Raw genomic sequence first — 111,233 nt, 5'->3', positions numbered from 1 at the left:
AACGGCGACTACAAGGGCGAGATCGACAGCACCGGCCGCCCCGTCGAACTCGACTACTACGGCGACTCGGACAAGCTGAACAGCGCCTGGAAGGCGAAGCGGATCGACGTCGCCTACCGCCAGCTGCCGCCCGATGTCCTCGCCGGACTGAACCCGAGCGACCCCGGCCAGCGCGTCTCGGAGGCCGACAGCTCCGAGATCCGCAACCTGTACCTCAACACCCGTGCGGGCAGGCCCCTGCACGACACCAAGGTGCGTCAGGCCATGGCCTGGCTGATCAACCGCGAGCAGCTGGCCGCCTCGGTGTACGAGGGGACCGTCGACCCGCTCTACTCGCTGATCCCGACCGGCATCACCGGCCACACCACGTCGTTCTTCGACACCTACTCGGAGCCGAGCGTCAAGAAGGCCCGCGCCCTGCTCACCGAGGCCGGCGTCAACACACCGGTCAGCTTCACCTACGGCTACGGCCTCACCAGCGGTTCCGCCGCCGCGGAGGCCAAGGAGCTCAAGAAGCAGCTGGAGGCGAGCGGCCTGTTCAAGGTGACGCTCAAGGGCTACAAGTGGACCGACTTCCAAAAGCGCTGGGCGACCGGGAAGCTGGACGCCTACGCGGTGGGCTGGGTGGCCGACTACCCCGACCCGGACACCTACGGCTCCCCGCTCGTCGGCACCGACGGCACCATGAACACCGGCTACAGCAGCCATGAGGTCGACCATCTGATTCAGGACAGTCAGCGGTACGCCGAGCGCAGCGAGGCAGGGCAGGACTTCCGCGACCTCCAGGCGGACATCGCCCGCGATGTCCCGGTCATCCCGCTCTGGCAGGCCAAGGACTACGTCGTGACCAGCGAGGACGTCGGTGGCGGCCAGTACCTCTCGGACGGCACCGGAGTCTTCCGCCTCTGGCGCCTCAGCTGGATCTGATCCCGTCGTCCTGGATCTGGTCCCGCCATCGCGCCGTATCTGACGCATTCCCGTGGAATGGACATTCGCCCGAGTGACGCCGGGCAGCCACTCAACGCAGCACCATGTGACGGAGGTGCGCGCGGGGTGAGGAGCAAACGTGTTGAGACGCAACTCCTTCCGGCTGCCCCGGCATCCGGCTTCCGTCGGTCTCGCCCGGCGGCGGGTGCGGGACCATCTGGCCGACTGGGGCCACGGACCGGACGATCCGGCGCTGTCCGACGCGGTGCTGCTGGTCTCGGAGCTGGCCACCAACGTGGTGCGTCACGGGCCGCTCCTGGAGCGGGAGTTCGAGGTCGCGGTGACGGCCCTCGCGGACGGCTCCTGCCTGATAGAGGTCTCCGACGAGGGCCGGCTGGAACCCCGGCTGCGGGTGGTCGGCGCGTGGGAGGAGACCGGCCGCGGTCTGCATCTGGTGGAGAGCCTCGCCGCCGCCTGGGGGGTGTGGAGCCGGGGGCGGCACGGCAAGACCGTATGGGCCCTGGTGACGGCCGGCTGAGCGGACGTACGCGTGGGATCACTGACCCTCGGACACCCGCGCCGGCAGGGTGACCGTCACCGCCAGTCCCTCGCCCGGGGCCGTGCGGACCGTCACCTCGCCGCCGTGGGCCCGCACGACGCCCTGCACGATCGCCAGACCGAGGCCGCTGCCCGCGCCGCCGCCGACCCGGAAGAACCGGTCGAAGACGCGTGCCGCGTCGTCCGCGTGCAGGCCCGGACCCTCGTCCGCGACACACAGCCGTACGACCCCGTCCTCGCGCTCCACCCCCAGCCGCACCGGCACCTCCGCGGGCGTGTGCGTGCGCACGTTGGCCACCAGGTTGCCCAGGACCTGTCTGAGCCCCGACTCGTCGGCCCGCACCAGCAGCGAGCCTTCGGCGGCGACCTCGACGGGCCGGCCGGGCTGCTGCACCCGCAGATCCTCGGCCGCGTCCCGCACCAGCCGGCTCAGGTCGACGTTCCTGAACCGCAGTTCGGGCTGCTGGTCGAGGCGGGCGAGGGTGAGCAGCTCGTCGACGAGCCGCCCCATCCGGTCGGTCTCCGCGAGCACCCGGGCCCAGGCGCGCTTGCGGTCGTCCGGGTCGGACAGCATGCCCTTGTCGTACAGCTGGAGGTAGCCGCGTATGGCGGACAGCGGGGTGCGCAGCTCGTGCGAGGCGTCGGCGACGAAGCTGCGCAGCTGGGCCGCGCTCTGCTCGCGCGTGCGGTACGCCGACTCCACCTGGTGGAGCATGGAGTTGAGGGCGACCCGCAGCTGCTCGACCTCCAGGGTGGCCTCGCAGCTGGAGGGGACGCGCCGAGTCAGATCGCCCTCGGCGATCGCCGAGGAGGTCTCCACCATGTCCTCCAGCGGCCGCATCCGGCGCCGGACGCTGAACATCGTCAGACAGGCCAGCAGCGCGAGCAGCAGAGTGCCGATCGCGAGGTCGAGCCGGACGGCCTTGGCGACACCCTGGTGCAGGACGTCGGTGGGCGCGGCGAGCAGGGCGTAGGAGCCGTCGCCGAGCCGGGCCGCCGTGGCGCGGTAGGTGGAGCCGTCCAGGGTGACGTCGTGCGGCTCGGAGTCGGCGGCGAGCGTGCGCGGCTCTCCGGCCGCCTCCGCCAGGCTCTGCTGGGCCTCGGTCGGATCGAAGCCGAGGATGCTGATCGGCTCGCCCCTGCGGTCGACGACCGCGAAGACGGTCTCCGTCGAGCGCTCGTCGCTCGACTCCTGCTGTGCCGGCATGAGCCGGTCGCGCACGAAGCCCAGCATGCTCAGCGAATCGATCTCCCGCAGGGTGATCTGCGAACCGCCCAGGGAGTCCCGGGTCTTGAGGAGTTCGCTGTCGATCTGGTCGAGCAGGTAGTACCGCATGCCCATCACGCTCACGGCGGTCGCCGCGACGATGCCGATCGCGAGCAGCGCCACGTTGGCGAGCGTCAGCTTGCCGCGCAGCGAGTGGATGCCGTGTCGGGAACGAGGCAGGCGGACCTTCATGCGAGTCCGTACCCGACACCCCGCCGGGTGGTGATCACCGGCGGTCCCAGGGCGTCCAGCTTGCGTCGCAGATAGCTGATGTAGGTCTCGACGACGGTCGACTCGGGCGGGGTGTGCTCGTACTGCCAGACATGGCGCAGGAGTTGCTCCTTGGGCACGATCCGGCCGCCGTTGCGCACCAGGAAGCGCAGGAGTGCGTACTCGGTGGGGGTGAGCTGGACCGTGCGGCCGTCACGGTGCACGGAGTACGTCGTCTCGTCCAGCTCCAGGTCGCCGTAGCGCAGGGGCGGGCGCTGCGGCAGGACGTCGGCCGGGCGGGTGCGGCGCAGGACCGCGGTGATCCTGGCGACGACCTCGTCGATGTTGAACGGCTTGGTGATGTAGTCGTCGCCGAAGCCGAGCGCGCCGACGATCTCGGCGGGGGAGTCCCGCGCGGTGAGGAAGACCAGGGCCAGATCGGGCCGCCGCTCGCGCAGTTCACGGCCGAGGGCGCGGCCGTCGCCGTCGGGCAGCATCACGTCGAGCAGGGCCGCGTCCGGGCGGGTGCGGTCGGTGAGCGCGAGCGCCTCACGGACGGAGCCCGCGACCATCACCTCGAACCGGTGGTAGCGCAGGGCGATGGCGAGCACGTCGGCGATGCTCTCCTCGTCCTCCACCACCAGCACGGTGCCCGGACTCTTCGTCTCTCCCCCAGTCATGACCCCAGTATCGGCCGGGCCACTGACAGTCGGGCCGGTTCGCTCTTTGGAGTTCCTTGAGAGTCATGGGCGTCCGATGTCCACGCGCGTGTGCCACCGCCAATCCTGTTGCGAGGACCTGGGGGACCGACCGACGACCGACAGGGGAGTGTGGAGCGTGGCGGTATTGGCACGCTGGTGCTATCGGCACCGGCTGGTGGTCCTGTTGCTGTGGGTGGGGGCGTTGTTCGGGCTGGGCGCGGCGGGCACGTCCGCGGGCACGAACTACGCGGACGTCTTCTCGTTGCCCAACACGGACTCCAAGACGGCGTACGACCTGATGGCGAAGGCCTTCCCGGAGCGCGCGGGCGACACCGACACCGTGGTGTGGAAGGTCGAGGAGGGATCGGTACGGGACCAGTCCGTACGGTCCCGGATCGAGCCCGCGCTGAAGGAGATCGGCGCGATGAAGGGCGTCGGCGAGGTCACCGACCCGTACGGGGCACAGGGCGCGGCGCAGGTCAGCAAGGACGGGCGGATCGCCTACGCCCAGGTCACCTTCGCCGAGCAGGCGAACGCGGTACCGAAGGACCTGGTCCAGGACGTCGTCGATGCGGCGGAGCACGCGCGCGGTGACGGCCTCCAGGTCGAACTGGGCGGCCAGGCCATCACACGCGTCCAGGAACCGCCCACCGGCACCGCCGAGATCGTCGGCATCCTCGCGGCGGCCGTCGTGCTGTTCCTGGCCTTCGGCTCGCTCTTCGCGATGCTGCTGCCGATCCTGGTCGCCCTGTTCGGCGTGGGCACCGGCGTGTTCTCCACGACACTGATCAGCCATGTCACCAACGTGCCCGAACTCGCCTCGCTGCTCTCCACGCTGATCGGCCTGGGCGTCGGCATCGACTACGCCCTGTTCATCGTCACCCGGCACCGCAAGGGCATCCAACGCGGCCTGGATCCGGAGGAGGCGGCGGTCACCGCCCTCAACACCTCGGGGCGTGCCGTGCTGTTCGCGGGCGGCACCGTGTGCATCGCGCTCGCCGGCATGCTGGTGACCAACCTGCGCTTCCTGGACGGCGTGGTCATCGGCACCTCACTGACCGTCGTCCTGAGCGTCCTCGCGGCCGTGACCCTGCTGCCCGCACTGCTCGGCCTCCTGGGCCACCGGGTGCTCAGCCGCCGGCAGCGGCGCAAGCTGGCCGCGAAGGGACCCGACACGGACCGTCCGAGCGGCCTCGCCGCCCGCTGGTCCGCGACCGTGGAACGCCGCCCGCGCACGGTGGCCGTCCTCGCGGTCGCCGTGATGGCGGTGCTCGCCCTCCCGCTCCTGTCCCTGCGCCTGGGCACCGTCGACCAGGGCAACGACGAGGCCTCGTCGACGACCAGGAAGGCGTACGACCTGCTCGCCGAGGGCTTCGGCCCCGGCTTCAACGGACCGCTCCAGGTCGTCGTGAAGGGCGACGCGGGCGAGTCCCTGGTGACGACGATCCGGCAGACGGAGGGCGTGGCCCAGGCGGGCTCCGCGCCCCCTGCCAACGGCGTCACGGTCATCCAGGTCGTCCCGACCACCTCACCGCAGGCCAAGGAGACGGACGAACTCATCGACACCCTGCGGGACGAGGTGATCCCGGGCGCGGGCGTCGAGGCGCACGTGGGCGGCGTCACGGCGGTCTCCAAGGACTTCGCGTCGGTGACGGCCGACCGGCTGCCGTACTTCATCGCCACGATCATCGGGCTGGGCTTCCTGCTGCTCCTGATCGCCTTCCGCTCGGTGGTGGTCCCGCTCACGGCCGCCCTGATGAACCTGATCGCGGCCGCCGCCTCCTTCGGCGTCCTGGTCGCGATCTTCCAGTGGGGCTGGGGCCTCGACCTCCTCGGCCTCGGCAAGGAAGGCCCCATCGCGGCCTTCCTCCCGATCATCATGCTGTCGCTCCTGTTCGGCCTCTCCATGGACTACCAGGTGTTCCTGGTCAGCCGGATGCACGAGGAGTGGGTGCACACGAGGGACAACGCGCGCGCGGTGCGCGTGGGCCTCGCCGAGACCAGCCGCGTCATCAACTCCGCCGCCCTGATCATGGTCTGCGTGTTCCTGGCGTTCGTGCTCAGCGGCGACTACGGGGCCGCCATGGCGGGTGTGGGACTCGCCGCCGCGGTCGCCCTGGACGCCTTCATCCTGCGCACGGCCCTGGTGCCGGCCGCGATGCATCTGCTCGGCGACGCCAACTGGTGGCTGCCGCAGTGGCTGGAGAAGCGGCTGCCGCACCTCGCGGTGGAGCCGAAGGAGGAGGCGGCTCCGGCGACGGCGGCTCCCTCGGGCGCCGGCCCGGCATCGGCCGTCCACGGCTTCGTCCGTACGGCGGAAGGGGAGCCCGTGGAGGGCGCGGCCGTCTCGCTGCTGTCGGCCGGGGGCCGTCAGCTGGACCGGGTGGAGTCGCTGGCCGACGGCTCGTACATCGTCGCGGTCCCCGCACCCGGGACGTACCTGCTGGCGACCACGGCCCCGGCGTACGGCTCGCGCGCGCGGCACGTCGTCGTGGGGGAGGGGCCACTGGTGTACGACGTCGAACTGGTCGAGGGCGAGGTCGACGCCGTCAACTGAGTGACTAGGCCTTCCTGCCGGGGTCCGGCATCACCTTCGTCATCCCCGGCAGGAAGTCCGTGAACAGTTCGTGCACCTCTCGTACGAGCGGCCTGAGCACCCGGAACCGGGCCAGTGACACGCCCCTCGCGGTGAGCCTGGCGCCGCGCTCGGCGAGCCGGTAGCTCCGCTCGCGGCCCTCCGTGCGGTCGAAGATCCAGTACAGGACGAGCCCCATCTGGGACAGCCACATCAACTCGGGGAGGATGTCGCGGAGTTCCTCGGGCACCTTCGTCCTCGTCGCGCCCCGCAGCACCTCGCGGTGTACGGCGATCGCCTCCACGCGCGCGTGCTCCGACTCGGGTGAGAACGGACTGAGCGGGCTGTCGGGATCGGCGGCGTTCTTGAAGAACTGCACCGCGAACTCGTGATACGGCTGCGCGATGTCCAGCCAGACCTTCAGTACGCCCGCGAGCCGCGCCTCCAGGTCGCTCTCCCGGGCCAGGACCTCCCGGACCGCCGCCTGGTGCTCGGCGGCGATCCGGTCGTAGAAGCCCTGGATCAGGTGCTCCTTGCCCGCGAAGTAGTAGTACGCGTTGCCGACGGAGACCCCGGCCTCCTGGGCGATGGCCCGCATGGTCGTCTTGTCGTACCCCCGCTCCTGGAACAGCCGCATCGCCGTCTCCAGGATCAGCGCGCGCGTCTGCTCGGACTTGCTCGTCTGTTCGGACTTGCTCGGGGTACTGCCCTCGTCGGGGCCGTCGTTGTTCGCAGGCACGGAAAGAGAGCCTAACCAGTGGCGCGGCCGCCGCTGCCGCACCCCGGTGGGGTGTGGACCCAGCCCCGTCCGGGGTCGTACGCCCAGCCTTCCGAGCGGCGGTACGCGGGGCCGCCCCACTGACCGCCCTGCCACTGCGCGCCCCGCCATTTCGCGGCGGCGAGCACCGCGCCCCTCGCGAGTCGTGCCCCGGACGGGGTGCTGAGCCGGTGAGCGAGCGGCCGGTGCTCGGGCAGCGCCCACAGGGTCACGATCCAGGCGGCGGTGTCGCGGTAGACCTGTCCCGCGTCGCCGACGACGGTGATCTCCTCCAGCGTGGCGCGGTGATCGAGCCCGGGAAACCTCAGCCGGGCCTCCTGCGACCCGGCCGGCACCAACTCCAGCGGGACCAGCTGCGGCTGGCGTACGAGCCAGTCGCGCAGGAAGGCGCACAGGGAGCAGTCGGCGTCGTACAGGACGGTGAGCCGGCGGACCGGGGTGCGGTCCGCCGGGACACCCGCACCGCCCTTGGTACCTGTCGGGCCTGTCATGCCCGGACCCAGTCCTGCGGCGCGACCGGAGGCGTCTGCTCCCGCTCCATGGCGCCCCGCCTGCGGATCCGGTTGAGGACGTACACATTGGCCAGGTGCATCACTCCGAGGACCAGCAGCACCACGCCCAGCTTGGTCGACAGGGCCTCGAAGACGCCGCGCGTGTCCTCGATCGTCCCGTCGCCGCTGAGGTACAGCGCGACGAAGCCGAGGTTCACGAGGTAGAAGCCGACCACCAGGAGGTGGTTGACGGCCTCGGCGAGCTTCTCGTTCCCGCGCAGCACGTCGGCGAGGAAGATCCGCCCGTTCCTGCTGAGCGTGCGGGCCACCCAGACGGTCAGGGCAATGCTGACGACGAGGTAGATGACGTAGGCGACGACCGTACGGTCCATGTGCCTCCCCCTTCTTGAACGCGTTCAAAACGCTGACGGGAGTGACTCTAGACCTGTTTTTGAACGTGTTCAACTCGCTTGCGGGGAGGCCTGCGTCACGTGTGTGTCCGTGATCCCTCAGGCTCGCCGGCCGAGCTCCGGACGCTTGGTGTAGTCGGTGAACCCGAGGACGTTCCCCCAGGGGTCGGCGACCTCGACGGTCCAGCCGGTGGCTACGGAGAAGGGCTCGTCGAGCAGTTCGAGGCCGGCTGCACGCAGCTCCCGCGCGGCGGTCCTTGCGTCCGGCACCTCCAGCCACACGCGCGTGGCGGGCCACGGCGGCGGCCGGTGCCCGAGCGCCTCCTCCTGCCGGAGCAGGATCCCGGGCGTCTCGCCGCCGACCTTCAGCAGTGCGATCCCGGCCTCGTCGAGCCGGAAGCCCACCGTGAAGCCCGCGCGCTCGTAGAAGGAGACGGCCTCGCCGAGGTCCCCGACGGGCAGCAGCACGTTGTCGAATCCGAGCAGTTCGTACGACTGGTCATCTGACATGTCGTCAGATTAAGCCGGGGGTGACGGAACAGGCTTCTGCGACGCGGTGTCCGTCGTGCATGATGACCGGGCTCATTGTCTTTTTTTCGCGGGTCCTCCCGCTTCGGTCCCCAGGAGCAGTCCCCCTTGAGCGAGCAGCCGGGTCACGAACAGCACGGTCACGACCAGCAGGAAAGCGGGCAAGGCCAACAGCAGCAGGCATACCAACAGCAGCAGGGCTACCCGCCGCCGGGCTACCCGCCTCCCGGATATCCGCCGCCGGGCTACTACCCCCCGCCTCCGGGGACGTACACGGGAGACCCCAACGCCCCCTACGGCTACGACCCGTACGGACGGCCGTACTCCGACAAGTCGAAGGTCATCGCGGGCATCCTCCAGCTCACCCTCGGCGGCTTCGGCGTAGGACGCTTCTACCTGGGCAACGTCGGGATGGGACTCGCACAGCTCTTCACCTGCGGCGGCCTGGGCGTCTGGTCGCTGATCGACGGCATCCTCCTGCTCACCGGGAACGACCACACCGATGAACACGGCCGGATCCTCCGAAGCTAGGACGGAGGGCGCCGCGGCCTCCGTACGGCGCTCCCCGCTCCGCCACCCCGCGGCGGCACCCTCGGCGGTGCTCGCCGCGGGAGCCGCCGGTGCCGTGTACCTCTACCGCACCGACCCGCACGACCCCGGCCACCTCCTGCCGCAGTGCCCGTTCCGCATGCTCACCGGCCTGCTCTGTCCGGCCTGCGGCGGCACCCGCATGGTGTACGACCTGATGCACGGCCACGTCACCGAAGCGTGGCTGGACAACCGGGCTCTGCTGCTCGCCGCGCCGTACGCCCTGATCCTGCTGGGCCGTTGGGCGTGGGAGGGCCTGCGCGGCCGTCGCTGGCGTCCCACGCTGAGCCCCCGGGCGCAGGTGGTCGTGCTCGCGGTGGCCGTGGCCTGGACGGTGGTCCGCAACATCGTGTGACCCGCTCCGGACCGGACCCGTTGTCAGTGGTGCCTCGTACTGTCTTCGGTATGGGAATCGTGATGTTCGTCGACGAGACGACGAGCGGGAGCCGCAGTGACGGCTGGGGTCTGGAGATCGCCGAGGAGCGGCTCGCCGTGGGCGAGTTGATCCGCCGCCGGGTCTTCCAGGAGGTGGCCGAGTACAACGCGCGCACACCCGCCGTCTTCCAGGGCCTGGTCCAGCCCGAGGACACCGAACGCGTGCTGAACGGCTACGCGTTGCGCACGCCCCGCCGCATAGACCCCGAGACCCAGACCGAGCTCGCCCTCAAGGCCTTCGCGGGCAACGGCTTCCTGGTGCTGGTCGGCGACCGTCAGGTGACCGAGCTCGACGAGGAGATCGACCTCGTGCTCGGCACCGAGGTCACGTTCCTCAAGCTCGTCCCGCTGGTGGGTGGCTGACCATGGGCGAGATCCAGAAGTACAAGGACCTGATCCGGCAGCGGGCCGGCGACGGTGACCTGGAGGAGCTCGCCGCCGACCTGCTCAAGGCCGCGGTCGCCAACAAGGGCAACTGGGCCGGCCTGTGGGACGGCGTGCTGGCCCGGCTGCTCGAACTGCCGCCGGACGCGCGGTCACGGATCGCCGACGGCCTCGTGACGCAGTACCACTCGCAACAGGCGGGCCCGAACGCCCAGCAGAACGCGCTGATCCTGCTCGGCATCGTCTCCCGCGACCTGCCGCCCCACGACCACCTGACCGCGGAGCGCCTGTCCCTGCTCGACGGGATCTCCCGGCAGCACTCCTTCTGGTGGGGCGCCCGCTACGAGAACCTCATCGAGGCCGAGCTGGCCGCGGGCCGCCCGGTCGCGCCCGCAGTCGTCGCCACGGTCCGCCGCTCCGTCCTCCACGCCTACCACAACGAGGACCTGCCCAGGACGGCCAAGAAGCTGACCGAACCGCCCCTCAACGTGGGGGAGGCATGGGCCGAGGAAGCCCTGCGCGAGACCGGCCCCGCCTGGCAGCAGCTACTGACCCACATGACGACCGCCACCGCGGCCAAGCCTTCCCCCAAATGGGACAAGCAGGCAGCCGCCCTGGTCGACCCGCTCGGTCCCGACCGCGTCCGCGAGGCGGTGATCCGCTGGCTCGCCCTGGTCGGCCGCCCCCGCACCTTCGAGCTGGAACGCGGGCGGTACGAACCCGACGTCAACAGCGCCTACGACCCCTACAACGCGAACGCCCTGCGCGGCCTCGCCTGGCTCCTCTCCCTCCTCCCGGCGCACCCCGACACCGCCCGCGCCCTCGGCGCCCTCGTCGAGACCTCCCTCAAGAAGGTCGCCGGCCTCGGCCCGCGCAACCCGAAGGTCGCCAACGCCGGTGTCAACGCCCTCGCCCGCGTCGACAGCGAGGCGGCACTCGCCGAACTGGCCCGCCTGGCCACCCGGGTGACGTACAAGAACACCGTCAAGCTGCTCGACGCGGCCCTGGAGGCACGCGCCGTCGCCCTGGGCCTCAGCCGCGAGGAGATCGAGGAACTGGCCGTACCGTCATACGGCCTGACCGAGGTCGGACGCGCCGAGCACCGGCTCGGCGAGAACACGGCCGTCCTCGAAGTCCAGGGCTCCAGGGCCGTGTTGACCTGGAGCAACGCGAGTGGGAAGCCGGTCAAGAGCGTGCCGGCCGCCGTGCGCCGGGACCACGCGGAGGAGCTGAAGGAGCTCAAGGCGGCCGCCAAGGACGTCGACAAGATGCTCTCGGCCCAGAGTGAACGCCTGGATCGCCAGTTCCTGGCCGACCGCACCTGGTCCTACGACACCTGGCGCGAGCGCTACCTCGACCACCCCCTCGTCGGCACCCTCGCCCGTCGCCTCCTGTGGACGGTCGACGGCACGACGGCCGGATACGCCGACGGCTCCCTGCGCACGGTCACGGACACCCCCGTCACCGCAGGCACGGAAGTCCGTCTCTGGCACCCGGTGGACCGCACCCCCGCCGAGATCGTCGCCTGGCGCGACTGGCTGGAGCGCCACGGGATCACCCAGCCCTTCAAGCAGGCCCACCGAGAGGTCTACCTGCTGACGGACGCGGAGCGCACCACCGGCACCTACTCCAACCGCTTCGCGGCCCACGTCCTGCGCCAGCACCAGTTCCACTCCCTGGCGGCGGCCCGGGGCTGGCGCAACAGACTCCGCCTTGCCGTCGACGACGAGGCCCCGCCGCCCAGCCGGGACCTCCCGCGCTGGGGCCTGAGAGCCGAGTACTGGATCGAGGGCGACGGCGGCGAGGACTACACGGACATCACCGACTCCGGCACCTTCCTGCGCCTGCGCACCGACCAGGTCCGGTTCTACCCGATCGACGCCCCGGAGAACTGGGCGCACTGCTCAGGCGGCGAGTACCGCATGTGGCTGCGCGACGGTGCCGAGCCGGTGGACCCCCTGCCCCTGACGGAAATCCCGTCGCTGGTCCTGTCCGAAGTCCTGCGCGACGTGGACCTGTTCGTCGGCGTGGCCAGCATCGGCAACGACCCCACCTGGCAGGACGGCGGCCCCGGCGGCCGTTTCCGCGAGTACTGGACGTCGTACGGCTTCGGAGAGCTCAACCAGAGCGCCGAGACCCGCCGACTCCTCCTGGACCGCCTGATCCCGAGGCTCGCGATAGCCGACCGCTGCACCCTGGAGGGCCGCTTCCTCCACGTCAAGGGCGACCGCCACACGTACAAGATCCACCTCGGCTCGGGCAACATCCTCCGCACCCCGAACGACCAATACCTGTGCATCGTCCCGAAGTCCAACCCGTCGGCGCCGCAGGCCGGTTACCTCCCCTACGAGGGCGACCGCATGCTCGCGGTCATCCTCAGCAAGGCGATGATGCTGGCCGACGACACGAAGATCACCGATCCGACGATCCTGAGCCAGCTGTGACCGGCCCGACCCCGGGGGCCGTCACTGGTCTCCGTAACCGTCCCTGACGACTTCACGGGCCAGCGTCCCGCGCACGTCCGCCAGTTCACCGTCGATGCGCTCGGTCCGGGCGGTGTCCGCCGTCACCGTGGCCGGCACCGGCGTACCGTCCAGCAGGAGCCGGCGGCGCAGATGGGTCGGCGGGTGGCTCGCGTCGACGCTGTGGCCGCGCAGTGCCCCGACCCGGCGCTGGCGTTCGAACTCGGACTCCGGGACGGAGTCCAGATGGGCGACGAGCGCCTCCCACAGGCCGTCGGCGTTCTGCTCGCCGCCCCGGCCGGTCCGGCGCAGTCGGCGGCTGTTGGTCTCGCGCTGCAGGGTGGTGACGATCGAGTCGGTGACCATGAGACGGTCCATCAGACCGACCGCTCCCTCGGTGGACCCGGTGCGGGCCGCCGCTCCGTCGGCCAGATACTCACCGCGCTGGGAGGCCCGCGCAGTCAGCAGGTCGAGCAGCGCCATGACGGCGCTGATCAGCAGGCGGAGCGGGACGCAGGCCAGGTTGGTGATGGCCTGGACCACGTTCGGGTTGGGCATCGGCCGTACGTAGTAGAGCCAGGTGCTCAGCGACCTGAAGGCGGTTCCCACGACCATGCCGTGCCGGGTGTCGCCGTGGGTGAAGTGGCCGAGCTCGTGGCCCAGGAGCGCGATCCGCTGCTGAGGGCTCAGCACCTCCCACAGCGGCAGCCCCAGCGTCAGGAGCCGGCGCCGCAGCCCGAGCTGGGTCACACTCGCGTTGGCCTCGACGTCCACGACGACGGCGTCCACGCCCCGGGTGCCCAGGGCGGCGGCGACCTCGTCGACCAGCGCGAACAGCTCGGGCGCGTCGCCTCGCAGCAGGACGCGGTCGTCATCGGACAGCCGGTTCAGCCGCGGCCGCAGGGACCAGGCCAGCGCCAGCAGGAACAGCCCGAACGCCATACCGAGCCCGCCCCAGCCCCGGACCAGGCCCCACAGGCCGACCGCGGCCAGGACGACGGTCAGCCCGTGCACGGTGAGCGCGAGCGCGTAGGCGAGCGGACCGGACCAGGTACGCCGACTCCCGATCCCCTTCCCGCCCCCGCCCCGCAGCTCGTCGAACAGCCGCGCGCCGTACCGCTGCGCCAGCCCGCGGCGCACCCGGTCCAGCCCGCGCTTCTCCTTACCGGGCCCCTGCGGGTCCACGTTCCACTCGCAGGCGGCACACCACGTGGTGAACCGTCTGTCCGTACGGATCTCCACCCCGCACTGCGGGCACGACGACACGATCTCTTCTCCAGCGGTACGCACCGCTGCCTCCCCTGTCCCCCGGCCCCTCCCCAGAGGCCCCCAGCTCATGACCGCCGAAGTGGATCACGCCCGGCGCACCGGGCGCAATCCCGGATTCAGCCCCCGCTTCCGCAGCCGCCCACGCGCCGCGTGCCCAGCGCGATGTCGTCCATACGGATGTCGTACGACGACGGCGTCGGGTCGGCCTGATAGAGCTGCCAGCCCAGCTTCAGCTTGTCGAAGGCGGGGAAGACGAAGTCGTCCGCGGTCCCCCCGTGCGCCTTCGTGGACACCGTCAGCTCGGACTGCTCCACGCCGCCCAGATACACGGTGACCCGGTTGTCGGTGGCGTCCAGATGGAACTCGACGCACTGCCAGGCCCCGCCGACGGCAGGTGCGGAGGTCTTCCAGGAGGTCCAGTCCCCGGTGGGCCCGAGATCGGACCCGACGCCCCAGAAGTTGCCGCCGTCGGTCGGCGCGTACTGCCCACCGAGCGGCCGCACCAGCGTCGACGAGCCCGTCCCCGACGCCTCGGCGATGGTCCAGTGCGCCCAGTCGGGCGCCGTGGGGAACCCCCCGACCCGCAGCCGCACCCGTCCCCAGAAGCTGTTGCCGGGCGGGGCGAGCTCATCGAACACAAGGAAGGCCCGACCGTTGCCCTCCGTACGAATGCGCAGCTCACGCCCGTGCCCCGTGGCGCTGGGGACAACGGTCAGCGTGCCGCCGGCCGTGTCGGCGCTCCAGCCGCGCCCCTCGGTGACCGGGCCGAGGGGGAGACGGTCGAAATTCTCCCGGGCCAGGGTTCCGTGGGGGGCGGGGGTTGCGGAGGCAGTGGGGGGTATCGCGAGCAGTACCGCTGCGGCGGCGCACAGCGCGGCGGCGGATTTCCTCAGGAGTGCCATGGTGGCAGTCTGCGACCAGCGCCCCACAAGTAACAACAGTCACACGGGACTTGACCAGTGCCGACCACCCGTGTGGCTTGATCGCACCACGCACCCTCCCTCCTCTCTGCTTGACACGGCGCTTCATACTGAACAGCGCTCAGGGGCCTATGGGGAGGGCGAGCTTCGTGCGACGGGTGCTGTCGGTGCGTTTCGCGCCGTGCGCGCTGTTCGTCGCCGGGGTGCTCGCGCTGGTGCGGGCGGGGAGTTTTTCAGGGCGGAGCAACTGGAGAGCGGTGAGGCCGCATGGGCCGGAGGCCGCGCTTGGCGTGATCCTGGCGGTCGTTGTCTGCGCGGCACTGCTCGGGCTGCTGGTGCAGCCGTTCCAAGTGCGTCTAGTGCGCGTTCTGGAGGGTTACTGGGACCGCTGGGTTCTCACGGCCAGGCTCGCGGGGCTCTTGGCCCGGCTGCAGCGCAGGCGTTGGCAGGCACTCCACCGGCGGGCTCACGGCCAGACGGGCGGAGACAGGGATCTGCGCGTACGCGCGGACGCACGCCGCCGACTCGCCGCTCACCCGCCGGCCCACGTCCTGCTGCCCACAGCACTCGGTAACGCCCTGCGCGCCGGGGAGCTGAGCGCGGGTGAACGCTACGGTCTGAGGACGCTGACCTCCTGGCCCCGCATCTTCCTGCAGGTCTCCGATCGCATGTCCGAGGTGCTCCGCTCGACCCGGGACGCACTCGAGACCGCGGTGAATTTCTGCTGGGCGTTCCTCGCCCTGATGGGGGTCGGCACAACCGCCCTGTACGACGAGCCGTCACAGTGGTGGCTGTGTGGAGCCGCCCTGGTCCTTGCCGCCGTTTCGTACAAGGGCGCTGTGACCGCGGCGCAGGCGTACTCGGGCCTCATGCATGTGGTGTACGACCTGCACCGCTTCGACCTGCTCGACGCGTTGCACTACCCCTTGCCCGTGGACCGCGCCTCCGAGGATGTGATGTTCTCCGAGGTATCGGACCTGTTCGCCGGGGTTCGGCGACAGGACCGACGGTACAACCACCCAGGGGGCCGGACCTCCGAGTCGTCGGCGCAGGATCGTGACGATCCCTCAGCGTCCTAGTACTCGGGAAGGATCGCCTGCACCTTCCTGAGCTCCGCCCTGAGTTGATCGGGTGTGCTGAGGGCGACGACGGCCGGTGGAAGACACCTGAAGGCACAGGCCGTCCTGTGCAACTCATGCGCCCTCGACTGTTGGATGTACAACCGCAGTGCTTCGGCATCACGCCGCTCGACCGTCTGGTACCACTTCTGCAGGTCTCCGTGCCCGAAGATTCCGTGGAAGATCTCTTCGCATCCGCCGCACATGTGCGCGACAGGCGGTTCGCCCGGCAGTGTCACGTCGTACAACGTCACTTCGTTCCTCCGTCCAGGGATTTCTGCTTGTCCGGGCGCTTCCTGAACTCCCGGAAGAAGAGGTGATACATCCACCAGGCCTCGCCAAGGGCGCCCAGCAGTGCCAGGCCGGTGGCGATCCAGCGCCAGGCGGCTAGATCGCCGCCGGAGGGAACCAGTACCGATGTGATCGCGAAGATCAGCAGCATGGTGCCCGCGTTGAACGCGATCACCGCGCGTTGGTTGCGGATCTTCCACTGGATGAAGTGTTTCTCGCGCTCGGCCAGCGCTCGCGGGCCGCGCTTCAGTTCGTCCTCCGTGTACCAGGCCTCGAGCGTCTGCCTGTTGTAGAGGAACCGGCGTGCGTCCGCGCCCACCTGGATGCTCGCGATCAGGGTGATGGACGCCGAGACGACGAGGAGCAGTGTCGCCCCTGGCCAGCGGAACGTGCTGTCATCGACGACGACGACACCGAGCAAGGTCAGTGAAGCGCCCGCGAGTAATGGCGCAGCCACTGTCTGGGTCGCGGCCGAGGCTTCCGCATAACCGAGCGGATAAGGAACGCCTGGCCATATGTACGGTTCTTTGCTCCGCTCCATGAACCGCCCCCCACTTATTGGGCATTGTGCCCGGAGTGTGACAGGCGGAACGAAGTATTCGGTAGAGGGCGAATTTCTGCCAGACACACCAGAGGGCCCTGTTTCCCAAGTGAAGGAAACAGGGCCCTGATGCAGAGCTGGGAAGATCAGAAGCGCCGAGTGATCAGCGCCCTCTTCACTTCCTGGATCGCCTTCGTGACCTCGATCCCCCGCGGACAGGCGTCCGTGCAGTTGAACGTCGTGCGGCAGCGCCACACGCCGTCACGGTCGTTGAGGATCTCCAGTCGCTGCTCGCCCGCCTCGTCACGGCTGTCGAAGATGAAGCGGTGGGCGTTGACGATGGCCGCCGGGCCGAAGTACTGGCCGTCGTTCCAGAAGACCGGGCAGGAGGACGTGCAGGCCGCGCACAGGATGCACTTCGTCGTGTCGTCGAAGCGCTCGCGGTCCTCCGCCGTCTGGAGGCGTTCCCGGGTCGGCTCGTTCGTGTCCTTCGTGATCAGGAAGGGCATCACGTCGCGGTACGCCTGGAAGAACGGCTCCATGTCGACCACGAGGTCCTTCAGGACCGTCAGGCCCTTGATGGGCTCGACCGTGATCGGCTTCGACGGGTTGATGTCCTTGATCAGCGTCTTGCACGCCAGACGGTTCTTGCCGTTGATCCGCATCGCGTCCGAGCCGCAGATGCCGTGCGCGCAGGAGCGGCGGAAGGTCAGCGTGCCGTCCAGCTCCCACTTGATCTTGTGCAGGGCGTCGAGGACACGTTCCTTCGGGTCGATCTCCAGCTGGAAGTCTTCCCAGGTGGCCTCCGCCGAGACCTCCGAGTTGAAGCGGCGGACGCGGAAGGTGACCGTGATGTACGGGGAGTCGGCGAAGCCGGGCTCGGGCTCGCCGGCCGCGTCCGCCTTGTCCAGAACAGGGGTTGCCATCAGTACTTACGCTCCATCGGCTGGTAGCGGGTCTGGACGACCGGCTTGTAGTCGAGACGGATGGACTCGGCGCCGTCGTCGCCCACCTCGCGGTACGCCATGGTGTGGCGCATGAAGTTGACGTCGTCGCGGTTCGGGTAGTCCTCGCGGTAGTGACCGCCGCGGGACTCCTTGCGGGCCAGCGCGGAGACCGCCATGACCTCGGCGAGGTCCAGCAGGTTGCCGAGCTCGATCGCCTCCAGCAGGTCCGTGTTGAAGCGCCGGCCCTTGTCCTGGATCGAGACGTTCTTGTAGCGCTCGCGCAGCTCCGCGATCTTCTCGACCGCCGTCTTGATCGTCTGCTCGGTGCGGAACACCATGACGTTCGCGTCCATGGTCTCCTGCAGCTCGCGGCGCAGCACCGACACGCGCTCGGTGCCGGTGGCGTCGCGGAGCCGCTCGACCTGGTCGAGTACCAGCCGCGCCGGGTCCTCGGGCAGTTCGACGTAGTCCGCCTTCTGGGAGTACTCGGCGGCGGCGATACCGGCCCGCTTGCCGAACACGTTGATGTCCAGCAGCGAGTTCGTGCCCAGACGGTTGGCGCCGTGGACCGAGACGCAGGCCACCTCGCCGGCCGCGTACAGGCCGGGGACCACCGTGGTGTTGTCGGCGAGCACCTCACCCTCGACGTTCGTCGGGATGCCGCCCATCGCGTAGTGCGCGGTGGGCTGGATCGGGATCGGGTCCGTGTACGGCTCGATACCGAGGTAGGTACGGGCGAACTCCGTGATGTCGGGCAGCTTCGCGTCCAGCTGCTCCGGCGGGAGGTGCGTCAGGTCCAGGTAGACGTGGTCACCCTCGGGGCCGCAGCCGCGGCCCTCGCGGATCTCCGTGTAGATGGAGCGGGAGACGACGTCACGGGACGCGAGGTCCTTCATGACCGGCGCGTACTTCTCCATGAAGCGCTCGCCGTCCTTGTTGCGGAGGATGCCGCCCTCACCGCGGGCGCCCTCCGTCAGCAGGATGCCCATGCGCCAGATGCCGGTCGGGTGGAACTGGAAGAACTCCATGTCCTCCAGCGGCAGCCCGCGACGGTAGACCGCGGCCTGGCCGTCACCGGTCAGCGTGTGCGCGTTGGACGTCACCTTGAAGAACTTGCCGCAGCCGCCGGACGCGTAGATCACGGCCTTCGCCTGGAAGACGTGGATCTCGCCGGTGGCCAGCTCGTACGCCACCACACCGGCCGAGCGCTTGACGCCGTCGACCTCGGTGATCAGCTGGTCCAGGACGTAGAACTCGTTGAAGAACTCCACGCCCTCCTTGACGCAGTTCTGGTACAGCGTCTGGAGGATCATGTGGCCGGTGCGGTCCGCGGCGTAGCAGGAGCGGCGGACCGGCGCCTCGCCGTGGTTACGCGAGTGACCGCCGAAGCGGCGCTGGTCGATCGTGCCGTTCGGCGTGCGGTTGAACGGCAGGCCCATCTTCTCCAGGTCGAGGACCGAGTCGATGGCCTCCTTCGCCAGGATCTCGGCGGCGTCCTGGTCGACCAGGTAGTCACCGCCCTTGACCGTGTCGAAGGTGTGCCACTCCCAGTTGTCCTCCTCCACGTTGGCCAGCGCCGCGGCCATGCCGCCCTGCGCTGCGCCCGTGTGGGAGCGGGTGGGGTAGAGCTTGGTCAGCACGGCGGTGCGGCTGCGCTTCGTCGACTCGATGGCCGCGCGCATGCCCGCGCCACCGGCGCCGACGATGACGGTGTCGTACTTGTGGATCTTCATGATTCTCGCAGCCCCGTGCCTAGCGGATGTTCGGGTCGAAGGTGAAGATCACCAGCGTGCCGAGCAGGATGGTGAACACCGTGGCGGTGTAGAGCAGGCCCTTGAGCCACAGCCGGGTGTTCGGGCGCTCCGCGTAGTCGTTGATGATCGTGCGCAGACCGTTGGCGCCGTGCAGCATCGCGAGCCACAGCATCATCAGGTCCCAGACCTGCCAGAACGGGGACGCCCAGCGGCCCGCGACGAACGCGAAGCCGATCTTCGACACGCCGCCGTCCAGCACCAGCTGGATCAGCAGGTGGCCGATGACCAGGACGACGAGCACGACACCGGACAGGCGCATGAACAGCCATGCGGCCATCTCGAAGTTGCCGCGGGTGGAGCGAGGCGTCTTCTTGGTGCGCTTGCGCGGAGCCTCGATGAGGGGCGCCGGGTTGTCGACGCCGTAGCCGGAGTCGCCCTCTACGGGGCCGATGCCGGAAGCGGTGGTTTCAGTGGTCGCCATCGGTGTCAGCTCCCGAACAGTTCACGAGCGGCGTGGCCGAGGACGGGGTAGATCGCCCCGATCATGAGCACGACCCACAGGCCCACGACGGACCAGAGCATCTGCTTCTGGTAGCGCGGGCCCTTCGACCAGAAGTCGACGGCGATGACGCGCAGGCCGTTGAGCGCGTGGAAGAGGATGGCCGCGACGAGGCCGTACTCCAGACACGCGACGAGCGGGGTCTTGTACGTGGCTACGACCTTGTCGTAGTCCTCGGGGGAGACACGGACGAGAGCGGTGTCCAGCACGTGAACGAACAGGAAGAAGAAGATGAGGACGCCGGTGACTCGATGAGCCACCCAGGACCACATTCCTTCCCGGCCGCGGTACAGCGTTCCAGCCGGCACGGAAGTCCCTCCGGGAGCGGGGTATCGGGGCCTGCCGGCTTGTGCTGTCGGTCGGGCCCGGCCGGGTACGGTCCACCGGCCCCCAGCATCGTAGCGATGCGCTGCCGCTGGGCTTACCCCGGGCCTACCTGTGTGATCAAAGTGGCACGCAGATGGGTGAGCGGCGGCGGCGTCTGGGGTGGTCTCGACTGTTATGTGCCGGGTGCGGGTTGTGTGGGGCTGGTCGCGCCCACGCGGCGGTAGCCGCACATCGACTACAGCCCCGCGCCCCTCAAAGCCATCACCAACCGTTGCCTTGCCAGGCGGCGGAGTTCCTCTGCTGCCACCACCCGTTCGTCGTCCGGATCGTTTGTCAATCGTGACCGGATGCCTGCCAGCGCATGGTCCACGGCCTCAGCGGCGGGCAGGCCGTCCAGGCAGATGACGAAAGCGTGGCCGAAGCGGGCCTCGTAGGCCGCGTGGGCCGCGTCCATGGCCATGTGGGCTGCCGAATACGCCCCCTCCGGCACCACGGGGAGCGTCTCCGCCGCCAGGGCCTCGGAGAGATCCGACACAGTCAGGTCGTACGCCGCCTCGTCCGACGCGGCGAGCAGGGCGTCCACGGTCGGATAGGGGCGGTGGGCCGCGACCCGCTCCGCCCAGCGGAGGCTGCGCAGGCAGTCCAGGAGAAGGAGCCTGGCCTCGTCGGCGGGCGCGATGTTGAAGGCGTCCAGGACGGTGGGCAGGCACGGTATGGCCGGTCGGCCGGGAGAATGTGTGGGCGTCACGTGTGTTTCGGCAGGGGAAGCTGTGAGCGGAGTGACATCAGGTTATCGAGAGTGGACATGACCTGTCCGACGGATGCCCGATTTTCACCCGCACGGGGGCGTTTCGGCATGGTTGGAGGACGCGGTCCTCTCTCCCAAGGCCCTAGGTTGGCGATGTGAGCCAGCACAGGAAGCGAACGGAGAAGCAGGCACGGGGGCTGATCGCGGGGGCGGTCGTCGTCACCGTCGGGGTCGGGGTGGGCCTCGGTCTGTGGGCGGGCGGCGACAGCGACCCGGCCGGATCGGCCAGTTCCCGGGCCGAGTCACCCCTGGGCGGCAGAGCGGAAGGCTCCCCGGCCCCTTCGAGGGCCCCGAGCCCGACCCGGTCGTACCCCCTGTCCACCACACCCCGCACCATCCCGGCCGTCCGCGCCCACACCCCGGCGCGCGGTCCCGGCTGGCGTCCCGCCCCCGGCCTGCGCGTGGTCGTGAACGACGCCGGCCTCGCCGACGAGGGACGTCTCCTCGCCGGCGAGCTGGGGCTGACGTACGCCGGGAAGAAGGACGACATACGCGCCGGGGACGTACGCCTCACGGTCAAGGGCGGCAAGGGCGCGAACCCGGAGTCGTACCGGATGACCGTGCGCGGCGGGCGGGTCGCCATCAGCGGGCCGGACGACGCGGGGGTGTTCTACGGCACCCGCACGCTCAAGCAGGCGGTGCACGGTGGCGCTACGGCGCCGGAGGGCGTCGTGCGCGACGAGCCCGCCAAGCCGGTGCGCGGATTCCTCCTGGACATCGCGCGCAAGAACTTCACGGCCGGCTGGATCGAGGACCGGGTCCGGGAGCTGGGCGACCTGAAGTTCAACCGGCTCCAGCTGCACTTCTCCGACGACCAGGCGTTCCGGATCGAGTCCGCCTCGCACCCGGAGATCGTGTCGGCGCAGCACCTGACCAAGGCGCAGGTGAAGAGGATCGTCGCCCTCGCGGCGCAGCGGCACATCACCGTCGTACCGGAGATCGACTCGCCCGGACACCTGGGGGCCGTCATCGCCGCCCACCCGGAGCTTCAGCTGCGCAGTGCGGCGGGGAACGTGGCGCGCGGGGCCGTCGACATCTCCAACCCCGCCTCCGCCAAGATCGTCGACGACCTGCTGAACGAGTACGCCGGCCTGTTCCCCGGCGCCGACTGGCACCTCGGCGGCGACGAGTACCGCGCGCTCATGGTGTCCGACCCGGAAGCGACCTACCCGCAGCTCGCCACCGCCGCCAGGAAGGCCTACGGCGCCGGCGCCACCGTCGAGGACCTGACCACGGGCTGGCTCAACGACCGCGCCGCCACCGTCCGGGCGCACCGCAGGGCCCCGATCGCGTGGAACGACGGCTTCTTCCGCGGCACGTCCGTCCGGGCCGCCGACGACATCCGGGTCGGATATTGGACGGGCAAGGAGATCGGCGCCCGGCTGCCGGTGGAGTATCTGAGCGCGGGACGCAAGGTCGTCAACTACAACGACGAGTTCCTCTACTACGTCCTCGGGCAGCCCAACCGCTTCTTCTATCCGACGGGACAGCGGATCTACGAGCAGTGGACCCCGCGAGTCCTCCGCGGTACGACGGCCGTCCCCTCGAAGTACGACAGCCAGATCCTCGGCGGGTACTTCGCGGTGTGGTGCGACTTCCCGAACGCGCAGACGCAGGACCAGGTCGCGGCAGGCATCCGGATGCCGCTCCGGGCGACCACGCAGAAGCTGTGGGATCCGGGAAAGCCCGCCCTGACCTGGACGCGGTTCAAGGCGCTCGCGGACCGTCTGGGCTGAGGAGCCGGGGATTCCTGTGGACGTACGGGGCCGTCGAACCGTATGTTCCGCATGCCGCGCGTGAGGCTCTGGGGAGAACCCGCGCGGTCGGCTGATCATCCGCACCTCGGGGGGACCTCACCATGCTCTGTACGCGCTGCCTGCACGCCGAAGCCGCACCGGACGGCGTCCTGTGCGCCGGGTGCGCCACGCCCACCGGGTTCGCGGCCCCGCCGGCCGGTGGCACACCGAGGATCTGGCTGCGCTCGCCGGTCGGCCTCGGACGCGCCACCGCGATCCTGCTCGGACTGGCCGCGGCCGTCGACGTGTTCGCCCTCGGCGCGGACTTCCTCATGTACGACGTCACGGGCGACCTCGTCGGCGGCGGCACCGGGGCGGCCGTACTGGACCGGGCCGATCTGGCGGACAAGCTCACCGCCGCGGCCGGCAGCGTACAGCTGCTCGTGATGCTGGCCTGTGCCGTCGTCTTCGTGCTCTGGCTGTGGCGGGTCCGGCGCAACGCCGAGGTGTTCGCCCCGGACGGACACGACAAGGCGCGTGCCTGGGTGATCGCCGGCTGGGTCGTGCCGATCGCGAGCCTGTGGTACCCGCGCCGGGTCGTGGTCGACATCTGGGACGCGAGCAGCACGGGGGACAGGCCCGCCGGGCATGCCCTGATCAACATCTGGTGGACGCTGTGGCTCCTCTCCCAGACCATCGGGCGGGCCCTGTACACCCCGTTCGACGTGGCCGACACCCCCCAGGAGATCCACGACTCCGTGACGCAGACGATGGTCGCGGACGGTCTCGACCTCGTGGCCGCCGTGCTCGCCGCCGCCGTCGTGCTCCGGCTGACCCGGATGCAGGACGAGAAGGCCCGCCAGGGACCCGCGGTGCCCGTCGCCGTATGACGGATTTGGTCCATCCTGCTGCGAACTGCCGTACGAATGTGGTGTATTCGGGCCCGAGCCGTACCGAGCAGCCAGGGGGAACCGGGGATGGGCTACTGGGGTTACTTCGTCGTGGGCCGCGGGGAGCGGCCGCTGGCCGAGCTGGACGCGCTGGCCGGAGCCGAGGGCATGGTCCTGCGCGAGTCGGCGCCCGGCGGATGGCAGGTCTGGGAGTACGCGAACGGCGAGGGCGATGTCGGGAACATGAACGCCCTTGCCCTGGAGAGCGGTTCGCCCGCGCTCTTCGGATACGTCATGGACAGCGCCTCGGTCGTCCTGGAGGCGGCGGGGCCGGAGAGCGGGGCCTGGACGACCTGTCTGGCCCGCAGCGCCATGGCCGAGTACATCGGGGGCGGCGAGGAGGGGCTGACCCTGGAGGACTACTTCCTGGAGCCCCGGGACGCGGCCGCGCGGGCCGTCGCGTGGGCGGCGGAGGCGGGGCACGAGGTGGCCGAGGAGTCACTGCTCGACGTACTGAGCGCCGCCCCCGACCCGTTGGCCGAAAACCTCTTCTTCCGTATGCTCGACCGGCTCGGTGTGGTGCCCCTGTGACACTCCCGGGCCATCGCGCGCAGTAAGGGGAAGTGCGGGTTCCGTAAGGGGATACCGCTCGGCGAGGGAGGCGTGGATGAGTCTGGTGGAGCTGATCGGCCAGGCCGACGAACGCGGACTGGCCGCCAGCGGGTTGGCTTGTTTGGATCGCTGCATCCCGCTGCTCGGTGGCGATGACGAGGTTCTTCGGCCCCTGTGGGCGGGGCTCGCGGACGACGCCGGGGCCGCGGAGTGGGGCGAACGGCTGGAGCAGGTGCGGGGGAAGCTGGGCGGGGAGTTCGGGGCGGGCGGCTTCTCCGGCTCCGGCTCCGGTGAGGACGAGGCCGTGCTGCTGGCCCGCCGGATGCTCGCCGCCGCGCCGGTCGAACGGTCCGCCGCCGGGATACGGGTGTGGGCCGACGCCTGCTCGGTCGCCGCGCTCCGGATCCACCGGCTGCTCGACCCCCTGAAGGACGCCGGCGACTCGGTCGACGCCCGTCGCGAGGGCCGTACGGAGGGCATGTCTCCCCTCGTCGCCGCCGAGCTGCGCCGCCAGATCACCGTCCTGGAACTCCTCGCCGGCCACGGCCCGGCAGGCCTGCGCCCGGCCCTGGAGGTGTCGACGGAGGGCCGCCGGGTGCTGCGCGCGGTGGTGTCCCGCAGGAGTCGGCGGCGGGGGTGAGGGAGTGGCTCAGTGGACGAGCCACTTGACCACCGCGTCCCCGTACCGCGCCGTCTGCTCGTAGAACGCCGTCAGATCCCGGTGCGCCGCCGCGAACACCCCCCGCGCCTCGCGTTCCGCGACCGCCCCGCCGTGTCTGGGCAGCAACTCCTCGCGGACGACCAGCCACAGGGCCTCGAAGTCGGCCGAACCGAGGTATGCCGAGACGCGGTTCGCCCGGGCCGCCGTCAGGAGCAGGAACGGGGGCTTGTCGTGGTCGCCCGGGTAGACCGGCAGTCCGCCGAGGACCACCTCGGCGCCGGCGTAGAGGAGTTCGTGGTCCAGGTAGGACTTGTCCAGCACCTCCTCCCGATGTCGTCCGATGCGTTCGCGGACGGCGTCCCAGTCGTCCTCGAACAGCCGTTGCATCCAGTTCGCGCTGTTGCGCAGGGCCGAGGGCGGCACCGCGCGGAGATGGAAGTAGTCGCTCATCAGAGACAGGAGCGCAGCGGAGGGTCGAATCGTCACTCTGGCGTCAACCTCGCTACAGAGAGGGTCCTGTGACCGTCCGGAGAGGGATACGGCGAAGGTGGGTCGGTCCTGCACCGGTCCGCGCGAAGGCCCCGATCCGGGTGACGAAACACCTCGCTGAGACGCTTTCCCCAAGTGATGACTGATGTGACGGCTCATACGACCGCTGATGTGACGACCCGCCAGGCACCCCTGCCCGCGACCAGGCCCTCCGCCGCGACCAAGCCCGTGCGCTGGGCGGCCGACGCGGTGTCGGCCCTGCGCGAGGGCGCACGTGTCCGGCTCGACTACTCGGCGCAGAGCCTGTGGCGCGTCGACCGGCTGATCGAGGAGATACGGAGGGAGGGGGCGCCGTACGCCGCCGTGGAGACCGTGTTGCGCGGGCTCGGCGCCTACGCCGGTGAGGTCGTCGTCCGCCAGGTGGGTGCCGAGTGGTGGACGAGCGGCGGCGACCACTGGGTCCGTACGCCCGACGGACGGCTGTGGGACCCGGTGGACGAGGCCCGCCGCTGCTACGCCGGGGACGGCTCGCTGCGACTGCTGTGCCGGGATGCGACGGGTGCCGTGCGGCGCTGACCGAGGACGCAAAAAAACCGTAATAAGAGACGCTGCCGTTCCCAAAGGGGCGGCGGCAGGCGCACGATGGGGTCATGGCCGACAACCGTCGTTGGTGGGCGCTGGTGGTCATCGCGCTCGCCCAGTTGATGGTCGTGCTGGACATGACCATCGTGAACATCGCCCTGCCGTCCGCCCAGGCCGACCTGAACATGTCGGACGCGAACCGGCAGTGGGTGATCACCGCGTACACCCTCGCCTTCGGTGGACTGCTGCTGCTCGGCGGGCGGATCTCCGACCTCGCCGGGCGCAAGACCACCTTCATGATCGGGCTCCTCGGCTTCGCCGGCGCCTCCGCGCTCGGCGGGGCCGCGACGGGGCAGGGGATGCTGTTCGGGGCGCGGGCCCTGCAGGGCGTGTTCGCCGCCCTGCTCGCGCCGGCCGCGCTGTCGCTGCTCGCGACGACGTTCACCGAACCGAAGGAGCGGGCGAAGGCCTTCGGGGTGTTCGGGGCGATCGTCGGGGCGGGCGCCGCGATCGGGCTGCTCGCGGGCGGTCTGCTCACCGAGTATCTGGACTGGCGCTGGTGTCTGTACGTCAACGTGCCCATCGCGCTGGTCGCGTTCGCGGGCGCGTGGGCGATCCTCGCACCCGGGGGACGGCACCCCGACGCCCACCTCGACGTGCCGGGCGCGCTGCTCGGCTCGGGCGGCATGCTGGCGCTGGTGTACGGCTTCTCCGAGGCGGCGTCCCGGGGTTGGGACGACGGGCTCGTGGTGACCCTGCTGGTCGCCGGAGTTGTGCTGCTCGCCGCCTTCGGGGTGTGGCAGGCCCGGGCGCGGGTGCCGTTGCTGCCGATGTCGGTGATCAAGGACAGGCAGCGCGTGGGCGCCTTCCTGACCGTGCTGTTCGTCACCGTCGGGATGTTCGGCGTGTTCCTCTTCCTGACGTACTACCTGCAGGGTGTCCTCGGATGGTCGCCGCTGAAGACCGGGCTCGCGTATCTGCCGATGACGGCCGCGATGATCGTCGGCTCGACGCAGATCGCCGCACGGCTGCTGAGCAGGGTGCCGCCGAGGACCCTGATCGTGCCCGGACTGCTCGTGGCCGCGGGAGGGTTGGCCATCATCGCGCAGGTCGGCGTCGAGCCGGCGTACGTCTCGCACGTCCTGCCCGGGATGCTGATGCTGGGTCTCGGCATGAGTACGGCGATGATGACCTCCATCTCGCTGGCCACCGGCAGTGTCGCGCCGCGTGACTCGGGGGCGGCCTCGGCGACCTTCAACACGGCCCAGCAGGTGGGCGGTTCGATCGGTACGGCCCTGCTGAACACGATCGCCGCGAGCGCGACCGCGACCTATCTGACCGCGCACGCCGGCCCCGGCGTCGACAAGCGGCTGCTCCAGGCCGAGGCCACGGTGCACGGCTTCAACGTGGCCACCTGGTGGGCGTTCGGGGCGCTGCTGCTGGCCGCGCTGATCGCGGGAGTCGTCGTGAACGCGGAACGGGCGCCCACTCCCCAGGGTGCGGGGGAGCGGACGCCCGAGCCGGTGGACACGCTGGGCTGAGGCCCTACTTGATGTAGACCAGGCCGTCCGTCGTGATCGTCGGGCGGCCGCTGGTGCCCACCACCACGATCTTCACCGTGTGCTTGGCGCTGCTGGACCAGGACTTGGTCCAGATCGCCTGGCGGTAGGCGGTGGTCGAGGACTTCAGGTCCACGGTCGCGACCTTGGTGCCGTCCACGTACACGTACGCCTGCCCGGAGGTGGACGCCCGCGAGACCACCCACGCGGCGGACTTGCCGGTGAACGTCCAGGTCAGGCTCGCGTTCTTGGAAGCGCTGGAGTACGACTTGCCGCCGAGGTAGCTGGTGGAGGAACGGGTCGTCCAGCTGCCGGACTTGGTGGCCGAGGTCTCCTGAAGGATCATCGGCGTGTACGAGGGGGACGACGTACGGGTGTTGCCCGCGACGTCGTACGCCTTCATCGACCAGGTGCTCGCGGTACCGGGCTTGGCGGAACGGCTGGAGCTGGTGGTGGTCGGGCCGAAGGTGGCCGTCGTCGGGGACAGCAGGCTCACCTGCTTCAGGGCCTGCGAGTCGGCGGCCTTCCAGCCGAGGGTGACCGGGGCGGCGGTGGTGGAGACCGTGCCGGTGCGCAGGGTGATCTTCGGTGTGGTGGAGAAGGTCGGCGCGGTGGTGTCGGTCACGACCGTCAGCGCGGTGGTCGTCGCCGTCTTGCCGGACTGGTGCACGGCCCGTACGGCGACCTTGTGGCTGCCCGCGGCCAAGGTGGTGCCGGCCGAGGTGGCCGTACCGGACGTGGTGGCGACGACCTTGCCGTCGACCAGCACCTCGAACTTCGAGATCAGCGAACCCGGCGTGGTGGCCGACCACTTCGCCGTGATCGCGCCCTTGGTCCAGTACGTCGAGCCGGACAGGGTCGCGCCGCTCAGCGAGGTGAGTTTCAGGCCCTGCACCGGGCCGGACGCCCAGGCGCGGATGGTCGGCAGCTGGGCGTAGAGGGAGTTGCCCGGGCACTCGGTGGCGTAGCCGTCACGGTGGCCGGAGATCCGGTTGAAGGTGTAGGACTCACCGGCGGTGAAGCTGGTACCGGCGAGGTTCTTCTGGGTCGCGCCCGCCTTCAGCTGGACCGTCGAGTTGGGGTCGACGCCGTACTGGCCGAGCTTCCAGGCCGCGATCCGGGCGACCGAGGTGAGGGCGGCGTTCGAGGCGCCCGTTGCGGTGTACTCGCCGAGGACCGCAATGCCGGTGGACTCACGGTTCCAGCCGTAGGTGTGCGCGCCGAGGACCGGCAGGTCCACGCCGCCCTTGCGGCCCTCGAATATCGTGCCGCACTTGTCGACCAGGAAGTTGTAGCCGATGTCGTTCCAGCCGTTGCCGCTGGGGGCTGGGGCGGTGTGGTACGCGTAGATGGCCCGCACGATCGACGCCGATTCGGCGCAGGTGTAGTCGTTCGACCCGGCCGTGTGATGGACGAAGACGGCCTTCACATCGGCGTTGTACTCCGACGGGTCGGGGCTGAGCGACTCGTCGGCGCCCCAGCCGGCGCGGGAGACGATCGACGGCTCGGGGACCGTCGACGGGGGCGCGGTGGGCGTGGTGGCGGTCGGGGTCGGCGTCGCGGTCGCCGTCGGGGAGGCGGTGGACGTGGCCGTGTCGGTCGGGGTCGGGCTCGGCGTCACGTCCTCGGCGTACGCCGCCGGGTCCGTGTCGTCGCCCGTGTCCCGCTGCTCCGCGGCGGTCGCGATGCCCGGGTCGACCAGGTTGACCTTGAGACCCGAGGGCAGTCCGGCGCTGGTGGTGCCGTCCTCGTGGACGACCTGTACCTCGACACCGTCCGAGGGGCCCACCCACAGGGGTTCGGACGCGCCGCGTGCCCCGGCCCGCTCGTCGGGGTCCTCCACCGGGTCCGCGTCCGTCTCCAGGTCCTGCCAGGATGTCCACGCGCCGGTGTCGATGCTCCGGGTGCGTACCTGCGCCTTGCCGTCGAGCCGCTTGGTCGCCCCCGTCCAGGAGATGCCGAGCAGCGAGAACTGCTTGGTCTCGGTGCGCGGCAGCTCGCGCTCGCCGGTCTCGGGAGCCTTCAGCGCGAGGTTGTAGACCTTCACCGGCCGCTTGGGCTGCAGATCCCCCGCGGTGTCGGTCGACGGACTGGCGACGGCGTAGGTCGCGATGCCGCCGCCTCCCAGAACCACCGCACCGAGCGTCAGCCACGCCCGCCGCTTCATGCTGAGCGGTCTGTACGCACGGCTTTGACGACGACTCACTACCCCACCCCTGAATTTGGTCACAGACCCTTGAATCCGGTCACAGAAACACCACCTGTCTCACAGGTGGCACTTACACAGCGTACGAACACTCCCAGGTGTCACAGGTGTTCGGGGTCTGGTGCCCGGGATGTCCCACCCGCTGTGACACTTCTGTGAGGTCCGACGCTGTTGACCGTGGGGGACATGGGCAAGGGTGGACCGTGCCGGACGGTGCGGAATCGCCATGAACCGGTACGGACAGGAAAGTTCTTGGGCCAGGGAGGGGAACCCCGCCGCGTGCAGGCGTACGACGGGGAACTGGGCGCGGCCGTCGCGCGGGCCCAGGAAGGCGACGAGACCGCCTTCGCGGTCGCCTACCGGCTGGTGCAGCCCGGACTGCTCGGGTATCTGCGCGGGTTGGTCGGGGAGGACGCGGAGGACGTGGCGTCGGACGCCTGGCTGGAGATCGCGCGGGACCTGGGCCGGTTCAAGGGCGACGGGGCGGGCTTCCGCGGCTGGACCGCGACCATCGCCCGGCACCGGGCCCTGGACCATCTGCGCCGGCAGCGGGTACGGCCCCGGTCGGCGGCGCTGGAGCAGGACATGCTGGACCTGCCCGGCCCGCACAGCACGCACGACCAGGCGCTGGAGTCCCTCTCCACCGAGTACGCCCTCGAACTGGTCCGGGGGCTCCCGCGCGACCAGGCCGAAGCGGTGTTGCTGCGGGTCGTCGTCGGACTGGACGGCCCCGCCGCCGCCCGCGTCCTCGGCAAGCGCCCCGGTGCGGTGCGCACCGCGGCGTACCGGGGGCTGAAGCGGCTGGCGCACCAGTTGGGCGCCGAGAGTGTGACGGATGACGGCCCCCGGACGCTGGGGGAGTCGACATGACAGGTGAGGACACCACCTCGGACAGGGACGGACACGGCATGGGTGACGAGCGGAGCGGCGATGCCCCCGGCCGTCGGCATGCGCGCGCGGAGGAGACCCCGCGGGACAGTCCCCTCGAGGCGCTGTTCGCCGCGGCCCTTCGCGGGGAGAAGTCCGACGGCGAGGCGGAGCTGCGGGCCGTGGCCGCCTTCCGGGCGGCGAGGGACACCGGGGCGCACCGGGCGCGGACCCGGCGGCGGGACGACTGGCGGCCCCGCGCGCAGCGGCGCCGGGCACGTTCGCTGAAGGCGACGCTCTCCGTGCTCCTCGCGAGTCTCACCCTCGGCGGTGTCGCCTACGCGGCGATCGGGTCTGCGGGCGGCGGTGCGGCCAAGGGGGCGGCGGGCGGCAAGGACGTACGCCCGAGCGTCTCGGCGAGCACCCCGGCCGAGTCGCACAGCAGCGCGAGGCCCACCGCGTCCGCCCCCGCCGAGCGCCCGCCCACCGCGAAGGACACCCTGGCCCACTGCCGCGCCTACGAGAAACTCCGGGGCCGGGGCAAGGCGCTGGACTCCACGGCGTTCCAGCGGCTCGTGACGGCGGCCGGCGGCGAGGCGAACGTGAGTGCTTACTGTGCCGCGCTGACGGGCACGGGGGCGGCCGACGCGAAGGACGCGGCCGACGCGAAACCGGGGCAGCAGAAGGCCAAGACGAGCGCCCCCCAGAACGCGGACAAGAACAAGTCCAAGAAGCAGTGACCCGGCGCGGGTGAACCGCGGAGACGACCGGGGCCGCCACCCCCCACAGGAGAGGCCCCGGCCGTCGCGCGGCACGGGCCGCGCGGCGGCCCGTACTTCCTTCAGCGCCATGGGTGCGGTTTCTGTCACACCCCGCAGGGCCGGCCTCGGATCACGAGGTAGTTGCAATTTGTACGGACATGGACGAGCAGCGGTTTCAAGTCGTAACGTGCCTTTCGCGCCGGGCGCGGAAGTTGAATGATCAGCGCGACTCTCGAGCGATCACCACAACCCCTCGACGGCTCGAAGCGGCGACCATCGATCGCGACCATGTATTGAGGATTCACGGGTGCTGGGGGACGACGCGGAGTTGACTGCCGCGGTGCTTGCGGCACAGGACGGGGACGAGACCGCGTTCCGGACTGTGTACCGCGCGGTGCACCCGCGGCTGCTCGGATACGTCCGGACACTGGTCGGTGATCCGGACGCCGAGGACGTGGCCTCCGAGGCCTGGCTCCAGATAGCCCGTGACCTGGACCGGTTCGACGGGGACGCGGACCGCTTCCGCGGCTGGGCCGCACGGATAGCCCGCAACCGCGCCCTCGACCACATCCGGATGCGCGGCCGCCGACCCGCCATCGGCGGCGACGAGACCGAGCTGACCGGGAAGCCCGCAGAGTCGGACACCGCGGGCGAGGCCATCGAGGCGCTGGCCACCGGCAGCACCCTCTCGCTCATCGCCCGGCTGCCCCAGGACCAGGCCGAGGCAGTGGTGCTGCGGGTGGTGGTCGGCCTGGATGCCAAGACCGCCGCCGAGACCCTCGGCAAGCGTCCCGGCGCGGTACGCACGGCCGCGCACCGTGGTCTGAAACGGCTCGCCGAGCTCCTCGGCGAGGATCCGGAATCGGCCGGCGCACTCGATGCCCTGCCGCCCCAGCGAGAACCGCAGGACAGTGCGGTGACGTCCGCGAGTGTGACGCATATGCGTCCGCGGACGCAGAAGGACATGTGATGGCCGACGAGAGCTACGAGTGGCTGGACCTCGAGACAGCGGAGCGGTTGCTGCGCGGCGAGTCACTGGAAGCTGTCGACGCGGCCGACCGCGACCACGCAGAACGGCTCGCGAAAACGCTGGAGGCGCTGACCACGGAACCCGCGCCGACCAGCGGCGGACTTCCCGGCGAGGAGGCCGCGCTGGCCGCGTTCCGCAGGGTGCGCGCGGATCGTGCGGACGACTGGGTGAGCCCGGCCGCCCGGGGCCGGAACCGGCCCGGAGCCGGCCGCTCCGACACCGGTCTCGTGCGGATCGGCGCACCGGACGCGGGGGCCCGCCGTCCCCGTCGGCGGCGCCCCGCGCACCTCGCACTGGCCGCCGTACTGGCCGTGGGCATGGTCGGCGGAGTGGCCGTCGCGGCCGGAACCGGAGTCCTGCCGCACTTCGGGGACGGCGAACCGGAACCCGCCGCGTCGGTGTCGGCCGCCGTCACCCCGGACCGCCCGCTCGTCTCGCCCTCGGCCCCTGAGGTCGCGCCCTCGCCCGAGAACTCCCCCTCCGGTGGGGCGGGCTCCCGGGACACGGCACGCGGTGACACCGGCGCGGCGCCCGACACGGGTTCCGAAGGGCCGGGCGTACGACCCCGCAGGGACTGGAACGGATCCGTCTCGGCCTGCCGGGACATGCGTGACGGCAAGAACCTCGACCCGACCCGCAAGCGTTCCCTGGAGAACGCGGCCGGCGGCACCTCGCGGGTGTGGAAGTACTGCAGGGGTGTCCTGTCCGGCGCCGGCACCCGGGGCGACGCCAAGGCGGCCCCCGACGACCGGACGGGCGACGGCAAGGCCGAGGACTCCGGCAACAACGACGACAACGACACGAGCGGCCACGAGGACCGGAACGGCCACGGAGACCGGAACGGGCACGGGAACGGCCACGGCGACGGCGACGGCCAGTTCACGTCCCCCGGCAGGAACCACCACGACCCGGACGGCGGCGCCTCGGACGCCCCGCTCACCTCGCCCGGGGCAACGATGTCGCCGACCCCGCGGCCGAGCCCGTCGTACAGCGCGATCTGACCACTCCACGCGTCGCTGACCTGCACTTTTCTCACCCACCACGATTTCGGTCGCGGTGGGTGTGACGTTTTCGGCCGCTGAGGCGCAGTACTGAGTGAGCCGACTGGTCATCGGCCGTCGCACAGAGCCGGGGTTCCCCCCGTACCTACGGCTCGTGCACCTGGCGCGGGCGGGACACGTTCCCCCGGTCCCGTCCGCGCCCCTGATCCTCCTCGCGGAACTCACCAGTGGACGACGACCTTGTCGCCGTTCCGTACCTGGGCGAACAGGCCGGCGATCGCCGCCTCGTCCCGCACGTTCACGCAGCCGTGCGAGGCACCCGCGTATCCGTGGGCCGCGAAGTCGGCCGAGTAGTGCACCGCCTGGCCGCCACTGAAGAACATGGCGTACGGCATCGGGGAGTCGTAGAGCGTCGACACATGGTGCCGGGACTTCCAGTAGACGCTGAACACGCCCTCACGGGTCGGCGTCCCCACCGACCCGAAGCGGACCGGCACGGTCGTCACCGTCCGGCCGTCGATCATCCAGCGCAGTGTCCGGCTCGTCTTGCTGATGCACAGCACCCGCCCGGTCAGACAGCGAGCGTCCGGCGCGTCGGCCGGCTGCCCGCCCATCAGATACAGCTCCCACTTACCGGGCTTCTGGGTCATGTCCTTCAGCCGCTTCCAGGTGACCGTGTCGGTCTTCCCGGTCCTCGGCAGCCCGCGCTTGCCCTGGAACCCCTTGACGGCCCGTTCGGTGAGATCGTCGTACGACCCCGTCGGTCCGTCGTAGAGCCACGCGACCTGCCGGAGCCGGGCCTGCAACTCCCGCACGTCCCGCCCCGAGTCGCCGCGCGACCACAGCACGGCGGCGGGCGCGGCGGAAGGAGCGGACGGTGTCGCACTCGGCTTCGGGTCGTCGTCCGCCGGTGGCGTACTGCGCTTCGGGACCTCGATCCGTACCGGCAGATGCCGCTTCCCGTCGCCGTCCCCGTCGGCGGTCCGCACCGTACAGCCGCAGGCCATCGCCAGGACCAGCAGTGCGGCGAACGATCTCCCCATGCCCGTAGTACGCATCCGGACCCCCTGTCGTCTCACCGGCATCCCCTGAGATGTCTCCCCCCGGACGGCCGGTTGCGAACGACCCGGCGGCGCTTCGCCCGAGACCGCAATACGGTGGTGGGCATGACGCGTGAGTCGGAGTCCGGACTGCCCATCGAACCCGTCTACGGTCCCGAGACCCTTCAGGGCTGGAGCCCCGAGGAGAAGCTCGGCGAGCCGGGCGGGTACCCGTTCACGCGGGGGGTGTACCCGTCGATGTACACGGGCCGCCCCTGGACGATGCGCCAGTACGCCGGTTTCGGCACGGCGACGGAGTCCAACGCCCGCTACCGGCAGCTGATCGCCCACGGCACGACGGGTCTGTCGGTCGCCTTCGACCTGCCCACCCAGATGGGCCACGACTCCGACGCGCCGATCGCGCACGGCGAGGTCGGCAAGGTCGGTGTGGCGATCGACTCGATCGACGACATGCGGGTGCTGTTCGGCGGGATCCCGCTGGACCAGGTGTCCACGTCGATGACGATCAACGCCCCGGCGGCTCCCCTGCTGCTGCTGTACCAACTGGTCGGCGAGGAACAGGGCGTCGGCGCGGACCGGCTCACCGGCACGATCCAGAACGACGTGCTGAAGGAGTACATCGCGCGCGGCACGTACATCTTCCCGCCGAAGCCGTCGCTGCGGCTGATCGCCGACATCTTCAAGTACTGCCAGGCCGAGATCCCCCGGTGGAACACGATCTCGATCTCCGGCTACCACATGGCGGAGGCGGGTGCCTCGCCCGCGCAGGAGATCGCGTTCACGCTGGCGGACGGCATCGAGTACGTGCGCACGGCGGTCGCGGCCGGCATGGACGTCGACGACTTCGCCCCGCGCCTGTCGTTCTTCTTCGTGGCGCGGACGACGATCCTGGAGGAGGTCGCCAAGTTCCGTGCGGCCAGGCGCATCTGGGCGCAGGTCATGCGGGACGAGTTCGGTGCGCGGAACCCGAAGTCGCTGATGCTCCGCTTCCACACCCAGACGGCCGGCGTCCAGCTGACGGCCCAGCAGCCGGAGGTCAACCTGGTCCGGGTCGCCGTCCAGGGCCTCGCCGCCGTTCTCGGTGGCACCCAGTCGCTGCACACCAACTCCTACGACGAGGCCATCGCGCTGCCCAGCGACAAGGCCGCCCGCCTGGCCCTGCGCACCCAGCAGGTGCTGGCCCACGAGACCGACGTGACGGCGACGGTCGACCCCTTCGCGGGCTCGTACGTCATCGAGAAGATGACGGACGACGTCGAGACGGCCGCGCGGGACCTGATGCGGAAGGTCGAGGACCTCGGCGGCGCGGTCGCCGCCATCGAGCACGGCTTCCAGAAGAACGAGATCGAGCACAACGCCTACCGCATCGCCCAGGAGACCGACGCCGGCGAGCGGGTGGTCGTGGGTGTCAACCGTTTCCGGCTCGACGAGGAGGAGCCGTACGAGCCCCTTCGCGTCGACCCCGCCATCGAGGCCCAGCAGGCGGAGCGGCTGGCCCGCCTCCGTGCCGAGCGCGACCGGTCCGCGGTGGACTCGGCCCTCGCCGCACTGAAGAAGGCCGCCGAGGGCGAGGACAACGTCCTCTACCCGATGAAGGACGCGCTCAGGGCCCGCGCGACGGTGGGCGAGGTGTGCAACGCGCTGCGCGAGGTGTGGGGCACGTATGTCCCGGCGGACGCGTTCTGAGTGCGACACTCGTTCCCATGTTCGGTGTCATCGACCTCCCCACCTATCTGGCCGGCCTCGTCCTGATCGTCCTGCTGCCCGGGCCCAACTCGCTGTACGTCGTCTCCGTCGCCGCGCGGCGGGGCGTGCGGGCGGGCTACACGGCGGCGGCGGGCGTCTGGTGCGGGGACACGGTGCTGATGACCCTGTCCGCGGCCGGGGTCGCCTCGCTGCTCCAGGCCAACGCCGTGCTGTTCGGGATCGTGAAGTACGCGGGGGCCGGGTATCTGACCTGGCTCGCGGTGGGGATGCTGCGGGCCGCGTGGGGGATGTGGCGGACCCGGCGGGAGCAGACCGCCGAGGAGGCTCCTGTCACCGGGGCCGGTGACGAGCGGCCGTATCGCAGGGCCCTCGTGGTCAGCCTGTTCAACCCCAAGGCGATCCTGTTCTTCGTCGCCTTCTTCGTGCAGTTCGTGGATCCGGGCTACGCGTATCCGGCGATCTCGTTCGTCGTCCTGGGAGCCTTCGCCCAGCTGGCCAGCTTCCTGTACCTCACCGCGCTGATCTTCGGCGGGACGAGGCTGGCGGACGCCTTCCGGCGCCGACGGCGGTTGTCGGCGGGAGCCACTTCGGCGGCGGGGGCGCTGTTCCTCGGGTTCGCGGTGAAGTTGTCGTTCGCTAGCGCGTGACCCTGCGGCCGACATAACCCACCAGCGTCGAGGCGTCCTCACCCGCCCAGCCCACATAGCCGTCCGGACGCACCAGGAACAGCCCCTTCCCGTACGACGGCTGGTCCTCGCCGGTGACCACACGCACGGACTCCGGCAGCTCCGGTGCCTCCACGCCCACCGCCACCAGCGTCCAGTGCGGGCCCCGGAACGCATCGAAGAGGCGGACGTCGCCCAGCTTGCCGTCGGGGGCGCGATCGCCCGCGCGGAGCCCGCTCGGTGCCGTGCGTGTCTCCTCCGTCAGGGACGAGTCCGGGTAACCCAGGCCCAGTTGGCGGGTCGCCTCGCCGCGCCGGACCTCGCCCCGGTGCACGCCCGTCGAGATGCCGAGCATGTGCGCGGCGATGGGCCGGCGTTCCTCCTCGTAGGTGTCCAGGAGGGCGGCCGGGGCACCGTCCCGCAGCACCGCGCCCAGCTTCCAGCCCAGGTTGTACGCGTCCTGGACGCTCGTGTTCAGGCCCTGGCCGCCCGCTGGGGAGTGGACGTGGGCCGCGTCACCGGCGAGGAAGATCCGGCCGGAGCGGAAACGGTCCGCGAGGGCCGCGCGGGGCCGGAAGTCGGAGGCCCAGCGGACCTCGGTCACCGACTCGGCGGCCAGGTGGGAGCGGGCCGCGACGACCGCGCGGACGGCGTCGAGGGACAGGTCCACCTGAGTGCCCTCCGGGAACTGGGCCACGAGCTGGAAGTCCTCGGTGCCGGCGAGCGGGCAGATCGCGAGGTAGCCGCTCTCGCCGCGCGGCGGGAAGACGTGCCAGTTGTCCCGGTCGAGGCCGGTGATGCGGACGTCCGCGACGAGGAGGGGGTTCGGGTCGACCGTCTCGCCGGTCATGCCGATGCCGAGCGTCCGGCGGACGACGGAGCGCCCGCCGTCGGCGGCGACCACGTACCGGGCGCGGACGTCCGCGCCCGCCGCGAAGCGCACGGTCACCCCGTCCGCGTCCTGCTCGAACCCCACGACCTCCAGGCCGAAGGACACCCGCCCGCCCAGCTCCTCCAGCCGTGCGAACAGCACCTCCTGGGTGCGCCACTGCGGCACCATCCACGGCGCGTTGTACGGCGAGTCCTCCGTCGCCTCGGCCGGGTCGAACATCCGGTGTTCGCCGACCCGCTCGCCGTCCTGCCAGACCATGCCGACCGGGTAGGTCCCGCCGACGGCGAGGATCGCGTCGAGCACGCCGAGGTCGTCGAAGACCTCCATCGTGCGCGGCTGGAGGCCCTTGCCGCGTGAGCCCGGGAACAGCCGGTCCGCCTTCTCCACGACCAGCGCGTCCACGCCCCGCCGGGCGAGGTCGATGCCGAGGGCGAGCCCCGTGGGGCCGGCGCCGACGACCAGTACATCCGTGTTCATACCCATCTCCTTAACACTGTTAAGTGCCGCTGCCGTAGAGAGTGCCCTTAACGCTGTTAAGCTGTCAAGCGTGAGTACGGAGAAACGCCCGCCCCTGGACCGCGCCCGGGTCGCCGACACCGCCCTGAAGCTCCTGAACGAGGTGGGCCTCGACGGCCTCACCCTGCGGGCCATCGCCAAGGAACTCGACGTCAAGGCCCCTGCCCTGTACTGGCACTTCAAGGACAAGCAGGCGCTGCTCGACGAGATGGCGACGGAGATGTTCCGGCGCATGGTCGCCGGGACCCAGCTCGACCCGTCGGACACCTGGCGCGAACGCCTGCTCAAGTCCAACCGCGGCCTGCGCACCGCCCTGCTCGGCTACCGCGACGGCGCCAAGGTCTACAGCGGCTCACGCTTCACGGGTCTGGTCCACGTCGAGCAGATGGAGGAGACCCTCCGTCTCTTCACGGCCGCCGGCTTCACCCTCGCCCAGGCGGTCCGGGCCACATCGACGTCGTACCTCTACACCCTGGGCTTCGTCACCGAGGAGCAGGGCGTGGAGCCCCTGCCCGGCGAGCGCCGAGAAGGCTTCGACGTGGCGGAACGCGCCCGCCTGATGGACGGCTTCCCGTTGTCGGCGGCGGCGGGCGCGGAGATCTTCCAGGACTTCGAGCGGCATTACGAGGAGGGGCTGGCCCTGGTGCTGGCGGGAATCGAGAAGCAGTACCTGCCTACCGGGCCCGAACCTTCCGCACCGCACGCGTGACCACGGGCGGCAACAGATCCACGGCGATCCGCCTGGCCGGAGACCGACGCGGCTTCGGAGCGGGGACGGGCGTGGCCGCCGGCGCGACATAGTGCCGGGAGCGGGGGAAGGGCGGCGCCTGCATCTTCTGCGCCCGCGCCCGAATCAGCCGGTGACCGGCCGCCTCCTGCACACTCAGCCCCACATCCGCCCGCCCTCGCAGCATCTCCAGCAGCTCCTCCTGGACGGGCTCCGGGTCCCCCCACGTCCCGTACAGCTTCTGCGTGCTGAGGCAGATCGGCCGCAGCCCGCGGTTCAGCACGGCCTCCCACACGGCGACGGAGACACCGGGGGTGTGCTCGGAGCGGAAGTCGTCCAGGACGACCAGCCCGTCCGGCAGCAGGATCTCGCGCGCTGCGCCGATGTCGTCACGCACATGCTCGTACAGATGCGAGGCGTCGATGTGGACGAAGCGGCAGGTGCCCGCCTTCACCTCGCCGGAGATGACCGAGGTGGGGGCCTCGATCACCCTCGGCAGGGTGTCGTGGAAGGAGAGGTAGTTCCGCTCAAAGGTCTCGCGGGTGAGGGAGGCGTACGACTTGGAGGTCTCCGCGCGGTTCGCGCCGTCGGGGGCCTCGCCGCCGAACAGGTCGCAGACGGTGAACGCCTCGCCCGGGCGCAGATGGTGCCCGAGCAGGATCGCGCTCTTGCCCATGTAGACGCCGAGTTCGAGGAGATCTCCGGCGAGCCGCTGTTTCTCCAGGAACCAGGTGAACAGCAGCTGGTCGAGCGGCGGGAACCAGCCAGGGACGTCCTTCAATTCACCGGGGAGCATGGGGGTCTGCTGTGAGTCGGCCATGAGACATGCTTGCTCGCTGACGCCCGGCCCAACTGGCGGCCCGCTGAACGTCCGGTGAACACATTCAGAGGTGAACAGCTTCAGAGCCGGCGGCCCAGTGCCGAGCGCAGACGCGGCGTCAGCGGCTTCTCGACGTAGCGGTTCATCAGCCAGGCCAGCAGCAGCATCCCCACGATCGTCAGCGCGAAGGTCCCGGCCGCGGGCACGCCGAGCCGGACGTGCAGCTCGTGCACGACCACCCAGCCCAGGTGCTCGTGCACCAGGTAGAAGGGGTACGTCAGCGCCCCGGCCACCGTCAGCCAGCGCCAGTTCGCCCAGCTCAGCCAGCCCAGGGCGATCGCCGCGACGGCGAGGAAGCCGAAGGCCACCACCAGCACGATGCCCAGCGTGGTGCGGTGGGCGAAGGCGTTCGGGTCGGACGCGTTCCACAGCGAACGGACCGCGTAGTGCTGCCCGATCAGGAAGCTGACGGCGACGATGCCCCACGCGTACACGTCCCGCCGGTCGCGGTGGACGAGGTAGAGGCCGACACCGCCGATGAAGAAGGAGGCGTACTCGGGCATGAACACCACGTCGAGCAGCGGCTGGTGCGCGGCCTGTGTGATCGCCGCCGCCAGCGTCCAGCCCGCACAGAACATGATCACCCGGCGCCGGGAGGCACCGGGCAGCACCACGCACAGCGCGAACAGGACGTAGAAGCGGACCTCGGCCCACAGCGTCCAGCACACCCCGAGCACCCGGTCCACGCCCAGCGGCTGCTGAAGCATGGTCAGGTTCACCAGGACGTCGCTCGGCGACAGCGCCTCGTAGGCGACCACCGGCAGCGCGAACACCGCGGTGACCAGCAGAACGGCGAACCAGTACGCGGGCAGGAGCCGGGAGGCGCGGGAGGCGAAGAACGACTTCAGGGGCCGACCCCAGCCGCTCATGCAGATCACGAATCCGCTGATCACGAAAAAGACCTGGACGCCGAGGCAGCCGTAGGAGAAATACGTGTGCAGCGTGGGGAACTGCTGTTGTGCGGAACTTCCCCAGGCCTTGGTGATCTCGCCACCCCGGCCGCCGTAGTGATACGCCGCCACCATCAGCGCGGCCACCAGCCGCAGCCCGTCCAGGGCCCGCATCCGGGTCTCCCGGGGACGTGGTGCGGACGGCGGCCCTACGGGTTGCGGCCCTTCCGGCCGCCGGGGCAGGTCGGCCGCCGGCCGGACGGTCATGCTGGTCACGGAAATCCCCTTCGCAAGCTCTGCGGAGCCTATGTCACTCCTGTGGATGCGCCCCAGCACGTTAGTCCGAATCACGGCGATGTCTTACTCATCGGGTCAACCATTAGCCGCCTGGTCCCGGTGAGTTCACCTGTATGTCGTTTTGGCTTTCTAAGTTCGCTCAGAATCCCCCCACGTCGCAATAAACCCGTGAACTTGTCTTTGCTTTGGCAAGAAAACAACAGGAGTGCCATGACGACGGTCCAGAAGAGGCGTGCACGCGCGCGTGGAGGGGAGCTGGACGAGTGCCTGCGCGCCTGCGCGGCGCACAGCGGGAAGGTCGTCGGCAGTGTCGACCGGCGCCGCGTCGAGCTCGGCGAACAGCTGCGCAAGCTGCTCGTCGTGTGGGGGACGACCGCCACCGCGGCCCCGGCGACGCCCGCCCCTTCCGGTGCGACGGCCCTGCTCAAGCGGGCCGTCAAGGGCGCCGCGACCCCCACCGCCGACATCCCCGCCGAGCTGCTCGACGCCTTGCTCGCCGTCGCCAACAAGGCCTTGGAGTGCGGTTATGACGACGAGCTGAACCTCGCCCTGATCATCAGCGACACCGTCCTCGCCCAGCGCAAGAACTCCCGCGCCGGCTGGCGGCTGCGCGCCCGGCTCCTGGAGGCGCTCGGTGAGGAGGCCGAAGCCCTGCAGGCCTACGAGCGCTATCTCGCCCTCACCGACGACGACGGCTTCGGCGTCCGCGCCCGGATCGCGGGCCTGCGCATCGCGGGGGAGAAGGAGCGCGAGCTCCTCGACCTCCTGAAGCGCCAGGTCCCCGGCGCCCGCGGGTTCGCCGCCCGCCCCGCCACCGACGTGTGGGCCGAGGGCCTCGCCGCCCATGCCGTCGGCGACTGGGCCGAGGCCGAGCCCCGGCTCGTGGGAGCGCTCCTCTCGCTGACCGACGAGAGCGCCCCCGTGCAGGAACGCCAGGAACTGCTCAGCCAGTACCTCGACCTGCGCTCCGCCGAGGACACCGACCTCGCCGCGCTCACCCAGGCCGTCGCGCTCTACGCCGAGCAGCGCCGCAACCGCATGCGCGGTCCGGTCACCGACCCGACCGTGGGCGGCGTGCAGTGGATCACCCTGGGCGAGTTCCGCAACCAGATCGCCGGCAAGTCGATCTGCCTGATCGCCAACTCCGGGCGGGTGGGCGCCAGTTCGATGGGCGCCGAGATCGACGCGTACGACCTCGTCGTCCGCTTCAACTCCTACCGGATCGACCCGAAGCACACCGGCAGCAGGACCGACATCCACGCCACGATCCACAAGCACGGCTTCAACTGGGACCAGCACGTCACCACCCGGCTCGTCTTCGGCGGGGTCTCCGGCGACTGGAAGTACTCGCTGCGCAACCGCCTGGTGCCCGGCGCCCAGACCTACCTCGGCGACGAGTCGCTGCGCTGGCCCGTGCGCAACATCGGCAAGGTCTCCACCGACGTCTGGTCCGGCATCCCGACCACCGGCTTCAACATGCTCTACCTGCTGGACTTCCTCGACGTCAGCCCGAAGCTCGACCTGATCGGCTTCGACTTCTACGAGAGCGGCCCCTACCGCGTCCAGGAAGCGATGAAGCTCGCCATCACCTCCGTGCACGAGTACACCAGCGAGAAGGCATGGGTCATGGAGCGGGCCCAGAGCGTGACCGACATGAGGATATCCCTGCGATGACCATCAACTCCCTTACCGGGACCGCCGCCCCCCTGGCCCCGGTGACCGACGCCCACGCGCTCACCGGCAAGCGCAGAATCGCCTTCGCCAGCTTCGTCGACGAGAACTACCTGCCCGGCTTCCTCGCCCTGCTGCGCAGCCTCGCCCTGTCGAACCCGGGCGTGTGCGAGGACTTCGTCGTCCTCTACGACGACCTGCGGCCCGGCTCGATCGCCCGGATCCGCGCACTGCACCCGCGGATCGTCCTCAAGCGGGTCGACGCCGACCACTACGACTCGTACAAGAAGGGCGACCAGGACAACTACCTGGTCCGCAAGGCGTACTTCATCCTGGACGTCTTCAGGATCCGCGAGTACGACACCGTCATCACGCTCGACACCGACATGGTCGTCCTCGGCGACCTGAGCGAACTCCTCCAGCTGCGCGAGGGGCTGGCGGCCGTCCCGCAGTTCTTCTACGGGCAGCACAAGCTCAACTCCGGTCTGCTGGTCATCCAGCGCGAGTACCTGAGCGACGCGTTCTGCGCCCGGCTCGACAAGTGCGGCCGGTCCGGCGACTACGAGCTCGACAAGCACGACCAGGGCATCCTCAACGCCGTCCTGGACGGCGACTTCGTGCGCCTCGACGCGCGCTACAACTTCGTCAAGCGGCGGCTCTCGGGCGACCTGCCCGTCCCCGACGACACCGCGATCCTGCACTTCACCGGCCGCCACAAGCCCTGGCAGGGCGGCGAGAGCGGCTACGGCCAAGCCGAGGACCGCTGGCGCGAGTTCGAGCTGTCCGACGCCGACTTCCAGTCCGCGTACCTGGCGTCCGCCGGCGCACTGCACCACGACCTGATCGTGCACTACGGCACCCCGCACGTGGCCCGCACCGGGGACGTCGAGGCCGCCCGCAAGGTGGCCGCCGCGCACGTCGCCTCCGGTGACTACCAGGACGCCGTCGACATCCTCGCCGGCGTCCGCATCCCCCTCGACGAGGCTTGGCCGCACGAGGTCCTCGGCCACGCCCTGATGAGCGTCTCCCGCTATGAGGAGGCGAGGACACAGCTCCTGCTGGCCGCCGCCGCCCCCAACCGGGCCGCCACCGCCTACGCCCGCCTCGCCCAGATGGCCTGGGTGCACGGCGACCACACCGAGGCCCTGACGTACGCCACGGCCGGCATGTCCGTCGACCCGACGCACCGCCCCAGCCGTCTGTGGGCACAGCGCGCGGCCGCCGTACCGGCACAGGAACTGGGCGCCCCCGAGGACCAGTTGTCCCATGTCGCCTTCTACATGGACCGCCAGGGCAACGCCGGCGACAAGCTCCTCCCGGAGAGCGTCCGCTCCGCCTTCGGCCCGGACACCACCTCCCGCCGCTGGCACTCCGTGCACGCCCACCGCCTCTTCGACGAGGCCGCCCTCCAGCGAGTCAACCGCCGCCGCGGCCTGGTCATCGGCGGCGGCGGGCTGTTCATCCCGGACACCATGCCCAACGGCAACAGCGCCTGGCAGTGGAACGTCCCGGACGAGCTGCTGAGGCGCATCGACGTCCCCATCGCGGTCTTCGCCGTCGGCTTCAACGCCTTCGACGGCCAGTCCTACCGCGCGGGCCGCTTCCGGGACTCGCTGCGCCTGCTCGTCGAGCAGTCCTCCTTCTTCGGTCTGCGCAACCACGGCTCGATCGAGAAGGTCCGGGCCATGGTCCCGGCCCAGCTGCACGACAAGATCCGCTTCCAGCCCTGTCCGACGACCGTCGCCCGGCAGCTGGTGCCCGGCTGGCAGGACCCGGCCAAGCGCGACGACACGATCCTCATCAACGCCGCCTACGACCGCGCGGGCCTGCGCTTCGGCCACGACTACGGCTACTTCCTGGCCCAGATGGCCCAGGCCGTACGGGACCTGGGCAAGCTGGCCGAGGTGCAGTGCGTGGCGCACTCCCTCGACGACGAGAAGATCGTCTTCGATTTGCGCCGCGAGCACGGCATCTCGATGCCGGTCATCCCGATGTACGACTTCGAGAACAAGGAGATCCTCGACCTCTACGCCCGCACCAAGCTGGTCATCGGCATGCGCGGCCACGCGGGAATGATCCCCTTCGGCGTCGGCACCCCGATCATCAGCCTGATCTCGCACCCGAAGATGGCGTACTTCCTGCGGGACATCGAGCGGCCCGAGTGGGGCGTCTCGGTCCACGACCGCCACCTCGCCGCCCGTCTGGTGGAGCGCTCGACGGAGCTGCTCGCCGACCACGACAGGACGGTCGCCGACGTCCACGGCCGCCAGCAGGAGCTGTGGAAGGCCACCGAGGCGAACGCGGCCGACCTCCGGGTCATCCTGGGCGGCTGACCGTGACAAGCACCCTGGCCGGTGACGCCACCGTCACCCGGTCCCGTACCACCGGCCGCCGCTCACCCCAGTGGTGGGCGGCGGCCGCCCTGCCGTCCGCGGTGGCCGTGGTGTACACGGCCCTCACCCGCGGCCTGACGGGCGACCTCCACTACGTCCTCGCCGCCCTGCGCACCGGCCGCGCGGCCGGCTACTCGCCGTCGGAGGTCTTCACCCACCGCCCGTACTTCTACCGGTGGTTCGTCGCGTTCCTGGACCGGCTCGCCTTCTTCGGGAGCACGGCGGTGCGCGAGGCGACGATGAACGTGGCCGGGGTCCTCCTGGCCATGGCCGCCGGCTATGCGCTCCACGCGGCACTGGTCCGCCGCGTGGGCGCCCGCGAGGCCGCCGTGACGGCCGGCGCCACCGGACTGGTCCTGGCGCTCGCGCCCCGCAACGACTTCCTCCAGCCGGAGTGGGCGGCCGTCGTCCTCGCGGTGTTCGGGGCGGCCGCCGCGCTCGGCCTCCGGCGGCCCTGGCCGGCCGCACTGCTGGCCGCGCTCCCGTTCGGCCTCGCGGTGATGATGAAGTACTCCACCGCCGCGACCGCCGCGATCGGCGTGCTCCTCGTCTACGCGGTCGACCGGGGCCGGGCGGTACGCGTCGCGGTGCTCGGTGTGCCCGCCGCACTGGCCCTGTTCGGCATCAGCGTCCTCGCCGGCAGCCACGAGTGGCAGTGGACCGAGGACATGCCGCAGATCAACCAGTCGGCACTGAGCCGTACCGGCATCCGGCCGCACTTCATCCTCGACCGTTCCCTGGACTTCCTCGCCGACCGCGCGGTGGCCAGTCCGGTCCTGCTGCTGCTGCCGGGCGCGCTGCTGCTGGTCCTGACCCGGGTCCAGGGGCGCCTGCGGCGGGCCGAACTCCTGGCGGTCGCCGCGCTCATCGGCCTCGCCGCGCAGGCGGTCGTGGTCGTCCAGGGCAACTGGTTCCTCTACCACGGGGCCCAGATGCCGGTCGTCGCCGCGGTGGTCTGGGGCGTCGCGGTCGGAGGAGCGCGCCGCTCGCCGCCGTGGTGCTTCGGGGCCGTGTCGCTGCTGTACGGCGTGGCGCCCGTGGTGTACGCGCAGTTGCCCAGGGGAGCGCAGCGCTCGTGGGAGGTGTGGGCGGCGGGGCTGGTCGCGCTGCTCGCGGCCGTACTGGACGTGGTGCTGGAGAAACGGCTGCGGAACCGGTCGGCCGTCCTGGTCGCCCTGTCCGGCGTGGTGCTCCTGGCCGCGAGCATCTGGCCCGGCTCCCCGCACCTGGTGCAGTACGGCAAGGTCACCGTCACCGGCGCCGCGTACCTGCAGTCGCAGCGGCGGGCCGCCGAGGACGCCGACCGCATCCGTGCCGAACTGCCCGCCGGAGCCCCCGTGCTGTACCTCGCCTTCGGCGAGACGGCGTACGACGTCGGCCACCCGGCCCGGTGCCGCTACCCGATCGCCACGTTCCTCCAGCGCACCCGCTATCTGCCGGACGTGGCCGAGCTGAAGTCGTTCAAGGAGAACGCCGACTGCGTCGACCACGACCCGGCCCCGTACGCCGTCCTGGAGCGGCCCTGGTTCCAGCCGGGCCGCGTGGACCCGGAGCTGTGGCGCCGGGTCACCGCGGTGTACGACTGCCCGCGCGGCGAGGAGGGCGAGCGGCTGGTGCTGTGCGTCAGGCGCTGAGCCCCAGGGACCTGACGACCTCGCGGGCCATGGCCACCGAGTAGCTCTGGCCCCGGTCCTGCGGGTAGATCTGGGCCATCGTCGCCAGCGTGACCCGGCTCATGGGTGTCTCGTGGGCCGGGATCAGCGCACGGTACTCCGGCGTCACCACCGGCTGGGCGAACCCGGCCTTCGAGAAGTGCCAGTCCTTGATCCAGGACTTCTCGAAGGCCGGGTTGATCCGCCTCAGATACGGCACGAAGGCGTCGAGCAGTTCACTCGGCTCGGTGGTGAAGCGCCAGTCCTCGCGCTCCACGTAATTGCCGACGTAGAGGATGTGCCGCCCGCCGTAGACGGCCGGGTCGATCATCTTGGTGTGTTCGACGACCGCGAGGAAGGGGAAGTCGGGTTCGTTGATGTTGAGCCAGTAGTACGGGATCGCGCTGCGGTCCAGTTCCAGCACGAAGCAGGTGGCGCCCAGGTACTGGTTCTTCCACACCGAGTCGTCGGCCGGGAGTCCCGCCGCCTTCGCGAAGGCCGGCTGCGGGGTCGTGACGATCAGGTGGTCGAACTCGTAGGCGGAACCGTCCGCGCAGCGCACCGACACCAGGTCACCGTCCTGCCGTATCGTCCCGGCCGCCTTGCCGAACTCCACCTTGCCGCCGCGCTCCTCGATGCCGTCCCGCAGCGCCGCGTAGACCCGCTCGAACCCGCCGTCCACATAGCCGAGTTCGAAGGTCCGGCAGTGGATCCGGGCCCACAGCCAGGCCATCGACACCTGTTCGGCGCGGTCGCCGAACTTGCCGGTCAGCAGGGGCTCCCAGACGGCGGCGGTGGCCTTCTTCCCGGCCCACTTGCGCAGCCAGGCCAGCGCGGTGAGGTCGTTGTAGCGGTCCCCCTTGCGCACCGCCTTGAGCACCGCGGAGGAGCCGGCGAAGCGCACCGCGTCGACCGGGCCGAACTCCGGGAAGCGCACCATGTCGAAGGGCGTGGTGAAGTCGATCAGCCGGCCACCCCGGTAGATGCCGGTCGTCGGCCTGTGGAAGCGCAGCGCGTCCCCGAGCCCCAGCTCCTCGATCAGCGCGATCATCGCCTTGTCGCTGCGGAAGATGTGGTGGTAGTAGCGCTCCAGGGGAACCCCGCCGACCTCCAACGAGGCGGCCAGCCCGCCGAGTTCGTCCGCTGCCTCCAGGATGGTGACCTGGTGGCCGGCGCGTACGGCGTCCCAGGCGGCCGTCAGGCCGGTGGCGCCCGCGCCGATGATGCCGAGGTTCATGCGAAGCTCCACTTTCTGTTGAGCACGAACTGGAGCGCCAGGACCAGCGGCAGTGAACCCGCCTTGACCAGGTTGGCGTCGATCCCCAGGCCGTCGGTGAAGGCGAGGAACAGCAGGTTCGTCAGGGCGATGCCGGTCAGCCCGACGGCGTAGAAACGCAGGAAGCGGACCACGAGCCGGTCGCGGCGCTCGAAGGTGAACCGGGCGTTCAGGGCGAAGTTGCTGGCGATGCCGAGCGTGGTGCTCAGCGCGTTGGCGAACTGCTCGTTCATCCCCGTGAGGTTGTGCAGCAGCAGGAAGACGACCAGGTCGAGAGCGACGCCGCTGCCGCCGATGAGGGTGTAGCGCAGCAGTTGGCGGGTGATCCGGGGCGGGGTGGGCGCGGGAGCGGTGTCAGTGGTCACCGTCACCGCCGACGACCTCGCGCACCAGATACAGCGGCCGGCCCTGTGCCTCGCTGTAGATGCGCCCTATGTACGCCCCGATGACGCCCAGCGACAGCATCTGCGTGCCGCCCAGGAACAGCACGACGCACATCAGCATCGTCCAGCCGGAGACGGTGATCTCGGGCCGGAAGAACTTCATGGCCAGCGCGTAGAGGATGCCGAGCAGCGACAGCGCGAGCACCACGAAGCCGAGCCGGGTGATCATCTTCAGCGGGGCGGTGGAGAAGCTGGTCACGCCGTCGATCGCGAGCCGGGCCATCTTGCGCAGCGGGTACTTCGTCTCGCCCGCGAACCGTTCGTCGCGGTCGAAGGCGACCTCGGTCTGCCGGTAGCCCATCGAGGCGACGATGCCGCGCACGAACCGGCTGCGCTCGCGGTACCTGCGCAGCTCGTCGGCGACCCGCCGGTCCAGGAGCCGGAAGTCCCCGGTGTCCAGCGGGATGTCCACGTCGGTGGAGGAGCGCAGGACGCGGTAGTACAGGTGCGCGGTGGCCCGCTTGAACGCGCTGTCCTGCCGGGAGCGCCGGCGCGCGTGCACGATCTCGGCCCCCTCGCGCCAGGCGTCGACCAGCTCCAGGCTGACCTTCGGCGGGTCCTGGAGGTCGGTGTCCATCACGATCACCGCGTCGCCCCGGGCGAGGTCGAGCCCGGCGGTGATGGCGAGCTGGTGCCCGAAGTTGCGCGCGAAGTCGACGACCCGGACCCGTCCGTCCCGCTCCGCGAGGCCCTTGAGCAGCTCCAGGGAGCCGTCCGTGGAGCCGTCGTTGACGTACACCAGCTCGAAGTCCAGCTCCGGGCGGCTGTCGAGGGCCGCGGTGAGCTCGGTGTGGAAGGCGGTGATGCCGTCCCGCTCGTTGTAGACGGGGAGGACGTAGGAGATCAATGGCCGCCCCCGCTCAGGCTCCTGCTCCACGGTCACGAGCGTGACGGGAGCCGGAGCGGGGGACGGCGGACGTATGTCCTGTTGGGTCATGTTGCGGGAAGTTATGGAGCTCCTGTGAACCGCGGCCCAACAACCCGCGTCGGTAAGGCGTCCTCCCTGTTTCTCTTCGGCTTTCTGCCGCGATTTCGGGTTCCGATGTCAGTCGCGGGGGAGGAACAACAGATTCCGTGTCTTGGGCGGCCGCGGCGCGGAGGACGGAACGAGTTCACCGTCGAGTTCGGCGATCCAGTGGGAGTCGTAACCGAGCGGGTCGAATTCCGCGAGAAGCGGGTCCAGCGGGGCGCCGGCGAGTGCCTCCAGCAATACGGCGGGCCGGTCGCGTTTCAGGACCTGCCGGGCGCCTTCGAGGACCGACATCTCGTGACCCTCCACGTCGATCTTTATGAGGTCCAGTTTCGTGTCGGCGAACACCTCGTCGAGGGAGACCAGGCGAATGCGCTTGAGCTGGGCGTCGGCGGTGGAGTGCTCCAGGGTGGAGCCCGTCGACAACAGGTTTCCCGAGAAGCGGACGCTGATCTCCGCCCAGCCCGCCGCGGTGGACACCCCGGCCTGGTGGAGCCTGACGTTCTGGACGCCGTTCGACCGGACGTTCACCGAGAGCCGGGCGTGGATCTGGTCCACCGGCTCGAAGGAGTGCACCGTCGCCTCCGGACGGGAGAGCGCGGCGATCATCGAGAAGTAGCCGACGTGCGCGCCGACATCGGCGATCGTCGTGCTCCTCGCGGCGAGCCGGGCCCAGGTGGCGAGGCTGCCGGGCTCGTAGCCGAACCGCCCGTTCCAGAGGGTGTCGAGGGCGACGGCGTCGTCGTTCACACAGAACATGACGAACGGCGGACAGTACGGGGAGTCGATCTCGGCGTAGCCCCGGTACGGGTGCTTCTTGCGGTGGACGCGGATGATGTCGCTGGTCGGGACCGGCCTGACGGATGGTGCGTGGGCCAGCATGCGGGCATTGGCTTCATCGAGCTGGTGGATACGCATCCGGCGATGGTAGGGCCAGGTCAGACGGGGTGACCTGGCCTTTTCCCCGGCGTCATGTTCCAGGTGCGCCGTGTTCACTCACGGTTCGTTCAGCGCTTCACGGCCTTCTTCAGCGCCCGGGCCCGCCGCACCACTCGGCGCGCGGTGGAGCTGCGCGGCAGGAAGGCCAGCCGCTCGGGGATGCCACCGGGCAGGCCCAGCGAGGTGAGCCGCTTGCGCTTGAAGTAGCGCTGGGTGCGCGGCTTGAAGTGCTTCGCGAGGTACCGTTCCGCCGTCGGCCGCAGGCTCGGACAGATCTGCGGCTGCATGGTGAATCCGACCGCGGTGACCAGGGCGTTCAGATCCCCGGCCGGGATCGCGTCCTCACTCCGGCGCCCCTCCAGATCCGCCAGCACCGCGTCGGCCAGCACCACCGGGACCCGGTTGCTGTTCTGGTACGGCGTCAGCCGCTCGAGGAGCAGTTCGGTGCCGATGCGGGCGGCCGGCAGGTCGTAGAGGGCGGAGGCCGTGAACAGCGCCGTGGAGAAGCAGCCGACGACCAGTGCGGGCCGTGCCTTTTCGAACAGCACCTCGGCGAGCACCGGAGTGTCCAGGACGGTGAGGTCCACGCCCAGCTTCTCGGCCTCGGCCTCCAGGGCACGGCTGAAGCGGGCCGGTGCGCTGGGGTGCGGCTTGAAGACGATCGAGCGGTGCCCCTTGGCGACCGCGCCCTTCAGCATCCGTACGTGCAGGTTCTCCTCCTCGACGGGGGAGAGGATGTCCAGCGCGGAGAGGTACTGGCCGAGCAGCAGCGCCGCGTTGTCCGGCAGCGGCGGCAACTCCTCCACGGAGGCGGTCAGTTCGCCCATCGCCTTCAGGAAGGCGGACGTCGGCACCACGACCGGCGGTACGCCGAACTCGGTCAGCAGCATCGGCGTGAGGCCCGCGATCAGGTCCAGGTGGAGCAGCCGCCGCACGCGCGTGCCGACCAGCGGGTCGAGCTTGTTGCGGGTGGGGCCGTAACTCATCAGGCCGTCGGCGTAGACGTCGACCGGGGCGCCGGTGAAGATCTGGGCGACGGTGAGGGCGGGGGCGACCTGGAGGGACTCCAGGACCAGTTCGACACGGTCCTCGCCGAGGCCCCACAGCAGCCGCAGATAGCGCTCGAAGAGGGGGATGTCGTCCGGGCGGGGGGTCCAGGAGCCCGGGTGGAAGGGGCGGATGGCCTCGTTCCAGGAGAGCACCTCGTCGAAGTGGTCGCGCAGGGGAGCGAAGCCCGGCATCGCGTCCAGCGGCAGCGAGGTCTCCGGCGTCGCGGTGTTGTTGAACACCAGCAGCACCCGGCGCTCGGCCTCCTCGAAGAGGTCGGAGTCGATCGCGGCGGCCAGGGTGACCGCGCCGTACAGCGTGGAGGCGCAGAAGATCTGCGTGGTGCGGGGGGTAAGGGGGGACATCACGCGGCCGCCTTCGCTGTGGTGATCCGCCGCCGCAGTCGCCGCAGCTTGGCGGAGCGGCGCAGGTCCATGGTGTCGAGTACGTCACCGAGCGCGTCCTGCGGCATCCGCTGTATGGCAGCCGCGCTCATCGCCCGCAGCTGCTTGGCCACGGACGGCTCCCACTTGGACTCGTCGGAGAGATGGTGGGCGATGATCGCGCAGTAGGTGCGTACCGCCTTGGGGAGCAGCTTGTCGGCGTCCCGGTCCGCCGCCGTCTCCTCGACGACCTGGTCGAAGGCGCGGATGAAGTCGAGCTGGCGGGCGTCGCCGATCTGGGTGAGGGAGGAGGCCACCCCGCGCCGGTAGAACACGCCCAGCAGACTCACCACGGCGAACGACTCGGCCTCGCGGTGCAGCTTCCAGATCCACGGCCGGTCCTCGGCCGTGCGCAGCCCGTCGGTGAAGTGCAGCAGGCCCTTGTCCAGCAGGCGGCGGTGGTAGGCGCCGGCCCACGCGTACGCGTAGTCCACGGAGGTCGACCGGTCGGCGGGCAGGATCGCCTCCCGCGGGTTCAGCACCTCGCCCCGCCGTCCGATCGGGACCCGGTGCACGGTGCGGGCGCGCGCGACGGTCTGCACATGGTCGGTGCGGACGAAGTCACATCCCAACTCCTCGATGGCGGTGACCAGTTCCGTGAGGTAGCCCGGCGCGAGCCAGTCGTCGCCGTCCAGGAAGGTCAGGTACTCGCCGCGCGCCGCGTCCAGGCCGGTGTTGCGCGCGGTGGCGAGCCCTCCGTTCGTCTCGTGGTGGAGGACCTGCACCTGGGCGACGTCCGAGAGCTCCTCGGCCGCACGGTCGAGAATCGCCGGAGTTTCGTCCTTTGATTTGTCGTTCACCAGCACGAACTCGAAATCTCGCCGCGCATTCATGCGAAGACTTCGGAGGGTGTCCGGGGCGTATTGCTGCACGTTGTAGAACGGCACGATGACGGAGAGCTTTGGCACCCGAGAAACGCTAGAAGGCGGTCCGGCAGCGGAACTTTCGGGCAGGGAGACTGTGGGTGAACTCGATGTGTCGGAACGGTGCATCCCGTGTACTTCCCGGTCTTCGGCGGGCCAGTTCGGCTCTCGGTGGGCTTTTGTTAACTTCTCGTTGATTCGCGGTTGGGCAGGACCTAGAAATTGCTTCCTAGCGTCTTCGTTGTGCCGCCAAGTACAACGAAGTCCCTTCGAATCGCCGTCCTCGCGGACTCCGACACCCGCTGGAAATGGGGTGCGCTGACCGCCGACCGCATCGCTCCGGGTCCGTCCATGGAAGCCGGACCGCGAGGCGGGGCGCAAGTCGGCCTCGCGCTGGACGGATTCCTGCTGCGCGGCCGGGCCACACCCACCGCACGCCAGCTCGAAGAGGTCGGTGTGCGCGCGGACTCCCTGCGGGAGGTCACCGCCGTCGAGTTCCTGCGCGCCATGGCCGAGTCGTCGTACGACATCGTCGTGCTGGCCCTGGTCGGCGGTGGGGTCCAGGCCATGCTGCACGGGCTGGCGCGGGTCTGGGACGGTCTGGAGAAGCGGCCCGTGGTCGTCACCGGCTATGTCGGCGTCGTCTACGAGAAGCTCGCCGACGGTCTGCTCCTGCGGCACGGAGCCGACCTGGTCCTCGCCAACTCCCGCCAGGACGCCGAGCGCTTCCGCGCGGTGTACGAGGGCGTCGACGCGGATGCCTCCTCCGTGACCGAGGTGGCGCTGCCGTTCCTGGGCGGTGCGGCCTACGAAGGCGAACACGACCCGTACACCGTGGTGTTCGCGGTCCAGCCCTCCGTGCCCGACAACCGCAGGGACCGGGTGTACCTGCTGGAGCGGCTCGTGGGCCACGCCCGGCTGCACCCCGAGCGCGAGGTGCTGCTCAAGCTGCGCTCCAGGCCCGGCGAACACACCACGCACATCGAGGAGTTGCCGTACCAGAAGCTGATCCAGCGGCTCGATCCGCCGGCCAACTTCCGTCTGGTGTACGGCAACATGGGCGAAGTCCTCGACCGCACCGACCTGCTGGTCACCATCAGCTCCACGGCCGCCCTGGAGTCGCTGCACCGCCGGGTCCCGACCGCGGTCCTGACCGACCTCGGCGTCCGTGAGGTGCTCGGCAACCACCACTTCGTGGGCTCCGGCTGCCTCGCCTCCTGGGACCAACTGGACGCGGGCCACCGGCCGGTGCCCGACGAGGAGTGGGTGGCCCGGCAGGGCGTCGTACCGGACGGCTCGTACGCACACGCCTTCGACGGGGCGCGCGAGCGCATCGCCAAGCTGCTGGCCTCGTCCGAGCGGCCCCCGCTGACCCCGTACTACACACCCGTCACCGCCCCCGGTTACCTCCCCGGCATCCTCGCCCGCCACCACCTCGGCCCCGACGGCACACCGCTGCCCGGCGCCCCCGCCCACGACAAGGAGCCGGGCCCGGTGCGGCAGATCGTCCGCCGCGCGGCCCGGGGCGCCTACCGGCACGGGGTGCAGCGGGTGGCCCCGGTGATCCGGCGAATGGGGGAGCTGTGAACACCTTCCCAGGCCTCTCGCAAGGAGCAGACCCCATGTCCAACCCGCAAGCGGGCCAAGGCGCTTCGGTGCGCCGGGTGCTCGCGGTGATTCCCGCGCGCGGCGGCTCCAAGGGCGTGCCCGCGAAGAACCTCGCCCCGGTGGGCGGTGTGCCGCTGGTGGCACGGGCCGTACGCGAGTGCCTCGCCACGCGGCTGGTGACCGACGTCCTGGTCTCCACCGACGACCAGGCGATCGCCGCCGCCGCCCGTGAGGCCGGCGCCGAGGTCGTACTGCGGCCCGCGGCCATCGCCGGTGACACGGCGACCTCGGAGGCCGCCGTCCTGCACGCCCTGGACACCCACGAGGCCCTGCACGGCGCGGCCGTCGACGTCGTGGTGTTCGTGCAGTGCACCAGCCCGTTCATCGTCCGCGAGGACATCGACGGGGTCGCCGCCGCGATCGTCGAGGACGGCGCGGACACCGCCGTCACCGTGGCCCCCTTCCACGGCTTCATCTGGCGGGACGCCGAGTCCGCACAGGACGCGGCCACCGGTGGCGGCCACGGCGTCAACCACGACAAGTCCTACCGCCCCCGCCGCCAGGACCGCCCCCAGGACTTCCTGGAGACCGGCGCCGCCTACGCGATGGACGCGCCGGGCTTCCGCAAGCACCAGCACCGCTTCTTCGGCCGCACCGAACTCGTCCGCACGGACCCCGCGCGCGTGCTGGAGATCGACGACCCGCACGACCTGGCCCGCGCCCGCGCGCTGGCCCCCCTCTTCGACGCGGACCGCGCCGGCGCCCTGCCGTCCTTCGGCGACGTGGACGCGGTCGTACTGGACTTCGACGGCACCCAGACCGACGACCGGGTGCTGATCGACGCCGATGGAAAGGAGTTCGTCTCCGTGCACCGCGGAGACGGACTCGGCATCGCCGCCCTGCGCAGGTCGGGCCTGAAGATGCTGACCCTCTCCACGGAGCAGAACCCGGTCGTCGCCGCCCGCGCACGGAAGCTGAAGATCCCCGTGCTGCACGGCATCGACCGGAAGGACCTCGCACTGAAGCAGTGGTGCGAGGAGCAGGGCATCGCGCCCGAGCGCGTGCTCTACGTCGGCAACGACGTCAACGACCTCCCGTGCTTCGCCCTCGTGGGCTGGCCCGTGGCGGTCGCGAGCGCCCACGACGTGGTACGCGGCGCCGCCCGTGCGGTCACCACCGTCCCCGGTGGCGACGGCGCGATCCGAGAGATCGCCAGCTGGATCCTCGGCCCCTCTCTCGACTCCCTCGACAGTTAAGGAACGTTCCCGTCATGTCTGTTAACTCCCGCCTCCGCACGTTCGGCACCGAGCGCATCGCCGGTCCCGGCCAGCCCGTCTACATCTGCGGCGAGATCGGCATCAACCACAACGGCGAGCTGGAGAACGCCTTCAAGCTCATCGACGTGGCCGCCGAGGCCGGCTGCGACGCCGTCAAGTTCCAGAAGCGCACCCCCGAGATCTGCACCCCGCGCGACCAGTGGGACATCGAGCGCGACACCCCCTGGGGCCGGATGACCTACATCGACTACCGCCACCGCGTGGAGTTCGGCGAGGACGAGTACCGCCAGATCGACGAGTACTGCAAGAGCAAGAACATCGCCTGGTTCGCCTCCCCGTGGGACACCGAGGCCGTCGCCTTCCTGGAGAAGTTCGACGTCCCGGCCCACAAGGTGGCGAGCGCCTCCCTCACGGACGACGAGCTGCTGCGCGCCCTGCGCGCCACCGGCCGCACGATCATCCTGTCCTCCGGCATGTCGACCCCGAAGCAGATCCGCCACGCGGTCGAGGTCCTCGGCTCGGAGAACATCCTTCTCTGCCACGCCACTTCGACCTACCCGGCGAAGGCCGAGGAGCTCAACCTGCGCGTGATCAACACCCTGCAGGAGGAGTACCCGAACGTCCCGATCGGCTACTCCGGCCACGAGACGGGTCTGCAGACCACCCTCGCGGCGGTCGCCCTGGGCGCCACCTTCGTCGAGCGCCACATCACCCTCGACCGCGCGATGTGGGGCTCCGACCAGGCCGCGTCGGTGGAGCCGCAGGGCCTCACCCGCCTGGTCCGCGACATCCGCACCATCGAGGCCTCCCTCGGTGACGGCGTCAAGAAGGTCTACGACTCCGAGCTCGGCCCCATGAAGAAGCTGCGCCGCGTCACCGGCGTGGTCGCCGAGGCGGAGATCGCCGCCGCCGCGGGCGAGCCGGTCTCGGTCTGAGCCACCAGGCGTCGAGTCCTCAGGTGCCGGGTCCTCAGGTGTCGGCTGCCTGAGGACCCGGTGCGCCCTCTGCATACGAGCGCCGCATGAGCGCCTTACGACGGGACGGTCGTACGTCGATGAGCCCCCGCGCCGGGAACACCGGCCCCCACACTCTCGCGTTCGTCGAGAGCCCGGTCCAGCTGCTGAACGTGCTGGAGTGGGCGCACGGTCACGCGCCCGGCGCGGAGCTCACCCTCGTCGTGCTGTCCCCGACCGACCCCATGACCCGCGGCCAGCTGCGCCGGATGGCGGAACTCGCCCGCGAGGAGGGCCACGAGGTCCGCTGGGAGGAGGCGAGGGGCGGCCCCGCGGCCCCCTTCCAGACCATCGGGGGCCTCGCGGGCATGCTCCGCAAGGCGGACCGCGTGGTCCTGGGCGACCCCTTCTCCCGCTATGTCCAGCTGCTCCTGACCATCACCCGCGCCACCGACCTGGTCGTGGTCGACGACGGCACGGCGACGATGGAGTTCGTGTCCCAACTGGCCCGTGGCGAACGCCTGGTGCGCTGGCACCGCAAGGGCGGCCGCCCGAGCCCCCGGGACCTGGTCTTCGCCCCGATCTCGGCGGCGGCCCGCAAGCGCCTGACGCCGGGGGCGGGCCGGGGAGTCGAGATATTCACCTCGATGCCGATGGAGGAGGCGCCGCCGGGAGTGACGATGTCGGTGAATTCCTTCGCCTGGACCCGCGGCCGCTTCGGCCCGCCGCGCATCACGAAGGGCGCGGACATGGTCGGCACCTCGCTGGTGGAGACCGGCGTGGTGGACGCCGACCGCTACCTGGAAGCGGTCACCCGCCTGGCCAAGACCCTCGGCGCGACCCGCTACTTCGCCCACCGCCGCGAGTCCACGGAGAAGCTCCACCGACTGGCCGTGGAGACGGGATTGGAGATCGTCCGCCCGGACCTCCCCCTGGAGCTGATCGCCCGCCGCGGCCCGATCGGCCGTACGATCCTCAGCTTCCCGTCCACCGTGGTGCACACGCTGCCCCTGGCGCTGGCCGGCACGGAGGTCCGTGTGGCGGTCTGCGACATCGACCCGGACTGGCTGACGGAGACGGCTTCGCCGCGGGCGCAGGGGTTCCTGTCCGGGGTCACGGGGACGGCACGGGATGTGCACCGGCTGTCGGCGGTGGCGACGGGCTGAATCTCAACTGCATCGTCTAGCATCGTCGTTCACTTGTGCGACGTTCGATGAGGGCTACGACGGGGGCGGCTGGAGTGAGTGCCGAGGCGTTGCGGCAGGGCAACCTGCGTGCGGTCGTGGGGGAGTTCCGGCGCAGCGCGGTGCTGGCGCCCGTCGTGGACGGTTCGTTGCTGTCGGCGGAGTCGGGCGGTATCCGCTGGCTGTTCGCCTTCACGGACGAGGCGGCGTTGGAGCGTTTCGCCGAGGCGCGCGGGGAGCCTGTGCCGGAGCGAATACCTGTGTACGGGGCGCGGCTGCTGGACCAGGTGATCCCGAAGGTGGGCGGTCCGGCCGGGATAGCGGTGGACGCGGGGAGCCCGACGGGTTTCGTACTGCCGCCGGTCACGGGGATCGTGCCGGACGCGGTGGCCGTGGACGTCCCCTCGAAGGAGTCGGCGGCATGAGCGACGGCTACCAGGTCGATCCGGAGGCGATGGAACGGATCACCCGTGGCATCAACCAGGCGATGGCCGAACTGAAGGAGTTCGGCTTCGACCTCGAGGCGAACCTGGGCCGCGGCTTCGACGACCTGTCGATGACGGGCCTGGAGGTGGGCGACGACGGCCTCCAGCAGGTGTTCGGGGACTTCTGCGACCGCTGGGGCTGGGGCGTGCGTTCGCTGATGCGGGACGCGAACGAGTTCGCGGGCCGGCTGGGGCTGTCGGCGGGGGTCTACCACGAGCAGGAGCAGTACGTCTCCGACACCTTGAAGTCGGTGTGGACGGCGGGCACGGGCAACCCGTATCTCTCCCCGGACGAGGTGAAGGAACGTTCCTGGTCCCAGACGCTGAAGGACAACCCGGTCTCCCAGGTGGCGAACGCCGACTACAGCGCGGAGTCCTTCACGGCGGGGCAGGACGAGGTGAAGGCGGCCTGGTCGCAGGCGGCGGAGGACGTGGAGACGTCGACGGTGACGCCGGACGCGTTCTTCGATCCCCGGACGGACTGGCAGTGGAGCGGTCCGCCCTCTTCGGCTTCCGACGGGGAAGGCGAGGGCTGATGGGCTTCGGGGATCTGGTCGACGATTTCGGCGACGGCCTGGAGAGCGCGTCCGACAGCCTGAACAAGGGCGTCGGCGAGGCGGTCGGCTGGGGCGCCGACAAGACGGCGGGACTGCTGTCGGACGTGGGCGCGGACGGCGCGGCCGAGAAGGTCCGCGACGTCGGTGAGAGCGTGAACAACCGCCTGGGCGGCACGGTGGCCGAGCGCGCGCTGGGCGAGAGCGAGGACCCGAAGGAACTGGTCCACGGCAGCGAGCCGGCCCTCCGCGAACGGGCCGGGCATCTGCGGAAGTTCGCGGGCGCCTTCGAGAACGTCGGCCAGGGCATGCGCTCGCTGGACCCGGGCGAGTGGCGGGGCCAGGCCGCGGATGCGTTCCGCGCGAAGTTCGACGTGCAGCCGAAGCAGTGGCTGACGGCGGCGGACGCGTGCACGGCGGCGGCCACCGCTCTGGACGCGTACGCGGACATGGTGGGGTGGGCGCAGCGGCGGGCACAGCTGGCGATCGACACCTACCGCCGGGCGCAGGACGCCTCCCGGCGGGCGGCGGACGCCTACGACGCGCAGGTGTCGGCGTACAACCGGGCGGCCGAGCGATACAACGCGACCGCCGAGACGGGCGGCGACCCGGGCGTGAAGCCGACGAAGCCCGGCGATTTCGTCGACCCGGGCACGACAGGCCGCCAGGAGGCGGAGGAGATCCTGTCCCACGCCCGCAGCCAGCGCACCGAGGTGGCGCAGGACGCCCGCCGCAAGATAGCCGCCGCCCTGCAGTCGGCCCCGCCGAAACCGGAGTTCACCGACCGCCTGGGCGCGGGCGCGGCGGACCTGTTCGTCGGCACCCAGCTCAACTCGGTCCACGTCCTGGGCGGCCTCCTGCGCGGCGGCACGGACGTGCTGAAACTGGCCCGCACGGTGAATCCGCTGGACCCGTACAACCTGACCCACCCGGGCGAGTGGTCGAAGAACTCACAGATGCTGCTGGCGGGCCTGGTGGGGACGGCGGCCCACCCGGAGCGCCTGCCGATGTCGATCCTGGGGACGGGGTGGTCGAGCGACCCCGGAGACGCGATGGGCTATCTCGCGTCGAACCTGATCGGGGGGAAGGGCGCGGGAGGGGTGGGCCGGGCGGCTGCGCGTGATGCTTTGCGCGGGGTTGCCAAGGACGCGGCGACGGGAGCCGCGCGCCAAGGCACGCGCCGGGGGCTCATGGACGTCGCCCGGGAACTGAAGTGCAAGCTGTTCGGCGGCGACCCGATCGACATGGCCACCGGCCGGATGTCCCTCCCGCAGACGGATGTGACGCTACCGGCCCGGCTTCCACTGGTCTTCTCCCGCCAGTTCGAGTCGTCGTACCGGGCGGGCCGCTGGTTCGGCCCGTGCTGGACGTCGACGGCAGACCAGCGCCTGGAGATCGACGCGGAGGGCGTCATCTTCGTCCGCGAGGACGGCTCGTTGCTGGCGTATCCGCACCCGGCGCCAGGTGTACCGGTGCTGCCGCCGGCGGGCGCTTCCTGGCCGCTGACGGTGGACGAGTGGGGCGACTACACGGTCACCGACCCGGAGTCCGGCCGCGTCTGGGACTTCGCGGGCCCGGGCGGCGACGGCATAGCTCTGTTGGCGCAGGTCATCGACCGCTCCGGCAGCCAGTGGCTCACCTTCGAGTACGACGACGAGGGCGCCCCCACGGGCATCGTGCACTCGGCCGGCTACGACCTGAGGATCACGACCGAGGACGGCCGCATCACCGCCTTGCACCTGGCCGACGACATCGAATTGATCCGCTTCACGTACGACGCGCACGGCCACCTGTCGACGGTGACGAACTCCTCGGGGCTGCCGACCCGGTTCGCCAACGACGCGATCGGCCGGGTCACGGCGTGGACGGACACGAACGACTCCTCGTACCACTACACCTACGACGACGAGGACCGGTGTGTTTCTCAGGGCGGCGAGGCGGGCCACCTGAGCAACACGTACACCTACGGCGACCCGGACTCGACCACCGGTCGTCGAACCGTCACAGCGGTCAACTCGCTGGGTCACAGCACGCGTTACGAGGTCAACGGCGACCTTCAGGTGGTGGCGGAAACCGCCCCGGACGGCGCCACGACGCACACCACCTACGACCACGCCCACCGCCCGCTGACCGTCACCGACCCACTGGGCCGAACCCGCAGCTACGCCTACGACGGGGCGGGCCGCACGGTCCTGGCGATCCGCCCGGACGGCCGCTACACCAGCATCGCCTACAGCGATGACGGCCTGCCCGTCGCGGTGACCGGTGCGGATGGCACCCAAGTCACCCAGCAGTTCGACGAGTTCGGCAACCGCACGGCGGTGACCGAAACCTCGGGGACGACGACTCGCTTCACGTACGACGACCAGGGTCACCTGGAGTCCGTCACCAACGCGCTCGGGGACACCACGCGGGTCCGCTGCAATGCGGCGGGCCTGCCCCTGGAGATCACCGACCCGCTGGGCGCGGTGACCCGCTACGAACGCGACGCCTTCGGCCGCCCGGTGACGATCACGGACCCGACGGGCTCCGTCACCCACCTGGAGTGGACGGTGGAGGGCCGCCTGTCCCGCCGTACGGCGGCGGACGGCACGGCGGAATCCTGGACGTACGACGGCGAGGGCAACTGCACGGCCCACACGGACGCGTTGGGCGCCGTCTCCCGCTACGAGTACACCCACTTCGACCTGCTGGCGGCCCGCACGGGCCCGGACGGCGTGCGCTACGAGTTCGCCCACGACACGGAACTACGCCTGACGAAGGTCAGCAACCCACAGGGCCTGACGTGGAGTTACGAGTACGACCCGGCGGGCCGCCTCATCGCGGAGACGGACTTCGACGACCGCAGGCTGACGTACGACCATGACCCGGCGGGGCAACTGAGAGGCACCACAACCGCATCCGGCCAGCCGATCCACTTCGAGCGGGACGTCCTTGGCCAGGTGATCCGCAAGGACGCGGCCGGGGCGGTCACGACGTACGCATACGACCTGACAGGCGCCCTGACGGAGGCGACGGGCCCGGACGCGGTCCTGACCGTGCACCGGGACGAAGCGGGCCGCGTGCTGTCGGAGACGGTCAACGGCCGCACGCTCACGCACACCTACGACGTGCTGGGCCGCCGCACCAGCCGCACCACGCCCACCGCCGCGACGACGACGTGGTCGTATGACCCGTCGGGCAACCGCACCGGTATGGCGGTGTCGGGCCGCACCCTCACCTTCACCCATGACGAGGCAGGCCGCGAACTGACCCGCCACATAGGCGACTCGGTGACCCTGACCCAGGCCTTCGACCCCCTGGGCCGCCTGACGAAACAGGACCTGACCGGCCCGACAGGCCACCGCCTCCAGCACCGCGCATACACCTACCGAGCCGACGGCAACCTCACCGCCATCGACGACGACCTGAACGGTACCCGCCACTTCGACGTCGATGTGGCGGGCCGGGTGACGGCGGTCCACGCGGCGAACTGGACGGAAACGTACGCGTACGACGAGGCGGGCAACCAGACACAGGCGACCTGGCCCTCCACCCACCCCGGCCAAGAAGCAACCGGCACCCGCTCCTACACCGGAACCCGCATCACCCGAGCCGGCGCCATCCGCTACGAACACGACGAAGCCGGCCGCATCACCCTCCGCCAGAAAACCCGCCTGTCCCGCAAGCCGGACACCTGGCGCTACGCATGGGACGCGGAGGACCGCCTGACGGCGGTGACAACCCCCGACGGCGCGACGTGGCGCTACCGCTACGACCCGTTGGGCCGCCGCGTCGCCAAACAACGCCTGGCGCCGGACGGCGAATCGGTCCTGGAACAGGTGGACTTCACCTGGGACGGCACGACCCTCTGCGAACAGACCACGACGTCCCCGTCCCTCCCCAACCCGGTCACCCTGACCTGGGACCACCAGGGCCTGCACCCCATCACCCAGACGGAACGCATCACAGCAGCCGACACCCCGCAGGAGGAGATCGACTCCCGCTTCTTCGCCATCGTCACGGACCTGGTCGGCACCCCGACCGAACTCATCGACGAGGCCGGCGACATAGCCTGGCGCACCCGCACCACCCTGTGGGGCACAACGGCCTGGTCGACGGACAGCACGGCGTACACCCCACTCCGCTTCCCGGGGCAGTACTACGACCCCGAGACCGGCCTGCATTACAACTTCTTCCGGCACTACGATCCCGAGAGCGGCCGCTACACGGCCTCCGACCCACTCGGCCTCATCCCGTCACCCAACCCCGCTGCCTACGTCAACAACCCGCATACACGATCCGACTCCTTTGGGCTTGCACCGGACTGCGGCCCTGGTGAAGGTCGGGGGATCTTTGATTTCAGAGAGCCAAATCCCAATTTTCCTCCCGATGCAAGTGCTGTCGAAGCTATGCGGTCGGCCCCAACCGGCGGCAATATTGACTGTTCGGAGGTGGCCGAGCGAATCCTTCGGGAGACCGGAGGGCAAGGGAAAATCATTAACTTTACGATAAAGAATGATCCGGTTATCAGTATCCCTGAAAGTTCGGGTCGGATAGTGACGGAATATCGGTATCATGACGTTTATACGGATGGTCGGTATGTGTATGACCCGGCAATGAGTTCAAATCCAATTCCGTATGGAGACTATGAGCGGGCGATTCGACTGCTGAATCCAGGGAAGAAGCTTTTCGTTCAAAATGGCGGGTACTCGGGGCCCCTCTGGTGACTCAGGAAAGGTTCTCCTTGTGTCGACTCGAAGCGTACAGGCGAGGCAAGCGCTCAGTAGATTCGGAGAGCTTGCATGGTTCTCCTTGCCTGCGGAAATGCACCCTCTGTACGGATATCCGCAAGTGCCATATATGGGGTGGCGCTACAAGTCGCCTCATGGCAAGATCGCGGAGTTTCTCGAGAGTGTCGTGCGAGGTGTGCAGACCCAACTCGAGTGGACACTCGACAGGTCCAAGAGGAACTGGGTGCTCGTGCCATCCCGAATCCTGAATGAAGCTCAGGGTCTCGAAAACCCTGCATTCGCGAGCACCGTTCACGCCATCAATGTCCAGGACCGAGAGTTTTGCTTGAAAGCGCAATCGGATCTTGAGCTGATCATTCGGAGCCTTCGAGAGGCGTCGGCTCCGGAGAGTTGATGAAATGACGTACGCGATAGCGGGACTACGGGTGTGGTGACCTCGGTCGACCGGATCTGACCCAATCCGCGGACCGGATCGGAGAAGGTTCCCTCACGTCCAGATGCGGATGATGAGCACTTTGATGTATCGCTAATCCATGAATCTGGTTGGTCCCTCAGTGTCTTGACTCCTGGCGGGGTGTGACTGACGTTCTTTTGAAGTTGTCTCGTGGGGAAATATCAACACCGGATTCGCTCGGACGACCCCGTGATCGTCAACGTCAGCAGTGGCATGGGCTCCCTCGCCTTCACCCACGACCCCGGCCGGCCCGAGTCGCACGTCGTCGTGCCGCTGTACGCCTCCTCGAAGGCGGCGCTGACGATGTTGACCACGCAGTACGCCAAGGGCCTCAAGGGCATTCGCGTCAACGCCGCCGACCCCGGCTACACCGCGACCGACATGAACGGTCACAGCGGCCCCCAGACCCTCACCGAGGGCACGGACGCGATCGTCGCCCTCGCCACGGAGGGGCCCGGCGCCGGCACCGGCCGCTTCATCGACCGCCATGGCGAGATCGCCTGGTCCTGAGACCGGCGGGGCCGATGTGTCCTTAGGCCGGTTTCCGCGCCACCAGGTATGCCCGGGACAGCTTCTCCTCGCCGAGGGGCTCCCTGAGTACGCGGACGATCACCTCGAAGCCTGCCTTGGCCAGGGGCTCGACCACGGCTTCGGGGGCGCGCAGCCAGTAGTCGAGGGAGATCTTGTGGCCGAAGCGTTCGTCGAGGTGCATGTGGGTGCCGCCGGGCTCGTACTGGAAGCCGATCAAGGCGTGGGCGCCGGGGGCCAGGACGCGGTGGAACTCTGCGAAGGCTGTCGGGAGGTGGTCGTCCGGGACGTGGATGATCGAGTACAGGGCCGTGATGCCGCCCAGCGTTTCCGACGGTAGATCCAGGGACGTCATCGAGCCCACGTGGAAGCGGAGGTCCGGGTGGGCTCTGCGGGCCAGTTCGACCATCTTCGGGGAGACGTCCACGCCGAAGACCGGGATGCCGAGTGCGGCGAGTCGGGCGGTCACGTGGCCCGGGCCGCTGCCGATGTCGGCCACCGGGCCCTTGCTCTGCTCCTTCACCAACTCCGCGAAGCCGGTGATCTGGGTTCTGTCCAGCGTGGGGATGCCGGCCCAGTCGGAGAACTGCTCGGTGTAGGGCTCGGCGATCGTGTCGTACGCGGTTCGGGTGGCCCGTATGAAGTCGGGGTTCTCGGCGTTCACGGGCTGCACCCTAGCGGGGCGTCCTGGAGCGGCGGGTGGGAAGTTGCGGAGCGCCGCGAGGAGTTTCCCTGGCGGTCATCGGGCGGTGGAGTGCGGGGACTTGAGGGCTTCGAGGAAGGTGGTGAACGTGCCGGGCTGGAAGGTGAGGGTGGCCCTCGTCGGGGTCTTGGAGTCACGGATCGCTATGTGGGTGGGGCGGGTTGCGATCTCCACGCAGGCGTTGCCGTCGCCTCCGCCGGAGTAGGACGACTTCCGCCAGTTTTCGCGTGTGCTCATCGGGTGCCTCACAGCTCCTTGGCCAGATTGTGGATCAGGTCGCGTGACTGTTCGGGATCGAGTGACGACGCTTCTACTCTACGGAAGAGTGTTCGGAATACACCGAGTTGGGCCTCCGCGTCGATGAACACCGTGCCGTGTGGAGCGTCGCGGACCACAGTGTCCAACCTCGGGATGCCGCCACCGGCGTAGATCATTGCGCTGCCCGTGTCGTCGAAGCGCTCCAGCGTGAACGGGATGACTCGGACGGTGATGTGGCCCGCTTCGGAGAGATCGAGGATGCGGGCTAGTTGGGCCAGCGACGTGGCCCGGCCGCCAACCCTGATTCGTAGTGCTCGGCGGGGGCGCTGCGGATCGGGGCCTGGGACGCGGACCCTGAACCTCCCGAGCCGCCCGGTGAGTTGGGGGCGCCTGCGGAGGCGGAGGAGGGGAGGAGGGGAGGGGGCTGGCGTTGGTGCGGGCCTGTGCCGACCTTTGGGGGTGGCAGCCCTTGTCCAGGCACGGCAGCCGGGGAAAGTACGTGTGGTGCGAACTGGCCGCGGCTCAGGGCGGGACTCGGCAGGGCTCAGGCCCCGCGGGGCGGCTCGTCCGTCCAGGTGAATCCCGCCAGAGGGTGCTGCGAGGGTTCGTCGATCGGTGCCGGTGCCGGTGCCGGTGTGTGGCGTCGGCGTACCAGCCACACCAGCGAGGACAGCAGCCAGCCCGCCGCGATCATGGTGATCAGTATTCCCAGGATCAGCCCCGCCGAGCCCAGGAAACCGAATTTCGCCAGCATCCAGGGAATTTGGTCCTCGCCGCATCCGCACGCGTTCATACGGGGAAGGCTGCCCGGCCCGCGCCGACCGATCGCCCTGCGTGGTGCAATCGTCACGTGGTGGTGATGATTCCGGGACCCTGATCCGATTCCGCTTCCGGTGGAGTTCCGAAAGGTGAACAGATCGGCATGCGGGAGCGGAGGCGTGGTATGTGTGGGAAACGAGGTTCTTACCCACCTCAAACCACATCCATGCGTCGAGCGGCCAAATTTTCTGCCCTCTGTGGGTTGAAGTTTTGTTGATCGCGGGTCGGTTGGTCGCCCCGGCGTCCTACCCTTTAGAGGGTGAAGCAACTGATGTCACTGGAGTCCGAGGTCGATCTGCCCGGGGAAGCCGTGCTCCCCGGCGTGCTCAGCGACGCGCTGCACGCCGAACTCGTCCACTTCCGCCGCGACCTGCACATGCACCCGGAGCTCGGCAACCAGGAGTTCCGAACCACCGCGGCGATCAAGGAACGGCTGGAGAGGGCCGGGCTGAAGCCGCGCGTGCTCGCCGTCGGGACCGGGCTCGTGTGTGACATCGGGGAGTGGGACGGCGAGCGGCCCATGCTCGCCCTGCGCGCCGACATCGACGGCCTGCCCATCCCGGACACGAAGACCGAGTGCTCGTACCGGTCGACCGTGCCCGATCGGGCGCACGCGTGCGGACATGACGTTCACACGACCGTCGTGCTCGGGGCCGGGCTCGTCCTCGCCGACCTGCACAGGCGTGGGCTGCTGCCGCGGCCCGTGCGGCTGCTCTTCCAGCCCGCCGAGGAAGTGCTGCCCGGCGGTGCCGCCGACGCCATCGACTGCGGGGTGCTGGAGGGCGTCGGGAAGATGCTCGCCGTGCACTGCGACCCGCGGGTCGACGCCGGGAAGGTCGGGCTCAGGACCGGTGCCATCACCTCCGCCTGTGACCGGCTGGAGATCTCCCTCGACGGGCCCGGTGGGCACACCGCCCGGCCGCACCTCACCACCGACCTCGTCACCGCCGCCGCCCGCGTCGTCACCGACGTGCCCGCCATCGTCGGGCGACGGGTGGACACGCGGGCCGGGCTCGCCGTGACCTGGGGGCGGATCGAGTCGGGGCATGCGCCGAACGTGATCCCGCAGCACGCCGAGCTCTCCGGGACCGTGCGCTGCCTGGACCTCGACACCTGGCGGCAGGCCCCGGACATCGTGGTCGCCGTGATCGACGAGGTCGCCAATCTGCACGGGGCCAAGTCCGAGATCAACTACGTGCGCGGTGTCCCGCCCGTCGTCAACGACGGGGGCGTCACCGACTTGATTCGCGAGGCCATGACCGCCCGGCGCGGGGCCGACTCGATCGAGACCACCGAGCAGAGCCTGGGCGGCGAGGACTTCTCCTGGTACCTGCAGCACGTCCCCGGTGCCATGGCGCGCCTCGGGGTGCGCACGCCGGGGGAGCGGACCGTGCGCGACCTTCACCAGGGCGACTTCGACGCCGACGAGTCCGCCATCACCGTGGGTGTGGAGATGTTCACGGCGGCGGCCCTGCTGGATGCCGCACAGTGATCCGACCGTGACGGACGGCCCCCTCGGGGGCCGTTCCGCCGACCGGCGCAACATGCTCGTAAGCCAATTGTGCGCACATCGAAATCCCGGTGTGGCAGGGCGGAAGAGCCTGAGTTCAGACGCTGTTTGCCTCGAATCGATAACGGCTTCGGAAGAGGTCTGTTTCCGACATCTACGCGCGTTACGATGCCGCGAAGCCAACGCCGCAGGGGCGTACAGGCCCGGGCACTGGCATGGTGCTCACATGAAGCGCCGACAAGGCGCTCAGGTCAGGTGAAGGAGCCTCCCGTGCGCCGGGTAGCCAAGCTTTCCGCTGCGTGTATCGCCACCGCAGCTCTCGCACTGACTGCCACAGCCTGTGGCAGCACCTCCTCCGAGGACGACAGCTCCTCGTCCGCCTCCGCGGGCAGCGGCAAGGGCGGAATCAAGATCGGTCTCGCCTACGACGTCGGCGGCCGCGGTGACCGCTCCTTCAACGACTCCGCCGCGCGCGGTGCCGACAAGGCGGAGAAGGAGTTCAGCGGTTCCATCAAGGAGCTCACCGCCAAGAGCTCCGACACCGAGGCCGACCGTGAGCAGCGCCTGACCGACCTGGCGGACGCCGGCTACAACCCGATCGTCGCCGTCGGTTTCTCGTACGCCACCTCGGTCGACAAGGTCGCCGCGAAGTACCCGAAGGTCAGCTTCGGTCTCATCGACTCGGTCGCGACCGCCAAGAACGTCGACAGCATCACCTTCACCGAGGAGCAGGGCTCCTACCTCGCCGGTGTCGCCGCCGCGCTGAAGACCAAGAAGGCACACGTCGGCTTCATCGGCGGCGTGGACACCCCGCTGATCAAGAAGTTCGCGGCGGGCTACGTCCAGGGCGTCAAGGACACCAAGCCCGGCGTCAAGGTCGACGTCCAGTACCTGACCCACGGCTCCGACCTGTCCGGCTTCGCCAGCCCCGACAAGGGCAAGGAGGCCGCGTCCGGCCAGCTCGACAACGGCGCCGACGTGATCTACGCCGCGGCCGGCTCCTCCGGCAACGGCTCGATCGAGGCCGTCTCCGGCGTCAAGGGCGCCTGGGCCATCGGCGTGGACTCGGACCAGTACAACATCCCGGGTCTGAGCAAGTACAAGAACTCGATCCTGACCTCGATGGTCAAGAACGTCGACGTCGGCGTCTACGACTTCGTCAAGTCCGTGCACGACGGCAAGCCGCTGACCGGCAACCAGATCTACTCCCTCGCCAAGGGTGGTGTCGGCCTGGCCACCAGCGGTGGCTTCATCGACGACATCCAGCCGCAGCTGGACGCCGCGAAGAAGAAGATCGTCGACGGCGCCGTCAAGGTCAAGACCAGCTGACCTGACGGTTCCCGCCGGAACCCGGGCTCGACGAGGGGGCCTCGACAACCCCCTCGTCGAGCCATAACAATGTGTCAACTCTACGCGTGTAGCATGGAGTTGCCGCGCTAGCGTCACCGACGCCTGCCCTCCCCTACGCAGCCCCTTTTCCCCGAGGAGAGTGCGCCATCAACGCGTCCAGCCCTCCCGCTGCCGTCGAACTGCGCGGCATCACCAAGCGATTCCCCGGCGTCGTGGCCAACAAGGACATCGACATCACCGTCCGCACGGGCACCGTGCACGCCCTGTGCGGTGAGAACGGTGCTGGCAAGTCCACCCTGATGAAGATCCTCTACGGCATGCAGCAGCCGGACGAGGGCACCATCACGGTGAACGGCGAGACGGTCACCTTCCACACCCCCGCCGACGCCATCGCCCGTGGCATCGGCATGGTGCACCAGCACTTCATGCTCGCCGACAACCTCACGGTCCTGGAGAACGTCGTCCTGGGCGCGGAGAAGCTGTACGGCATCGGCGCCAAGGCCCGCGCGAAGATCAGGGAGATCTCCGACGCGTACAGCCTGAACGTACGCCCCGACGTGCTGCTGGAGGAGCTCGGCGTCGCCGACCGCCAGCGCGTGGAGATCCTCAAGGTCCTCTACCGCGGCGCCAAGACGCTGATCCTCGACGAGCCCACCGCCGTCCTCGTGCCGCAGGAGGTCGACGCCCTCTTCGACAACCTGCGCGAGCTCAAGGCCGAGGGCCTCACCGTCATCTTCATCTCGCACAAGCTCGGCGAAGTCCTGTCCGTCGCCGACGAGATCACGGTCATCCGGCGCGGTACCACCGTCGGCACGGTCAAGCCCGCCGGCACCACCTCCAAGCAGCTCGCCGAGCTGATGGTCGGCAGCGAACTGCCCACCCCGGAGACCGAGGAGTCCACGGTCACCGACGTCCCGCTGCTGAAGCTGGACGGCCTGCGCCTGGCCCAGACCGACCTCGACGGCATCGAGCGGATCATCCTCGACGACATCTCGTTCACCATCCACCAGGGCGAGGTCCTCGGTATCGCCGGTGTGGAGGGCAACGGGCAGTCCGAACTGGTCGAGGCCATCATGGGCATCCGCAACCCCGACACCGGCACGGTCACCCTCGACGGCACCGACATCTCCCACGTCCCCACCCGCCACCGCCGCGAGGCCGGCGTCGGCTACATCCCCGAGGACCGCCACCGTCACGGCCTGCTCCTCGAGGCCCCGCTGTGGGAGAACCGCATCCTCGGCCACGTCACCGAGAAGCCCAACTCCCGCGGCCAGCTGCTCGACATCAAGGCGGCCCGCACCGACACCGAGCGCATCATCAAGGCGTACGACGTCCGCACCCCGGGCATCGACGTCACCGCCGCCTCCCTGTCCGGCGGCAACCAGCAGAAGCTGATCGTCGGCCGCGAGATGAGCCACGCGCCCAAGCTGCTCATCGCCGCCCACCCCACCCGTGGTGTGGACGTCGGCGCGCAGGCCGCGATCTGGGACCACATCCGCGAGGCCCGCCGCGAGGGCCTGGCCGTGCTGCTGATCTCCGCCGACCTGGACGAGCTCATCGGCCTGTCCGACACCCTGCGGGTCATGTACCGCGGCCGACTGGTCGCCGACGCCGACCCCGCCACCATCACCCCCGAGGAGCTGGGCTCCGCCATGACCGGTGCGGCCACCGGGCACCTGGAGCACGCAGAGGACTCCGCAGCGGACGACGAGGACGACGCCCGATGAACAAGCTGACCCAACGCATCGACAAGGAGCGGCTGCTCCTCGGCATCGCGGCGCCGCTGCTGGCGGTCGTCGCCGCAGTCGTCGTCACCACCCTGGTGATCCTCGCCACCGGCAAGAACCCGGGCGCCGCCTTCAGCGACATGCTGACCTACGGCTCCGCCAGCGACAGCCAGGTCTACATCCTCAACAAGGCGACGACGTACTACCTCGCGGGTGTCGCGGTGGCCATCGGCTTCCGCATGAACCTCTTCAACATCGGCGTCGACGGCCAGTACCGCATCGCCGCGTTCTTCGCCGCCGTCCTCGGCGGCGCGCTCACCACGCCCGGCTGGATCTCCATCCCGCTGATCATCCTGTGCGCCATGGGCACCGGCGCCGTGTGGGCGGGCATCGCGGGCGTCCTCAAGGTGACCCGCGGGGTCAGCGAGGTCATCTCGACGATCATGCTCAACTCGATCGCCACCGCGATCATCGCCTACCTGCTCCAGCCCGGAAAGCTCGCCGAGCTCCAGGCCGGCGGCACGGTCGTCTCCACCAAGCCGCTGCCGTCGTCCTCGCACTTCTTCCAGATCGACACCGGCGCCGCGGGCGTGCTGTGGGGCTTCATCGTCATCGCCGTACTCGTCGGCATCGCGTACTGGTTCGTCCTCGGCCGCACCCGCTTCGGCTTCGACCTGCGCACCGTCGGCCAGTCCGAGAGCGCCGCCGCCGCGAGCGGTGTCTCGGTGAAGAGGATGATCGCCACCAGCATGCTCATCTCGGGCGCGGTGGCCGGCCTGATCGGCATGCCGACCCTGCTCAACGACAGCCACCAGTTCAGCAACGACTTCCCGACCGGCATCGGCTTCACCGGCATCGCCATCGCCCTGCTCGGCCGCAACAACCCGGTCGGCATCGCACTGGGCGCACTGCTGTGGGGCTTCCTGGAGCGCACCACCAACCACCTGGAGTTCGAGGGCTACGACAAGGAGATCCTCGGCGTCATCCAGGGCGTCATCGTCCTGTGCGTCGTCATCGCCTACGAAGTCGTACGCCGTTACGGACTCAAGCGCCAGCAGCAGCGGGTCGGCGCCGAGCTCGCCGCCCAGGCCGCAGCCCCGACCCAGAAGCAGGAGGTGGCGTGATGACTGCCACGATGACCGACACGCCGCCCCCCGCGGCACCCAAGGCGGACACCGCCACCCGGTCGGGCCGCTCGCTCGGCCAGATCCTCATGATCGTCGCCGGTGCGCTGCTGCTCGTCGCCGCGGTCCGCGTCATCTCCGGCTCCGACCAGCTCACCTCCGAGGGCCAGGTCTCCGCGGCGCTCAGCCTCGCCGTGCCGATCGGCCTCGCCGGTCTCGCCGGTCTGTGGTCCGAGCGGTCCGGCGTGGTCAACATCGGCCTCGAGGGCATGATGATCCTCGGCACCTTCGGCGCCGGCTGGATCGGCTGGCAGTCCAGCCCCTGGCTCGGCCTCCTGTGCGGCGTCGGGTTCGGCGTCCTGGGCGGCCTGCTGCACGCGGTCGCGACCGTCACCTTCGGCGTCGACCACATCGTCTCCGGTGTCGCGATCAACCTCCTCGCGCTCGGCACCACCCAGTACCTCGCCAAGCTCTTCTTCGTGGACGGCAAGGCGGAGGAAGCGGGCGGCAACCCCAAGCAGTCCCCGCCCGTGGACTCGCTGCCCACCTTCGACGTCCCGGGCCTCTCGAGCGGGCTGCACTCCATCGAGAACCACCACTGGTTCCTGATCTCCGACATCGCGGGCATCCTCGGCGGTCTGTTCACCGACCTGTCCATCGTGACGGTCCTGGCGGTCGTGCTGTTCGTCGGCAGCTGGTGGCTGCTGTGGCGCACCGCGTTCGGCCTGCGGCTGCGCTCCTGCGGTGAGAACCCGATCGCCGCCGAGTCCCTCGGCGTCAACGTCTACAAGTACAAGTACATGGCCGTGGCCGTCTCCGGCGGCCTCGCCGGCCTCGGCGGCGCCTTCCTGGCCCTGGTCACCTCGCACACCTACCTGGAGGGCCAGACCGGCGGACGCGGCTACATCGGCCTCGCGGCCATGATCTTCGGCAACTGGCGGCCCGGCGGACTCGCCATGGGCGCCGGCCTGTTCGGCTACTCCGACGCGCTCCAGCTGCGCAACGGCGGCGAGACCGTCCACGCGCTGCTGCTCCTGCTGTTCGTGCTGCTGCTCGCGATGGCCGGCTGGAAGCTGTACAAGAAGGCGCACTGGCAGGGCGGCATCAGCCTCATGGTGGCCGCGGGCGTCCTGGTCTGGTACCTCGTCACCGACGAGGTCCCGAGCGACTTCGTGGGCGCCACGCCGTACGTCGTCACGCTGCTGGTGCTGTCGCTGTCCGCGCAACGACTGCGGATGCCCAAGGCGGACGGCATGCGCTACCGGAAGGGCCAGGGCAAGTGACGGGCGTCGACTGGGGCGCGCTCAGGGCGGCGGCCCGGGACGCCATGTCCCGGGCGTACGCCCCGTACTCCGGCTACCCGGTCGGCGTGGCCGCCCTGGTCGACGACGGCCGTACGATCACCGGCTGCAACGTCGAGAACGCCTCCTACGGCCTCGGCCTGTGCGCCGAGTGCGGTCTGGTCTCGGAGCTGCAGAACACGGGCGGCGGCCGTCTCACGCACTTCACCTGCGTCGACGGCAGGGGCGAGATCCTCGTCCCCTGCGGCCGCTGCCGGCAGCTGCTGTACGAGTTCGGCGGCCCCGAACTGCTCATGGAGACCCCGGCGGGGATCCTGCCGCTGTCGGAGATGCTGCCGCAGGCCTTCGGGCCGGGGCATCTCACCAAGTAATTCCCGGAAGGAAAGCCCTGCATGGCCATGGACGCCATCTCCGTCATCCGCACCAAGCGGGACCGCGGTGAACTCAGCGACGAGCAGATCGACTGGGTCATCGACGCGTACACCCGCGGGGAGGTCGCCGACGAGCAGATGTCCGCGCTCGCGATGGCGATCCTGCTCAACGGCATGAACCGTCGCGAGATCGCCCGGTGGACCGCCGCGATGATCGCCTCCGGCGAGCGCATGGACTTCTCGTCCCTGTCCCGCCCGACGGCCGACAAGCACTCCACGGGCGGCGTCGGCGACAAGATCACCCTCCCGCTGGCGCCCCTGGTGGCGGCCTGCGGCGCGGCCGTCCCCCAGCTCTCCGGCCGGGGCCTCGGCCACACCGGCGGCACGCTCGACAAGCTGGAGTCGATCCCGGGCTGGCGCGCGCTGCTGTCGAACGAGGAGATGCTGAACGTCCTCGACACCACCGGCGCGGTGATCTGCGCGGCGGGCGACGGCCTGGCTCCGGCGGACAAGAAGCTGTACGCCCTGCGTGACGTCACCGGCACGGTCGAGGCGATCCCGCTGATCGCCTCCTCGATCATGTCGAAGAAGATCGCGGAGGGCACGGGTTCGCTGGTCCTGGACGTCAAGGTCGGCACCGGCGCCTTCATGAAGACCATCGAGGACGCGCGCGAGCTGGCGTCCACGATGGTGGGCCTCGGCACCGACCACGGCGTCAGGACCGTCGCGCTCCTGACGGACATGTCGACGCCGCTCGGCCTCACGGCCGGCAACGCCCTCGAAGTCCGCGAGTCGGTGGAGGTGCTGGCGGGCGGCGGCCCGTCGGACGTCGTGGAACTCACGATCGCCCTGGCCCACGAGATGCTGGCCGCGGCCGGCATCCGCGACGCCGACCCGGCGAAGGCCCTGGCCGACGGCTCCGCGATGGACGTGTGGCGCCGGATGATCGCGGCGCAGGGCGGCGACCCGGACGCGGAGCTGCCGGTGGCGCGCGAGCAGCACGTCATCAAGGCGCCGTCCTCGGGCGTCCTGACCCGCCTCGACGCCTACGGCATCGGCGTCGCCGCCTGGCGCCTCGGCGCGGGGCGTGCCCGCAAGGAGGACCCGGTCCAGGCGGGCGCGGGCGTGGAGCTGCACGCCAAGCCGGGCGACACGGTGACGGAGGGCCAGCCCCTGCTGACCCTGCACACCGACACCCCGGAGCGCTTCGAGTACGCCCTCCAGTCGATCGAGGGTTCCTACGACATCGGGGCGACGGGTGCGGCCTTCACGGCGTCGCCGGTGGTGCTGGAACGTATTGCCTGACCTGCAGCTTCCTCTTTTGGGTGAACGGGATCGGTGGACCGCCGCCGGTCCCGTTCGGCATGCTGGGATCGGTGACGTAACGAATGGAGACCGCCATGAGCGCACTCGCCGCCGAGTCCGGGGCCTCCGAGAGCACGGGCTGGGACGAGATCGTCCGTGTCTGGGAGGAGACGGACGCTCCGGAGGGCAGCAAGGTGGAGATCGTCGAAGGGATCGTCACCGTGTCGCCGCCGCCGTCCGAAGAACACAACGACACTGCTGAGCTGCTTCATGAACGCATGTACGGGGCGCTGCCTCCCGACTGCAACTGGGGCATCTATCAGACGCTCGGACTGACGTGCCCGGAGACGGGCGGCCTGTTCGTTCCCGACCTGTGCGTGGTGCCGAGGAACGCCTTGCGCCGCGGAACGCGCGTGCATGCCGGCGAGGCTGAACTCGTTGTCGAGGTCACATCCAAAAGCAATGCGAACCATGACCGCATCAAGAAAGCCCACGGCTACGCCGTGGCGGGAGTGCCGCTCTACCTTCTCCTGGATGCCTGGCAGTCCGGGCGCCCCACGGCGACGCTTTACGGAGAGCCGCAAAACGGCACATACCGCGTCCTTGTCTCGGTGGAGTACGGCGAGAGGCTGACGTTGCCCTCACCGTTCAAGTTGGACTTGGACACCGGCAGCTTCCCGCTCAGTTGACACCTGGTCACCCGAGCCAGGCCGCCACGACCACCAGCACCGGCACCGACAACACGGTCGACACCAGGATCGAGTCGCGGGCCAGGCGTTCGCCCACGCCGTAGGTCGACGCGTAGGTGTAGAGGTTCTGCGCGGCTGGCAGCGCCGAGGTCACCACCACGTCGAGGAGATGGGCTCCGTGGAGGCCGAAGACCCCGGCGGCGAGCGCCCAGGCCGCTGCCGGCTGGCCCACCGACTTCAGTGCGACCGAGAGCAGGACGAGCTGTCGGTCCGGGCCCCGGCCGGGCATCGTGCTGCCGCACAGGGAGATGCCGAAGGCGAGGAGGACGGCCGGTACCGACATGCCGCCGATCAGGGTCAAGGGGTCCATGACGGGGGCCGGGACCTTCAGACCGGCCGCCGAGACCGCCACGCCGGCCAGCGAGCCCACCGCGATCGGATTGCGCAGCGGGGTCAGCAGTCTCCGCCACAGCGGGCCCTTCTCCCCCTCGCCGGACGCCAGGTCCAGGACCGTCAGCGCGACCGGGGTCACCCCGACCAGCTGGAACAGCAGCACCGGCGCCACGAGTGACGCGTCCCCGAGGACGTACACCGCGATCGGGATGCCGAGATTGCCGGAGTTGACGTAGGACGAGCACAGCGCGCCGATCGTCGTACGACCCAGCCCCCAGCCCCGTACGACACCCACCGCCACGAAGACGCCCGCCGCCGCTGCCGTGCTGAGCGCGGTCACCAGGAGACGGCTGGAGAAGATCACCGACAGGTCGGCCCGCGCCAGAGTCGTGAAGAGCAGGGCTGGGGACGCCACATGGAAGGCCAGCTTGGTCAGGACCTCCCGGCCCTGGTCGCCGAGGTAACCGCGCAGGCCGATGAGATAGCCGACCCCGATGACCACCGCGATGACCGCGAAGCCGGTCAGCACTCCCTGCACGGGGACTCCTCAAGGGTGAGGAGGGCGTGGCCTATCCAGGGAGGTGCTGATGGGTGGCGCATACAGGCAACCCTCGCGGGAAGACGGCCCGCAGGTCAACGTGATCCTGCCCGCGCGGACAGGACGTCGGCCGATGAGTTACGCCCGCCCGCCCGGTCTACCGATCGTGGACGCCATGACACCCGCTGTACTCGTGCTGGTCGGCCCCGTCACCCGGGACGAGGTGACGGGGCTGAGCGACGAGGTCCGGGCGCTGCTGGGGACGACCCGTGCCGGGGTGGTGGTGTGCGATGTCGCCGGGCTCGGGCCGCCGGGGCTCGGCACGGTCGAACTGCTCGCCCGGCTCCAGCTCGCGGCCCGGCGCGCCGGAGGCCGGATCAGGCTGCGCGACCCCGACCCCGGGCTACACGCCCTCCTTGACCTCGTCGGCCTCCGCTTCGAGGTGGAGGGGCAGTCCGAACAGGGGGAACCAGCGCTGGGTGTCGAGGAAGAAGTGGAACCCGGTGAGCCGGCCGTCTGAGATCTCCAGCACCTGTACCGCCCAGGGGGTGTGACCGCCCTTCTCGGGGTCCGGCTTGTACTGGGCGAACCCCGGCAGGCCGTTGACCTGCACCGGCACCAGGCGTGAGCCCTCGCAGGCCGAGCCCAGGGTCGTCATGAAGCCCGTGATGTCGTCGTGGCCCGTCAGCCAGAGGTCGAACGGCGGCATCGTCATGATGGCGTCCTCGTGGAGGAGGGCCGTCAGCGCCGTCATGTCGTACCCCTCGAACGCCTTCACATAGCGGTCCAGGAGTTTTTGCTGCTCCTCGTCCAGCGGGTCGGACACGGCCGCGTCGGCGCCGTGCTCCTCCCGCTCGGCGAGGGTGGCGCGGGCCCGCTGGAGGGCGCTGTTGACCGAGGCGACGGAGGTGTCGAGCAGTTCGGCGACCTCGCTCGCCTTCCACGCCAGCACCTCGCGCAGGATCAGCACCGCGCGCTGCTTGGGCGGCAGTTGCTGCAGGGCGGCCATGAAGGCGAGCCGCACGGTCTCCTTGGCGACCGCCGCCTCCGCCGGGTCCTCGACCGTCGGCAGGATGCGGTTGTCCGGCATCGGCTCCAGCCAGGTGTGGTCGGGGCGGGGGGAGAGGGCGGCCTGGGCGAGGGGGGTCGACTCCGAGAGGTCCATGGGGCGGGCGCGCTTGTTGCCCGCGGTCAGCATGTCCAGGCAGACGTTCGTCGCGATGCGGTACAGCCATGAGCGGAGGCTGGAACGGCCCTCGAACTTGTCGTAGCTCCGCCAGGCCCGCACCAGCGTGTCCTGCACCGCGTCCTCGGCCTCGAAGGAGGAGCCGAGCATGCGGTAGCAGTACCCCGTCAGCTCGGTGCGGTGTTTCTCGAGCCTCAGGTCGAGGTCTGTCGTCGTCGCCGTACTGTCCGTCATCGTCCACCCACCCCTGTGGCCGTGCTGTGCCGCGCCTTTGCGCCCACTACTCGGAAACTACCGCAGGGGTCTGACAATGGCGTGCCGAGTGAGTGAACGTGCAGGTCAGAGGTTTCTCGCCCCCGCCGCCCCTACCCGTCCCGTCCCCAGAGGCGCCGCCCCTTCGACCCCGACCGGGGGCTGCGCCCCCAGACCCCCATCGGCCCGAAGGGCCTCGTCCTCAAACGCCGGACGGGCTGGATGTGGCTGAGGTGAACGGCAGGGACAGCAGGGCAAAAGAGCGTCCCCCTGGCCGACCGACCTCGACCAGGGGGAAGCAGAACGTGCGGCTCAGACCGCCGCGACCCGCTGCTGGGCCCTCGCCGCACGCGTACCGAGCACAGTGATCGACACCACGCCGAGCACCGCCAGCAGTCCGACCCCGACCGTCCCGGTCCAGCCGCCCGCGTGGAAGGCGAGGGCGCCGACCGTGCTGCCCGCGCTGGAGCCGATGTAGTAGGCGGACTGGTAGAGGGCCGAGGCCTGGGCGCGGCCGTGGGTGGCCGTCTTGCTGACCGCCGAGGACGCCACCGCGTGCCCGGCGAAGAAGCCGCCGGTGATCAGGACCAGGCCCAGCAGGACCAGCGCCAGGGAGTCGGCCAGGGAGAGCAGGAGACCCGCGGCCGTCGTACCGCCCGCCGCGTACAGCGCGCCCCGGCGGCCCAGTCGGCCGACCAGCCGGCCCGCCGTCGACGCGGACACCGTGCCCACCAGGTAGACCAGGAAGATCGAGCCGACGATGCCCTGGGGGAGCGAGAAGGGCGCCTCGGTCAGCCGGTAGCCGATGACCGTGTACACGCCGCCGAAGACCGTCATGAACAGCGCGCCGATGGCGTAGAGGCGGCGCAGCAGCGGGTCACCCAGGTGTCCGCGGACCGTGCCGAGCAGCACCCGCGGCCGCAGCGAGCCCGCCACGAAGTGCTTCGGCGCCGGCAGCAGGAGGCGGAACGCCACCGCGCAGGCCACCGCGATCGCGCCGATGACCCCCACGGCCACCCGCCAGCCCCACTCCTGCGCGACCCAGCCGGTGATGACCCGGCCGCTCATCCCGCCGACGCTGTTGCCGGCGACGAACAGCCCGATCGCCGTGACCAGCGCCTTCGGCCTGACCTCCTCGGCGAGATACGCCGTCGCGGAGGCGGGCAGCCCCGCGAGGGCCGCTCCCTGCACGGCCCGCAGCACGACCAGCGCGGGCAGCGAGGGCGCGAAGGGGACCAGGAGACCGACCGTCACCGCGACCGCCAGCGACGCCGTCATGACCGTACGGCGTCCGAAGCGCTCCGACAGGGCGCTCATCGGCAGCACGAACAGCGCCAGACCGCCGGTCGCCGCCGCCACCGTCCAGCTCGCCTCGCTCGCCGCCACCCCGAACTCGCCCGAGATCAGCGGGAGAAGGGCCTGCGTGGAGTACAGCAGCGCGAAGGTCGCGACACCGGCGAGGAAGAGGGCGAAGCTCATCCGTCGGTAGCCGGGGCCACCCGGGGTCAGACGGGAATCGACGGTGACAGAGGCGGCGGAGGCGGCAGAGGCGGGAGATACGGCGCCCACGCGGGTGGGCGCCTCGGTACTGGCAGGCATGCTTCGAAGTTACGTACGACTCCGCTCATCCGTCCAATGCATGGATTCGCCATAATCGTTCCTATGGAGCATCAGCAGAGGTCACAGACGCGCCTGTCACCATCCAGTGACACAGAAGACATGGTGATGTTGCTGGCCCCGCGGCTCGCCTACTTCGCCGGCGTGGCCCGCACCGAGCACGTCACCCGTGCCGCGCAGGAGATGGACGTACCCCAGTCGACGCTCTCGCGCGCGATGGTCCGCCTGGAACAGGACCTCGGCGTCGACCTGTTCGCCCGGATCGGCCGCACGGTCTCCCTCACCCCCGCGGGCCGCACCTTCCTCGCCTCCGCCGAACGCGCCCTCGCCGAGATCCAGCGCGCCGCGGACGAGGTCCGCGCGGACGCCGACCCGGCCACCGGCAAGGTCGCCTTCGGCTTCCTGCACACCATGGGCTCGGAAACGGTCCCCGGCCTCATCCGGGCCTTCCGCGCCGACCATCCCCGTGTCCGCTTCAGTCTGGTCCAGAACTACGGCGAGGCGATGATCGAACGCCTGCGGGCGGGGGAGCTGGACCTGTGTCTGACCTCGCCGGTCCCGGACGCCCCCGACCTCGTGGCCCGCCGCCTCGACGAACAGAAGCTACGGCTCGTGGTCCCCGCCGATCACCCCCTCGCGGCCCGCAGGCGCGTGCGCCTCGCCGAGGCCGCCGAGGAGTCGTTCGTCACCCTGGAACCCGGCTACGGTCTGCGCCGCATCACGGACGACCTCTGCCAGGAGGCCGGCTTCAGGCCGAGGATCGCCTTCGAGGGGGAGGAGGCGGAGACGCTGAGGGGGCTGGTGGCGGCAGGGCTGGGCGTCGCGCTGCTGCCCCCACCGGCCTTCCCCCGCCCAGGAGTCGCGGAACTGACGGTCACGGCTCCACGGGCGGCCCGCGAGATCGGCGTCGCCTGGCTGGACGGCCACCCGGACACACCTCCGGTGGCCGCCTTCAAGAAGTTCCTGCTGTCGAGAAGGGGAAACCTGCTGCCCTGACCTACCGTCGGCGCCCGAACCCGGAGGCGAGCGGCATCCGCAGCCCCAGCGGCGGAGGCGCGGCCAGCGCGTCCTGCACGGGCCGGGACAGCGCCCGCCCGAACAGTGCCCCCATGACGAAGTCCTCGGTCAGTGCCTGTACTTCGGCCCGGTACTGATGCAGCCCGTGTCCGTCGGAGTGCACCTCGAACCGGCACACCTCCCGGTTCGCCTTCTTCGCCCGGGACGCGAGCCGGAACGACAGCTCCGGGTCCGTCTGCTCGTCGTTCGTGCCGTGCACGATGAGCACCCGCCGCCCCACGAGCTGCTTCACCGGTTCGGGGGTGGCCGCCACATCCTCCTCGGGCAGCCAAGGAGCGACCGCCACCACGGAGTTGACGGCCTCGTGCCCGCCCGCGCGCAGTGCGGCCCGTGCGCCCATGTCGACGCCGACCAGGGACACGGGGACGTCGCCGTATCGCCGTACGATCTCGTCGGCGGCCCAGGTCGCGTCGTGCGCGAGATGCGCCTCGCTGCCGTTCCATCCGCGATAGCGGTAGTGCACCAGGTGTGCCGCCAGCCCGTCCGCGTGTCCCGACCGGGCCAGCCGTCGTCCCAACGCCCGTACGGCGGAGGGGAGTCGCATCGAGGCGGGCCTGCGCAGAGAGGTTTCGTCGCCGCCCGGGAGAAGCAGCACCACCCCGCTCACCGCCGCCGGCTCCGGGCCGAGTGTCCTGCCCAGTCGGGCGCTGCGAACCGGCGTCGCTTGCTGTGCCATGACAGAACAGTGTCAGAAGCGCGGGTGTACGACACGGGGCTGTGCGGTCACCGTTACGTATCGGCGGATTCGTACAACGAGCCGTCTACGCGCGTAGGCGTTAGAGTGCCAAGATGACGAGCAAGACTGACCGGATGGGGAACCCCCCGAGCTCGGACCAGATCCGCCGGGCACCCAAGGTTCTGCTGCACGATCACCTCGACGGCGGGCTGCGCCCCGGCACGATCGTCGACCTCGCCCGGGACACCGGGTACTCCGCCCTCCCCGAGACCGACGCGGACCGACTGGGCGTCTGGTTCCGCGAAGCCGCCGACTCCGGTTCGCTGGAGCGGTACTTGGAGACCTTCTCGCACACCGTCGGCGTCATGCAGACCCGTGACGCGCTGGTGCGGGTGGCCGCCGAGTGCGCCGAGGACCTCGCCGAGGACGGTGTCGTCTACGCCGAGGTGCGGTACGCCCCCGAGCAGCACCTGGAGAAGGGCCTGACCCTCGAAGAGGTCGTCGAGGCCGTCAACGAGGGCTTCCGGGAAGGGGAGCGCAGGGCCAGGGCGAACGGCCACCGCATCCGGGTCGGCGCCCTGCTCACCGCGATGCGGCACGCGGCCCGTGCCCTGGAGATCGCCGAACTCGCCAACCGTTACCGCGATCTGGGCGTCGTCGGCTTCGACATCGCGGGCGCGGAGGCCGGTTACCCGCCCACCCGCCACCTCGACGCCTTCGAGTACCTGAAGCGCGAGAACAACCACTTCACCATCCACGCCGGCGAGGCCTTCGGGCTGCCGTCCATCTGGCAGGCCCTGCAGTGGTGCGGCGCCGACCGGCTCGGGCACGGTGTGCGCATCATCGACGACATCCAGGTCCACGAGGACGGCACGGTCAAGCTCGGGCGGCTCGCCTCCTACGTCCGGGACAAGCGGATCCCGCTGGAGCTGTGCCCCAGCTCCAATCTGCAGACCGGGGCGGCCTCGTCGTACGCCGAGCACCCGATCGGGCTCCTGCGGCGCCTGCACTTCCGGGCGACCGTGAACACCGACAACCGGCTGATGTCCGGCACCAGCATGAGCCGGGAATTCGAGCATCTCGTCGACGCGTTCGGCTATACGCTCGATGATCTCCAGTGGTTCTCCGTCAATGCGATGAAATCAGCGTTCATTCCTTTCGATGAAAGACTCGCGATGATCAATGACGTCGTCAAGCCTGGATACGCCGAGCTGAAGTCCGAATGGCTGTTCCAGCAGACGGCTTCCACCAGCGGTTCTGTGGTTGAGGAGAGTTGAGCGAGAACTTTTTGGGTACGAAATGCGGGCGGGTGTTCACCATTCGTCCGCATTTCGATGTTTGCGGCGGGCGGGTCGGAATGTTTACGGTCGTGAACCGCTGACATTCCCGTAAAACCATTTCGAGGACGCATTTTATGAAGCAGTCTGCTGCCAAGAGCCTCGGTGTCGCCGCCCTCGGTGCCGCCTTCGCCGCCACCGGCGCGGGTGCGGCGAACGCCGCTCCGGCGGTCCCGGACGCCACTCAGGCGCTCGGATCCGTCTCCAAGGGGCTCCCCACCGAGAACGTCACCAAGGCGCTGCCGGGTGGCGGTGAGGCGCTGGCGCAGGCCCAGCCGACGCTCGGTGCGGGCCTCGCGACCGCGCAGCCCGCCGTCGCGAAGGTGCTCGCCGACGGTCCGGCCGCGCCCGTCGCCGGTCTGCTCGGCGGCCTGCCGGTCGGCAAGCTCCTGCTGGGCGGCGACTCCAGCCTGAACGGCCTGCCGCTCGGCGGCTGAGGTCCGGCACTGCTCGCACACGCCGGTGGGGCGCACCCCGTGATCTCGGGTGCGCCCCACCGGCGTACGTGCGCAGGGAGTGTTACCAGGCGGCCTGCGCCTTCTCCTCCGAGGGGAACAGGATCCACAGCGCTATGTAGAGCAGGAACTGCGGGCCCGGCAGCAGACAGGACACCAGGAAGATCACGCGCATCGTGGTCGCGGAGGTGCCGAAGCGCCGTGCCAGCGCGGCACACACTCCGCCGATCATGCGGCCGTTGGTGGGGCGGGCAAGGCGGGACATTGCGGCTCCTTCGTGAGCGTCGGTGGTCGGGTCCGGGTGACCCTCTCCAACTGTCCTCAACGCTACGGAGACGAACGGCACAAAGCGTCGCTCTACGGTGCGATCCCGACCCTGGGAATCGTCGGGGTCCGACCCTGAGCCGGATCCTCCTGGCGGACGGCGGTGCGCCGGCGGCGCTCGGTCCCGCGGCGGAGCCAGCGGCGTGCCGTCGGCACGACCGCGACGTGTGCGAGGGCGACCCCGGCGGTGTTCAGGAGCAGCGAGTCGATGTCGACGACCTGGCCGGGGACGCCGGTCTGGAGGAGCGCGATGCCCAGGGAGATCAGGGCGCCCGCGGCGGACGTACGGATCAGGGAGCCGAGCGGAGAGGCCCACAGCCTGCCGTGGGCCAACGGGAGCAGGAAGCCGAGCGGGGCGAGCAGGGCCAGCCCCTCGCCGATCCGGCGGGCCGCCTCCTGCCAGCCGAGAGCGAGGTCGGCGCGGATGCCGGCCAGCGGGTGCAGGTTGGCCGGGACGACCCAGGGCACGTCCAGCGGCCGCAGCGTGAACCAGGCGACGAACGCGAGGTGTGCGACCAGGAGGGCACCTCCTGCCACACGGACGCGAAGGGCGGCACTGCCGCCGACGAAGCCTTGACGCTGCACGACCCCCTAGACGCCCCGCTCGCCACGATCGGTTCCGGAACACCCCGAGGTACCTGGGTGAGGTCTGCGCCACACGTGGTCGTCGGACTCCCGTCAGCCGCCCGTCACCTCGCTCGACGCGGGCTGCCGGCTGCCCGGCTGGGAGCGGACCTCGTCCGTGCAGTCGTAGCGGCGCAGCGGGGCGGTCGTGGGGCCGCCGAGGATGACGGAGCCGTCGCCCTCGGCCGCGGCCGAGTCGGAGAACGTGCACACCACCTGGGCGAGCGCGGAGGCGGAGAGCTCGGTGGGCGGGGTGCTCAGCCGGAGCGTGTCCTCGGGGTCCTTGGCGCGCGGCCCGCTGACGGTCATGCCGCCGCGCACATACGTCTGGTATCCGGCCTCCCGCTCGGCCGCCGACGGTGTCTCGGCGAGCTGGTCGAGGAGCCCCTGGGCGACCAGCACCCTTCGCGCGGAGTCCGCGGTCCCGTCCGGGACCCTGAGGCTCCGGTCCACGGCCACCAGCGACGACCCGCACAGCAGGAACACCTGCACCTCCAGCCCCCGCGAGGCCCGCGTCGCCGCGTCCGGCTCGGACAGCGAACACCGCACCCGCGAGGGCGCGGGACCGAAGTCGGTGGGCACCTCGGTGGAGCGGATCCCGCATCCGGCGACCAGCAGCCCGAGCAGGGGCAGCGCCAGCAGCCGGCGTACGTTCAGCCCGGCGCGCGCTGGTACGGCCCGTCCCCGGTGTCGCCTCTCGGAGCTCATCAGGCGTCCCCCTTCTTCGACGCGCAGTCGTCCTTCTTGGCCTCCAGGGGCTCCTCGGCCAGCGCCGAGACGTCCCGGGGAAGCCGCAGGGTGAAGACGGCGCCTCCGTCGGGGGAGTTCGCCGCGGTGATCTCACCGCCGTGGATGTGGGCGTTCTCCCGGGCGATGGACAGGCCGAGGCCGCTGCCCTCGGAGCGGGGGCGGGAGGCGCTGGCCTTGTAGAAGCGGTCGAAGACGTGCGGGAGGACGTCCTCGGGGATGCCGGGGCCGTGGTCGCGGACCCCGATGACCACCTCGTCGGCCGCCGCCCGCACGGCCACCCGGACCGGGGAGCCGCCGTGCTTGAGGGCATTGCCGATCAGGTTGGCCAGGATCACGTCGAGGCGGCGGGGGTCGAGGCGGGCGTGGATGCCGCGCTCGGCGTCCAGCTCCACCGCGTCCAGCCACGCGCGCGCGTCGATGCACGCGGTGATCTGGTCGGCCACGTCGACGTCGTCGAGGACCAGCCGGGCCGTACCCGCGTCGAAGCGGGTGACCTCCATGAGGTTCTCCACCAGGTCGTTGAGCCTGCGCGTCTCACTGACCACCAGCCGCACGGCCGGCTCGATCATCGGGTCCACCGAGCCGGTCCCCGCCTCCAGCTCCTCCTCCAGGATCTCCGTGACGGCGGTGATCGCGGTGAGCGGCGTACGGAGTTCATGGCTCATGTCCGCCACGAAGCGCCGTGAGGCGTCGTCGCGGGCGGCCATGTCGTCGACCCGTTTCTCCAGGGCCTCCGCCGCGTGGTTGAACGTCCTCGAGAGGTCGGCGAGTTCGTCGGTGCCCGACACGCTGAGCCGGGTGTCCAGCTTGCCCTCGCCGAGTCGGCGCGCGGCGACCCCGAGCCGGTGCACCGGCTTCAGTACGGTCGTCGAGGCGGCCTGCGCGAGCAGCGCGGAGCCGATCAGGGCCAGCCCGGTGGCGATCCCCAGCGACCAGGCGAGGGAGTTGAGGTCCTTGGCCTCCGGCTCGAGGGACTTGAGCATGTAACCGGTAGGGCCGCCGCCGATCACCCTCGTGCCGGCGACCAGATACGGGGTGTCGTGGTCGACGGTCCGCTGCCAGTACAGGTGATAGGCGTACTTGTTGGCGGAGTCGACCTGCTGCTTCTCGTTCACCGCCTCGCGCAGCGACACGGGCACGTCCTGGAGCGTGAAGCCGTCCAGGGCGCCCGAATTGCCGTACACCGTCCTGCCGTTGGCGTCGTCGGCGACGAGCAGCACGCTGAAGCGCTGGCTGCTGCCCGCCATCTGCCCCGCCGCCTGCTGGAGTTCGTCCTGCGTGGGGTCCTCCGGCAGGGCGCCCGCGCGGTTCTGCATCTCCTGCTGGAAGTCACGCAGCACCGCGTCCTGGGCGCGGGTGAGCACCGCCTCGCGGTTGAGCCAGTAGGCGATCCCGGACACGGACACGGCGGCGGTCAGCGCCACCAGGCCGAAGACGACCACGAGCCGCAGGCGCAGACTGGTGAAACGCAGCCGTGACCACACCCCCTTGCGCGCCGCGAACCAGCCGCGGAACCCCCCTTGCGCTTCGGTCACTGAGGCGTGTCCAGCCGGTAACCCACGCCCCGCACGGTACGGATCAGCGTCGGGGACGACGGCACGTCCTCGACCTTGGCGCGCAGCCGCTGCACACAGGCGTCCACCAGGCGCGAGTCACCGAGGTAGTCGTGCTCCCAGACCAGCCGCAGCAACTGCTGCCGCGACAGGGCCTGGCCGGGCCGCCGGCTCAGCTCCAGGAGCAGCCTGAGCTCGGTGGGCGTGAGCTGGAGGTCCTCGCCGTTCTTCGTCACGGTCATGGCCGCGCGGTCGATGACCAGGGAGCCGAAGCTCGCCGCGTCGGTCGACTCGCGTTCCCCGCGTCGCAGCACGGCCCGGATCCGGGCGTCCAGCACCCGCCCCTGGATCGGCTTGACGACATAGTCGTCGGCGCCGGACTCCAGTCCGACGACGATGTCGATGTCGTCGTTGCGCGCGGTGAGCAGAATGATCGGCAGCTGGTCCGTGCGCCGGATGCGCCGGCACACCTCGAACCCGTCGATGCCGGGCAGCATGACATCCAGCACGATCAGGTCCGGCCGCTGCTCACGCAGCAGCTTCAGGCCGTCCTCGCCGGTGGCAGCGGTGGCAACCCGGTGGCCCTGGCGCGTGAGGCTCAGCTCCAGGGCCGTACGGATGGCGTCGTCGTCCTCGATCAGCAACAGGGAAGGCACGGGCTCATTCTGGCCCATGGAGGGGGTGCGGTTCGACCTGTGGGGACAGGCAGTCCTTACGGCACCCGTCCGTGGGTCCGCTGTGCAATTCCTGAGACGGGCCCCTGTGACAGGTCTGTGACAGTCGGCGGACACGGTCATGAAGGTGCGAGGGCAATCTTTTTGGCACGGGCAAGGCAGCACCGCCCGAGCAGACCGAACACCGGAAGTCCACGACGGGGGGCGCGAGATGAACACGCTGCACAGCATCAGCACCAGCGCAGTGGTCACGCGGCTGCACGACGTGACCCGGGGTTCCGAGAAGTCCGGTGCCGTGAGCGGGCGGGGGTGCGCTCGCGGCACCGGGCGTCAGCACACCGCGTACATGTCGGTGGTTGACACCTTCACGGGGGAATCGCACGGGGGATCGTCGTACAGGGAGGACACGGGGGAGCGTCGTTCGCTGTCGGAGGCGGAGTTCACCGCCTACGTCCAGGAGCGCCGCGCCTCCCTGTACGCCACCGCGTACCACCTGACCGGGGACCGCTTCGAGGCCGAGGACCTGCTGCAGAGCGCGCTGTTCTCGACGTACAAGGCCTGGGACCGGATCAGCGACAAGGCCGCGGTCGGGGGCTACCTCCGCCGCACCATGACGAACCTGCACATCAGCGCGTGGCGCCGCCGCAAGCTGAACGAATACCCGACCGAGGAACTGCCGGAGACGCCCGGCGACACGGACGCGATGCGCGGCACGGAGCTGCGCGCGGTCCTGTGGCAGGCGCTGGCCCGGCTCCCCGAACTCCAGCGGACGATGCTGGTCCTCCGTTACTACGAGGGCCGCACCGACCCGGAGATCGCGGAGATCCTCGACATCAGTGTCGGCACGGTGAAGTCCAGCATCTGGCGGTCGCTCCGCCGGCTGCGCGAGGACGAGGTCCTCAGCTTCGGCCGTGACGAGGAGAACGCCTTCGGGGAGCTCGTCGCCTGAGGGTTGGGGGAGGAACGGGGGATAGGGGTACCGGCTGGGGGGCCGGTACCCGGGGGGATCAACGGGGGTCACGGGGGACCCACGGGGACCGCGGGGAAGCACCAAGAAGCGGGACTGGAGGGCCGGGGGGTCCGTCCAGTCCCGCTTCGGTGTGTGCTCAGCGGATCTCCACGAGCCTCGCCGAGGCGGGCGAGTCACCGACGGCGATGGCCTCGGCGGGGTCCCTGCCCTCGACGAGGTACGCGTTGGTCGTGACTTCGGGGATGGCGACGTCGGGGTCGTTCGGGGTGTCGTCGCACCCCGGGATGCGGGCGGTGCCCAGGCGCTCGCCGACGGTGAAGTCCTCGTCCTGGGTGGGCAGATAGTCACGGTTCTCGTGCGTCACCACCCCCGCGCAGGAGGCCGCGGCTTCGCCGCCGGACGAGCCGCCGGACGAGCATCCGAGGACCACCGTCAGCATCGCCACCGCCATGACCAGCCGTGCTGTCGTCATCCGCTTCCTTCCCGAGGTGACCGTTTTCCGGTCCTACGACGGAGAAGGCGCCGAAGTCGTTCGGCCGGGCCGCTCAGGCGGCCGGAGTCGCCGCCTGCCGGTGTCCCGCTGCCGCGGCGGACAGGCGGCTCAGGGCCTCGTCCTTGTCGCAGGGGTGGGCGCCGAGCGCGGTCTGACGGGCGACGATCGAGCGCTCCAGGCGCATCAGCCGCCAGCCGCGGCGCAGCAGGAACGGCACCGACTTGCGGCCCTCGCGCAGATCCCGCAGGAAACGGCGGCGGAACGTGCGCACCGGACCCCGGCTCAGGCACAGCGCGTCGGCCAGCACCCCGAGCTCCCGGCAGCGGGTGACGATCTCGGCGGCGAAGATGCCCTCCGCGATGAACAGCGGGGTCCGGCCCATGTCGACCGCCTCGTCGCCGGTGCGGGCGCTCAGCGAGATGTCGTAGACCGGGATCTTCGTACGGCCCGTGCGGCACAGTTCGACGATCGCCGCCACCGCGGTGTCCGCGTCCCAGGACCCGGGGTGGTCCCAGTCGATGTCGGAGCTCCCCGCCACCAGCGGCAGCGTCGGGTCGTCGCCCTCCTTGTAGAAGTCGTCGAGCCGGAGAACCGGAAGACCGGACCGGGCCGAGAGAAGGGACTTGCCGGAGCCGGAAGGGCCGCAGAGCAGCACGACTCGCGTCGGTATGGGCGGTTGGGAACTCACGGGACACCAGTGTGGGGCATTCACCTGCCGTTCATCGACCCCGCGGGTTGGCTTTGAAGCGCGCGTCACACCTCAACTACCCTTCGTGTCGACACGCTTACCCAGTGCACGGAAAAGGTGGCAGAAACACATGGCACGACACGCGAACCCGACAGCCCGGCGCACACTCACCGCCCTCGCCACCGCGGGTGTCGCACTCGGCGCAGGCGCCGGGGTGGCCGCCGCGGACACCGAGCCGATCGTCGGAATGGTGGGCGCCCGGCCGACCTCGCTGGGCAACATCGACCCGCAGGCCGGGGTGCAGTCGCTCACCGGCTCGGTCGGCTACGTCACCGGCCCGGTCGCCGGTTTCAAGCCGAACCCGCTGGCGGGGACGGGGGTGGACCCGTTGGACAACGGGGTGGCGATCGGCGACTCCCAGCCGGTTGCTTCGCGGGCGCTGCTGGGGCCCGTCGCGCAGGCGCAGTCGATCGGGAGCATGCCGGTGGTGGGACAGGTGGTGGGGTTGCCGAACAGCTGACTCCGGTACGACGGCAGGAGAGCCGCGTCTCCCCGTACGGAGGGGAGGCGCGGCTCTCCGGTGTCGCGGCCCGTTGTCAGTACGAGGAGCCCGACGCCCCCAGCGAACCCGTCGGGTGCCAGACCGTCTTCGTCTCCAGGAACGCCGTCAGGCGGTCGATGCCCGGAGTCGCCGTCCAGTTGTCCACAGGCTGTGGACGCAGGACTCGCTTCAGGTTGTCCGCGGCCGCGATCTCCAGCTCCTTCGCGAGGACATCGTCCGCGCCCGCCAGGTCGATCGCGTTGACGTCCTGGTGGGACGCCAGGGGGGTCGCGATCTCCGCGGTGCGGCCCGAGAGGACGTTGACCACGCCTCCGGGGACGTCGGAGGTGGCCAGGACCTCGCCCAGGGACAGCGCCGGGAGCGGGGACCTCTCGCTCGCCACCACGATCGCCGTGTTGCCCGTGGCGATCACCGGGGCCAGCACCGAGACCAGGCCCAGGAACGACGACTCCTGCGGGGCCAGGACGGCCACCACACCCGTCGGCTCGGGGGAGGACAGGTTGAAGTACGGGCCCGCCACCGGGTTGCCGCCGCCCACCACCTGGGCGATCTTGTCGGTCCAGCCCGCGTACCAGACCCAGCGGTCGATCGTCGCCTCGACCTGCTCGGCCGCCCTGGACTTCGACAGGCCCTCGGCGTCGGCCACCTCGTGGACGAACTGCGCCTTGCGGCCCTCCAGCATCTCCGCGACGCGGTAGAGGACCTGGCCGCGGTTGTACGCCGTCGCACCGGACCAGCCGCCGAACGCCTTGCGCGCGGCCACGACCGCGTCACGGGCGTCCTTGCGGGAGGACTGCGGCGCGTTCGCCAGCCACTTGCCCTTGGAGTCGGTCACTTCGTACACCCGGCCGCTTTCGGAGCGGGGGAACTTGCCCCCGACGTACAGCTTGTAGGTCTTGAGGACACTGAGTCGGTCAGACATCGAGGTACGCCTCCAGGCCGTGGCGACCGCCCTCGCGGCCGAAGCCCGACTCCTTGTAGCCGCCGAACGGCGACGTCGGGTCGAACTTGTTGAACGTGTTGGACCAGACGACCCCGGCCCGGAGCTTGTTCGCCACCGCCAGGATCCGCGAACCCTTCTCCGTCCAGATGCCCGCCGACAGGCCGTACTGGGTGTTGTTGGCCTTGGCGACGGCCTCGTCCGGGGTGCGGAAGGTGAGGACCGACAGCACCGGGCCGAAGATCTCGTCGCGGGCGATGGTGTGCGCCTGGGTGACGTTCGTGAAGAGCGTCGGGGCGAACCAGTAGCCGGAGGAGGGGAGTTCGCACTCCGGGGACCAGGGCTCGGCGCCCTCGGCCGCGCCCTTCTCGACGAGCGAGGTGATCCGCGAGAGCTGCTCCGCGGAGTTGATCGCGCCGATGTCGGTGTTCTTGTCGAGCGGGTCGCCGAGGCGGAGGGTGGACAGGCGGCGCTTGAGGGAGTCCAGCAGCTCGTCCTGGATCGACTCCTGGACGAGGAGACGGGAGCCCGCGCAGCAGACCTGGCCCTGGTTGAAGAAGATGCCGTTGACGATCCCCTCCACCGCCTGGTCGATCGGGGCGTCGTCGAAGACGATGTTGGCGCCCTTGCCGCCCAGTTCGAGCGTGACCTTCTTGCGGGTGCCGGCGACGGTCCGCGCGATCTCCTTGCCCACGGCGGTGGAGCCGGTGAAGGCCACCTTGTTGACGTCCGGGTGCGCGACGAGCGCGGCGCCCGTGTCGCCGTAGCCCGGAAGGATGTTGACGACACCCCTGGGCAGGCCGGCCTGGCGGCAGACGTCCGCGAAGAACAGCGCCGACAGGGGGGTGGTCTCCGCAGGCTTCAGGACGACGGTGTTGCCGGTCGCCAGTGCCGGGGCGATCTTCCACGCCAGCATCAGGAGCGGGAAGTTCCAGGGGATGACCTGGCCGGCCACGCCGAGGGGCTTCGGGGAAGCGCCGAACCCGGCGTGCTCCAGCTTGTCGGCCCAGCCCGCGTAGTAGAAGAAGTGCGCGGCGACCAGGGGGAGGTCGGCGTCGCGGGTCTCCTTGATGGGCTTGCCGTTGTCCAGGGTCTCCAGGACGGCGAGCTCGCGGCTGCGCTCCTGGATGATCCGGGCGATGCGGAACAGGTACTTGGCGCGCTCCGAGCCGGGCAGCGCCGACCACTTCTCGAAGGCCTTGCGGGCGGCCTTCACCGCGCGGTCCACGTCCTCGGAGCCGGCCTGGGCGACCTCGGAGAGGACCTCCTCGGTGGACGGCGAGACGGTCTTGAAGACCTTGCCGTCGGCCGCCTCCACGAACTCGCCGTCGATGAACAGCCCGTACGAGGGGGCGATGTCGACGACCGAGCGGGACTCTGGTGCGGGTGCGTAATCGAATGCCGATGCCATGGTGATCAGTCCACCGTCACGTAGTCGGGGCCGGAGTAGCGGCCGGTGGCCAGCTTCTGACGCTGCATCAGCAGGTCGTTCAGAAGCGAGGAGGCGCCGAAGCGGAACCAGTGGTTGTCCAGCCAGTCCTCGCCCGCGGTCTCGTTGACCAGTACGAGAAACTTGATGGCGTCCTTGGACGTCCTGATGCCGCCCGCCGGCTTCACGCCCACCTGGATGCCGGTCTGCGCACGGAAGTCACGCACCGCCTCCAGCATCAGCAGGGTGTTCGCCGGGGTCGCGTTCACCGCGACCTTGCCGGTGGACGTCTTGATGAAGTCCGCGCCGGCCAGCATGCCGAGCCAGCTCGCGCGGCGGATGTTGTCGTACGTCGACAGCTCGCCGGTCTCGAAGATGACCTTGAGCCGGGCGGCCGTACCGCAGACCTCGCGCACGGCGACGATCTCGTCGTACACCTTCAGGTACCTGCCCGAGAGGAACGCCCCGCGGTCGATGACCATGTCGACCTCGTCGGCGCCCGCGGCCACGGCGTCGCGCACGTCGGCCAGCTTCACGTCGAGGGCGGCGCGGCCGGCCGGGAACGCGGTGGCCACGGAGGCGACCTTCACGCCGGAGCCGGCCACGGCTTCCTTCGCCACGGGCACCATGTCGGGATAGACGCAGACCGCGGCCGTGGCGGGGGTCGTCCGGTCGGTCGGGTCGGGGCGGACCGCCTTGGCGCCGAGCGCCCGGACCTTGCCCGGGGTGTCCGCGCCTTCCAGCGTCGTCAGGTCGACCATCGAGATGGCGAGGTCGATGGCGTACGCCTTGGCGGTCGTCTTGATGGAACGGGTACCGAGCGAGGCGGCGCGCGCCTCCAGGCCGACCGCGTCCACGCCGGGCAGCCCGTGAAGGAACCGGCGCAGCGTGCTGTCGGACGCGGTCACGTCCGTGAGCGGGTGTGCGGCTGATGCAGTGGTGGGCATGGTCACCAGACGAGCATATCTACGCGCGTAGCGGCTGTACACCCCGGCGAGCGGGTTCTGAGGGCACCCGCACACCGACACAAACCAGGGCGGCGCTTAGGATCGGCCTCATGACGACCGCACCCCCCGAGTCCAGGGACCGCATCTACCGCTCACCCATGGCACTGATCGGCGGTTCCCTCGTCCTCGTCATCATCGGCTGGCTCGGCATCGACGCCGTCGTCTCCGGCACCGGCCGCACCCCCTGGCTGGCTCTCGCCACCCTGATCCTCGTCGTCCCGCTGGTCGTCGCCTTCACGCTGCGCCCGGCCGTCTTCGCGAACCACGACCGCCTGCGCATCCGCAACCCCTTCCGCGTGATCGTCGTGCCGTGGGGCGAGGTCGAGATGCTGCGCTCCGGCTACTCGAACGAGGTGCTCGTCAAGTCCGGCACGAAGTACCAGCTGTGGGCGATCCCGGTCTCCTTGCGCGGCCGCAAGAAGGCGGCACGTCAGACGGCCCAGCAGAGCGCCCGGCAGTCGTCGGGACGCGGTGCCACCAGGGGGCTCGGCCTCTTCGGCGGCGGAATGCAGGCGGATGGCTTCGGCGGTCGTACGCCCGTCCCGGAGGGGCCCACCCGGGCCGAGACCGACAAGATCATCGACGAACTGCGCGAGTTGCTGGAGGCCCGAGGGAAGGCGCAGACCTCCCAGGGCGAGGTGACCGTGCGGTGGGCGTACGAGATCGTGGGGCCGGCGGTGGCCGGGGCGGTGCTTCTGACGATCCTGGCGGCGCTTGGGTGACCGGTGCCGGGTGCCGGGTGCCCGGGGCAGGACGCGGAACCAAGGTCAACATCCATGCCTAAATCACCCGATGGGGTGCTCCGGACCCGAACATGGGTCAACGCAGAGGTTTAGTCCAATCGCCATTCACCGGCCTCTGCCAGCCTCCGGCCATGAACGCACCCCTGAACACCCCGCGCATGGGCATCCCCGCCCGTCTCGCGGACACGCTGAGCATGCCGGAGCGGCACGAGTACCTCCGCAACGCCCTGTCCCGCCGCGGCCTCTTGCGCACCAGCGCCATCGCCGCAGCCGCGGGCGCCGGGCTCGCCTCCAGTGGTACGGCGACGGCGGCGACCCCCGATCTCCTCACCCGCCCGGCCACCGAGCACGTCGACGGCTCGCTCGTGGCGCCGTACGGCCGTCACCTCGCCTACGGCGCCGATCCGCGCACCCAGATGCGGGTGTCCTGGCAGGTTCCGCTGCCCGTCCGCAACCCCTTCCTGCGGATTGGGCTGAGCCCGCTGGACCTCGGCCACCGGGTCCCCGCCGAGGTGCGGGACCTGTTCACCCCGGCCGGCGTCGGCAAGAGCGCCGACATCGACCAGTACTACGTGCACGCGGCCCTGGACAACCTCCGGCCCGGGACGACCTACTACTACGGCGTCGGCCACGACGGCTTCGACCCGGCCCACGCCGGTGCCGCCCACACCGTCTACTCCTTCACCACCGCTCCTGACGCGCACAGCCGGCGGCCGTTCGCCTTCACGGCCTTCGGCGACCAGAACCCCAGCTACACGTCGATCGGGCTCAACGCCCTCGTCCAGGCCCAGAACCCGGCCTTCCACCTGCACGCGGGCGACATCTGCTACGCCGAGGAGACCGGGCACGGGCTGCCCGCCGACAGCAGCAACTACGACGCCCGGCAGTGGGACCAGTTCCTCGCCCAGATCGAACCGACGGCGAGCCGCGTGCCGTGGATGGTGGCGTTCGGCAACCACGACATGGAGGCCTGGTACTCGCCCAACGGGTACGGCGGCAACGAGGCCCGCTTCACACTGCCGGGCAACGGGTTCGATCCGGAGAAGGCGCCGGGTGTGTACTCGTTCGTGCACGGGAACGTCGCCGTCGTCTCCGTCGACGCCAACGACGTGTCGTACGAGATTCCCGCGAACCGTGGCTACACGGGCGGGCAGCAGACCGCGTGGCTGGACCGGCGGCTCGGGGAGCTGCGACGGACGCCCGGTGTCGACTTCGTCGTGGTGTTCCATCACCACTGCGCCTACTCCACCACCAGCTCGCACGCCTCCGAGGGCGGGGTGCGGGAGCAGTGGGTGCCGCTGTACGAGAAGCATCAGGTGGATCTCGTCGTCAACGGGCACAACCACGTGTACGAGCGGACGGATCCGGTGGTGCGGGACAAGGCAGTGCGTGAGCTTCCCATCGGCGGGACGCACGAGCCGTCCCGGGGCGGTGTCGTCTACGTGACGGCGGGGGCGGGCGGGGAGAGCGTCTACAGCTTCCCCGTCGCCGACAGCTACGAAGGGCACGAGGACGAGGTCGGGGCGGTCCCGACGTACTCCACGGGCGCCGACGGCAAGGTCACCGAGACCGTGGACTGGTCGCGGGTGCGGTACACCGGCTACTCGTTCATCCGCGTCGACGTGAAGCCCGCGGCTGTGGGACGGACGGCCACGCTGACCGTGCGGGCGCTGGCGGCGACGGGGGCGGAGGTGGACCGGTTCGTCGTGGCGCGGAAGGCGGGCTGAAGCGGGCGGTGCAGCGTGAGGTGAGGGGCGGTCCGGACGGGGACCGCCCCTCGGCTCGGAGGCCGGCTCTCGGGCCGGCCGGGCTCAGATGCCGGCTGCCGCCGAAAGGTCCCGCTTGATCGCGGTCAGCAGGTCGGTCGCCCTGGCGTGGGCAGCGGGGAGGTCGGCGTGCGTGGCGACGGGGACGACCACCTCCAGGTAGCACTTCAGCTTCGGCTCGGTGCCGCTCGGGCGGACGACGACCCGGGCGCCGTCCAGCGTGTAGCGCAGGCCGTCGGTGGGCGGGAGCCTGTCCGTGCCCCGCGTCAGGTCCTCGGCCCTGGTGATGGCCAGGCCCGCGAGCTCGGTCGGCGGGTGCTCGCGGAGCTGCTCCATCGCTCGGGCGATGACCGACAGGTCCTCCACGCGGACCGCGAGCTGGTCCGTGGCGTGCAGGCCGTGGTCCACAGCGAGGTCGTCCAGGAGGTCGAGGAGCGTGCGGTTCTGCTCCTTCAGCTCGGACGCGAGCTCCGTGATGAGCAGGGCCGCGGTGATGCCGTCCTTGTCCCGTACGCCCTCGGGGTCCACGCAGTAGCCGAGGGCCTCTTCGTAGCCGTAGCGCAGGCCCTCCACCCGGGCGATCCACTTGAAGCCGGTGAGGGTCTCCTCGTAGGGAACGCCGGCCTTCTCGGCGATCCTGCCGAGGAGGGAGGAGGAGACGATCGACTCCGCGAAGGTGCCGCGCGCTCCGCGGGTCACGAGGTGGGCCGCGAGGAGGGCGCCCACCTCGTCGCCGCGGAGCATGCGCCAGGTGTCGTCCCGCTTGACGGCGACCGCGCAGCGGTCCGCGTCGGGGTCGTTCGCGATGATCAGGTCGGGGTTGGTCTCGCGGGCCTTCGCGAAGGCCAGGTCCATCGCGCCGGGCTCTTCAGGGTTGGGGAAGGCGACGGTCGGGAAGTCGGGGTCGGGGTCGGCCTGTTCGGCGACGAGTTCCGGGGCGGGGAAGCCGGCGCGTTCGAAGGCGGCGAGAAGAGTGTCCTTGCCCACGCCGTGCATCGCGGTGTAGACGGTGCGGGCGGTGCGGGGGGAGTTCTCGGCGAGTACGGCGTCCGTGCGGGCCAGATAGGCGTTCAGGACGGCGTCGTCGAGGGTCTGCCAGCCGGTGTCCGGGCGGGGGACGTCGCTCAGGCTCGCGATCGCCGCGATCTCGGCGGCGATGTCCGCGTCGGCGGGCGGGACGATCTGGGAGCCGTCGCCGAGGTAGACCTTGTAGCCGTTGTCGCGGGGCGGGTTGTGGCTGGCGGTGACCTCCACGCCTGCCACCGCGCCGAGGTGCCGTATGGCGAAGGCCAGGACGGGGGTGGGGAGGGGGCGGGGGAGGAGCGCCGCTTTGAGCCCGGCGCCGGTCATCACGGCCGCGGTGTCCTGTGCGAAGGCTTCCGACTTGTGGCGGGCGTCGTAGCCGATGACCACGAGGCCGTCGGTGCCGCCGTGCTTCTTGAGGTACGCGGCGAGGCCGGCGGCGGCTCGGATGACGACCGTGCGGTTCATGCGCATCGGTCCGGCGCCGAGTTCGCCGCGCAGGCCGGCGGTGCCGAACTGGAGGGTGCCGCTGAAGCGTGCGGTGAGCTCGGTGACGTCGTCGGCGTCGAGGAGTCCGGCGAGCTCGTCGCGGGTGTCCGGGTCGGGGTCCTCGGCGAGCCAGGTCCTGGCCCGGGCGATGAGATCGTCGTGCACGGTTGCGTCAGCCTCTCGTTGTGTCGTTGTGTGCGGGTTGGGTGGGGGCGGGCGTTGTGCGCAGTTCCCCGCGCCCCTGGATACCTGCGGCGGCCCGTTGCGGCTTCGGTGGGGGCTGGTGTAGCGCGTGCGGTGTGTTGTCGGTCGGGGCCTCTTGCCGCCGTACGCGGCTACCGGCCCGTCGGGGCGCGCGGTACGGCGAACGGTCCGTCGTGGTGCGGGTGACTGCAACTCCCCAGGGGCGCGGGGAACCGCGCGACCAGCCACAACGGGCCCGCACCCGCCATACGACAGCACCCGGCACCTCCGGGGCAATCCTTAGATCCGCCCGAGCACCTGCGCCAGCAGCGAACCCATCCGCGTCGCACTGTCACGGCCCGCCTGAAGAACCTCCTCGTGGTTCAGCGGCTCACCCGTCATACCCGCGGCGAGATTCGTCACCAGCGAGATGCCCAGGATCTCCGCCCCCGCCTCGCGCGCGGCGATCGCTTCGAGGACCGTCGACATGCCCACCAGGTCCGCGCCGATGACGCGGGCCATGCGGATCTCGGCCGGGGTCTCGTAGTGCGGGCCGGGGAACTGGGCGTAGACGCCCTCCTCCAGGCTCGGGTCGATCTCCTTGCACAGGGCACGCAGGCGGGGAGAGTAGAGATCCGTGAGGTCCACGAAGTTCGCGCCGATGATCGGGGACGTCGCCGTGAGGTTGATGTGGTCGCTGATCAGGACCGGCTGGCCGGGGCGCATGCCCTCGCGGAGGCCGCCGCAGCCGTTGGTGAGGACGATGGTCTTGCAGCCGGCGGCCACGGCGGTGCGGACGCCGTGGGCGACGGCGGCGACACCGCGGCCCTCGTAGTAGTGCGTGCGGCCCAGGAAGACCAGGGCCCGCTTCTCGCCGATCTTGTACGAGCGGATCTTGCCGCCGTGTCCCTCCACAGCAGGCGGCGGGAAACCGGGCAGCTCGGTGACCTGGAGCTCGGCGTCGGGTGCACCGAGGGCGTCCACGGCCGGTGCCCAGCCGGAGCCCATCACGAGGGCGACGTCGTGGGTCTCGGCGCCGGTCAGTTCGCGCAGGCGCGCGGCGGCGGCGTCGGCGGCGGCATGCGGGTCGCCCTGGATGTCGTCCGGAAGAAGAGATGCGTTCACGCGGATGAGGGTAGCCGGTCCGGGCCTACGCGCGTAGATGACAGAGCTGACGGGATGGCGATCGTTGTCTTGTCGTTTCCAACCAAAGGTGCGACGCCAGTGACCTGTGTGATTCAGCAGGGGCGCTTGCGGAGTTCCATGACGTAGTCGTGGGGGGCGCCCGCCGATTCCGCCGCGTCGGCCACCTCGCCCAGATAGCGGGCGGAGGGCAGGCCCCCCTCGTAGCCGTTCAGGACGTACGTCCAGGCCTGCTCCTCGCCCTCCAGGGTGTGGACGCGGATGCGGGTGCGACGGTAGATGTCCAGGCCCACGCCCTCCCAGCGGTCCATCGACTCGTCGTCGGCGGGCGCGATCTCGTACAGCGCCACGAACACCTGGCAGAGAGGGTCCTCGACGATCGTCGCGAGTGCCCCCTCCCAGCCCATGTGCTCGCCCCCGAAGGTCAGCCGCCACCCGTTCAGCCACCCCGTGGCGCGCATCGGCGAGTGCGGGGCGCGGCGGGTCATCAGCCGCGCGTCGAGGTTGCCGGCGTAGGCGGCGTAGAGCGACATGGGTCGAGGGTACGGCAGCCTTCCCCGGCGTCTCTCCCGTAACAGTGGCATCTCGGGCCGCCCCCGAGGCCGTAGCACCTCGGGTCGTACGGGACAATGGAGTACGTGACTCGGATCGTGATCATCGGTGGCGGACCCGGCGGATACGAGGCGGCCCTGGTGGCCGCCCAACTCGGCGCGGAGGTGACCGTCGTCGACTGCGACGGTCTGGGCGGAGCGTCGGTGCTGACCGACTGCGTGCCGTCGAAGACCCTTATCGCTACGGCCGAGGTCATGACGACCTTCGACTCGTCGTACGAGGAACTGGGGATCATCGTCGCCGACGACACCCCACCGCTGGAACAGGCCGCCCGGGTGGTGGGCGTCGACCTGGGGAAGGTCAACCGGCGTGTGAAGCGGCTCGCCCTCGCCCAGTCGCACGACATCACCGCCTCCGTGACGCGTGCCGGTGCCCGGGTGCTGCGCGGGCGTGGGCGCCTGGAGGGCATGCAGGCCCTCGACGGGTCGCGGAAGGTCGTGGTGCGGGCCGCCGACGGGAGCGAGGAGACGCTCGTCGCCGACGCCGTGCTCATCGCCACCGGTGGGCACCCCCGTGAGCTGCCCGACGCCCAGCCCGACGGTGAGCGCATTCTCAACTGGACCCAGGTCTACGACCTCACCGAGCTGCCGGAAGAGCTCATCGTGGTCGGATCCGGTGTCACCGGTGCCGAGTTCGCCGGCGCCTATCAGGCGCTCGGCTCCAAGGTGACGCTGGTGTCCTCGCGGGATCGGGTGCTGCCCGGGGAGGACCCCGACGCGGCCGCGGTCCTCGAGGACGTCTTCCGGCGGCGCGGCATGAACGTCATGGGGCGTACCCGTGCCCAGTCCGCCAAGCGGGTCGGGGACCGGGTCGAGGTCACACTGGCGGACGGGCGGGTCATCAGCGGGTCGCACTGTCTGATGGCTGTCGGTGCCATCCCGAACAGCGCCGGGATGGGGCTGGAGGAAGCGGGCGTCAAGCTGCGCGAGTCCGGGCACATCTGGACCGACAAGGTGTCCAGGACCTCGGCTCCCGGTGTGTACGCCGCCGGTGACGTGACCGGGGTGTTCGCGCTGGCTTCCGTGGCCGCCATGCAGGGCCGTATCGCCATGTACCACTTCCTCGGTGACGCGGTGGCCCCGCTGAACCTGAAGACGGTCTCGTCGAACGTCTTCACCGACCCGGAGATCGCCACCGTCGGCTACTCGCAGGCGGACGTGGACGGCGGCAAGATCGACGCCCGGGTCGTGAAGCTCCCGCTGCTGCGCAACCCGCGCGCGAAGATGCAGGGCATCCGTGACGGCTTCGTCAAGATCTTCTGCCGGCCGGGGACCGGCATCGTCGTCGGCGGTGTCGTCGTCTCGCCCCGCGCCTCGGAACTGATCCATCCCATCTCGATCGCGGTCGACAACAATCTGACGGTCGAACAGATCGCGAACGCTTTCACCGTTTACCCCTCCCTTTCGGGGTCGATCGCCGAGGTGGCACGGCAGCTGCACACGCGCAAGGAGACCGGGGGAGCCTGACGGCCGAAAGCGATTCCTGCCTGGTCACAGGGAGTTGCCGACCATTCGCGCGGCATAGGCGGGGGGATTAGGCCCTATACCACTTCCCGCCCAGCTGTGCGAACATCTTCTGCTATTCGGCGCAAACAGCTGAAAGCAGACGGTCGTTGGCGTTACTGTCAGTTTCGTGTTCGCTGCAGAACGTCGCCAATTGATCCTCGAAATGGTGCGAGCCAACGGGGCTGTATCGCTCCGTGAGCTCGCCCGCGTCGTCCAGACCTCCGAAGTGACCGTACGGCGGGACGTGCGCGCACTGGAGGCAGAAGGACTCCTCGACCGCCGGCATGGCGGTGCGGTATTGCCGGGCGGGTTCACGCGGGAGTCCGGCTTTCCGCAGAAATCGCATCTCGCGACCGCCGAGAAGACGGCCATCGCCGATCTCGCCGCGAGCCTCGTAGAAGAAGGCGAGGCCATTGTGGTGGGGGCGGGTACCACCACCCAGGAGTTGGCGCGCCGGCTCGCCCGGGTTCCCGGACTGACCGTCGTGACCAATTCCCTTCTGGTGGCCCAGGCACTCGCCCATGCCAACCGGGTGGAGGTCGTGATGACCGGCGGCACCCTGCGCGGTTCCAACTACGCCCTGGTGGGTTCGGGGGCGGAACAGTCGCTCCAGGGGCTCAGGGTCTCGCGGGCCTTCCTCTCCGGGAGCGGGCTCACCGCCGAGCGTGGTCTTTCCACGTCCAACATGCTGTCGGCGTCCGTGGACCGGGCGCTGGTGCAGGCCGCCGCGGAGGTCGTGGTCCTCGCCGACCACACCAAGCTCGGTACGGACACGATGTTCCAGACCGTGCCGACGGACCTGATCACACGGCTCGTCACCGACGAGCCCCCGGCCCACGACGACCGGGCCGCCACGGAACTCCAGGCGCTCGCCGACCAGGGGGTGCAGATCGCCGTGGCCGGCGCGTCGGGAGCACCGGGGGGTGATCAGTCCCCGGCGCGGCAGCAACAGCGCCGGGACGTTCCCCTGCCGGGACCCCGCCGCGGCCAGGTCCCCTCACCGGGCCCAACTCTCCGAACGGCCACGGCCCTGGGTGAACCGATTCCGGGTGCGGAGCGGGCACGGGTGGCGGATCTTCGGCGACGCTGAGCTGCTGAAGTCGCGTGATGTGGCTTGACCGGTGGTCCCCCCGGACCCACCGTCGCGGGGGGCAGGAAAACCAGGCGCCCGGCGGACTGACTGCTCCAGTCCGCCGGGCGCCTCGGGATGTCGTACGACTGCTCAGTCCTTGATCTCGCAGATCGCCGCGCCCGAAGTGATCGACGCGCCGACCTCCGCGGACAGGCCCTTGACGGTGCCGGCCTTGTGCGCGTTGAGGGGCTGTTCCATCTTCATCGCCTCGAGGACGACGACGAGGTCGCCCTCCTTGACCTCCTGACCCTCCTCCACGGCGATCTTGACGATCGTGCCCTGCATCGGGGAGGCGAGGGTGTCACCGGAGGCGACGGGGCCGGACTTCTTGGCCGCGCGGCGCTTGGGCTTGGCCCCGGCGGCCAGACCGGTGCGGGCCAGCGACATGCCCAGGGAGACCGGCAGGGAGACTTCCAGGCGCTTGCCGCCGACCTCGACGACGATCGTCTCGCGGTCCGCGTCCTCGTCGGCCTCGGTCTCGGCGGGGGCGGCGAAGGGCTTGACGTCGTTGACGAACTCGGTCTCGATCCAGCGGGTGTGGACCGTGAACGGGTCACCGGAGCCGGTCAGCTCCGGGGCGAACGCCGGGTCGGTGACCACCTTGCGGTGGAAGGGGATGGCGGTGGCCATGCCCTCGACCTGGAACTCCTCCAGGGCGCGGGCGGCGCGCTGGAGGGCCTGCTCGCGGGTGGCGCCGGTGACGATCAGCTTGGCCAGCAGGGAGTCCCACGCGGGGCCGATGACGCTGCCGGACTCGACGCCCGCGTCCAGGCGCACGCCGGGTCCGGAGGGCGCCTCGAAGCGGGTGACGGTGCCCGGGGCGGGCAGGAAGCCCCGGCCCGGGTCCTCACCATTGATGCGGAACTCGAAGGAGTGGCCGCGCAGTTCCGGGTCGCCGTAACCGAGCTCCTCGCCGTCGGCGATGCGGAACATCTCGCGCACCAGGTCGATGCCGGCGACCTCCTCGGTCACCGGGTGTTCCACCTGGAGGCGGGTGTTGACCTCCAGGAAGGAGATCGTGCCGTCCATGCCGACCAGGAACTCCACCGTGCCGGCGCCGACGTAGCCGGCCTCCTTGAGGATGGCCTTGGAGGACGCGTACAGCTCGGCGACCTGGGCGTCGGACAGGAAGGGCGCGGGGGCCTCTTCGACCAGCTTCTGGTGGCGGCGCTGCAGCGAGCAGTCGCGGGTGGAGACGACGACCACGTTGCCGTGGGTGTCGGCCAGGCACTGGGTCTCCACGTGGCGGGGCTTGTCGAGGTAGCGCTCGACGAAGCACTCGCCGCGGCCGAACGCGGCCACGGCCTCGCGCACGGCGGAGTCGTAGAGCTCGGGGACCTCTTCGAGGGTGCGGGCGACCTTCAGGCCGCGTCCGCCACCGCCGAAGGCGGCCTTGATGGCGATCGGCAGGCCGTGCTCCCGGGCGAAGGCGACGACCTCGTCCGAGCCCGAGACCGGGTCGGGGGTGCCGGCCACCAGCGGGGCGCCGGCCCGCTGGGCGATGTGCCGGGCGGCGACCTTGTCACCGAGGTCGCGGATGGCCTGCGGGGGCGGGCCGATCCAGATCAGGCCCGCGTCCAGGACCGCCTGAGCGAACTCGGCGTTCTCGGAGAGGAAGCCGTATCCGGGATGGATGGCGTCCGCGCCCGACTCGCGCGCGGCGCCCAGGACCTTGTCGATGTCCAGATAGCTGGTGGCCGGGGTGTCACCGCCCAGAGCGAACGCCTCATCCGCGGCGCGGACATGCAGAGCGTCCCGGTCCGGGTCGGCGTACACGGCCACGCTCGCGATACCGGCATCCCGGCAGGCCCGGGCAACGCGGACAGCGATTTCGCCACGGTTGGCGATGAGCACCTTGCGCACGATTGAGGCTCCCTCCTTGAAACAAGCCGAGTTTAGGGACTGCCGACACGGCTCTTCGACCCATCCCCTGTGGTGAGCTTCCCCACACGGAGCGTGATGCGAGGCTAGCTCGACCCGCGAAATCCCTTGTCGCACCTCGTTACGCAGGACTCCTCCCGGAAACCCTAGCCCTCCTCTGTGGCCAAGGTCTCTGTGAGAGCGTGCTGCGGACCACTCCGTTTCTTTGTGGAGTCCCTACGAATGGCCCAATGAATCTTTGCCTGCGGCCGAACCCTTGTCCCGGGGTTTACCCGTTAGTAGCGTTCGCGCTGTATTGAACGTAGGTCGGGTATCCAGAGGACGGCTCGAAAGTGGGTGGGGACCGGTGATCCGCAGGCCGGTGGCGTGGGTCGTGGCGGTCGTTCTCTTCGCCGAGGCTCTCGGCGTGGCGATGCTGAACTGGCTCATGGGCAATCTCGTCGACGCGCAGAACATGTCGCTGGCCGGTCTGGACCCGGACGCGATGTCGATGTCCTCGAAGATCGGCGGGATCGTCTTCGGCCTCTACTTCGCGCTGTGCGCGCTGGTCGCCCTGCTGGTGGCGGTGCGCGACCGGCAGCCCGCCGGGTTCGGCCGGGTCCTGCTGATCAGCGCGGCCGTGGTGCACGGCCTGCTGGGCGCGGTCGCCTGGTCGCTGATCGGCCGGCCCCAGTTCCTCTTCATGATCGTGATGCTCGGGCTGATCGTGCTCGTGCTGGTGACCTACGACGGGCAGCGAGGGCCCGTCGCGGCGGAGCCGCAGGACGGGCGGGGTCCGGGTGGACCCGGGGGACCCAAGGAGCCGGAGGGCCCGCAGGGGGCCGACGGCTCGCCGGTCACCTCTCCGCCGGCGCCCACAACTCCGTGATGCCGACGCCGAGCTCGGCCAGCAGCCGGCGCAGCAGCGGCAGGCTGAGGCCGATCACATTGCCGTGGTCGCCGTCGATGCCCTCGATGAACGGGGCCGAACGGCCGTCCAGGGTGAACGCCCCCGCGACATAAAGGGGTTCGCCGGAGGCGACGTACGCGGCGACTTCCTCGTCGGTCGGCTCGCCGAAGCGGACGACGGTCGAGGCGACGCCGGAGACATACCGGCCGCTCGTCGTGTCGTAGACGCAGTGGCCGGTCTGCAGGGTGCCCGCGCGCCCGCGCATGGACTTCCAGCGGGCCGTCGCCTCCTCGGCGTCGGCCGGCTTGCCCAGTGCCTCGCCGTCCAGGTCGAGCACCGAGTCGCAGCCGATCACCAGCGCACCCTTGACCTCGGGTTTCGCGGCCACGACGGAGGCCTTCGCCTCGGCGAGGGCGAGCGCGAGATCGGCGGGGGTGGGGGCGGTGACGGCGTCCTCGTCGACCCCGCTCACGAGTACCTCGGGAGTGAGGCCGGCCTGCCGCAGCAGGTTCAGGCGAGCGGGTGACTGGGAGGCGAGGACGAGTCGGCGGCACGGCTGGTCGGTCATGCGGTCAGCGTAGTCCGATCACAATCATCGCGAGCACCATGGCCAGCGCCAGGAAGATGCTCAGGCGCCGGAGCATCTCCTGCGTGTCGCGCAGTTCCTTGGGGGGTTCGTTCTCGGGGTCGGACCACAGCATGGTTTCCAGCGTGCGGCGATGTCGCGGAGGGCGCCTGAGTACGCGTACTCAACTTCTCCGACGGGTGAGCCCCTACCCCGGCCAGTAGGTGCGCGCCCATGAGGTGGGCCCTGGCTGGGGCAGGCGGTGGGCCGCGATCCGTGACGGGTCGGACCACGCGGCACTCTGTTCCTCGGCGCCGGACGGCGTTGTCGTCGCCGCCGCGGCGCGTGCCCGGACCACCGCCAGGGCGGCGGCGAGCTCCTCCGGGGTGGGGTTACCCCGTACGACCTTGATGTTCATGACGGCTCCCGGCAGGGCTAGAGGGGGATGTTGCCGTGCTTCTTGGGGGGCAGGGACTCGCGCTTGGTGCGCAGCTGGCGCAGGCCCCGGACCACGTGGCGGCGGGTGTCCGACGGCATGATCACGGAGTCGATGTAGCCGCGCTCGGCCGCGATGTAGGGGTTGAGGAGGGCGTCCTCGTACTCCCGGATCAGGCGGGCGCGGGTCGCCTCCAGCTCTCCGGCCGCCTCCGCCTCCGCGATCGTGCGGCGGTGCAGGATGTTGACCGCGCCCTGGGCGCCCATCACGGCGATCTGGGCGGTCGGCCAGGCGAGGTTGAGGTCCGCGCCGAGGTGCTTGGAGCCCATGACGTCGTAGGCGCCGCCGAAGGCCTTGCGGGTGATCACCGTGATCAGGGGAACCGTGGCCTCGGCGTAGGCGTAGATCAGCTTGGCGCCGCGGCGGATGATGCCGTCGTGCTCCTGGTCGACGCCGGGGAGGAAGCCCGGTACGTCGACGAAGGTGATCACCGGGATGTTGAAGGCGTCGCAGGTGCGGACGAAGCGCGCCGCCTTCTCGGACGCGGTGATGTCGAGGCAGCCGGCGAACTGCATCGGCTGGTTGGCCACGATGCCGACCGGGTGGCCCTCGACGCGGCCGTAGCCGGTGAGGATGTTCGGCGCGTACAGCGGCTGCGTCTCGAAGAACTCGGCGTCGTCCAGGATGTGTTCGATCACCGTGTGCATGTCGTACGGCTGGTTCGCGCTGTCCGGCACGAGCGTGTCCAGCTCGCGGTCCTCGTCGGTGATCGCGAGGTCCGCCTCCTCCGGGTAGACCGGCGGCTCGGAGAGGTTGTTGGACGGCAGGTACGACAGCAGCTGCTTGACGTACTCGACGGCGTCCTTCTCGTCCCCGGCCATGTGATGGGCCACGCCGGACACCGCGTTGTGGGTGCGGGCGCCGCCCAGCTCCTCGAAGCCGACGTCCTCACCGGTGACCGTCTTGATGACGTCGGGGCCGGTGATGAACATGTGCGAGGTCTGGTCGACCATGACCGTGAAGTCGGTGATCGCCGGGGAGTACACGGCTCCGCCGGCACAGGGACCGACGACCAGGCTGATCTGCGGGATGACACCGCTCGCGTGGGTGTTGCGGCGGAAGATCTCGCCGTAGGCGCCGAGGGAGGCCACTCCCTCCTGGATCCGCGCACCGCCGGAGTCGTTGATGCCGATGACCGGACAGCCGGTCTTCAGCGCGAAGTCCATCACCTTGACGATCTTCTGGCCGTAGACCTCGCCGAGCGCGCCGCCGAAGACGGTGAAGTCCTGGGAGAACACGGCGACGGGACGGCCGTCGACCGTGCCGTAGCCGGTGACGACACCGTCGCCGTAGGGGCGGTTGTTCTCCAGGCCGAAGTTGGTGGAGCGGTGCCGGGCGAACTCGTCCAACTCGACGAAGGAACCCTCGTCGAGGAGGAGCTCGATGCGCTCACGGGCCGTCAGTTTGCCCTTGGCGTGCTGCTTCTCGACGGCGCGTGCGGAGCCGGCGTGCGTCGCCTCGTCAATACGACGCTGGAGATCCGCGAGTTTGCCCGCGGTGGTGTGAATGTCGGTCGCTTCCGGCTCGGACATCGGGATCGCGGCTCCCTGCCTGCTCAAAAGGGGGGACGGTTACTCATCCGTAGAGTAGTGGTGCCCCTCCGAATCAGCAGTGCGGCGTTTCACACACCTAGGGTGGCTTGCATGACGCCGCGAGATGTTTCAGGAGACGACAGCCGTTGGTCGGATCTCGACCGGCCGCCCCTCAACGCGGCCGCGCTGCGCCGCGGGCTGGTGCGGGAGGGCGGGCTGTGGTCCGGGTTCGAGGTGGTGGCCGGCACCGGCTCCACCAACTCCGACCTGGTGGCCCGTGCCGCCGCGGGCAAGGCGGCCGAGGGCGCGGTCCTCGTCGCCGAGGAGCAGACCGCGGGGCGGGGCCGCCTGGACCGCCGGTGGACCGCACCGCCGCGGTCGGGCCTGTTCTTCTCCGTCCTGCTGACGCCCGGCGATGTGCCGGTGGCCCGCTGGGGCTGGCTGCCACTGCTGACGGGGGTGGCGGTGGCGACGGGGCTGTCACGGGCCGCGGGTGTCGATACGGCCTTGAAGTGGCCCAACGACCTGCTCGTGACCGTGGGCGGCGAGGAACGCAAGGCCGGCGGAATCCTCGCGGAGCGGGCGGGCGACGACGGCGTCGTCGTGGGCGTGGGCATCAACGTCACCCTCCGGGAGAACGAGCTGCCGGTCCCGACCGCGGGTTCGCTGGCGCTGGCCGGAGCGGTGAGCACGGACCGGGACCCCCTGCTGAGGGCTGTACTGCGCTCCCTGGAGGAGTGGTACGAGCGCTGGCGCGCGGCGGCGGGCGACCCGACGGTGAGCGGCCTCCAGGAGACGTACGCGGCGGGGTGCGCGACGCTGGGAAGGACGGTACGGGCGGAGCTGCCGGGTGACCGCTCACTGGTCGGCGAGGCGGTCGCGGTGGACGGCGACGGCCGTCTGGTGATCGCGACGGAGGAGGGCGTACAGGAACCGGTGGGGGCAGGAGACATCGTCCACCTGCGACCGGCGTGAGCGGAGCTGTCCCACATCAAGGAGTGAGGACGTGAGCTGGCGCACACCTACCGTACAGTTGAGGCCGGTCGATACCTGACCGTGACAGATCGGAAGGGCAGCAGGCGTGACCGCAGACGACACGGGCTCCGGCGCGGACGCGACCCCGCACCCGCTCGCCGTGCGTCTCGAGCAGCTCATCCTCGGCGCGGAGCGGCGTTACACCCCTTTTCAGGCGGCCCGCACCGCCGGTGTCTCCATGGAGCTGGCCACCCGTTTCTGGCGGGCGATGGGCTTCGCCGACGTCGGCCAGGCCAAGGCCTTCACCGAGGCGGACGTCCTCGCGCTGCGCCGGCTCGCCGGTCTTGTCGAGGCGGGGCTGCTGAGCGAGGCCATGGCCGTACAGGTGGCACGGTCCACCGGGCAGACCACCGCCCGGCTCGCCGAGTGGCAGATCGACTCCTTCCTGGAGGGCCTGACCGACCCCCCGGAGCCGGGCATGACCCGCACCGAGGTGACGTACCCGATCATCGAGCTGCTCCTGCCCGAGCTGGAGGAGTTCCTCGTCTACGTCTGGCGCCGCCAGCTCTCCGCCTCGGCGGGCCGGGTCGTGCAGGCCGCCGACGACGAGGAGATGGTCGACCGGCGGCTGTGCGTCGGCTTCGCCGACCTCGTCGGGTTCACGCGGCTGACCCGCCGGATGGAGGAGGAGGAGCTCGGCGAGCTCGTCGAGGCCTTCGAGACCACCGCCGCCGACCTCGTCGCCGCGCGCGGCGGGCGGCTCATCAAGACGCTCGGTGACGAGGTGCTGTACGCGGCCGACGACGCGGCGGTGGCCGCCGAGATCGCCCTGCGGCTGATCGAGACCATGGCGAACGACGAGACCATGCCCGAGCTGCGCGTCGGCATCGCCTTCGGCACGGTGACCACCCGTATGGGCGATGTCTTCGGTACGACGGTGAACCTCGCCTCCCGGCTGACCTCGATAGCTCCCCGCGACGCGGTTCTCGTCGACAGCGCCTTCGCGGAGGAGCTGATCCGCACCGGCGAGGCACCCGCCTCCGAGGCCGAGGCGGCCGAGGCCGCGGCCACCGCCGAGAAGGAGGGCGAGGAGCCGCCGACGTATCGCTTCGCGCTCCAGCCGATGTGGCAGCGGCCGGTGCGTGGACTCGGCGTCGTCGAGCCCTGGCTGCTGACCCGCAGGGACGCGCCCCCTCCCAGCTAGCCGCGCTGCTGCACGCACAGGCCGATGATCGGTACGCACAGGCCGGGTGCGGGCTGCGTCGTGTGCGCGGGCTGGGTCGTGTGAGCGGGTGCCGGTGCCGGTGGGGGCGTGGTCCGGGCCGGTGGCGGGGCCGTGGTCGGCGCCGGTGGGTGGGGCGTGGTGGACGCCGTGCGGGTCGGTGCCGGGGTGTTCGGCGCCTCCGGGATCGTCGTGGGGGCCGCCGCGAGGGGCAGTGGTACGGCGGTCGCGGACCCCGTCGGGGCCTGCGAGGCGCCCGGTGTGGGCGTCGCGCGGATCCCGCCCATCGCCGTGGTCGACGACGGGCTCGCCTGCGGGACGGAGCCCACGGTCGCGGCGGCGTTCGTCGCTCGGTCGGGGCCTGCGTCGATGTCCGTGTCCGTGCCCGGGGCGGCCTGGGGGTCCGCCTCCGTCGCGCCGAAGCCGCCCACTCCCGCGTCGGGGGTCATCCGTACGAGGCTCAGGGCGCCGGCGGCCAGGGCGAGGCCGCCCGCCGCGAGGAGGACCTTGCGGGGGCGGGGCTTGCGGTGGCGGCCGCGTGGTCCGAACAGGCGGGTGGTGCCCGTGTCGGTGCCGGTGTCGGTGCCGTCCGCCAGTCGTGTCGTCGCCGTCATGCTTCCTCCCCTGTGTGCCTGCGCCCCCGTGCGTCGTGGCGGGGCGCACGTTATGCGCTGCTGTGGGCGGTGGGTGAGGAGTTGGGCGGGTTGTCACTCGAACGGGGTGTCGGGTGGGTCGGCGGGAACCTTTCGCGGTGGGGGTGGGGCTGCGATGATCGGAGCGTTCTTGTTAACCCGCGTTAACCGGGAGGGTGCCATGGGTGAGGAGCGGTTCGGGGAGTTCGTGCTGGTGCGGCGGCATGAGGAGGGGCATGTCGCCGAGCTGGTTCTCGACCGGCCCAAGGCGATGAACGCGGTCTCCACGGAGATGGCGCGGTCCGTCGCCGCCGCCTGCGCCTCGCTGGGGGGTGATGAGGGGGTGCGGGTTGTCGTGGTGACCTCCACGCATGAGCGGGCGTTCTGTGTCGGGGCGGATCTGAAGGAACGGAACTCCTTCAGTGACGCGGAGCTGCTGCGGCAGCGGCCGGTGGCCCGGGCGGCGTACACGGGGGTGCTGGAGTTGCCTGTGCCGACGATCGCCGCGGTGCACGGGTTCGCGTTGGGCGGGGGGTTCGAGCTGGCACTGTCGTGCGACCTGATCGTGGCCGACCGTACGGCGGTGGTGGGACTGCCGGAGGTGTCGGTGGGGGTGATCCCCGGCGGCGGGGGGACGCAGTTGCTGCCTCGGCGGGTCGGGGCGGCGCGGGCTTCCGAGCTGATCTTCACCGCGCGGCGGGTGGAGGCGGAGGAGGCGCGTCGGCTGGGACTGGTGGATCAGCTGGTGGAGGCTGGGCAGGACCGGGCGGAGGCGCTTTCGCTGGCGGCTCGGATCGCCGCGAACTCGCCCGTGGGGCTGCGGGCGGCGAAGCGGGCGCTGCGGCTCGGGCAGGGGCTGGACCTGCGGGCCGGACTCGAGGTGGAGGACGCGGCGTGGCGGGCGGTGGCGTTCTCGGGGGACCGGGCGGAAGGGGTGGCGGCCTTTAACGAGCGCCGGGCCCCGCGGTGGCCTCCGGCGGTGTGACGTGCAGTGCCTGCGGCGGCCTGTTTCGGTTCGGTGGGGGCGGGCGTTGTGCGCAGTTCCCCGCGCCCCTGATGCCTGCGGCGGCCCGTTTCGGCTTCGGTGGGGGTGCTTGTAGCGCGTGCGGTCTGGTGGGTGGGTGGGGGTTATCCGTCCTCGGTCCGGCGGCTCGGTCCCTTGGGCGGCGCTCGGTAACGGACGCCGGCCGCTGCGGGCGGACACCCCCCACCCCGTCCCCTGCACGCCGTACGCGGCCAGCGGCCCGTCGTGGCGCGGGGTGCGGGGAGCGGTCTGTCGTGGCGCGGGGTGCGAGGACCGGTCCGGCGTGGTCGGCGAGGTGGTGATCGGTCCGTCGTGGCGCAGGTGACTGCAACTCCCCAGGGGCGCGGGGAACTGCGCGACCAGCCCCCA

General features: G+C 70.3%; 106 protein-coding genes and 2 pseudogenes (1 of these 108 running past the window's edge). 55 read left to right on the top strand and 53 right to left on the bottom strand.

What is annotated here, in order from left to right; genetic code table 11:
• Together AQJ46_RS07335 and AQJ46_RS07330 are read left to right on the top strand one after the other, a co-directional pair.
• On the top strand, nucleotides 1-927 hold the 3' portion of the coding sequence (locus AQJ46_RS07335; RefSeq protein ID WP_059204798.1) for an ABC transporter substrate-binding protein. It extends 627 nt beyond the left edge of the window; only the last 927 of its 1,554 coding nucleotides appear in the window; the start codon falls outside the window, past its left edge; the stop codon is at nucleotides 925-927.
• 139 nt (nucleotides 928-1,066) lie between these two features.
• A complete protein-coding gene (locus AQJ46_RS07330; protein ID WP_057607773.1) occupies nucleotides 1,067-1,465 on the top strand; it encodes an ATP-binding protein in 399 nt (132 codons plus the stop codon).
• Nucleotides 1,466-1,483: 18 nt separating this feature from the next.
• Here the strand turns inward: AQJ46_RS07330 and AQJ46_RS07325 are convergent, their stop codons facing one another.
• Nucleotides 1,484-2,944 (bottom strand): sensor histidine kinase, encoded by a 1,461-nt coding sequence (locus AQJ46_RS07325; protein WP_059204797.1) that lies wholly within the window; start codon nucleotides 2,942-2,944, stop codon nucleotides 1,484-1,486.
• Complete coding sequence (locus tag AQJ46_RS07320; protein ID WP_007384225.1) at nucleotides 2,941-3,642, bottom strand: response regulator transcription factor; 702 nt, start codon at nucleotides 3,640-3,642, stop codon at nucleotides 2,941-2,943. Before AQJ46_RS07320 ends, AQJ46_RS07325 begins: the two co-directional genes overlap by 4 nt.
• 166 nt (nucleotides 3,643-3,808) lie before the next feature.
• Between AQJ46_RS07320 and AQJ46_RS07315 the strand changes: the two genes are divergently transcribed.
• A complete protein-coding gene (locus AQJ46_RS07315; protein ID WP_059204796.1) occupies nucleotides 3,809-6,220 on the top strand; it encodes an MMPL family transporter in 2,412 nt (803 codons plus the stop codon).
• 4 nt (nucleotides 6,221-6,224) lie between these two features.
• Here the strand turns inward: AQJ46_RS07315 and AQJ46_RS07310 are convergent, their stop codons facing one another.
• The 4 genes from AQJ46_RS07310 to AQJ46_RS07295 all read right to left on the bottom strand — a co-directional run bounded on the left by AQJ46_RS07310 (nucleotide 6,225) and on the right by AQJ46_RS07295 (nucleotide 8,427).
• Nucleotides 6,225-6,977 (bottom strand): TetR family transcriptional regulator, encoded by a 753-nt coding sequence (locus AQJ46_RS07310; protein WP_059204795.1) that lies wholly within the window; start codon nucleotides 6,975-6,977, stop codon nucleotides 6,225-6,227.
• An 11-nt stretch (nucleotides 6,978-6,988) separates the two neighbouring features.
• A complete protein-coding gene (locus AQJ46_RS07305) occupies nucleotides 6,989-7,507 on the bottom strand; it encodes a thiol-disulfide oxidoreductase DCC family protein (protein ID WP_059204794.1) in 519 nt (172 codons plus the stop codon).
• Nucleotides 7,504-7,899 (bottom strand): hypothetical protein, encoded by a 396-nt coding sequence (locus AQJ46_RS07300; RefSeq protein ID WP_057607768.1) that lies wholly within the window; start codon nucleotides 7,897-7,899, stop codon nucleotides 7,504-7,506. The genes AQJ46_RS07305 and AQJ46_RS07300 overlap by 4 nt, the downstream gene beginning before the upstream one ends.
• A 117-nt stretch (nucleotides 7,900-8,016) precedes the next feature.
• A complete protein-coding gene (locus AQJ46_RS07295) occupies nucleotides 8,017-8,427 on the bottom strand; it encodes a VOC family protein (protein ID WP_059204793.1) in 411 nt (136 codons plus the stop codon).
• A gap of 126 nt (nucleotides 8,428-8,553) precedes the next feature.
• Here AQJ46_RS07295 and AQJ46_RS07290 point away from each other — a divergent pair, with 126 nt between their 5' ends.
• The 4 genes from AQJ46_RS07290 to AQJ46_RS07275 are packed head-to-tail and all read left to right on the top strand — an operon-like array spanning nucleotide 8,554 to nucleotide 12,296.
• The gene (locus tag AQJ46_RS07290) at nucleotides 8,554-8,976 is read left to right on the top strand and encodes a TM2 domain-containing protein (RefSeq protein WP_057607766.1); all 423 of its coding nucleotides are present in this window, start codon (nucleotides 8,554-8,556) and stop codon (nucleotides 8,974-8,976) included.
• Nucleotides 8,948-9,388 (top strand): DUF2752 domain-containing protein, encoded by a 441-nt coding sequence (locus AQJ46_RS07285; protein ID WP_059204792.1) that lies wholly within the window; start codon nucleotides 8,948-8,950, stop codon nucleotides 9,386-9,388. The genes AQJ46_RS07290 and AQJ46_RS07285 overlap by 29 nt, the downstream gene beginning before the upstream one ends.
• A gap of 50 nt (nucleotides 9,389-9,438) precedes the next feature.
• Nucleotides 9,439-9,831, top strand: coding sequence for a hypothetical protein (locus tag AQJ46_RS07280; protein WP_059204791.1), 393 nt, complete (start codon nucleotides 9,439-9,441; stop codon nucleotides 9,829-9,831).
• Between the two features lie 2 nt (nucleotides 9,832-9,833).
• On the top strand, nucleotides 9,834-12,296 hold the full coding sequence (locus tag AQJ46_RS07275) for a DUF4132 domain-containing protein (RefSeq protein WP_059204790.1): 2,463 nt from the start codon (nucleotides 9,834-9,836) through the stop codon (nucleotides 12,294-12,296).
• 21 nt (nucleotides 12,297-12,317) lie between these two features.
• Here AQJ46_RS07275 and AQJ46_RS07270 read toward each other — a convergent pair whose 3' ends face one another.
• Entirely contained in the window at nucleotides 12,318-13,604 is a 1,287-nt protein-coding gene (locus AQJ46_RS07270) for a M48 family metallopeptidase (RefSeq protein WP_059204789.1), read from the bottom strand.
• Between the two features lie 95 nt (nucleotides 13,605-13,699).
• Nucleotides 13,700-14,485 (bottom strand): hypothetical protein, encoded by a 786-nt coding sequence (locus tag AQJ46_RS07265; protein ID WP_057607761.1) that lies wholly within the window; start codon nucleotides 14,483-14,485, stop codon nucleotides 13,700-13,702.
• Nucleotides 14,486-14,652: 167 nt separating this feature from the next.
• On the opposite strand from AQJ46_RS07265, the gene AQJ46_RS07260 reads away from it, so the two are divergent.
• Nucleotides 14,653-15,582, top strand: coding sequence for a hypothetical protein (locus AQJ46_RS07260; protein ID WP_079072201.1), 930 nt, complete (start codon nucleotides 14,653-14,655; stop codon nucleotides 15,580-15,582).
• 289 nt (nucleotides 15,583-15,871) lie between these two features.
• On the opposite strand, the gene AQJ46_RS07250 is transcribed toward AQJ46_RS07260, so the two are convergent.
• The 6 genes from AQJ46_RS07250 to AQJ46_RS07225 form a co-directional block, all read right to left on the bottom strand.
• A complete protein-coding gene (locus AQJ46_RS07250; protein ID WP_159063998.1) occupies nucleotides 15,872-16,453 on the bottom strand; it encodes a hypothetical protein in 582 nt (193 codons plus the stop codon).
• Between the two features lie 146 nt (nucleotides 16,454-16,599).
• On the bottom strand, nucleotides 16,600-17,379 hold the full coding sequence (locus AQJ46_RS07245) for a succinate dehydrogenase iron-sulfur subunit (RefSeq protein ID WP_057607757.1): 780 nt from the start codon (nucleotides 17,377-17,379) through the stop codon (nucleotides 16,600-16,602).
• Nucleotides 17,379-19,133 (bottom strand): succinate dehydrogenase flavoprotein subunit, encoded by a 1,755-nt coding sequence (gene sdhA, locus AQJ46_RS07240; protein WP_059204785.1) that lies wholly within the window; start codon nucleotides 19,131-19,133, stop codon nucleotides 17,379-17,381. Before sdhA ends, AQJ46_RS07245 begins: the two co-directional genes overlap by 1 nt.
• 19 nt (nucleotides 19,134-19,152) lie before the next feature.
• Entirely contained in the window at nucleotides 19,153-19,635 is a 483-nt protein-coding gene (locus tag AQJ46_RS07235; RefSeq protein ID WP_037718879.1) for a succinate dehydrogenase hydrophobic membrane anchor subunit, read from the bottom strand.
• 5 nt (nucleotides 19,636-19,640) lie between these two features.
• Nucleotides 19,641-20,021, bottom strand: a complete 381-nt coding sequence (gene sdhC / locus AQJ46_RS07230) for a succinate dehydrogenase, cytochrome b556 subunit (RefSeq protein WP_007384241.1) — start codon at nucleotides 20,019-20,021, stop codon at nucleotides 19,641-19,643.
• A gap of 254 nt (nucleotides 20,022-20,275) precedes the next feature.
• Complete coding sequence (locus AQJ46_RS07225) at nucleotides 20,276-20,788, bottom strand: 2-oxo-4-hydroxy-4-carboxy-5-ureidoimidazoline decarboxylase (RefSeq protein ID WP_059204784.1); 513 nt, start codon at nucleotides 20,786-20,788, stop codon at nucleotides 20,276-20,278.
• Between the two features lie 155 nt (nucleotides 20,789-20,943).
• Between AQJ46_RS07225 and AQJ46_RS07220 the strand changes: the two genes are divergently transcribed.
• The 4 genes from AQJ46_RS07220 (at nucleotide 20,944) to AQJ46_RS07205 (ending at nucleotide 24,726) form a co-directional block, all read left to right on the top strand.
• Nucleotides 20,944-22,584 carry a family 20 glycosylhydrolase gene (locus AQJ46_RS07220; protein ID WP_059204783.1) on the top strand — a complete coding sequence of 547 codons (1,641 nt, stop codon included), beginning with the start codon at nucleotides 20,944-20,946 and terminating at the stop codon, nucleotides 22,582-22,584.
• A 122-nt stretch (nucleotides 22,585-22,706) separates the two neighbouring features.
• On the top strand, nucleotides 22,707-23,474 hold the full coding sequence (locus tag AQJ46_RS07215; RefSeq protein ID WP_059204782.1) for a DUF4328 domain-containing protein: 768 nt from the start codon (nucleotides 22,707-22,709) through the stop codon (nucleotides 23,472-23,474).
• An 87-nt stretch (nucleotides 23,475-23,561) separates the two neighbouring features.
• Complete coding sequence (locus tag AQJ46_RS07210) at nucleotides 23,562-24,065, top strand: hypothetical protein (protein WP_059204781.1); 504 nt, start codon at nucleotides 23,562-23,564, stop codon at nucleotides 24,063-24,065.
• 76 nt (nucleotides 24,066-24,141) lie between these two features.
• Nucleotides 24,142-24,726, top strand: coding sequence for a hypothetical protein (locus AQJ46_RS07205; protein ID WP_059204780.1), 585 nt, complete (start codon nucleotides 24,142-24,144; stop codon nucleotides 24,724-24,726).
• Nucleotides 24,727-24,735: 9 nt separating this feature from the next.
• Here the strand turns inward: AQJ46_RS07205 and AQJ46_RS07200 are convergent, their stop codons facing one another.
• A complete protein-coding gene (locus AQJ46_RS07200) occupies nucleotides 24,736-25,197 on the bottom strand; it encodes a hypothetical protein (RefSeq protein WP_059204779.1) in 462 nt (153 codons plus the stop codon).
• 177 nt (nucleotides 25,198-25,374) lie between these two features.
• Between AQJ46_RS07200 and AQJ46_RS07195 the strand changes: the two genes are divergently transcribed.
• Together AQJ46_RS07195 and AQJ46_RS07190 are read left to right on the top strand one after the other, a co-directional pair.
• Nucleotides 25,375-25,812 (top strand): hypothetical protein, encoded by a 438-nt coding sequence (locus AQJ46_RS07195; protein WP_404828383.1) that lies wholly within the window; start codon nucleotides 25,375-25,377, stop codon nucleotides 25,810-25,812.
• 74 nt (nucleotides 25,813-25,886) lie between these two features.
• The gene (locus tag AQJ46_RS07190) at nucleotides 25,887-27,359 is read left to right on the top strand and encodes an MFS transporter (RefSeq protein WP_059204777.1); all 1,473 of its coding nucleotides are present in this window, start codon (nucleotides 25,887-25,889) and stop codon (nucleotides 27,357-27,359) included.
• 4 nt (nucleotides 27,360-27,363) lie between these two features.
• Here AQJ46_RS07190 and AQJ46_RS07185 read toward each other — a convergent pair whose 3' ends face one another.
• Nucleotides 27,364-29,544, bottom strand: coding sequence for a peptidoglycan recognition protein family protein (locus tag AQJ46_RS07185; RefSeq protein ID WP_059204776.1), 2,181 nt, complete (start codon nucleotides 29,542-29,544; stop codon nucleotides 27,364-27,366).
• A gap of 291 nt (nucleotides 29,545-29,835) precedes the next feature.
• Here AQJ46_RS07185 and AQJ46_RS07180 point away from each other — a divergent pair, with 291 nt between their 5' ends.
• The 4 genes from AQJ46_RS07180 (at nucleotide 29,836) to AQJ46_RS07165 (ending at nucleotide 33,242) form a co-directional block, all read left to right on the top strand.
• Nucleotides 29,836-30,453 (top strand): RNA polymerase sigma factor, encoded by a 618-nt coding sequence (locus AQJ46_RS07180; RefSeq protein WP_057607744.1) that lies wholly within the window; start codon nucleotides 29,836-29,838, stop codon nucleotides 30,451-30,453.
• Entirely contained in the window at nucleotides 30,450-31,190 is a 741-nt protein-coding gene (locus AQJ46_RS07175; protein ID WP_059204775.1) for a hypothetical protein, read from the top strand. The genes AQJ46_RS07180 and AQJ46_RS07175 overlap by 4 nt, the downstream gene beginning before the upstream one ends.
• Before the next feature lie 328 nt (nucleotides 31,191-31,518).
• Nucleotides 31,519-32,181, top strand: a complete 663-nt coding sequence (locus AQJ46_RS07170; protein ID WP_057607742.1) for an RNA polymerase sigma factor — start codon at nucleotides 31,519-31,521, stop codon at nucleotides 32,179-32,181.
• Entirely contained in the window at nucleotides 32,181-33,242 is a 1,062-nt protein-coding gene (locus AQJ46_RS07165) for a hypothetical protein (protein WP_059204774.1), read from the top strand. The genes AQJ46_RS07170 and AQJ46_RS07165 overlap by 1 nt, the downstream gene beginning before the upstream one ends.
• A 221-nt stretch (nucleotides 33,243-33,463) precedes the next feature.
• On the opposite strand, the gene AQJ46_RS07160 is transcribed toward AQJ46_RS07165, so the two are convergent.
• Nucleotides 33,464-34,285, bottom strand: coding sequence for a L,D-transpeptidase family protein (locus AQJ46_RS07160; protein ID WP_059204773.1), 822 nt, complete (start codon nucleotides 34,283-34,285; stop codon nucleotides 33,464-33,466).
• Between the two features lie 123 nt (nucleotides 34,286-34,408).
• On the opposite strand from AQJ46_RS07160, the gene AQJ46_RS07155 reads away from it, so the two are divergent.
• Both AQJ46_RS07155 and leuE read left to right on the top strand, forming a co-directional pair.
• Nucleotides 34,409-35,989, top strand: a complete 1,581-nt coding sequence (locus AQJ46_RS07155; RefSeq protein WP_059204772.1) for an acyl-CoA mutase large subunit family protein — start codon at nucleotides 34,409-34,411, stop codon at nucleotides 35,987-35,989.
• A gap of 17 nt (nucleotides 35,990-36,006) precedes the next feature.
• Nucleotides 36,007-36,657 (top strand): leucine efflux protein LeuE, encoded by a 651-nt coding sequence (gene leuE, locus AQJ46_RS07150; RefSeq protein WP_059204771.1) that lies wholly within the window; start codon nucleotides 36,007-36,009, stop codon nucleotides 36,655-36,657.
• On the opposite strand, the gene AQJ46_RS07145 is transcribed toward leuE, so the two are convergent.
• The gene (locus tag AQJ46_RS07145; RefSeq protein ID WP_059204770.1) at nucleotides 36,647-38,044 is read right to left on the bottom strand and encodes an FAD-dependent oxidoreductase; all 1,398 of its coding nucleotides are present in this window, start codon (nucleotides 38,042-38,044) and stop codon (nucleotides 36,647-36,649) included. The two genes, leuE and AQJ46_RS07145, sit on opposite strands and share 11 nt — an antisense overlap.
• A gap of 70 nt (nucleotides 38,045-38,114) precedes the next feature.
• Here AQJ46_RS07145 and AQJ46_RS07140 point away from each other — a divergent pair, with 70 nt between their 5' ends.
• Nucleotides 38,115-38,792 carry a TetR/AcrR family transcriptional regulator gene (locus tag AQJ46_RS07140; RefSeq protein ID WP_059204769.1) on the top strand — a complete coding sequence of 226 codons (678 nt, stop codon included), beginning with the start codon at nucleotides 38,115-38,117 and terminating at the stop codon, nucleotides 38,790-38,792.
• Here the strand turns inward: AQJ46_RS07140 and AQJ46_RS07135 are convergent.
• On the bottom strand, nucleotides 38,758-39,630 hold the full coding sequence (locus AQJ46_RS07135) for a class I SAM-dependent methyltransferase (RefSeq protein WP_059204768.1): 873 nt from the start codon (nucleotides 39,628-39,630) through the stop codon (nucleotides 38,758-38,760). The genes AQJ46_RS07140 and AQJ46_RS07135 overlap by 35 nt on opposite strands.
• A gap of 80 nt (nucleotides 39,631-39,710) precedes the next feature.
• Nucleotides 39,711-40,847 (bottom strand): acyltransferase family protein, encoded by a 1,137-nt coding sequence (locus AQJ46_RS07130; RefSeq protein ID WP_059204767.1) that lies wholly within the window; start codon nucleotides 40,845-40,847, stop codon nucleotides 39,711-39,713.
• Nucleotides 40,848-41,087: 240 nt separating this feature from the next.
• Here AQJ46_RS07130 and AQJ46_RS07125 point away from each other — a divergent pair, with 240 nt between their 5' ends.
• From AQJ46_RS07125 to AQJ46_RS07115, 3 genes are read left to right on the top strand one after another with little or no spacing between them, the layout of a single operon-like run.
• On the top strand, nucleotides 41,088-42,551 hold the full coding sequence (locus AQJ46_RS07125) for a glycosyltransferase family 29 protein (protein ID WP_059204766.1): 1,464 nt from the start codon (nucleotides 41,088-41,090) through the stop codon (nucleotides 42,549-42,551).
• Nucleotides 42,548-44,881 (top strand): glycosyltransferase, encoded by a 2,334-nt coding sequence (locus AQJ46_RS07120; RefSeq protein WP_059204765.1) that lies wholly within the window; start codon nucleotides 42,548-42,550, stop codon nucleotides 44,879-44,881. Before AQJ46_RS07125 ends, AQJ46_RS07120 begins: the two co-directional genes overlap by 4 nt.
• A 2-nt stretch (nucleotides 44,882-44,883) precedes the next feature.
• Nucleotides 44,884-46,575, top strand: coding sequence for a hypothetical protein (locus AQJ46_RS07115; RefSeq protein WP_059205136.1), 1,692 nt, complete (start codon nucleotides 44,884-44,886; stop codon nucleotides 46,573-46,575).
• Here the strand turns inward: AQJ46_RS07115 and AQJ46_RS07110 are convergent.
• The 6 genes from AQJ46_RS07110 to AQJ46_RS07085 all read right to left on the bottom strand — a co-directional run bounded on the left by AQJ46_RS07110 (nucleotide 46,565) and on the right by AQJ46_RS07085 (nucleotide 52,619).
• Nucleotides 46,565-47,830, bottom strand: coding sequence for an NAD(P)/FAD-dependent oxidoreductase (locus tag AQJ46_RS07110; RefSeq protein WP_059204764.1), 1,266 nt, complete (start codon nucleotides 47,828-47,830; stop codon nucleotides 46,565-46,567). The genes AQJ46_RS07115 and AQJ46_RS07110 overlap by 11 nt on opposite strands.
• On the bottom strand, nucleotides 47,827-48,240 hold the full coding sequence (locus AQJ46_RS07105; protein WP_059204763.1) for a GtrA family protein: 414 nt from the start codon (nucleotides 48,238-48,240) through the stop codon (nucleotides 47,827-47,829). Before AQJ46_RS07105 ends, AQJ46_RS07110 begins: the two co-directional genes overlap by 4 nt.
• Nucleotides 48,224-49,249: a glycosyltransferase family 2 protein gene (locus tag AQJ46_RS07100; protein ID WP_059204762.1), complete on the bottom strand. Its 1,026-nt coding sequence runs from the start codon at nucleotides 49,247-49,249 to the stop codon at nucleotides 48,224-48,226. Before AQJ46_RS07100 ends, AQJ46_RS07105 begins: the two co-directional genes overlap by 17 nt.
• A 108-nt stretch (nucleotides 49,250-49,357) precedes the next feature.
• Nucleotides 49,358-50,200 carry an FkbM family methyltransferase gene (locus AQJ46_RS07095; protein WP_159063997.1) on the bottom strand — a complete coding sequence of 281 codons (843 nt, stop codon included), beginning with the start codon at nucleotides 50,198-50,200 and terminating at the stop codon, nucleotides 49,358-49,360.
• A gap of 89 nt (nucleotides 50,201-50,289) precedes the next feature.
• On the bottom strand, nucleotides 50,290-51,633 hold the full coding sequence (locus tag AQJ46_RS07090; protein WP_059204760.1) for an alpha-2,8-polysialyltransferase family protein: 1,344 nt from the start codon (nucleotides 51,631-51,633) through the stop codon (nucleotides 50,290-50,292).
• Nucleotides 51,633-52,619, bottom strand: coding sequence for a glycosyltransferase family 2 protein (locus AQJ46_RS07085; protein WP_059204759.1), 987 nt, complete (start codon nucleotides 52,617-52,619; stop codon nucleotides 51,633-51,635). The genes AQJ46_RS07090 and AQJ46_RS07085 overlap by 1 nt, the downstream gene beginning before the upstream one ends.
• A gap of 198 nt (nucleotides 52,620-52,817) precedes the next feature.
• Between AQJ46_RS07085 and AQJ46_RS07080 the strand changes: the two genes are divergently transcribed.
• The 8 genes and pseudogenes from AQJ46_RS07080 to AQJ46_RS07045 all read left to right on the top strand — a co-directional run.
• A complete protein-coding gene (locus AQJ46_RS07080; RefSeq protein ID WP_079072164.1) occupies nucleotides 52,818-54,161 on the top strand; it encodes a DUF6716 putative glycosyltransferase in 1,344 nt (447 codons plus the stop codon).
• A 35-nt stretch (nucleotides 54,162-54,196) separates the two neighbouring features.
• Nucleotides 54,197-55,438, top strand: coding sequence for an acylneuraminate cytidylyltransferase (locus AQJ46_RS07075; protein ID WP_057607724.1), 1,242 nt, complete (start codon nucleotides 54,197-54,199; stop codon nucleotides 55,436-55,438).
• Nucleotides 55,439-55,452: 14 nt separating this feature from the next.
• Nucleotides 55,453-56,394 (top strand): N-acetylneuraminate synthase family protein, encoded by a 942-nt coding sequence (locus AQJ46_RS07070; RefSeq protein WP_059204757.1) that lies wholly within the window; start codon nucleotides 55,453-55,455, stop codon nucleotides 56,392-56,394.
• Nucleotides 56,395-56,513: 119 nt separating this feature from the next.
• Nucleotides 56,514-57,578 carry a hypothetical protein gene (locus tag AQJ46_RS07065; RefSeq protein ID WP_059204756.1) on the top strand — a complete coding sequence of 355 codons (1,065 nt, stop codon included), beginning with the start codon at nucleotides 56,514-56,516 and terminating at the stop codon, nucleotides 57,576-57,578.
• 74 nt (nucleotides 57,579-57,652) lie between these two features.
• On the top strand, nucleotides 57,653-58,021 hold the full coding sequence (locus tag AQJ46_RS07060; protein WP_225887264.1) for an SseB family protein: 369 nt from the start codon (nucleotides 57,653-57,655) through the stop codon (nucleotides 58,019-58,021).
• Nucleotides 58,018-58,617 carry a hypothetical protein gene (locus AQJ46_RS07055; protein ID WP_059204755.1) on the top strand — a complete coding sequence of 200 codons (600 nt, stop codon included), beginning with the start codon at nucleotides 58,018-58,020 and terminating at the stop codon, nucleotides 58,615-58,617. Before AQJ46_RS07060 ends, AQJ46_RS07055 begins: the two co-directional genes overlap by 4 nt.
• Nucleotides 58,617-63,344 carry a putative T7SS-secreted protein gene (locus tag AQJ46_RS07050; RefSeq protein WP_225887263.1) on the top strand — a complete coding sequence of 1,576 codons (4,728 nt, stop codon included), beginning with the start codon at nucleotides 58,617-58,619 and terminating at the stop codon, nucleotides 63,342-63,344. The genes AQJ46_RS07055 and AQJ46_RS07050 overlap by 1 nt, the downstream gene beginning before the upstream one ends.
• A 652-nt stretch (nucleotides 63,345-63,996) precedes the next feature.
• Nucleotides 63,997-64,332 (top strand): annotated as a pseudogene (locus AQJ46_RS07045) (SDR family NAD(P)-dependent oxidoreductase); the annotation flags it as partial.
• Nucleotides 64,333-64,354: 22 nt separating this feature from the next.
• On the opposite strand, the gene AQJ46_RS07040 reads toward AQJ46_RS07045, so the two are convergent.
• From AQJ46_RS07040 to AQJ46_RS57095, 3 genes are all read right to left on the bottom strand, one after another.
• Nucleotides 64,355-65,014: a class I SAM-dependent methyltransferase gene (locus AQJ46_RS07040; RefSeq protein WP_059205133.1), complete on the bottom strand. Its 660-nt coding sequence runs from the start codon at nucleotides 65,012-65,014 to the stop codon at nucleotides 64,355-64,357.
• A gap of 75 nt (nucleotides 65,015-65,089) precedes the next feature.
• Nucleotides 65,090-65,290 carry a DUF397 domain-containing protein gene (locus AQJ46_RS07035; RefSeq protein WP_059204754.1) on the bottom strand — a complete coding sequence of 67 codons (201 nt, stop codon included), beginning with the start codon at nucleotides 65,288-65,290 and terminating at the stop codon, nucleotides 65,090-65,092.
• Between the two features lie 8 nt (nucleotides 65,291-65,298).
• Nucleotides 65,299-65,571, bottom strand: coding sequence for a Scr1 family TA system antitoxin-like transcriptional regulator (locus AQJ46_RS57095; RefSeq protein WP_404828393.1), 273 nt, complete (start codon nucleotides 65,569-65,571; stop codon nucleotides 65,299-65,301).
• A gap of 54 nt (nucleotides 65,572-65,625) precedes the next feature.
• Here AQJ46_RS57095 and AQJ46_RS57090 point away from each other — a divergent pair.
• Nucleotides 65,626-65,834: pseudogene (locus tag AQJ46_RS57090) on the top strand (ATP-binding protein); the annotation flags it as partial.
• 21 nt (nucleotides 65,835-65,855) lie between these two features.
• Here AQJ46_RS57090 and AQJ46_RS07025 read toward each other — a convergent pair.
• The gene (locus AQJ46_RS07025) at nucleotides 65,856-66,065 is read right to left on the bottom strand and encodes an MYXO-CTERM sorting domain-containing protein (RefSeq protein ID WP_225887262.1); all 210 of its coding nucleotides are present in this window, start codon (nucleotides 66,063-66,065) and stop codon (nucleotides 65,856-65,858) included.
• A gap of 336 nt (nucleotides 66,066-66,401) precedes the next feature.
• Between AQJ46_RS07025 and AQJ46_RS07020 the strand changes: the two genes are divergently transcribed.
• The 8 genes from AQJ46_RS07020 (at nucleotide 66,402) to AQJ46_RS06985 (ending at nucleotide 75,507) form a co-directional block, all read left to right on the top strand.
• Complete coding sequence (locus AQJ46_RS07020) at nucleotides 66,402-67,622, top strand: M20 family metallopeptidase (protein ID WP_059204752.1); 1,221 nt, start codon at nucleotides 66,402-66,404, stop codon at nucleotides 67,620-67,622.
• 288 nt (nucleotides 67,623-67,910) lie between these two features.
• Complete coding sequence (locus tag AQJ46_RS07015; RefSeq protein ID WP_059204751.1) at nucleotides 67,911-68,969, top strand: BMP family lipoprotein; 1,059 nt, start codon at nucleotides 67,911-67,913, stop codon at nucleotides 68,967-68,969.
• Nucleotides 68,970-69,202: 233 nt separating this feature from the next.
• Nucleotides 69,203-70,717, top strand: coding sequence for an ABC transporter ATP-binding protein (locus AQJ46_RS07010; RefSeq protein WP_208616891.1), 1,515 nt, complete (start codon nucleotides 69,203-69,205; stop codon nucleotides 70,715-70,717).
• Nucleotides 70,714-71,841 carry an ABC transporter permease gene (locus AQJ46_RS07005; protein WP_059204750.1) on the top strand — a complete coding sequence of 376 codons (1,128 nt, stop codon included), beginning with the start codon at nucleotides 70,714-70,716 and terminating at the stop codon, nucleotides 71,839-71,841. The genes AQJ46_RS07010 and AQJ46_RS07005 overlap by 4 nt, the downstream gene beginning before the upstream one ends.
• Nucleotides 71,841-73,124: an ABC transporter permease gene (locus tag AQJ46_RS07000; RefSeq protein ID WP_059204749.1), complete on the top strand. Its 1,284-nt coding sequence runs from the start codon at nucleotides 71,841-71,843 to the stop codon at nucleotides 73,122-73,124. The genes AQJ46_RS07005 and AQJ46_RS07000 overlap by 1 nt, the downstream gene beginning before the upstream one ends.
• On the top strand, nucleotides 73,121-73,513 hold the full coding sequence (locus AQJ46_RS06995; protein ID WP_059204748.1) for a cytidine deaminase: 393 nt from the start codon (nucleotides 73,121-73,123) through the stop codon (nucleotides 73,511-73,513). The genes AQJ46_RS07000 and AQJ46_RS06995 overlap by 4 nt, the downstream gene beginning before the upstream one ends.
• A gap of 27 nt (nucleotides 73,514-73,540) precedes the next feature.
• The gene (locus AQJ46_RS06990) at nucleotides 73,541-74,818 is read left to right on the top strand and encodes a thymidine phosphorylase (RefSeq protein WP_208616904.1); all 1,278 of its coding nucleotides are present in this window, start codon (nucleotides 73,541-73,543) and stop codon (nucleotides 74,816-74,818) included.
• Between the two features lie 95 nt (nucleotides 74,819-74,913).
• Nucleotides 74,914-75,507 carry a Uma2 family endonuclease gene (locus AQJ46_RS06985; protein WP_059204746.1) on the top strand — a complete coding sequence of 198 codons (594 nt, stop codon included), beginning with the start codon at nucleotides 74,914-74,916 and terminating at the stop codon, nucleotides 75,505-75,507.
• 7 nt (nucleotides 75,508-75,514) lie between these two features.
• Here AQJ46_RS06985 and AQJ46_RS06980 read toward each other — a convergent pair whose 3' ends face one another.
• Nucleotides 75,515-76,438, bottom strand: a complete 924-nt coding sequence (locus tag AQJ46_RS06980; protein WP_059204745.1) for an AEC family transporter — start codon at nucleotides 76,436-76,438, stop codon at nucleotides 75,515-75,517.
• Between the two features lie 133 nt (nucleotides 76,439-76,571).
• On the opposite strand from AQJ46_RS06980, the gene AQJ46_RS51855 reads away from it, so the two are divergent.
• The gene (locus AQJ46_RS51855; protein WP_158012925.1) at nucleotides 76,572-76,958 is read left to right on the top strand and encodes an STAS domain-containing protein; all 387 of its coding nucleotides are present in this window, start codon (nucleotides 76,572-76,574) and stop codon (nucleotides 76,956-76,958) included.
• Here AQJ46_RS51855 and AQJ46_RS06975 read toward each other — a convergent pair.
• Both AQJ46_RS06975 and AQJ46_RS06970 read right to left on the bottom strand, forming a co-directional pair.
• A complete protein-coding gene (locus AQJ46_RS06975) occupies nucleotides 76,842-77,858 on the bottom strand; it encodes a sigma-70 family RNA polymerase sigma factor (protein WP_057607705.1) in 1,017 nt (338 codons plus the stop codon). The genes AQJ46_RS51855 and AQJ46_RS06975 overlap by 117 nt on opposite strands.
• Before the next feature lie 330 nt (nucleotides 77,859-78,188).
• Nucleotides 78,189-79,475, bottom strand: a complete 1,287-nt coding sequence (locus AQJ46_RS06970; protein ID WP_059204744.1) for an MFS transporter — start codon at nucleotides 79,473-79,475, stop codon at nucleotides 78,189-78,191.
• 63 nt (nucleotides 79,476-79,538) lie between these two features.
• Here AQJ46_RS06970 and AQJ46_RS06965 point away from each other — a divergent pair, with 63 nt between their 5' ends.
• Nucleotides 79,539-80,489 carry a LysR family transcriptional regulator gene (locus tag AQJ46_RS06965; protein WP_059204743.1) on the top strand — a complete coding sequence of 317 codons (951 nt, stop codon included), beginning with the start codon at nucleotides 79,539-79,541 and terminating at the stop codon, nucleotides 80,487-80,489.
• A 1-nt stretch (nucleotide 80,490) separates the two neighbouring features.
• Here AQJ46_RS06965 and AQJ46_RS06960 read toward each other — a convergent pair whose 3' ends face one another.
• Nucleotides 80,491-81,246 carry a dienelactone hydrolase family protein gene (locus AQJ46_RS06960; RefSeq protein ID WP_059204742.1) on the bottom strand — a complete coding sequence of 252 codons (756 nt, stop codon included), beginning with the start codon at nucleotides 81,244-81,246 and terminating at the stop codon, nucleotides 80,491-80,493.
• Nucleotides 81,247-81,359: 113 nt separating this feature from the next.
• Here AQJ46_RS06960 and AQJ46_RS06955 point away from each other — a divergent pair, with 113 nt between their 5' ends.
• Together AQJ46_RS06955 and AQJ46_RS06950 are read left to right on the top strand one after the other, a co-directional pair.
• Nucleotides 81,360-82,523, top strand: coding sequence for an adenosine deaminase (locus AQJ46_RS06955; RefSeq protein ID WP_059204741.1), 1,164 nt, complete (start codon nucleotides 81,360-81,362; stop codon nucleotides 82,521-82,523).
• Between the two features lie 137 nt (nucleotides 82,524-82,660).
• Entirely contained in the window at nucleotides 82,661-83,020 is a 360-nt protein-coding gene (locus AQJ46_RS06950) for a hypothetical protein (protein ID WP_059204740.1), read from the top strand.
• Between the two features lie 82 nt (nucleotides 83,021-83,102).
• On the opposite strand, the gene AQJ46_RS06945 is transcribed toward AQJ46_RS06950, so the two are convergent.
• The 5 genes from AQJ46_RS06945 to afsQ1 form a co-directional block, all read right to left on the bottom strand.
• Nucleotides 83,103-83,303, bottom strand: a complete 201-nt coding sequence (locus tag AQJ46_RS06945) for a PspC domain-containing protein (protein WP_037718826.1) — start codon at nucleotides 83,301-83,303, stop codon at nucleotides 83,103-83,105.
• Nucleotides 83,304-83,395: 92 nt separating this feature from the next.
• Nucleotides 83,396-83,947 (bottom strand): VanZ family protein, encoded by a 552-nt coding sequence (locus AQJ46_RS06940; protein ID WP_059204739.1) that lies wholly within the window; start codon nucleotides 83,945-83,947, stop codon nucleotides 83,396-83,398.
• 93 nt (nucleotides 83,948-84,040) lie between these two features.
• Nucleotides 84,041-84,694: a hypothetical protein gene (locus AQJ46_RS06935; RefSeq protein ID WP_059204738.1), complete on the bottom strand. Its 654-nt coding sequence runs from the start codon at nucleotides 84,692-84,694 to the stop codon at nucleotides 84,041-84,043.
• Nucleotides 84,694-86,271, bottom strand: coding sequence for a sensor histidine kinase (locus AQJ46_RS06930; protein ID WP_059204737.1), 1,578 nt, complete (start codon nucleotides 86,269-86,271; stop codon nucleotides 84,694-84,696). The genes AQJ46_RS06935 and AQJ46_RS06930 overlap by 1 nt, the downstream gene beginning before the upstream one ends.
• Entirely contained in the window at nucleotides 86,268-86,945 is a 678-nt protein-coding gene (afsQ1, locus tag AQJ46_RS06925; protein ID WP_037718821.1) for a two-component system response regulator AfsQ1, read from the bottom strand. The genes AQJ46_RS06930 and afsQ1 overlap by 4 nt, the downstream gene beginning before the upstream one ends.
• A 229-nt stretch (nucleotides 86,946-87,174) precedes the next feature.
• On the opposite strand from afsQ1, the gene AQJ46_RS06920 reads away from it, so the two are divergent.
• Nucleotides 87,175-87,912 (top strand): SigE family RNA polymerase sigma factor, encoded by a 738-nt coding sequence (locus AQJ46_RS06920; RefSeq protein ID WP_057607695.1) that lies wholly within the window; start codon nucleotides 87,175-87,177, stop codon nucleotides 87,910-87,912.
• Nucleotides 87,913-88,069: 157 nt separating this feature from the next.
• On the opposite strand, the gene AQJ46_RS06915 is transcribed toward AQJ46_RS06920, so the two are convergent.
• The gene (locus tag AQJ46_RS06915; protein WP_059204736.1) at nucleotides 88,070-88,405 is read right to left on the bottom strand and encodes a DUF6281 family protein; all 336 of its coding nucleotides are present in this window, start codon (nucleotides 88,403-88,405) and stop codon (nucleotides 88,070-88,072) included.
• 73 nt (nucleotides 88,406-88,478) lie between these two features.
• Nucleotides 88,479-89,183: a uridine kinase gene (locus AQJ46_RS06910; RefSeq protein ID WP_079072159.1), complete on the bottom strand. Its 705-nt coding sequence runs from the start codon at nucleotides 89,181-89,183 to the stop codon at nucleotides 88,479-88,481.
• A 61-nt stretch (nucleotides 89,184-89,244) separates the two neighbouring features.
• Here AQJ46_RS06910 and AQJ46_RS06905 point away from each other — a divergent pair, with 61 nt between their 5' ends.
• The gene (locus AQJ46_RS06905; protein ID WP_059204734.1) at nucleotides 89,245-89,634 is read left to right on the top strand and encodes a hypothetical protein; all 390 of its coding nucleotides are present in this window, start codon (nucleotides 89,245-89,247) and stop codon (nucleotides 89,632-89,634) included.
• Between the two features lie 76 nt (nucleotides 89,635-89,710).
• Here AQJ46_RS06905 and AQJ46_RS06900 read toward each other — a convergent pair whose 3' ends face one another.
• Genes AQJ46_RS06900 through deoC form a run of 3 tightly spaced genes read right to left on the bottom strand, consistent with a single transcriptional unit; the run spans nucleotide 89,711 to nucleotide 92,992 of the window.
• Complete coding sequence (locus AQJ46_RS06900; RefSeq protein WP_059204733.1) at nucleotides 89,711-90,598, bottom strand: aldehyde dehydrogenase family protein; 888 nt, start codon at nucleotides 90,596-90,598, stop codon at nucleotides 89,711-89,713.
• On the bottom strand, nucleotides 90,591-92,027 hold the full coding sequence (locus AQJ46_RS06895; protein WP_057607690.1) for an aldehyde dehydrogenase family protein: 1,437 nt from the start codon (nucleotides 92,025-92,027) through the stop codon (nucleotides 90,591-90,593). The genes AQJ46_RS06900 and AQJ46_RS06895 overlap by 8 nt, the downstream gene beginning before the upstream one ends.
• A gap of 5 nt (nucleotides 92,028-92,032) precedes the next feature.
• A complete protein-coding gene (deoC, locus tag AQJ46_RS06890; RefSeq protein WP_059205131.1) occupies nucleotides 92,033-92,992 on the bottom strand; it encodes a deoxyribose-phosphate aldolase in 960 nt (319 codons plus the stop codon).
• Nucleotides 92,993-93,102: 110 nt separating this feature from the next.
• Here deoC and AQJ46_RS06885 point away from each other — a divergent pair, with 110 nt between their 5' ends.
• Together AQJ46_RS06885 and AQJ46_RS06880 are read left to right on the top strand one after the other, a co-directional pair.
• Nucleotides 93,103-93,774, top strand: a complete 672-nt coding sequence (locus AQJ46_RS06885; RefSeq protein ID WP_059204732.1) for a PH domain-containing protein — start codon at nucleotides 93,103-93,105, stop codon at nucleotides 93,772-93,774.
• Between the two features lie 179 nt (nucleotides 93,775-93,953).
• Nucleotides 93,954-95,522, top strand: coding sequence for a purple acid phosphatase family protein (locus tag AQJ46_RS06880; RefSeq protein WP_079072158.1), 1,569 nt, complete (start codon nucleotides 93,954-93,956; stop codon nucleotides 95,520-95,522).
• An 84-nt stretch (nucleotides 95,523-95,606) separates the two neighbouring features.
• Here AQJ46_RS06880 and AQJ46_RS06875 read toward each other — a convergent pair whose 3' ends face one another.
• From AQJ46_RS06875 to AQJ46_RS06865, 3 genes are all read right to left on the bottom strand, one after another.
• Nucleotides 95,607-97,238, bottom strand: a complete 1,632-nt coding sequence (locus tag AQJ46_RS06875) for a phospho-sugar mutase (protein ID WP_059204731.1) — start codon at nucleotides 97,236-97,238, stop codon at nucleotides 95,607-95,609.
• Between the two features lie 318 nt (nucleotides 97,239-97,556).
• A complete protein-coding gene (locus AQJ46_RS06870; RefSeq protein WP_059204730.1) occupies nucleotides 97,557-98,381 on the bottom strand; it encodes a purine-nucleoside phosphorylase in 825 nt (274 codons plus the stop codon).
• A gap of 113 nt (nucleotides 98,382-98,494) precedes the next feature.
• Nucleotides 98,495-98,932, bottom strand: coding sequence for a gamma-glutamylcyclotransferase (locus AQJ46_RS06865; RefSeq protein WP_057607686.1), 438 nt, complete (start codon nucleotides 98,930-98,932; stop codon nucleotides 98,495-98,497).
• A gap of 96 nt (nucleotides 98,933-99,028) precedes the next feature.
• On the opposite strand from AQJ46_RS06865, the gene AQJ46_RS06860 reads away from it, so the two are divergent.
• Entirely contained in the window at nucleotides 99,029-100,477 is a 1,449-nt protein-coding gene (locus tag AQJ46_RS06860) for an NAD(P)H-quinone dehydrogenase (protein ID WP_057607685.1), read from the top strand.
• A 166-nt stretch (nucleotides 100,478-100,643) separates the two neighbouring features.
• Nucleotides 100,644-101,606: a DeoR/GlpR family DNA-binding transcription regulator gene (locus tag AQJ46_RS06855; protein ID WP_079072157.1), complete on the top strand. Its 963-nt coding sequence runs from the start codon at nucleotides 100,644-100,646 to the stop codon at nucleotides 101,604-101,606.
• A gap of 132 nt (nucleotides 101,607-101,738) precedes the next feature.
• Here the strand turns inward: AQJ46_RS06855 and AQJ46_RS06850 are convergent, their stop codons facing one another.
• The gene (locus AQJ46_RS06850; RefSeq protein ID WP_059204729.1) at nucleotides 101,739-103,511 is read right to left on the bottom strand and encodes an acetyl/propionyl/methylcrotonyl-CoA carboxylase subunit alpha; all 1,773 of its coding nucleotides are present in this window, start codon (nucleotides 103,509-103,511) and stop codon (nucleotides 101,739-101,741) included.
• 364 nt (nucleotides 103,512-103,875) lie between these two features.
• Between AQJ46_RS06850 and AQJ46_RS06845 the strand changes: the two genes are divergently transcribed.
• Complete coding sequence (locus AQJ46_RS06845) at nucleotides 103,876-104,397, top strand: hypothetical protein (RefSeq protein ID WP_225887261.1); 522 nt, start codon at nucleotides 103,876-103,878, stop codon at nucleotides 104,395-104,397.
• On the opposite strand, the gene AQJ46_RS06840 is transcribed toward AQJ46_RS06845, so the two are convergent.
• The 4 genes from AQJ46_RS06840 to AQJ46_RS06830 form a co-directional block, all read right to left on the bottom strand.
• Nucleotides 104,366-104,986, bottom strand: a complete 621-nt coding sequence (locus AQJ46_RS06840) for a nucleoside triphosphate pyrophosphatase (RefSeq protein WP_059204728.1) — start codon at nucleotides 104,984-104,986, stop codon at nucleotides 104,366-104,368. The genes AQJ46_RS06845 and AQJ46_RS06840 overlap by 32 nt on opposite strands.
• A 4-nt stretch (nucleotides 104,987-104,990) precedes the next feature.
• On the bottom strand, nucleotides 104,991-105,119 hold the full coding sequence (gene mmpB / locus AQJ46_RS58410; protein ID WP_088245423.1) for a morphogenic membrane protein MmpB: 129 nt from the start codon (nucleotides 105,117-105,119) through the stop codon (nucleotides 104,991-104,993).
• A 72-nt stretch (nucleotides 105,120-105,191) separates the two neighbouring features.
• Nucleotides 105,192-105,401, bottom strand: a complete 210-nt coding sequence (locus tag AQJ46_RS06835) for an acyl-CoA carboxylase epsilon subunit (RefSeq protein WP_057607680.1) — start codon at nucleotides 105,399-105,401, stop codon at nucleotides 105,192-105,194.
• A gap of 17 nt (nucleotides 105,402-105,418) precedes the next feature.
• Complete coding sequence (locus tag AQJ46_RS06830; RefSeq protein ID WP_059204727.1) at nucleotides 105,419-107,011, bottom strand: acyl-CoA carboxylase subunit beta; 1,593 nt, start codon at nucleotides 107,009-107,011, stop codon at nucleotides 105,419-105,421.
• Nucleotides 107,012-107,122: 111 nt separating this feature from the next.
• On the opposite strand from AQJ46_RS06830, the gene AQJ46_RS06825 reads away from it, so the two are divergent.
• A complete protein-coding gene (locus AQJ46_RS06825; protein ID WP_057607678.1) occupies nucleotides 107,123-107,986 on the top strand; it encodes a biotin--[acetyl-CoA-carboxylase] ligase in 864 nt (287 codons plus the stop codon).
• Nucleotides 107,987-108,092: 106 nt separating this feature from the next.
• Nucleotides 108,093-109,190: an adenylate/guanylate cyclase domain-containing protein gene (locus AQJ46_RS06820; RefSeq protein WP_059204726.1), complete on the top strand. Its 1,098-nt coding sequence runs from the start codon at nucleotides 108,093-108,095 to the stop codon at nucleotides 109,188-109,190.
• Here the strand turns inward: AQJ46_RS06820 and AQJ46_RS06815 are convergent.
• Nucleotides 109,187-109,822, bottom strand: coding sequence for a hypothetical protein (locus AQJ46_RS06815; RefSeq protein WP_059204725.1), 636 nt, complete (start codon nucleotides 109,820-109,822; stop codon nucleotides 109,187-109,189). The genes AQJ46_RS06820 and AQJ46_RS06815 overlap by 4 nt on opposite strands.
• Nucleotides 109,823-110,021: 199 nt before the next feature.
• On the opposite strand from AQJ46_RS06815, the gene AQJ46_RS06810 reads away from it, so the two are divergent.
• Nucleotides 110,022-110,825, top strand: a complete 804-nt coding sequence (locus AQJ46_RS06810; protein ID WP_057608136.1) for an enoyl-CoA hydratase/isomerase family protein — start codon at nucleotides 110,022-110,024, stop codon at nucleotides 110,823-110,825.
• Nucleotides 110,826-111,233 lie beyond the last annotated feature (408 nt).

This window comes from Streptomyces canus, assembly GCF_001514145.1.
GTDB lineage: Bacteria > Actinomycetota > Actinomycetes > Streptomycetales > Streptomycetaceae > Streptomyces > Streptomyces canus.
Note: the sequence above shows the minus strand (reverse complement) of the source record. Positions and strands in the feature narration are given on the sequence as shown.

What these genes read in the sequence shown, in the direction of transcription:
- AQJ46_RS06840 (WP_059204728.1), bottom strand. Translation starts at nt 104,986, where the DNA reads ATGACCGACCAGCCGTGCCGCCGACTCGTCCTCGCCTCCCAGTCACCC.
- AQJ46_RS06815 (WP_059204725.1), bottom strand. Translation starts at nt 109,822, where the DNA reads ATGACGGCGACGACACGACTGGCGGACGGCACCGACACCGGCACCGAC.
- AQJ46_RS06960 (WP_059204742.1), bottom strand. Translation starts at nt 81,246, where the DNA reads ATGGCACAGCAAGCGACGCCGGTTCGCAGCGCCCGACTGGGCAGGACA.
- AQJ46_RS07300 (WP_057607768.1), bottom strand. Translation starts at nt 7,899, where the DNA reads ATGGACCGTACGGTCGTCGCCTACGTCATCTACCTCGTCGTCAGCATT.
- AQJ46_RS06950 (WP_059204740.1), top strand. Translation starts at nt 82,661, where the DNA reads ATGAAGCAGTCTGCTGCCAAGAGCCTCGGTGTCGCCGCCCTCGGTGCC.
- AQJ46_RS06965 (WP_059204743.1), top strand. Translation starts at nt 79,539, where the DNA reads ATGGAGCATCAGCAGAGGTCACAGACGCGCCTGTCACCATCCAGTGAC.
- AQJ46_RS07090 (WP_059204760.1), bottom strand. Translation starts at nt 51,633, where the DNA reads ATGTCCCCCCTTACCCCCCGCACCACGCAGATCTTCTGCGCCTCCACG.
- AQJ46_RS07275 (WP_059204790.1), top strand. Translation starts at nt 9,834, where the DNA reads ATGGGCGAGATCCAGAAGTACAAGGACCTGATCCGGCAGCGGGCCGGC.
- AQJ46_RS06905 (WP_059204734.1), top strand. Translation starts at nt 89,245, where the DNA reads ATGGCACGACACGCGAACCCGACAGCCCGGCGCACACTCACCGCCCTC.
- AQJ46_RS07025 (WP_225887262.1), bottom strand. Translation starts at nt 66,065, where the DNA reads ATGCTGGCGAAATTCGGTTTCCTGGGCTCGGCGGGGCTGATCCTGGGA.
- AQJ46_RS07185 (WP_059204776.1), bottom strand. Translation starts at nt 29,544, where the DNA reads ATGAAGCGGCGGGCGTGGCTGACGCTCGGTGCGGTGGTTCTGGGAGGC.
- AQJ46_RS07035 (WP_059204754.1), bottom strand. Translation starts at nt 65,290, where the DNA reads ATGAGCACACGCGAAAACTGGCGGAAGTCGTCCTACTCCGGCGGAGGC.
- AQJ46_RS06860 (WP_057607685.1), top strand. Translation starts at nt 99,029, where the DNA reads ATGGAGTACGTGACTCGGATCGTGATCATCGGTGGCGGACCCGGCGGA.
- AQJ46_RS07205 (WP_059204780.1), top strand. Translation starts at nt 24,142, where the DNA reads ATGAGTCTGGTGGAGCTGATCGGCCAGGCCGACGAACGCGGACTGGCC.
- AQJ46_RS07210 (WP_059204781.1), top strand. Translation starts at nt 23,562, where the DNA reads ATGGGCTACTGGGGTTACTTCGTCGTGGGCCGCGGGGAGCGGCCGCTG.
- AQJ46_RS07160 (WP_059204773.1), bottom strand. Translation starts at nt 34,285, where the DNA reads ATGGGGAGATCGTTCGCCGCACTGCTGGTCCTGGCGATGGCCTGCGGC.
- deoC (WP_059205131.1), bottom strand. Translation starts at nt 92,992, where the DNA reads ATGCCCACCACTGCATCAGCCGCACACCCGCTCACGGACGTGACCGCG.
- sdhA (WP_059204785.1), bottom strand. Translation starts at nt 19,133, where the DNA reads ATGAAGATCCACAAGTACGACACCGTCATCGTCGGCGCCGGTGGCGCG.
- AQJ46_RS06970 (WP_059204744.1), bottom strand. Translation starts at nt 79,475, where the DNA reads ATGCCTGCCAGTACCGAGGCGCCCACCCGCGTGGGCGCCGTATCTCCC.
- AQJ46_RS06935 (WP_059204738.1), bottom strand. Translation starts at nt 84,694, where the DNA reads ATGAGCTCCGAGAGGCGACACCGGGGACGGGCCGTACCAGCGCGCGCC.
- AQJ46_RS07305 (WP_059204794.1), bottom strand. Translation starts at nt 7,507, where the DNA reads ATGACAGGCCCGACAGGTACCAAGGGCGGTGCGGGTGTCCCGGCGGAC.
- leuE (WP_059204771.1), top strand. Translation starts at nt 36,007, where the DNA reads ATGTTCGGTGTCATCGACCTCCCCACCTATCTGGCCGGCCTCGTCCTG.
- AQJ46_RS07125 (WP_059204766.1), top strand. Translation starts at nt 41,088, where the DNA reads ATGACGACGGTCCAGAAGAGGCGTGCACGCGCGCGTGGAGGGGAGCTG.
- AQJ46_RS07135 (WP_059204768.1), bottom strand. Translation starts at nt 39,630, where the DNA reads ATGGCCGACTCACAGCAGACCCCCATGCTCCCCGGTGAATTGAAGGAC.
- AQJ46_RS07175 (WP_059204775.1), top strand. Translation starts at nt 30,450, where the DNA reads ATGACAGGTGAGGACACCACCTCGGACAGGGACGGACACGGCATGGGT.
- AQJ46_RS07295 (WP_059204793.1), bottom strand. Translation starts at nt 8,427, where the DNA reads ATGTCAGATGACCAGTCGTACGAACTGCTCGGATTCGACAACGTGCTG.
- mmpB (WP_088245423.1), bottom strand. Translation starts at nt 105,119, where the DNA reads ATGCTGTGGTCCGACCCCGAGAACGAACCCCCCAAGGAACTGCGCGAC.
- AQJ46_RS07285 (WP_059204792.1), top strand. Translation starts at nt 8,948, where the DNA reads ATGAACACGGCCGGATCCTCCGAAGCTAGGACGGAGGGCGCCGCGGCC.
- AQJ46_RS06955 (WP_059204741.1), top strand. Translation starts at nt 81,360, where the DNA reads ATGACGAGCAAGACTGACCGGATGGGGAACCCCCCGAGCTCGGACCAG.
- AQJ46_RS07110 (WP_059204764.1), bottom strand. Translation starts at nt 47,830, where the DNA reads ATGAACCTCGGCATCATCGGCGCGGGCGCCACCGGCCTGACGGCCGCC.
- AQJ46_RS06835 (WP_057607680.1), bottom strand. Translation starts at nt 105,401, where the DNA reads ATGAACATCAAGGTCGTACGGGGTAACCCCACCCCGGAGGAGCTCGCC.
- AQJ46_RS07145 (WP_059204770.1), bottom strand. Translation starts at nt 38,044, where the DNA reads ATGAACACGGATGTACTGGTCGTCGGCGCCGGCCCCACGGGGCTCGCC.
- AQJ46_RS06895 (WP_057607690.1), bottom strand. Translation starts at nt 92,027, where the DNA reads ATGGCATCGGCATTCGATTACGCACCCGCACCAGAGTCCCGCTCGGTC.
- AQJ46_RS06920 (WP_057607695.1), top strand. Translation starts at nt 87,175, where the DNA reads ATGAACACGCTGCACAGCATCAGCACCAGCGCAGTGGTCACGCGGCTG.
- AQJ46_RS07055 (WP_059204755.1), top strand. Translation starts at nt 58,018, where the DNA reads ATGAGCGACGGCTACCAGGTCGATCCGGAGGCGATGGAACGGATCACC.
- AQJ46_RS07280 (WP_059204791.1), top strand. Translation starts at nt 9,439, where the DNA reads ATGGGAATCGTGATGTTCGTCGACGAGACGACGAGCGGGAGCCGCAGT.
- AQJ46_RS06945 (WP_037718826.1), bottom strand. Translation starts at nt 83,303, where the DNA reads ATGTCCCGCCTTGCCCGCCCCACCAACGGCCGCATGATCGGCGGAGTG.
- AQJ46_RS07020 (WP_059204752.1), top strand. Translation starts at nt 66,402, where the DNA reads ATGTCACTGGAGTCCGAGGTCGATCTGCCCGGGGAAGCCGTGCTCCCC.
- AQJ46_RS07250 (WP_159063998.1), bottom strand. Translation starts at nt 16,453, where the DNA reads ATGGAGCGGAGCAAAGAACCGTACATATGGCCAGGCGTTCCTTATCCG.
- AQJ46_RS07155 (WP_059204772.1), top strand. Translation starts at nt 34,409, where the DNA reads ATGACGCGTGAGTCGGAGTCCGGACTGCCCATCGAACCCGTCTACGGT.
- AQJ46_RS06985 (WP_059204746.1), top strand. Translation starts at nt 74,914, where the DNA reads ATGAGCGCACTCGCCGCCGAGTCCGGGGCCTCCGAGAGCACGGGCTGG.
- AQJ46_RS07065 (WP_059204756.1), top strand. Translation starts at nt 56,514, where the DNA reads ATGAGCCCCCGCGCCGGGAACACCGGCCCCCACACTCTCGCGTTCGTC.
- AQJ46_RS07195 (WP_404828383.1), top strand. Translation starts at nt 25,375, where the DNA reads ATGACTGATGTGACGGCTCATACGACCGCTGATGTGACGACCCGCCAG.
- AQJ46_RS06865 (WP_057607686.1), bottom strand. Translation starts at nt 98,932, where the DNA reads ATGTCGCTCTACGCCGCCTACGCCGGCAACCTCGACGCGCGGCTGATG.
- AQJ46_RS07120 (WP_059204765.1), top strand. Translation starts at nt 42,548, where the DNA reads ATGACCATCAACTCCCTTACCGGGACCGCCGCCCCCCTGGCCCCGGTG.
- AQJ46_RS07190 (WP_059204777.1), top strand. Translation starts at nt 25,887, where the DNA reads ATGGCCGACAACCGTCGTTGGTGGGCGCTGGTGGTCATCGCGCTCGCC.
- AQJ46_RS06810 (WP_057608136.1), top strand. Translation starts at nt 110,022, where the DNA reads ATGGGTGAGGAGCGGTTCGGGGAGTTCGTGCTGGTGCGGCGGCATGAG.
- AQJ46_RS07235 (WP_037718879.1), bottom strand. Translation starts at nt 19,635, where the DNA reads ATGGCGACCACTGAAACCACCGCTTCCGGCATCGGCCCCGTAGAGGGC.
- AQJ46_RS07325 (WP_059204797.1), bottom strand. Translation starts at nt 2,944, where the DNA reads ATGAAGGTCCGCCTGCCTCGTTCCCGACACGGCATCCACTCGCTGCGC.
- AQJ46_RS06990 (WP_208616904.1), top strand. Translation starts at nt 73,541, where the DNA reads ATGGACGCCATCTCCGTCATCCGCACCAAGCGGGACCGCGGTGAACTC.
- AQJ46_RS51855 (WP_158012925.1), top strand. Translation starts at nt 76,572, where the DNA reads ATGAGTTACGCCCGCCCGCCCGGTCTACCGATCGTGGACGCCATGACA.
- AQJ46_RS07075 (WP_057607724.1), top strand. Translation starts at nt 54,197, where the DNA reads ATGTCCAACCCGCAAGCGGGCCAAGGCGCTTCGGTGCGCCGGGTGCTC.
- AQJ46_RS06830 (WP_059204727.1), bottom strand. Translation starts at nt 107,011, where the DNA reads ATGTCCGAGCCGGAAGCGACCGACATTCACACCACCGCGGGCAAACTC.
- AQJ46_RS07100 (WP_059204762.1), bottom strand. Translation starts at nt 49,249, where the DNA reads ATGACCCAACAGGACATACGTCCGCCGTCCCCCGCTCCGGCTCCCGTC.
- AQJ46_RS07130 (WP_059204767.1), bottom strand. Translation starts at nt 40,847, where the DNA reads ATGACCGTCCGGCCGGCGGCCGACCTGCCCCGGCGGCCGGAAGGGCCG.
- AQJ46_RS06885 (WP_059204732.1), top strand. Translation starts at nt 93,103, where the DNA reads ATGACGACCGCACCCCCCGAGTCCAGGGACCGCATCTACCGCTCACCC.
- AQJ46_RS06825 (WP_057607678.1), top strand. Translation starts at nt 107,123, where the DNA reads ATGACGCCGCGAGATGTTTCAGGAGACGACAGCCGTTGGTCGGATCTC.
- AQJ46_RS06880 (WP_079072158.1), top strand. Translation starts at nt 93,954, where the DNA reads ATGGGCATCCCCGCCCGTCTCGCGGACACGCTGAGCATGCCGGAGCGG.
- AQJ46_RS06975 (WP_057607705.1), bottom strand. Translation starts at nt 77,858, where the DNA reads ATGACGGACAGTACGGCGACGACGACAGACCTCGACCTGAGGCTCGAG.
- AQJ46_RS07070 (WP_059204757.1), top strand. Translation starts at nt 55,453, where the DNA reads ATGTCTGTTAACTCCCGCCTCCGCACGTTCGGCACCGAGCGCATCGCC.
- AQJ46_RS07215 (WP_059204782.1), top strand. Translation starts at nt 22,707, where the DNA reads ATGCTCTGTACGCGCTGCCTGCACGCCGAAGCCGCACCGGACGGCGTC.
- AQJ46_RS07005 (WP_059204750.1), top strand. Translation starts at nt 70,714, where the DNA reads ATGAACAAGCTGACCCAACGCATCGACAAGGAGCGGCTGCTCCTCGGC.
- AQJ46_RS07245 (WP_057607757.1), bottom strand. Translation starts at nt 17,379, where the DNA reads ATGGCAACCCCTGTTCTGGACAAGGCGGACGCGGCCGGCGAGCCCGAG.
- AQJ46_RS06900 (WP_059204733.1), bottom strand. Translation starts at nt 90,598, where the DNA reads ATGTCTGACCGACTCAGTGTCCTCAAGACCTACAAGCTGTACGTCGGG.
- AQJ46_RS07320 (WP_007384225.1), bottom strand. Translation starts at nt 3,642, where the DNA reads ATGACTGGGGGAGAGACGAAGAGTCCGGGCACCGTGCTGGTGGTGGAG.
- AQJ46_RS07000 (WP_059204749.1), top strand. Translation starts at nt 71,841, where the DNA reads ATGACTGCCACGATGACCGACACGCCGCCCCCCGCGGCACCCAAGGCG.
- AQJ46_RS07095 (WP_159063997.1), bottom strand. Translation starts at nt 50,200, where the DNA reads ATGCGTATCCACCAGCTCGATGAAGCCAATGCCCGCATGCTGGCCCAC.
- AQJ46_RS06915 (WP_059204736.1), bottom strand. Translation starts at nt 88,405, where the DNA reads ATGACGACAGCACGGCTGGTCATGGCGGTGGCGATGCTGACGGTGGTC.
- AQJ46_RS07265 (WP_057607761.1), bottom strand. Translation starts at nt 14,485, where the DNA reads ATGGCACTCCTGAGGAAATCCGCCGCCGCGCTGTGCGCCGCCGCAGCG.
- AQJ46_RS07165 (WP_059204774.1), top strand. Translation starts at nt 32,181, where the DNA reads ATGGCCGACGAGAGCTACGAGTGGCTGGACCTCGAGACAGCGGAGCGG.
- AQJ46_RS07200 (WP_059204779.1), bottom strand. Translation starts at nt 25,197, where the DNA reads ATGAGCGACTACTTCCATCTCCGCGCGGTGCCGCCCTCGGCCCTGCGC.
- AQJ46_RS07050 (WP_225887263.1), top strand. Translation starts at nt 58,617, where the DNA reads ATGGGCTTCGGGGATCTGGTCGACGATTTCGGCGACGGCCTGGAGAGC.